This is a genomic window from Thermococcus thioreducens (assembly GCF_002214545.1).
Taxonomy (GTDB): domain Archaea; phylum Methanobacteriota_B; class Thermococci; order Thermococcales; family Thermococcaceae; genus Thermococcus; species Thermococcus thioreducens.
The window spans coordinates 1,271,287-1,380,027 of sequence record NZ_CP015105.1 but is presented as its reverse complement, the minus strand read 5'-3'; the positions used below and the strand labels follow the sequence as shown (position 1 = coordinate 1,380,027).

Below are 108,741 nucleotides of genomic sequence, written 5' to 3'. Positions count from 1 at the left end.
TGAGTGTAATGAATATCTTGACGGCAGGCTTCACGGTGGAGTACTCGCCATAGCGGCGGTATCTGATGAGCAGGTACTGGAGGATCGAGATTAAGAGCCTGCCGACGAGCGTTCCCTCACCGTTCTCCTCAACGAACCTCTGGAACTCAACGAGCCCCCTCCTGCCACTTCTCTCAAACTCCGCAAGAACGCTCCAGTAGGGGGTGGAGTACTTTGAGAAGTCAACTTCCTCAAGCTCGGGGATTTCCGGGAGTACTGCCATTACGGTTTTCTTAATATCCATCGCCTTCCACCCAAACGGTTAAATCGAGGTGCGCTTATTAGCTTTGAGGTGAGTGCCGTGAGGTTTTCAAGGGGGCGGAATTTCCTCTTCCGGATTCCAGAGGGGGAAGAGTTCCTTGAATTTATTAACCGGTTTGCAAAGAAAAACAACATCCTCATCGGGACGGTTAGTGCCATTGGTACCCTGAGGAATCCAAAGATAGGCTACTTTGATGAAGAAGCAGGGGAGTACAAAATCATTGCGCTCAGAGGAACCTATGAGCTGGTCTCCCTTTTGGGCAACATAAGCGTAAAGGACGGCGAGCCGTTCGCACATATCCATGTTGCCCTTGGGGACTCCGACGGCATGCTTTACGGGGGCCACCTCATTGAAGGTGAGGTCTTTGTGGCTGAGGTCTTTATACAGGAGCTCCTCGGAGAACTCCTTGAGAGAAAACCGCAGGAGAACGGGCTGGCACTGTGGGACGTGGAAGTCTGACCTCCTCCCGCCCTAAAGGGCGAGACTTTCAAGAGAAAAAAGTAACGCCTACCGGGACTTATCGGTAACTTCATAGAGAAGAGGGCTTATGCCCCTGACGTTTATTTTTGATTATCCTAAGCACTGCGGAGCAAAAAACCACAATCCCAAATCCCACCCAGGGTATCCAGGCCATTACCACCAGAGGCACCGATTTGGGCAACAGGTATGCAGTGAATGCTACAAAAATTCCCGTGAAGGCAAAACTCCGTCACCTACACTTTGAACCGGTTCAGTAGGTAGTTATAAAAAGAGACGCCATCTCAGAAGACGGAGTTAAGTCTTCCCCCATCGACAGGAATCATGGCGCCGTTTATGTAACTCCCAAGCTCGCTTGCAAGGAATGCTACAAGGTAACCTATCTCTTCCGGCTCGCCGAGCCTCCCGAGGGGTATCGGCTTCGCGTAGTCGGCTAGGGCTTCCTCGACGGTCTTTCCTTCCCTCTCCGCCCTGTCCTTTGCAAGCTGTACCATCCTGTCGGTTCTTATTATTCCGGGCATTATGCCGTTGACGGTTATGCCTTTCGGCCCGAGCTCCTTCGCGAGCGTTCTCACGAGGCCCGCCATTGAGATCCTCACAACGTTGCTGAGAGCTATGTTCGGTATCGGCTCCCTTATGGCGACGCTGGTCGAGTAGATTATCCTCCCAAAGCCCTTTCTCTCCATCGCGGGGACGAGGGCTCTGGTGAGATAAACCGCTGGATAGAGGAGCAGCTCAACGGCCTTCTCCCAGTCCTCCATCCTCATCTCCATGAAGTAGCCCGGCTTTGGGCCACCGGTTGAGAAGAAGAACACGTCGGGCTCCCCAATGTCTTTGAGTTCTTTAACGGTTCTCTCAAGGTCTTCCCGCTTGGTTAGGTCGGCAACTATGTAGTGGACTTCAACGTCGCTCTCGGCTTTAATTTTCTCCATAGCTTTCTTCAGGTTTTCCTCGCTTCTCGACAGCAGAATCACGTCCGCGCCGGCCTTTGCCAGAACCCTCGCGACGCCGAAGCCGATGCCTTTGCTTGAGGCCGTTGTAAAGGCTAACCTGCCGGAAAGGTCTGTCCTGAGCATACCGATCACCGCTATTTGTTAATCCCTAGTCCCTAAAAACCCTGCTTTTAGAAGTGTTCCCATCAGGGAGTAGTGCCAGATTATCATAGCGAAAATTCCGATGAACTCGGCGATAGCAACGCCGCTGAAGGTATTAAACGCCCATCTCGCGAGGAGAACCTCGGCGGTGAAAAGCAGGGTCGTGAAGGCTCCAAACTTCCGCATGCCCTCGAGCCATAGGCCGGCTCCTGCTATCAGATATCCGACGCTTCCGGCCAGAAAGAAACCCCAGCTGACGTGGTAGTGAGGCTCAGTCCCCTCCGGGAAGAGCGCCACCCCGGCCAAGAAGGCCAGTCCGATCATGAAGAGGGCAATTCCAAGCCTGAAAACCGTGTTTTTAACTTCACCAAACAGGCCTGCCGCGTAATAAATGGCAAGGATCGCGGAGATGAATAACGGAACGTTCATCACCCAGCTGTACGGGAGGCCGACCTTTCCCAGGTCGCTTATCGCGTTGTCCGTGAGCCTCCACCAGGGGCGGTTTATCATGATTGCAACGCCTATCCCGCCCAAGCTAATCAGGGGTGAGAGAATACCGGCCCAGAGCTGACCCTTTTTCATTCCCGGCCACCCCCAGCATCTTCGTGTTCCAGGTATAAGAAGTTACTCATTCCCGAAAAGGCACTATAATGGCTTTCCATGCGTTGAAGGGAGAAGAGACAAGGAGCAGACATGACATTTTTCTTTTGCAAGCCTCGCTATTTTGGGGTGTAATTGAGTTCTGCAAATTACCGTTAAGCAGGAAAGCGACACTCTTTTAAAGCCTAAAATCAATACCACTTATTGAAATGAGGCGAACGGTAACGGTCAAACTACAACCCTCAAAAGCTCAAGAAAAAGCTCTCTTCGAGTTAGCTTACGCTTCAGCAATAATCTGGAACAGGCTCAATTACCAGCGTTTGAAACAGTTCAAAGAATTCGGCAAAATCGACTTCTCAACGACAGAAAAAGAAGCTTATCACGAGTTCAAAAACTGGATTGGTGGTTCGACAGTCCAGCAATTAGCCAGAAAAAACGCTGAAGCATGGCGTTCATTCTTCTCACTCAACAGGAAGAAAAAGAAGGGAGAACTGCCAGAATGGTTCAAACCAAAACCGCCCAAATTCGTTAGAGAAAAGAAGGGCAAAAAACTCTTCATCATTCCACTCAGGAATGACCAGTACCGGATTACTGGTAACGTTCTCGAACTGAGGAGACTGGGAAAATTCGGCAGGCTTAGAATTCAATTCAAAGGCAGGATACACTTGAGAGGCAAGCAGAGAAGGTTGGAAATCACTTATGATGAGGTAAAGCGAAAATGGTACGCTCACGTGAGCTTTAACGTTGAGGAGAAACTTGAGAGTGGAGAGTGGATTAAACTCCCGAGAAAGCCAAAAGGAAGTCTCTCGGCGGGAATTGATTTGGGTGTGAACAACTTAATGGCAGTTTACGTTGAGAATGGTGAAAGTTTTCTCGTGAATGGAAGGGCATTGAAGAGCATTGACTTTTACTGGAGGAAAAAGATTGCAGAGTATCAGTCAAAACTAAACAAATCGGGAGCTAAAACGAGCAGAAAACTTAGGAGAATGCACGATAGAGCCAAACTTCAGGCAAAACACTACATTAACACGGCAGTCAGGCAAACTGTCAAAAGGCTTTATGAACTCGGCGTTTCAAGAATTATCGTGGGTTATCCGAAAGGCATTGCTAGAAACTCTGATAAGGGTAAAAAGCAGAATTTCCTTCTCTCTCACGTTTGGAGGTTTAATTACGTTATCAAACGCCTCAAAGAAGTCTCGGAAGAGTATGGTATCTCTGTTGTGGTTGTTGATGAGGCTTTCACTTCTCAAACTTGCCCTCTCTGCGGCCAACGCCATTCTGGTGGAAGAATTTCCAGGGGTTTGTTTAAGTGCCGTAGAGAGGGCGTTGTAATGAATGCTGATTTAGTTGGAGCGTTTAACATTTTGAAGAAGGCTGTTAGAACGATAACCCCGAATCTGCCGGGTTTATCGGGAGGTAGGGGTAATTGGCCTAAGACCGGGCCAGAGGGGTTGAAAACCCGCTTTATCCTGGGTTTGAATGAGACCCCTCAAACCTCCCTGCCCTTGGGTTAGGGGGTTCCTCGTTGGAATCCAGCTTAAAGCGGGGAGGAAGTCAGAGAAAAGATTTACCGGTACAATCTTCCTGTTCCCTGCCCCATGCCTCTGCCCCTTCCCATGCCACGGCCCATTCCTCGTCCCATACCTCTTCCCATTCCTCCGCCGGCTCCACCTTCCGGGCCAAAAACGGCCCCGGTGAGCTCACCCCTCAGGAAGGCTTCGACGGCTTCTCTGACGGTCATCGTGGCCGGGGCCGAGACCATCCTTATGCCAGCAGCTTGGAGTACTCCCGATGAGTTGGGCCCAAACTGGCCCGCTATAACCACATCGGCACCATTGTCTATGACGAACTGCGCCGCGGTAACTCCTGCTCCCCTCGGCTGGCTGTAGCCGGGGTTCTGAACGACCTGGGCGCCGGTTATTTCTCCGTTTTCGACGTCAACTATCGTGAAGGTTGGTGTCCTCCCGAATGCCGGGTTCACCCTGTCATCGAGTCCTCCGTTTACGGTTGAGACTATGATCATCATTCACATCACCTCCTGGAGAATTAGGAAAACCTAACTTAAAAAAGTTTGCATACGCTCAAAAATTAAAGGAATGCTTCACCACCAGTCGCGCCAGTGTGCCTTTCTCCTCGGCTGGTTGGTTCTGGGGCAGTATTCGAGCCTAGCGCCCCATCTCCTGCCGTTGTTCCGTCCATGTCCAAAACCTCTGCCACGACCTCTTCCCCAGCCGGAACCGTAGCCGTATGCCCGATAGACTGGGTAGGTGCCATACACGGGTGCTGGGGTTGCTCCCATCATACCCACTCCGATTTCCTGTGTAGGGCCTGAAAAGGTTCCAGTTTGTCCAGAACTGTTCCCAGTGGTGCTCTTTATTGCTTCTCTTGCGGGGGTCCCAGGTGCAGCTTGATAGACCCTTATGCCCGCAGCCTGGAGGGCACCAAGGGCGTTGGGCCCCACCTGCGGAACTATCACGGCATCGACGCCCTCGTTGATCAGGGCCTGAACCGCCAGCGGGCCAATCCCACCGACAGAGCTTGCGGCGGGGTTCTGGAGGACCTTGCTGCTAACTATGGTGCCGTTTTCATCCACTTCCACTATGAGGAACGCCGGAGCCCTCCCGAAAACGGGGGCAACGACGTCATCGATTCCTCCACCGTTCGTGGGTACTGCGATCTTCATTTTCACCACCTCACGTTCCTTTGGTATTTTGTGCATATGCACAGTATTTAAATCTTTTGGCCACTATGATGGCAGGTTGGACTCCACGATCATGCGTCTTTGGGTGTGCAGTTCTAGGCCCTCTTCGCCTGAACCTGCTCCCAGAGATCGTCGAAGTTTTCCGCAATCCTCTGAAGCGCCACACTCAGCTCCCTCGTCCTCGTGAAAAAGACCACCTTGTTGGTATTGTCTCGTATCCTGAGGAAATTGGGCCCCATCCTGAAAGCGGCCAGAACATCAACGTCTGAAAGCTGGTTGATCACGGCCTTGAACTTCCCAGGGTCTCCGTGGCCTTTATCATGCTCCTCGAAGTCTTTAGCTTTATTGTGCCTCTTTTCGAGAAGCTTAACGCTTCCATCTTCGCAGACCTCGTATATCGCGAAGAACTCCGAGTCCCCGTAGTGGGCATCTATGAGCGTCTCATCGTTTTCCATTCCGAACGCGACCTTCAGGCACCTCATGAGCATCACCGTTTTGAGCGTATGCACAAAGCTTAAAAGCTTTTAGGTTAGCCTAATTCCTGGAGGTGAGGGCTTTGCAGATAGCGGTGAGCGGTGGAAAAGGTGGCACCGGTAAGTCCACAGTCGCGATTAACCTGGCGATAGCACTGGCCGAAAGGTATGACCTTGTCTTAGCCGATCTCGATGTTGAAGCCCCTAACGACCACCTTCTCCTCGGCGTGGAGCTGGCCAACGAGGAGCCGGTCGAGCTGTTCATGCCGCGCTTTGATTACGGGAAGTGCACCCGGTGCAGGAAGTGCGCCGAGGTCTGTGAGGAGCACGCGATAATAACCATGCGCGACGGGACGCCCTTCTTGATGCCGAACCTCTGTTCTGGCTGCCGTGCGTGCGAGATAGTCTGTCCGGTTCCGGGGGCGATTCTGCCTGACAAGAAGCTGATGGGGCACACTTATCTTACAGAGACTCCCTACGGCTTCCCGCTCGTCACCGGAAGACTACTGGAAGGCGAGGAGAGGGCGATGCCGGTAGTTTCTAGGGCCAAGAGGCGCGCCCAGGGGCTTGGTAAGGAGCTTCTGATGGTCGATACCGCCGCGGGGACGAGCAACACCGTCTCGAAGGCCCTTGAGGATTCGGGGCTCATCATAGCCATCACCGAGCCGACACCCCTCGGAATCCACGACGGCGAGCTGATTCTGGAACTCGCGAAGCTGATGAATGTTCCCGCGATGGTCGTTGTGAACCGCTCGGATCTCGGCGAAGTGGCTAAGGTGCGCGAGATCGCCGGGAAGTACGGTGCGGAGGTAATCGCGGAGATTCCGTACAGCGAGAACATCATAAGGAGCTACGTTGAGGGGAAGCCAATAGTACTGACGGATTATCCCGAAGCGGGGCTCTTCAGGGAGATTGCTTCCAGGGTCGTTGAGTTCCTCGGAGGTGGTGAGTGATGCAGATAGCGATAGCGAGCGGCAAGGGCGGCGTTGGGAAGAGCACCATCACCGCTTCGCTTCTCTATCTGCTGAAGGACGAGTACCGTTTCGTTGCCGTTGATGCCGATGCAGACGCGCCGAACCTCGACCTGCTCCTCGGCGTGGAGCACTGGGAGGGGGAGAGGGAGCTGATAGGTGCAAAGGTGGCAAGGATAAATGCGGAGAGCTGCATAAGGTGCGGTATCTGCCAGGAGCGCTGCCCCTACGACTGCATCAAGGTTATTGACGGGGACTACGTTGTCAGCGAGCTGACCTGTGAGGGCTGCAACGTCTGCGGCCTCGTCTGTCCTGTTCCGGGGACGATAATCCTCGAAGAGGTGCGTTCCGGCGTGGTGAGGAAGGCCACCACGAAATACGGCTTCCCGCTGGTTTCGGCCCAGCTCGACGTCGGAAGGCCCAACAGTGGAAAGCTGGTCACCGAGGAGAAGGAGTGGGCGAAAAAGCTGATGAAGGAGCTCGGCCTGGAGCACATGATAGTGGACAGTGCCGCTGGAATAGGATGTCAGGTCATAGCGAGCATCGGCGGAGCGGATCTGGCAATACTCGTGGCGGAGCCTACTCCCGCCTCCCTCAGCGACGTCCAGAGGGTTTACAGGGTCGTCCGGCACTTCAGACAGCCGGCTTACCTGGTAATCAACAAGGCAGACATCAACCCGGGCTTCACAAAGCTCAGGGAATGGGCCGAGGCCGAGGGGATCCCGATACTCGGCGAGATACCCTACGACAGAGCAATTCCGAGGAGCATGAGCATGCTCAAGCCCTTCGTCGAGGCCTTCCCCGAGTCGAAGGCGGCCGATGCGATGAGGGAAATAGCGGAAAAGGTCATGGAAGAGATACTCAAGTGATCAGGGGGCTCTCCCCAAGGGAAGCCCCACTTCTCTCCCATTTGTCACCACTGCGATTTTTGTGGAGATTGGAAGACTCTCTTGCTCGTTTACCGTGCCGTTGAAAACAACCACGAAATATCCGTAAGAGCCGTCAGTTTCAATTCCTACGGAGTTTGCAGTGTCCACCACTGAGGGGGCAAATTCTCCCTTCCCCTCTCCCTCGCAGGAGCCTATCTTTTCTCCGTTTTCAGTGTGGTGCCAGCACCTCCAAGCCATCCCTCCGGTAGTATTGATGATGTCGAGGTTCTCTGGATAGAAGAGTGAGATACCCTCAACCTTCTCCACCGTCGCGGGATTCGATAGATAGTACAGGAACACGACCGCTTTTCCGTCCATCTCCGTGTAAATCATGCCGTAAAGAAGGTCGAAGTTCTTGGAGTCTGGAGTGATTTCTCTGATCGGAGGCACGGCCAGATAGCGATTTTCCATATGCCACCCCGAGGAGGCACTGACCGTCTTGGAGCCGTTGGCAAAGGAATAGGCGTACCTCTGATAGACCCTTCTTACCTTTCCATCCTCGGCCAGTTTGTGTAGCACGGCGAGCGGGTAGTTGGGGTCAAGCGAGGCGTTGAATGACTTCATCAGAACAGTCGCGAGGTTTTCAGGATCGTCCACTTCCTTGGCCCACTCTTCAACGTATGCTGGATTCACGAAGGGGCATATCGTGTACGAGATGGGTTGGGGTTCCTGGTGGTTTTCACTGGGATTCCGGAAGTCTGAGAAGGATGCGATGAGCCCGGTTGCTATAACGATGATCATCCCGACAACAAGTAGCTTCCCGAAGTTCATGATAATCATGTGATTTCATCTTAATATGCTGTAAATAAAGTTTTCGTTTTAATAGTAATTACCGACCCAAACCTTAAAAGCCCAGCCGCCTAGTCCCACCGGTGGTGTAAAATGGCCGAGACCAACGAGATGGAGAGGCTCGCTTACGAGTACCAGATCCTTCAGGCCCAGGCACAGCTTCTGGCCCAGAACCTCGAACTGCTCACCCTTGGAAGGAACGAGTTTCAGGCGGTAAAAGAAACGCTGGAGGAGCTCAGGAAGGTCGAGGAAGAGAAGCCGGAAATCCTGGTGCCCATTGGGGCAGGCTCATTCCTGAAGGCAAGGATAGAAGACAAGGAAAACGCGATAGTCAGCGTTGGCGCCGGCTACGCCATAGAGAAAAACCTCGACGATGCTGTATCGTACCTCGACGCTCGTATAAAGGAATATGAGGAGGCAATAGCCAAGACCCAGGAGGCCCTGAGGAAGCTTGAAGCCCAGCTCGGAGACCTCGCCAAGAGGGCCCAAGAGATACAGCAGAGACAGGCTATGGGCTTTAGTGTTAAGAGGTGATGTTTATCCAAAATTTTTCGGCTCCGAACAGCAAAATCTTGGGATAATATTTTAAACTTTTTATCCCAGAGTACGTTTTAGTATGTGGAGGAAACTCAGGATAACTTCAATCATGCTGGTTTTAATCCTGCTTCTTGGAACCTTTGGGCTAGCTGTACCCACGATTACGGTTAACGTTCAGGAGATTGGAACCGGTGCCAACAGGCTTGTGAGCCCGGTTTGGGAGGGGAGATACACACTGTGGCAGTCGGGTACCGATCTCGTTGCCGTGGAGCTGATATTGACCGCCGATATGCCAGCGGGCACGGTTGTACACGTCATCCTGAAAAACTCTTCGGGCGTTGTTGTCTCGAACGGCACCCTTGTTGTGGGGCCGGGGGGCATTCCTGCGGGGACACCCTTCAATGTTACAGTTACCCCCGTTAATTCCGCATGGGTGGATCCGACACAGACAGAGGTTATCATTCTGTCCTCTGACTACAACACCGATTTGTCGGGCCCGATATTCGTGAATACTCAAAAACTCGGCCTGGGTACTTATGATGGCAGTTATTCCCGTCCCATAATAATCCAGGGGTCTTCTGTTTTTCTTGATTACTATCCGATACGGATGCTGTTCATATCGTCCAATCCATCGTTCCCGTGGGACTCGCTGTATTTCACGAATACAACGGGGAGCTGCCTGTATTATTGGAAGGAGTTCAATGGGACGTTTGTCAATTCCGATGGGAGAACTTACTCCTGGGCGGTATTCTGGGTAAACGTCACAAATATCCCAGCCAATTCCAATGAGACTATCTTTGTGAACTACCTGGGAAGCGGAAATCCGTGTTCTGCTTATGTGAATCCCAACAAGGTGTTTTTATTCTATGATAATTTCAGCACTCTCGCCAACTGGCAGACGGGAGGTACCCCAACCATCTCCGGAGGGGAGCTCCAGCTGGATAGGGGTGACTGGATACTGAGCACGAGGAGCTTTCCGGTGCCCTATTCTCTCGAAGTTTTTACTAACCTTGCCTATGACGACGGGACTCCCTACGACACAAGGGGAGGGGGGTTTTTCTCCTGGGTCTATTCACTCGGGCCGTTTATCCTCCCTTACGTGGATTCAGCTGGTTCTGGAACGGGGGAGGGAATAGGGATGGAATACCTGAACTGGGCGGGCACTCTGATCCCCTGGGGTCAGCAGGACGGGCTGGTTCAGGCCGACGCGAGTTCCCCGATCACAACGCTGAACTGGAACTACGGAAACAGCAATCCCCAATACATTATGGGGCAGTGGGAGATCCTCAATGCGACGGTAACCTCCACATCCGTTGACTTCTCGCAGGTACTGTTCCTGACATGGAACGGTGCCAGGTGGGTTCTTTCTGCCAGCCCCTCCACAGGAATACCAGCGTACGCCCAGAGCACGAGTTCCTACACCATAACAGTGACGTCCGACGGCAGGATACTGCTCGGCCAGTGGAGTGGTGGGCCCACCCGAGTGGACTTTGTATTTGTGAGAAAGTATGTTTCTCCCGAACCCACGTACACCCTGGGGAACGTGTACTACCACCTCACCTTCGTTCCGAAGCCGCCTGCCACATCAACAACCGGGGCCTCGGTTGCCTCAACTGGTATCCCCACAATAGCAACTATTGGAAAATCTGCCCCTGTGGCACTCCCAATCGAGGGTCAGACTTCCGGCGAAAAGACTATCCCACAGCTTCAGAACGAGACCGATGAGACTAGGGGTCAGAGTAACACCACAGAGAGAATTAAAGAGCTGGCAAGGAACGCGAACCTTACTCTCCCCTCCGATGGCCCGTAGCGTACCACTCCACCGTTTTCTTTAGTCCCTCCTCCAGCGAGAACTCCGGCTCGAAGCCGAGCTTTCTTATCTCTCCTATATCTGCGAGGCTGTGCCTTATGTCCCCGGGCCTCGGCTTGTCGAAGAGGATTGGTGTATTTGCTCCGGTTATCTCGATTATCTTGGTGGCGAGCTCCAGTATGCTCGTCCCTCTTCCGGTGGCGACGTTGAAGACCCTCCCGTTGGCGCGCCTGCTTCCAGCCACCAACAGGTTGGCCCTCACAACGTCTTTCACATAAATGAAGTCCCTTGTCTGCTTCCCGTCCCCAAAGATGACCAGCGGTTCGTTTTTCAGCGCCCTGTTGATGAAGATGCTGATGACGCCGGCGTACTGATTAAAGCCCTGTCTGGGGCCGAAGACGTTGAAGTACCTCAGCGCAACAGCGGGAAGTCCGTACAGCTCATGAAAGACGCGGAGATACTCTTCAGCGGTTGCCTTGGTCAGGCCGTACGGCGAGAGCGGTCTTGGTCTCTCCGCTTCTTTTAGCGGGAGGTTCGGATTGTCCCCGTAGACCGCTGCCGAAGATGCAAAAATTAGCTTTCCGTGCCCATCGAGCAGTGCTTTAAGGATGTTGATAGTGCCGATGACGTTCACTTCCTCCGTGAAAACCGGATCCCTTATGCTCTCAACGACACTGACCTGTGCCGCCTCGTGAAATACGTAATCCGCGTGGCTTATCAGCTCGGCTATCGCGCTGTAGTCCCTGATGTCGGCTTTAACGAGCTTCGCTCCCGGCGGAACGTTCTCCTCCTTTCCCGTGTAGAGGTTGTCGATTATGACTACCTCGTTGTCTTTGACCAGCTCCCAGGCGATGTGGGAGCCTATGAATCCCGCCCCCCCGGTGACGACCACAAGCTTGTTCCTCATTGCTACCCCCGTTGGTAGTGTTTGCCACAGGTTTTAACCTTTTGCCGGGTCAGTGCACAGTGTTTTGACTTGTTCTTGTTAAATTCGAAACCGTTATAAGCCCCCTATTGACTTAAACCTGGGTAAGGAGCCATGCCGAGCTACATCGTTGTTGGAGGCCAGTGGGGAGACGAGGGCAAGGGTTCCGTTATAGCTTACCTTGCCCTGAAGGACGAACCTGAAATCATAGCGCGCGGTGGAGTGGGGACGAACGCAGGGCACAGCGTTTTTATCAGCGGTAAAAAGTACGCGGTGAGACAGCTCCCAACGGCGTTCATTCAGAGAAAGGCAAGACTTCTCATCGGCGCCGGCGTTCTCGTTGATCCTGAGGTTTTCTTCCACGAACTTGAGCACCTCAGGGACTTTGACGTTGCCCGGAGGGTCGGCATAGACTACCGCTGCGCGATAATCGAGGACGAACACAAGAGGCTTGACCGTTCGAATTCCCACCTTCACGAGGGGATAGGCACCACTGGAAGCGGGTGCGGCCCGGCAAACGCAGACAGAGTAATGAGGACAGCGAAGCTTGCAAAGGACATCAAAGAACTCGAGCCGTACCTCACTGATGTGGCCAGTGAAGTCAACGACGCCCTTGATGACGGAAAGCTCGTCCTGGTTGAGGGAACGCAGGGCTTCGGGCTGAGCCTCTACTACGGAACCTACCCCTACGTGACCTCCAAGGACACGACAGCCTCCGCCATAGCGAGCGACGTCGGAATAGGCCCGACGAGGGTAGACGACGTCATTGTTGTCTTCAAGAGCTTTCCGACGAGGGTTGGGGCCGGCCCGTTCCCAACAGAGATGAGCCAAGAGGAAGCGGAAAGGCTGGGACTCATCGAGTACGGAACCGTCACCGGTAGGAGGCGCCGTGTGGGCTGGTTTGACTTCGAGTTCGCCCGCTATTCGGCGAGGATCAACAGTGCAACGATGCTCGCTTTGACGATGCTCGACAAGTACGACAGGGATGCCTTCGGCGTCACCGACTACGACAAGCTTCCCATGAGGGCGAAAGAGTTCATTGAGGAGATCGAGGAGCGCGTCGGTGTTCCCGTTGGGCTCATCAAGACGGGGCCGGAGCTGGAGCACATAATAGATAGAAGGGAAGTTATCTGACGCTTTCCCTTTTTGCCATTTTGACCAGCCATTCCACTATAGCTCTATGGAACTCATTGGCCCATTCCGGGTCTTCAAATATCTCGTGGTACGCCCCTTTGAATTCCCGTATCTCCCTGTCCTCGACGGCGAGCTTCTCAAAGAACCTGCGTGAGCCCTCCGGTGGGGTTATCACATCACCGGTGCCAATGAGAAGCAAGATTGGAACCTTTATCCTTTCAGCCTCTCTGTGTGCCAGCTCCATGTTTTTGAAGATGCTCCTGCCGAGTCTCGCCGAAATCCTGTCGTGAACGAGCGGGTCTTCGACGTAGCGCTTCACAGCCTCAGGATTCCGGGAGAGAAGCTTTGGGTCGAGACCGTTGGAGAGAACAATTCCCGGTGCGATTTTTCCGAGGAACTTTGCGAGGGCCACCATGAAGTCCGGTGTTTCCGGACTTTTGGCGAGGGCCGGGGAGGAAGCTACCACACCCCTTATTTTGTAGGGCCTGGTTTCCGCGTACCTTATCACCGCCAGCCCTCCAAGGCTGTGGCCGAATAGAAATGGCCTCTCCCCGATTTCCTCGATGATGCCGTCGATGATGTTCATTGCCTCCTCGATGCTCGTGTGTCCCCTCTTGCCGGGACTCTTACCGTGCCCCGGCCAGTCGAAGGCATAGACGGCAAAGCCGGCATCTGTGAGCATCGAAATGAGCCTTCCATACCTTCCGCTGTGTTCCCCTAGGCCGTGGACAAGAACGACCCAGCCGAGCTTGGGTTCGCCGAATTTGGCCCTGTAAACCTCCATCTCAACCACCCAGCCAGAGCCTTTTCAGTGGAAGAACGTCGAAGTCTTCATCCTCGCTGACTATGGTCTGGAGGCCGTTGTTCTCTATGACTGCAACGTGAAGGGCATCGGAGGGACGGAGGTTGTACTGGCGGATTATCCCCTTGGCAGTTAAGTAGTCCTGGAACGTCAACGGAAGAACCCGAACCGCCGGCAGGATAATGTCATCTATGAACTCTATTGTGTCTCCCTGGGCTATCCCATACTTACGCCTTGAAACGTGGATCAGCTCATCGAGAACCAGCACATCAGTGTAAAGTTCATGATTCTGGGTGAGGTTGGCGTAGAATTCATCTAGTTTGTCAGCGATTTCTTCTGGAATCCTTGAGTTAAGATAAACGAAGAGGTTCGTGTCTATGAAGAGTTTCATTCCTCAATCCCCCAGACCTCGTCGAACTCGTCTTCGAGGCTTATCCCCTTAAGCTCTCCAAGTTTGGCAGGTTTCGTCCCCTTCCTCTTTTCGTGATACTCCTTAAGCTTTCTGAGCAGTTCCTCCTTATTTGGGGGCTTTTTTATAACGAGACCATCTTCCGTCGGTTCGACTATTACCTCTCCGCCCTCCTTTATGCCGTAAGCCTCACGGAAAACTTTGGGGATGACTATCTGTCCCTTCGGGCCGACCTTAAGGCGTATGCTAACCAACGGTATCACCTTGTATAACTTGCTGTTATACCATAAAAACATTGCCCACCAATGGATCAAAAGGTTAAGAAGAGAACGGGCTCTCCCTTATCTTCTCGTTGGCGAAGCGGAGTATCTTTTCGACGTCTTCCCCGATCGTGTCCGGCTCGGGCTTCATGAGGACATAGAAGACGTTCGTCTTGGGCGTCAGGGAGATGTGCTTCACGTTGTGTGGCTTCGACATACCCTCAATGAGGGCCCTGAGACCCTCGATGTCCCGTCTTTTCTCGTAGAGTGCTTCGTACTTCTTCCCGGCGATCTCGATTACCTCCTTCTGCAGGAGGGGCTCGTTCTCTATGTCGGGCCTCATCCGGTAGTATCCCTTCTGGATGAGGTGCGCCTCGCGCTTTATCTGGGCGAAGGGCTTGACGACCACGTATAGCTTGTCGTGCCTGCTGGTTATGAGGGCGATCGGAAAGTATAGAAGGCTGTGTCGCGGGAGGAGGGTCAGTGTGTACTCGAATTTTCTAATGTTTTCACGGTTGACCTTGTAGGTTGCCCTGAACCCTATGTAACCGCCGAGCCATACGTATTCCTTGTCTTCAGGTTTTACGACCTCCTCGATGGATTTGAGGTAGTGGTACATCAGCTGAAGGTTGAGCTTCCTGCCCTTATAGAACTGTATCGTCGTCAGTGCCGCCAGCACCATTATGACCAGTATCCACGTGGACGAGAACTCCATTGGCCTATACCTCCATTTCATCTTCAAGAGGGTAGTACCTCTGCAGGGTGGTGTCGTCAACTATCTCAAAGTATCCCAGCTTCCCACCTAAAACCTTTACCATGTCCCTCACGATTCTGGCCTGAATCGGCCAGTTGACTGCCATGGCAAAGGGATGTACCGGAGTGTTCCGGGCAAAGGCAACGTATATCGTGGTCTTGTCCTCCTCCACGATCACCTTTGTGACGAGGCCCTCGCTGACTATGTCCATGCCTGTGAAGGGGTTTTCAACACCTCTCAGGAGATCCAGTACCTCCTCAGCCCTCAAGAACCATGCCTCCGAGCCTTTCGAGCCATTCCAGTCCACGGGGTTCCTCGGCGAACATAGGCACTTTGATTATCTCCGTCTTCGGGAACTTTCTTTCGATCTCTTCGAGAACCCTCTTCTGGGCGTCCAGCTTGACCTTTATTTCCGGTATTTCCCTCTCGACAGTTATCACTTTGTTTATCACTATCATGTTGAGGGGAATCTGGAACTTCTTGAGGCTCTCGTAGGCCCTTTCTGTCTCGTACAGCGGAAGCATCTCGGGGTTCATGACGGCAACCACGGATGTCTTATTGGGGTCTGTTATTACTCGCTCGACGAACTCCACCTCCTTTCTGTATTCCAGAAGCTCTTTCATCACGGGATCCTCTTCCTCCTCCTTTGGAAGGATGAACTCCTCCCCCTCCAGCTGGAACTTACGATCACCGTGAACCTTGGCTATCATCCTCCTCCGTTCCAGTATCTTCTTCCTTATCTCGATGAGCTTGTCGGCCCAGATCAGGGATATCCTGGGCAGGGCCAGAACACGGAGTGTTAGGCCCGTCGGGGGCGTGTCAAAGACTATCACGTCCCAACTATCTCCATCAAGAAGTATGTTCCTAACGGCTTCAAGGGTGGCGTACTCCTCTATTCCTGGGGAAAAGCTCAGAACCTCAAAGTACTTCTCCAGGTTTATCACGGTCAGATAGCGGTACATGTGCTTGAGGTTGTCCTCCAGGTGCTTAAGGTAGCCCTTTATGAGCTTCTCCATGTCAAGCTCGCTCGCGTAGAGGTTTTCTCTCAGCTCCTTCGGCTTGTCCGAGAGCTTTACCATGAAAACGTCGCCGAGATTGTGTGCTGGATCGAGAGACACTATGAGCGTTTTGTACCCCTTCTTCGCGATGGCCGTTGCTAGAGCGGCGCTGGTTGTGGTCTTACCGACACCGCCTTTGCCTATCACAAAAACCGCCCGAAAGCCTTCCTTTGGAAGCAAGAACTCCCTCATACTACCACCTCAGTCTATGTCGAACATTCCCGCTATCTCGCCGAAAATGTCGTCCAGGTTGATAGCCCTCTGCTGCATTACGTGCATCTCCTTTATCATGTGTGGCATCAGCCTGACCACCAGGGTGGTGGGGGGTGAGGGTATTCCGACGAAAGAGCCCATGAGTATGAGTGCAAACACGTTCTCAAGCTCCCTCTCCTCGAATTCGATGTATTCTGTGGACTGCTCCTTGAAAGACCCCCCGAATCCCTTCAGGAAGGCCCTTATGTCCTCAATTATTTTCCTGACCATGTTAATCCCCCTTACACACCTATCCAGCCGGTCTTCATGGAGACCTCCTTGGTGCTCTTCTCCTCCATAACATACAGCTCCCTTATTACGTAGGGAAGCAGTCTGAGAGTCAGCTCCGTTGGCGGGTGGGGCAGCCCTATGTAGTCCCCGAACAGGATGAGCGCAAATATGTTCTCAAGCTCTTCCTCCTCCCATTTAACCCCCTGGATGTAATACAGCTCAAACCCCTTGTGGAACTCCCACAGCACCCTTAAAGGCAGTGAAATCACTGAGAATACCTTCCGGAGCGTCTTTTTCATCTCCATCCCTCAAGAATGTGGTAAAAAAGAAAAACATCACGAGGCGGCGGCATACTCCTCCGATGGCTTCTTCCAGGCCGCGTAGAAGTCGAAGACCAGCATGAGGTTCAGCAGTATGCCGACCAGGGTTATGAAGCCAACCGCGTACCTTGTTCCGACATCGCCGATTCCCGGGACGACGACGGCCAGGAACCATACCAGTGCGGCGCTTACGGTTATCCACAGGAACACTGCGGGTATCAGGACGGCGTAGCTCCACTTGCCGGCCTGCTGTACCTTGGTTACCCACAGTGCGCCGGTCATCATTGCTATGCTGGCCAGCATCTGGTTCATGCCGCTGAAGGCCGGCCAGAGGATGAGCCACTGGTTGCCCCATGCGAGCCACATTCCAACAAGGGCGAGAACGAAGGATGCGAGCCACTTGTTGGAAATCGCCTTCCCTATTCCCTCGCTGGTGTCCATGAGCATCCCAACAACTTCCTGCCAGGCAAAGCGACCGAGCCTGGTCGCCGTGTCAAGGGTGGTCAGGGCAAATGCCGAGACCCAGAGGCTCGCAAAGACAGCACCGGTCTTGAAAGGTATTCCGAAGGCGTCCTGCAGGCCGTAGGCGTAGCTCTTGGCGAATATACCGACCTTTCCAATCTCCCCCGCGACCTTGGGGGCGTAGATTGAAGCCCAGTTGGCGGCGTTTATGTCGATCCCAGCATCGGCGAAGACCTTGATTCCATAGACGGCTATCGATGCTATGACTATGGTTGACAGGAAGCCTTCGGTGAACATTCCACCGTAGCCGACCATGAGGCCGTGAAGCTCGTTGTCAAGCTGCTTGGAGGTGGTTCCCGAACCGACGATTGAGTGGAATCCGCTGAGAGAACCACACGCGATGACGAGCGGTATCGTCGGCCAGAACGGTGATGGTTTGCCGCCGACGACGCTTGCCGACCAGCTGGTGTAGGCAGGGGCCGTGAAGGTGCCCTTGGAGCCCAGGATTGCAAAGGCAACGCCTCCGAGGATCAGGCCGAACCACAGTATGTATGCGTTCAGGTAGTCCCTCGGCTGCAGTAGCACCCACACGGGCAGTGATGCCGCGATTATGATGTAGACGAAGAGGAATATGTTCCACTGGTGGTATGAGGCCTGTATTGGATACTTAAAGCCGAGCCAGACGGAGACCACAAGGAGTATAAGGCCGACAATGGTGGCACCTGCGAAGTGGAGGCTCGTCTTGTACATCAGATAGCCCACTATAACGGCCGAGATGAGGAACAGTATTGAAGCTGTCGCCGCCTCCGGGGTCTTGGTGAAGATTCCAGCAATAACCGACATGAATGCCGCTATAACGAGGAGCAGAGCGAACAGTATGTAGAACTCAAAGGCTATTCCAGTTCTCCTTGTCATTAGCTTTCCTGCTATCCACTGGACAGACTTGCCATCGTAGCGAACCGACGACATAAGTGCCAGGTAGTCGTGGACGGCACCGATGAAGACGTTTCCGAACCAGACCCAGATGAGTCCTGGAAGCCAGCCCCAGGCCATTGCCAGCGCCGGGCCGACGATTGGACCTGCTCCCGCTATTGACGCGAAGTGGTGTCCGTAGAGAACCAGCGGGTGGGCCGGAACGTAGTCAACACCGTCGTAGAGCTTGTGGGCGGGTGTGGGCCTTCCCGAGTCAGCCCTGACAACCTTGTTCTGAAGGCTCTTGCCGTAGGTAAAATACATCCCGAGGTATATCGCGGCCGCTATTAAAATAATCACAGCTGAGTTCATGGTTGCACCTCCATGTAGATTTTCGGGATAATGTATGATTGTGTCTATTTAAATGTCTTTCGGCAAAAAGCTGAAACTTTTTCGTTTTTAAACTAAGAGTTTCAAACTTCTCCTATACGGGCGGAAAAAACCTGTTAGATGGAGAGTTATAATAAATAAGAAAGGAGAATGCTTTTTTACTCCAGCTCTATTAGTGTTTGTCCTGTGTCTACGGTGTCGCCTTCTTTGATGAGGATTTTCTTTACTACTCCGTCTTTTGGTGCGGGTATTTCGTTTTCCATTTTCATTGCTTCGAGGATTAGGAGTCCTTGGCCGGTTTTGACTTGGTCGCCTTCTTTGACGAGGATTTTGAGGATTTTGCCGGGCATTGGGGCTGTGACGGCGCCCTCTCCTGCTGGGGCGGGAGTTGGGGTTGCCGGCGCGGCCGGGGCAGGAGCTGGGGCGGGGGCCGGGACAGGCACAGAGGCACTCGGGGCAGAGACCTGAACCCGGCTCGCGTTGGCTATCTGGGGCAGGTACTTCAGGGCGCTAAGATCAACGCCCTCAACGCCGACCTCGAACTCGACGCCGTTAACGTAAAGCTTGAACTTCTGAACCGAGGGCGGCATCTTCGGGGCCTTCCTTCCGGCTTTTCTGGCCTCAAAGAACTCCTTTGCGATCTGCGGGAAGAGGCAGTATGTGAGGACGTCCTCTTCCTTCTCAAGGTAGCCGAGCCCCTCAAGCTCTTTTCTGCATTTCTCAAGCACCGGTTCAAGGAGTTTCCCTGGCCTTTCCCTTATCGGCTCCTCGTCCCCGAGAACTTTCCTTTTCAGCTCCGGGTTTATCTCAGCGGGCGGCCTTCCGTAGAGCCCCCTGATGTAGTTCTTGACCTCCTCGGTTATCCTCTCGTACCTCCCGAAGAGGACGTTGAGCACCGCCTGTGTGCCGACTATCTGGCTCGTTGGGGTGACGAGCGGCGGCCAGCCGAGGTCTTCCCTGACGCGCGGTATCTCCTCAAGTATCTCGTCGAGCCTGTCTAAAGCTTTCATCTCCTTGAGCTGGCTGATCATGTTCGAGAACATCCCCCCCGGAACCTGGTACTTGAGGATGTACGGGTTCACCATCAGGGCCTCTTTGTGGAGCATGCCCGAGTACTTCTCGTCCAGGAGCCTCTTCAGGTAGCGCGATACCTCGTGGACGAGCTCCCTGTCCAGGCGAGGGCTTTTGTCCCCTGGAAGCGCGTGCCACACTGTCTGTATCCCCGGCTGTGCCGTCCCGAAGGCGAGCGGGCTTATCGCAGTGTCTATGTAGTCGGCCCCGGCTTCAACGGCCTTGAGGTACGTCGCAACGGCCATGCCCGTTGCCGAATGGGTGTGGACGTTTACGGGCACGCCGTAGGTCTCCTTTATGTCCCTCACGAGGCTGTACGCCTCCTCAGGGGTCAGGAGCGCCGCCATGTCCTTGATGGTTATCACGTCAACGTCCAGCGCAAGGAGCTCCTCGACCTTCCCCATGTAGTACTCCCTGGTGAAGATCCTGCCGGTGGTGTAGACTATCGAGCCCTGAACCTCGGCGCCGACTTCCTTGGCCTTCCTTATGGCCACCTCCATGTTCCTGACGTCGTTCAAAGCGTCGAAGACGCGGAAGATGTCTATCCCGTTCCTGTGGGCGAGCTCGACGAACTTTTCAACCACGTCGTCCGGGTAGTGCCTGTATCCGACGACGTTCTGCCCCCTCAGCAGCATTTGGAGCTTCGTCTTTTTGATGTGCTCTCTCAGGAGCCTCAGCCTCTCCCAGGGGTCTTCCCTGAGGTAGCGGATGCAGACGTCGAAGGTTGCCCCTCCCCAGACCTCCATCGAGTAGAACCCGATCCTGTCCATCTTCTCCGCTATCGCCAGCATGTCCTCTGTCGTCAGCCGGGTCGCTATGAGAGACTGGTGGGCGTCCCTAAAGGTTGTGTCTATTATTTCCACCATGGCCATCACCCGGTTCCCTGTGCGCCACTACGTTTATGCCCACTAAAGGCCGTCAAACCTTAAAAAAGTTCCGACGCGAGGGGAAGAATAGTTCGTCAATAGACGAAAAAGGGTAAACTTCAGAGGAGGCCTTCCGCCTTCGCTGCCTCTTCGGGGTCTTCGTTCCTGTGCACGACCTTTATGAGGGCCTTTATGAACGGCTCCGGGTTCTCGCGCTGGAAGATGTTCCTGCCGACGACGGCTCCAGCACCGCCTGCCTCGATGACCTCCCAGACGAGTTTCAGGAAATCAACTGGCTTCTCTGTCTTGGCGCCGCCGCTCAGAAGGACGGGGACTCCAGCTGCGGCTTCAACCACCTTCGCAAAGGTCTCCCGTGAGCCGGTCCAGTAGGTCTTTATCATGTCCGCGCCGCTCTCAACGGCCGCCCTGGCGCCGTACATAACCACGCGGTAGTCCTCCTTTTTGCCGTAGCGCTCGTTGATGTACGGGCCCCTCGGGTAGGCGAACTGCACAACCGGGAAGCCCAGGTCGTGGGCGTAGCTCGCTATCTCCGCGAACTGGCGCATCATAACGTCCTCGGCTGGACTGCCCCAGTAAACGGTCGCGGCTATGGCGTCTGCACCGAGCTTCACAGCGTCCTCAACAAAGCCCAGCTGGCTCTGGAGGAGCTGGTCGTCCTTCGGCCTGAGTTCGGTCTTGCTGGTGAGCTTTATCATGAGCCCCACGTTGGGCCTGAGCTCGTCACCGGCGATTCTGGCCAGGCCGGGGAGCATCATAACGCCATCCACACCGGCCCTGATGACCTTCCTGAGGATTATCCTCGGGTTGACGTGCTCCCAGTGCTCCTCGAAGTCGGTCGGCCCGTGCTCAAAGCCGTGATCCATCGCGAAGATAAGCGCCCTTCCGTCCCTGCGGAAGAACCTGGCCATCCTACGCCTGATGCCAACGTTCTGGTACGCGTCCATACTAATCACCGGGGGTGATATATCCTTTAAGGATTTAAGGTTTTTGGCAAAGTTGTTTAAGGCTGGGATTGAGTTTTGGATGGTGGTTGAATGGTAAAAATAGAGCAGGTTGTAGGTATCAGGGTCATAACCCTCGACGAAGTGGATTCCACGAACGAATACGCCAAGTCCATCGTCCGTGAGGTTCCCGAGGGCACGGTGGTGGTTGCGAAAAGGCAGACTGCCGGGAGGGGCAGAAAAGGGCGCTCGTGGACTTCCCCCGAGGGGGGGCTCTGGCTGAGTGTAATCCTCAAGCCTCCCAAGGTTGATCCGAGGCTGGTCTTCGTTGGAGCTTTAGCCGTTGTTGATACCCTCGCGGACTTCGGCATAGCGTCGGGGATCAAGTGGCCGAACGACGTGTGGGCGGGAGGTAAAAAGATCGCCGGCGTGCTGACCGAGGGGAAGGTTGGCGAGTACACAATTCTGGGCGTTGGTCTAAACGTCAACAATCCCATCCCTGAAGAACTGAGGGAAACCGCAACGGCCATGGTGAACTTCACAGGCGTAAAGCTGCCTCTGGAGCGGGTTCTTGAGCGGCTCCTCTTCCATCTGGACGGCTGGTACCGCGTCCTTAAGGAGAGGCCGGAGATTATGATGGCCAAAGTTCGCGAGAGAACGTTTATCCTCGGGAGAGTCGTCAGGGTCGTCGAGGACGATGATGTCCTTATAGGGCGTGCGGTGGACGTTTTAGATGATGGGTCACTGTTGCTTGACATTGGCGGACAGCTAAGGCGAGTCCTGTACGGCGATGTTTCGTTAAGATTTTTCTAATTTATTTGTCACTTTGCCATCATTTTACCCAGAAGGTTAATATATCATCAGACGTCTACCTCTTCTGCTGATATCAATATCCGATTAAATGGGGGGTATCCAATGGGAAAGGGTCTGCTTAAGACGTATCTGGACATACCCGTGCTTCAAAAGATTCTTGCCGGCTTGGTTCTTGGTATTATCGCCGGGATACTGCTGCCGGGGTATGCAGGCACTCTCAAGCCCCTTGGCGACCTGTTCATCCGCCTGCTGAAGATGCTGGTGATGCCCATCATACTGTTTTCGCTGATAGTCGGCTCAGCAAGCATCAACCCGGCGAGGCTCGGAAGGGTCGGGGTCAAAATCATAGTGTACTACCTCTTCACGTCGGCCTTCGCGGTCTTCTTTGGCCTGCTGATGGGCAACATCTTCAAGCCGGGAAGCGGGATAGAGCTGGGTACCGGTGCGGGGAAGGCAATACAGGCGGAGGCGCCTTCACTAGTCCAAACGCTCCTCAGCATAGTACCGACCAACCCCTTTGCCGCTTTTTCAAACGGCCAGGTGCTGCCCACGATATTCTTCGCCATAGTCTTTGGAATAGCCATCAGCTACCTCATGAACAGCGAGGACGAGAGGCTCAAGACCTCCGCTGAAACCCTTTACAAGGCAGTCGACGCCGCTGCCGAGGCGATGTACAAGATAGTTGGGGGTGTTATGCAGTACGCTCCGATAGGTGTCTTTGCCCTCATCTACTACGTCGTCGGCACTTTCGGGCCCAACGTGGCCGGACCCCTGGTCAAGGTCGTGGTCGCGGTTTACCTCGGCCTCATACTCCAGATAGTGCTCGTCTACGGCGTTCTGCTTAAGGTCTTCGGCATCGACCTCATCAAGTTCCTCAAGAAAGCCAAGGACGCCATGATAACGGCCTTCGTCACGAGGAGCTCCAGCGGAACCCTGCCGATCACCATGCGCGTCGCCGAGGAGGAGATGGGCGTTGACAGAGGAATATTTTCCTTCACGCTACCCCTCGGTGCGACGATAAACATGGACGGCACGGCGCTCTATCAGGGTGTCACGGTTCTCTTCGTGGCTTACGCCATCGGCCAGCCACTGACCCTTGGACAGCAGCTGATTGTTATACTCACCGCGGTGCTGGCCTCGATAGGAACCGCCGGCGTTCCCGGTGCCGGAGCCATAATGCTCGCCATGGTGCTCCAGAGCGTCGGTCTCGACCTGACCGAAGGGAGTCCTGTGGCACTTGCCTACGCCATGATACTCGGCATTGACGCCATCCTCGACATGGGCAGGACCATGGTCAACGTCACAGGCGACCTTGCAGGAACGACCATCGTGGCCAAAACGGAGGGCGAAGTCGACCTCTCTAAGTGGGAGAAGTGATTTTTGATTCTTTCTGCCTTTTTCTTGCCTTTTGCCAGGTTTTTCTTTCCCCGCTTCTGGGATAAAGTTAAATACTCCAACGTGGCGCTAGTTACCAGTACAGATGGAATGGAGGTAGTGTGTAATGAAGAGAGTGCTTGCGGTGCTTTTCGTCGCGATTCTGCTGACTCCTCTCATCGGCCCGGATCTCGGGCTTGCGGAGGATTTTCAGCCGAAAACGTACAAGCAGGACTTCGTTTTTACTATAGTGGTCATGCCCAACGGAAACGCCAACATCACAATGAAGACCGTCTGGCTCGAACCCAAGGACGAGATTCAGAAGCAGATTGAAAAAATCCTCAATGAGACCCAGAACGGCAGTATGACCGTGGAGGAGGCCATAGCAAAGTTCGAGCAGGAACAGCTCAGAAGGTACGTTGAGAGCCTTACACAGTCGGGGATGAACCTAACCAATGAGAGCATAAAGTCCTACGGCATCGCCGAGGGCAACAACGTGACAATCGTTTTCAACGCCATAGCCCTCAACTTTTCTAAGTATTACTCCTACGGCGACTACTGGGAGGTCCGCATAGACCCCACGAGGGGCTACGCGACGATAAACATCCCGGACACGGGTCTTCCCTTTGCCATAGACATCAACAGCACCTTCATCATCAAGCTCCCGGAGAACGCCACCTTGATCGGCTATCCGAAGGCCTTTGCGAAGCAGTACAACACGAGCAAGTTCTTCGTGACTTCGGAGGCTAAAGGGGACACCGTCATCGTGAACTCGTATATCTACATTGAGCCGTTCCTTCCGCCCGACGGATACAAGGCCCTCTTCGGTGACTACAAGGACTACTACATCCGCTACAGGGCCCCGTACAAGGGAAAGGAGCACTACCAGAGCAGTGTAATGAACGAATACGTCACACTGGACATATACAGCAACGGCAGCGTCAGGCTCCACATGAGGGACGAGTACATCGAACCCAAGTCCGAGGTCGAGGCCAGGAAGAAGGAGATAATCTCCTACGGCGTTGAAAACGCTACGGAGTACATTCTGAGGACTTACTCGATAGCCCTCGGCTACAGGGGAGCCCTCGTTGACAACGGCAAGGTTAAGATACTCGGCCTCAACGAGACCGATGCTCCCCTGGTGATAGACGCCGAGTACATGCTGCGGAACTTCACGACCTTTGAGAACGGTTCATACGTTTACCAGTTCGACCCGACCCTTGGCCTCACGAGCGGCCTCACGGACAGAATGGAGTACGAGGTCAACCACACCCTCTACCTCACCATAAACCTCCCCGACGGCGGGAAGTTCCTTGAGGTGCCGGACAACATAAGCGAGAGCCTCAACGGCAACAGGTTCACCATGACCGTTCTGAGAGAAGGGAACAGCCTCAAGATTGTCTCAAACGTCTTTATCCGCTACGGTGCTCCCGCTGAGGACATAACCAAAATGCTCTCCAACCACACCACGGCAACGATAAGGTACACCGTTCCGGAGGAGAGGAGCCGCCTGAGCGAGACCCAGCAGGTGATAGCAATAGCGGTGGCACTCCTGCTGGTGGTCGGTGCCATAGTCTTCTGGAAGAGGCGCTGAGCCTTTTCCTTTTCGATATTCATTTAAATGCTGAAGCCAAACTCTTCTGGGGTGATAAAGGTGACCCGCAAGCTCTACTACGAGGATGCCTACATGAAGGAAGCGAAGGCGAAGGTTCTTGAGGTTAAAAATGGCGCCCTTCTGCTCGACGGGACGATTTTCTACCCGACCGGCGGCGGCCAGCCCCACGACAGGGGGACGATAAACGGTGTTGAAGTCCTCGACGTCTACAAGGACGATGCCGGCAACGTCTGGCACGTCGTCGCTGAGCCAGAGAAGTTTAATCCCGGCCAAGAGGTTGAGCTCAAGATAGACTGGGACTACAGGTACAGGCTCATGAGGATTCACAGCGCGATGCACCTGCTTGAGCACGTGCTGAACGAGGTTCTGCCCGGCGAGTGGCAGCTCTACGGCAGCGGCATGAGCGCTGAAAAGGGCCGCTACGACATACTCTACCCGGAGAACGTCAATCAGTACAAGGAGAAAATCATCGAGACCTTTAACCGGCTCGTTGACGAGGGCGGTGAGATGAAGATATGGTGGGAAGGGGAAACAAGATACACCCAGATAAGGGACTTCGAGGTCATACCCTGCGGCGGGACGCACGTGAGGGACATAAAGGAGATAGGCCATCTGAAGAAGTTCAAGCGCTCCAGTCTGGGAAAAGGAAAACAGAGGCTGGAGATATGGTTGGAGGATTAGCGCTTTGAAGCTTTGATAATCACGAACACAGTGACGGCAATGATTATTATGCCTGCTACGGATGCCCAGTCTCTTCTTTCTTCCTTCCATGGAACCGGTTTCTTGCCGTATATCTCCATACCGTAGAGGTTCCCATCTGGGAGTCCAAGGAATAGTATCGGAGAAAGTCCCTCCCTTTCAAGTTCAAGCGTTAGGAGAGTTCTGTCCCATTCTCTTATTTCTAAAACGCCGTTGGAGAAGAATACCTCAAACCTTACGGGTCCAGGAAGCAGGGGGCCGCTGCAGGTTTTTCCGCCCTTTATGTTTAGCTTTGTGCAGACAAAGCCGTTTTCAACGTAGATCTCTCCTTCTTCCCCCCTGTCGGTCATGTATTCGAAAAGGGTGAAATTTTCGCCCGTCCAGAGGGCCTCACCACTGAGTTTAAGGTAGCCCAGGGGGCCACAGTGGGGTGGATGGTAGCCATTCTCGTTACTTGGAATCCAGAATCCTTCCTCCTCTTGGGGGAGCAGTGCAAGAACGTAGGAGGCGCTTACGTGTTTTGCCGCTTCACCCCCTAGGGTTACCCTAAGGTTTCCTGATTCTGGAGTCTTTAGATGGTACCACCAATAAGAATCTCCAATGGGTCGTGGTTCCACAATGATGCTTTTACCATTCAGCGTTATCCTTGCTTTCAAGGGGAGTTTTGATACCTTCGTGCCATTGATGTACGGTCTCTCCGTGGAAAAATAAACTGCTTCCATTCTCAGAGGGCTGTTCAGCTCGTAGCTATTATTCCCAATCTTCCGAAGCGGCATCTTAACTATCCTGTACCTCCATCTTGAGATGTAGTATTCCTCACCACATACATCCGGGTAGTAGATTGGGGTTATCGAGATGTTCAGGGGGCACTGGGATGTTACTAACACACTCACGTTTTTCCAGAGCAGAGAGTGTAGGGGTGGAGATAGGTTGTAGAGCTGAAGCACTTGGCTTCCGTTGGCAAAGAATGAAGATACTCTGCTTTCCTCCGGCCCCTGGAAGACGAGAAACACCCATTGAGGGCATTGGGATGTTACGTTTATTGTAAGATCGTCAATCACCTGGTATGGTCTTTCGGGGATCTCTATGGTGGTGTTCCATGCTGCAGTCAGGGGTGTTACCAGTAGAACCACCATAAGTAGTGGAACGGACCTCATGGTTATCTCTTGAACTCATGAACTAAAAACTTTTCTGATTAGTAAACCCACTGCGGCAACTTCCATCCGACGATAAACATCTTTTTAGGGTTTACAACTCTCAATACTGGCAGCAAAAAAGATAAGGGCTAAATAATCCTAACGTATTTTCAATTCAGATACAAAAAGCGTGGGATGAGCGAGATGAAGTGGACAGCGAAAAACGGTATCCTGCTCTCGGTCTGCACCTTCAACCTCCACGGAAAGGAAGAAAACGACGGGACGAGGCTGAGGGCGATAGCGGAGAGGCTCTCGGAGCTGAAGCTCGACCTATGCGCCCTCCAGGAGGTCGTGGTCGATGGCGACAAAAACACCGCCGAGAGACTCGCGGAGATGCTGGAGGGTCTGACGGGTGAGGACTACCGCGTGCACTTCGTTGAGTCCCACCTCTTCTATGAGATGTATCCAGAGGGCGTGGCCGTCGTATCGAGATACCCTTTTAGGGAAGTGGGCGTCATAGACCTCAACGACCTAGGCGAGCTCTCGCCTCTTCTCCCGCGCCACGCGGCCGTTTCCGGGGTTGAGGTTGAGGGAAGAAGGATACTCTTCGTTTCCGTTCACCTCGACCACCACAAAAACCCGCTGGTGAGGAAGCTCCAGGTTGAGAGGCTCCTTGAAGAGCTTGAGAGCCACTACAGCGGATACGCCGCCGTAATCCTGGCGGGGGACTTCAACGACACCGAGGACTCTCCCGCCCTGAGACTCCTGAAAGAAAACGGCTTCATAGATGCATACCGCACCTGCAACGATGACCCCGGTTACACTTTTCCCGCTCCATCTCCGAGCATGAGAATAGACTACATCCTGGTGAAGGGAGGTCTTGAAGTGCTCTACGCGGGAAGGATAATGGAAGAAGGCCTGAGCGACCATCTTGGCGTTTACTCTATCCTCGGCGAAGGAGACGCTACTTTTCAAAAACGTAGAAGTACCTGTCGAGGCTCTTGTGAACCCGCTGGTAGTACCTCCCGACCAGTTTGAAGCCGACCTTTTCAGCCTCCTTTTTCCCGTCAAAGCTCGCGGGAAAGGCTATCGCCAGCCTTCCGCCCTTATCAAGAACACCATAGATGCTCTCCAATACCTTCCTGTACAGCACCTCCCGTTCTCTTCCAGCGAGGGTTGCCGAGGTCCCGTAGGGCGGGTCTGTGGCTACGGCCTCGAACTTTTTATCAAACAGCTCCTCCAGCTTTGTCGCATCGCCGAGCTTCAGCTCGTAGTTCCTTATTCCGTAGTGTCTGAGGTTCATTTCGGCGCCTTCAACCATCTCCGGCCTTATGTCCACCCCGTAGACCTTCAGGCCGAGCAGTCCGGCCTCCATGAGGATCCCGCCAGCGCCCATCATGGGGTCGAGGAGCTCTCTCTTGGCCTTCGTGAGGTTCACCAGCGCGCGGGAGACCCTCGGGTGGAGGGAAATCGGCCTGAAAAACGGCCTGTGATGGGCCTTTCTGCCCTCGAAGTCCTTAGGGTCAAAGAAGCGGAGCCTTATCCCCGCGTAGAGCCTCTCGCCGCAGTAAACCCGGACGAGCGTGTCCGGCCGTGAGAGGTTCACCCTGAATCCCTGGGCGTGAATAACAGCGCCGAGCTTCCTGGGCAGGTCTAAAATATCGTGCCTGCAGTTGGCCATCGTCTCCGTGTCAACTTTAAAGGTCCCCTCAATCGGCCACTTGACTTCTTTCGCCTTCTCCAGGAGCCCCTCCACCGACTCAGCTTCAACAATAAGCTCCCCGTACTCGTGGGCCAGGCCGAGACGGTTTAAGTATGGGAACGCCCTTTCATCTGCCTCGACCTTGAGGAAAAGGTAGTCCCGGCCGGCTATCCTTCCGCCGGCCAGTTCCAGCATCGCCTTTACCTCGTCCCTTGCCATTCCAGGCAGGTTTCCGAGTATCTCAACGTAGAGCATGGTTGGAGCTTTCCGCGGGGGTTTTTAAGGGTTCTCATACCCTCCTTGAGAGTATTCTCGACTTTTTGGCGGCGGCATCCACCGCCTTCATGACGGCCGTCCTTATCTTTCCCTCCTCCAGCTCAAACACGCCGTCTATGGTCGTCCCGCCGGGGGTGATCACCCACTCCCTCACCTCCGCTGGATGTGCTTCGGTCTCCATCAGGAGCCTCGCGGTGCCGAGCAGGGTCTGGAGCGCGGCGAGTTTTGCGATGTCCCTCGGAAGCCCCGTCCTCAGTCCTCCGTACATCATGGCCTCAAGAAAAACAGTGACGTAGGCCGGCCCGGAGCCGCTCAGCCCCGTTATGGCGTCCATGTGTTCTTCCTCCACCCTTGCGCACACGCCGAAGGTCTTCATCAGGCTCTCGACGAGCCGTATCTCCCCGCTGTCAAGGTCGTCCGTCGAGTACGCCGTGAACGACTCCCTGACAAGTATGGCTATGTTGGGCATGGCCCTCACGAACTTGGCATTGGCGAGTCTTTTGAGTTCTTTGAGTCTTATCCCAGCAACCACAGATATCACGATTTTTCCTTCAATTGCGTCCGCTGTCTCCTCAAGGACCGCCCTGACCTTGCTTGGCTTGACGGCGAGGAAAACGACTTCGGCACTTTCGACGGCTTTTCTGTTGTCCCTTAGGACTGGGATTCCTCTATCCTTCAGCCACGCGGCCTTGTCCACGTTCCTACGGGTCGCCACGACATCGTGCCCGGCCTCTTTTAGAGCGGCAGCAATGGCACCCCCAATCGTCCCCGCACCTATAACCGCTATCCTCACAGGCCACCCTCCAGTGCATTCTCCAGAAACTCATTGACGTCTTTAACATCACGTCCGACCATGACGAAGTCAAAATCCCCGTATTTCCCCCGGTAGTTCTCGACGAAAAGCTCGTCGTTGATTGTATCGCCTATGTAAACCCCTGGCTCGCCCCTCACGAGCTCCCACAGTGCCCTGGGATCTGGTTTGAGGTAGGCCTCCCTCGTAACGGCGTTTTCAAACTTGAACCCGATTATCCTCTCGGCCAGCTCCATCTCCAGGGCGCTCCTTCCTGTGACGACCCCCAGCTTGAAGTGCTTGGAGGCCCTCTCCAGGAGTCCCCTCCTGACGATGGGACGCTCCTTTTTCCACAGCCCCGGGAAGTCAAAGAGCCTCTCCGGGTACTCCCTCCCCAGGTAGAACGTGTTGAATACCCTCTCGATGCTTCCGCCGAAGACCTGGAAGCCGAACTTCTCGCGAACCCACTCTATGGTTCCACCCTCCGGGAATTCCTCGACGAGCTCCTCCGCCCTTCCGGAGAGGGCAAAGAGTATCAGCGCCTCGCTGACCTTGAAATCGTCGCCGAAGGAGCCCTTCCTCCTGAGCTCCCTGACCCATTCGGGCTTGATTTCCCTTTCAACCCCGAAGAGCCCCAGGAAGTACTCCGCGGTGAGCTTCGTAGCTTCATCGTAGCTCTCCCTCACGTCTATGAGCACACCGTCAACGTCAAAGACTATCCACATCCTTCCACCTCCAGGTATTCCCTGAGGGCCTCCACCAGCTTCCTGTTCTCCCACTTCCTCCCGACGGTGACCCGTATGTGGCCGTCGAGCCTCCCCGAGAGCTTTCTGACGACTATACCCTTCTCCAGGAGAAACTCGTAGGCGTCCAGCCTCATCAGGAGGAAGTTTGCGTCGCTGGGATAGGTGAACTCCCGAAAGGCCCTCCTTATCCTTTCCCTCTCCTCGACTATCTTTGCCACGCGCCTCTCCACGAGGTCGTAGTGCCTGAGCACAACCTTCACGGCCGCCACGGTCATTATCCCGACGCTGAAGGGGGACTTTATCCTGTAGAGGGCATCGACAACCTCCTCGTTTGCCAGGAAGTAGCCCGCCCTGACCCCAGCTAGGCTAAAGGCCTTGGAGAAAGTCCTCAGCACGATGAGGTTCGGGTACTCCTCGATAAGCCTCCAGAGGCTCCTTCCTGCGAATTCAGCGTAGGCCTCGTCGAGGACAACAGGTTTCCCAGTGTCGAGAACCCTGACTATTTCCTCCTCCGGCTGTGAATTACCGGTCGGGTTGTTGGGGGAGGCTATGAAGACTACCCTCGCGTTCCCTGCCTTTTCCGCTATGGCGTCGCCGTCTATCGTGAAGTCCTCCCTCAGGGGCACTTCAACAACCGGAACTTTTTCCAGCTTCGCGTAGAACGAATACATGCCGAAGGTCGGCGGCGTCGTGACTACGTAGTCCCCCTCGAAGAGCCGGACGAGGTAGCCTATCAGCTCGTCACCGCCGTTCCCGACGGCGACGTTCTCCGGAGACAGGCCGTAGAAGCTGGCTACGGCCTCCCTGGCCGGCATCGAGGTTATGTGAGGGTAGCGGTTGAAGGAAAGCTCCCTCAGCTCCTCGAATATCTCCTCCTTCACCCAGCCGGGTAAATCGTAGGGGCTCTCGTTCTTATCGAGCCTTATCGGGTAGTCTTCTTCCACAACGCGGTACGGCTCGAACGACCTAACGAGTTCCCGGATCCTCATCCCCGCCGCCTCCTCAGCTCGGCCATCACCTCGCCGAGGGAAACGTCGTTGTAGGCGAGAAGGACGAGCAGGTGGTAGAGCATGTCGGCGGTTTCGTATATCAGGCCTTCCCGCGTCTCTGCAACGAGAACCTCGACCGCTTCTTCTCCGAACTTCTTGTATATCCTCTCCCTGCCCTCCCGGAGCAGCCTTGAGGTGTAGGAGCCTTCCACGGGCTCTTCTTTCCTTTTCCGTATAAGCTCCTCAAGCTCCCGGAGTACCTCAAGGGAGTAGTCCATCGGCAGAACCCTTTCCGGCTCGCCGAGCTTTCTGTAAAAGCAGGAGTAGTTCCCCGTGTGGCAGGCAGCTCCTTTCTGCTCGACGATGAGGAGGAGTGCATCGTCGTCGCAGTCAACCTTTATCTCCCTAACGCGCTGAAGGTTCCCGCTCACCTCACCCTTCATCCTGACCCTTTTCTGGGAGCGGGAGTAGTAGTGGGCGTAGCCGGTCTGGAGAGTCCTCCTCAGTGCTTCCCTGTCCATGTAGGCGAGCGTCAGCACCTCGCCCTTAGTATCCTGAACGACGACCGGAACAACCCCGCCGTTCTCCTCCCAGTTGACCTTCTCGATGAGTTCCTCCACGTTCATTCTACCACCTCAGTAGTCGAGTCTGACCGGAATCCCCCTCTTGGCCAAATACTCCTTCAGCTCCCCGACCGTGTACTCGCCGTAATGGAAGATTGAAGCCGCCAATGCCGCCTCGGCTCCGGCTTTGAAAGCCTCGTAGAAGTGTTCGGGCTTTCCAGCCCCTCCAGAGGCTATGACGGGAATATCTACCGCCTCTGCAACGGCTTTCGTCAGGGGTATGTCGAAGCCTTCCTTTGTCCCGTCGGTGTCCATACTCGTGAGCAGTATTTCCCCTGCTCCAAGCTCCTCAACACGCTTAGCCCACTCGACCGCATCAATTCCCCTTGCCTTCCTCCCGCCGTGGGTGTAGACCTCCCAGAAGGAGCCGTTCCACTTGGCGTCTATCGCCACCACGAGGTTGGCAGTTCCGACGATTTCTGCTATCTCCCTCACCAGTTCAGGTCTCTCAACGGCGGCCGTGTTGATGAAGACCTTGTCGGCGCCGCGCTTGATTATCTCCCTCGCCTCTTCAACCGTCCTTATGCCCCCTCCCACCGTGAAGGGGACGTATATTTCCCCCGCGATTCTCTCCACGAGGTCGAGAAGGATTCCCCTCTTCTCGTAGGAGGCGGTGATGTCGAGGAAGACTATCTCATCTATCCCCTCTTCCTCGTAGCGCTTCGCCAGCTCGACGGGGTCGCCGGCGTCGCGTATGTTCTGGAACTTTATCCCCTTGACGACCCGGCCGGCCTTTATGTCCAGCGCCGCGATTACCCTTTTGGCGAGCATTCTGCCACCTCCAGAAGCTCTTCAAGGGTAACAAGGCCTTCGTACAGCGCCTTCCCAACTATAGCCCCGGAGAAGCCCGTTTCGGCAAGCCTCCTCAGGTCATCGACGCTCGAAACTCCCCCGGCGTAGATGAACTCCTCGCTTTTCCAAAACCTCTCGATTTCCTCTATGCCGGTCAGCGTTCCGTCCCTTTCCACGGAGGTGTAAACGAACCTGTTCACGTAGTCCCTCAGGGCTTTGTAGGCCCTCTCAACCGGCATCCTGCTCTCAAGCCAGCCCTTCACCGCAACCCTTCCGCCCTTCGAGTCGAGGCTCACCGTTATCCCGTCGAAATCAGCGGTAACCCTCTCAAGGAAGTCCAGATCAAGGGCCTTTGTGCCGATTATCACGTTCTCGACGCCGATTTCGTAGGCTCTGGCTACAGCCTCGTATGTCCTGAAGCCCCCGCCGAGCTGGACTCTGAGACCTGTCTCCTCGATTATTCTCCCGACCACATCGAGGTTCCTTGGAAAGCCCTCAAAAGCACCGTCGAGATCAACTATGTGGACTTTGTCCACCAGCTCGGCGAAGCGCTCCGCTATCTCCAGCGGCTCGCCGTAGACTTTAACGTCCTCTCTCCTCCCCTTGTAGAGCCTCACGGCCTTTCCGTTCATGAGGTCTATAGCCGGATAAACCTCCATCTTAAAGCCCCCTGAAGTTTCTCATGACGGTTAATCCGTTCTTCCCGCTCTTTTCCGGGTGGAACTGGACGGCGTAGACGTCCCCCCTGCAGACGGCGGAGGTGAAGACTACCTTTTTTCCCTTCGACTCATAGTCGGTAACGCCCGCAACGATGTCCTCTCCCGGAACCGCGTAGTAGGAGTGGACGAAGTAGAAGTACGCCCCATCGCGGATCCCCTCGAAGAGCGGGCAGTCCTTCCTCTTCCACAGCTGGTTCCAGCCGATGTGCGGGGTTCTGACTCCCTGAAACCTGACCACATCTCCCCTGAAAACCCCGAGGCCGGGCTTTCCGGGGCTCTCCTCGCTCCCCTCAAAGAGGAGCTGGAGGCCAAGGCATATCCCGAGGAAGGGCTTTCCATCGTTTATTGCGTCGAGTATGACCCCCCTCAGCGGTTCGAGTTTCTCCAGGACTGCCCCGAAGTTCCCCACTCCAGGAAGGACGATCTTCTCGGCCTTTTCGATCTCGTAGGGGTCGCTCGTAATGACCCCTCCAATGGCTTTTCTCACGTTGGCGAGGTTGCCGATCCCAAGGTCAACTATCGCTATCACCCTCACACCTCCAGCAGGCCCTTCGTGCTCTCCAGCTTTCCGCTCTCCTGAATTGCCCTTCCGAGAGCCACACCGAGGCCTTTAAATGCCGCCTCGATAACGTGGTGGGCATTGACCCCGCTCAGCGTTTTCACGTGGATTGTAGCCTTTAGAGACCTTGCTAATCCCCATAGGAATTCCCTGACGAGCGAAACCTCAAAACCCTCCTCACTTTCCTCAAAGGTCAGCTCAGCGCTCACGTAGGGCCTCCCCGAGATGTCCACCACGACGAGGACTAAAGCATCGTCCATGGGCATCGCCGCGTTCCCGAAGCGGGCAAACCTCTCCGGAAGCTTGGAGCGGAGCTCCTCGCCGAGGACTATACCAACGTCCTCCCACAGGTGGTGCCTGAGGTCGTAGCTGGCCTTAACGTTGGCTTCCCGCCCCATGTAAAAAAAGAGGGCGGTGAGGAGGTGGTCGAGGACTCCATCGCCCGTCCTTATCTCCCCGGCCACGTCGAGCTCCACCGTCACGTCGGTTTCCCTCGTTTTCCTCTTCATTTCCTCACCTCCATGCTCCTCCTGTGGAAGGCCATCCCCTCTATCTCGGCTAATCTAATTCCGAGCTCCCTCTCCGCAAGGAACTCCTCCCTGCCAACCTGGGCCAGGCTTATCGGCTTGAGGAAGTCCCTGACCGTCAGCACACCGCTGAACTTCGCGGCTCCTCCCGTCGGGAGGACGTGGTTGACGCCGAGGAAGTAATCTGCTGCCGGGACGGGAGTATAGCTGCCGAGGTAAATCGCGCCAGCGTTCTCGATGAGGTCAACGAGCTCCATTGGTTCTGCTGTGATTATCTCAAGGTGCTCCGGAGCGATTTCGTTGACCTTCCTGGCGCACTCCTCAAGTGTATCGCAGAGGACGACCTCTATTCCCTCGCGCGAGCAGTATTCGGCCAGCTCTTTCGAGGTGGTTAGAAGCCAAGCCCTGCTGTCCTTCCCGTGCTCAAGCTGGCTGAGAAGGTCAGCCAGGACGTACTCCCTCTCAGCGGTTTCGTCCGCTATCACCGCTATCTCCGAGGGCCCGGCCAGGCTGTCTATGCCGACGACACCGAAGACCTGCCTCTTGGCCTCGTTCACGAACTTATTTCCAGGCCCGAATATCTTGTCCACCTTCTTCATCCCTACTCCGTAGGCCATGGCCCCTATCGCCTGAACCCCGCCGAGCTTGTAGACCTCGTCTATGCCGAGCAGTTCCGCCACGTAGAGCACGTAGGGGTTCACCTTACCGTCTTTCGGCGGAATCGTCACGGCTATCTCCTTGACTCCGGCTATCTTCGCCGGCACCGCAACCATCATCAGCGTTGAGGGAAGGGGCTTTCCACCGGGGACGTAGATGCCTATCCTCCTTATCGGACGGTAGATGAGGCCGTAGAGGGAACCGTTTTTAACGAAAAGTTCCTCCTTCGGCTTCTGTCTCTCGTGGTACTCCCACAGGCGCTCAACTGTGCGGAGGATTATCTCCCTGTCCCTCTCAGGTATGCTCTCCACAGCTTCTCTAAACTCTTCTTCGGTTACGCGGAAGGGGCCGTCATAGCCGTCGAACTTCTTGGAGTACTCCACCACGGCTTCGATACCCCTCTTTCTGATGTCCCTCAAAATCTCTCTAACGTATTCCTCAAGGTCAAGTCCCATCCCTAATCACCTCCTTTATGGAAAAAACAAGCTCGTTTATCTCCTCAAACTTCGTCTTCTGGGCTATCCTGTTGACGAGGAGCAGAGCCGAGACGTCCATCACCTTGGTCACTTCAACGAGCCCGTTGGCCCGGAGTGTCTCGCCGGTCTCGACGATGTCCACTATCGCGTCGGCTATTCCGATCTTTGGGGCGAGCTCAATGCTCCCGTGGAGCTTCAGGATTTCCACTTCCACGCCGAGCCCTTCGAAGAAGCGCCTCGTTATCCTTGGATACTTTGTGGCTATCCGATAGCCGTCCATCTCCTCGGGCTCAGCGATCCTCTCCCCCGGCATGGCCAAGCTGAGCCTGCACTTCCCGAAGGGCAGTTCGAGGGGTACCAGAACGTCGCTCCCGCGCTCCTCAAGGACGTCGCTTCCAGTTATTCCAACGTCTATCCCGTACTCGACGTAAACCGGCACATCGAATGCCCTCGCCAGGAGAACTTCGTAGTTACCAACCCTTTCGATGAGCCTTCTTTCGCCCGGTGGCCTTAGACTGATTCCCGCTTTTTGGAGGAGGCCCAGTGAGCCCTGGAGGAGCCTCCCCTTGGGGAGGACGAACCTTATTGGGGCGCCGTTGGAGCGCTTCATTCACTCCACCTCCACCGGGATACCCATCCTCACGAGCCTCTTGGCCTCGGCAAAGACTTTCCCGGGCTCTCCTCTCAGCCTCTTCCGGTTCCTGTCTCCCTTCCTTTTGAAGAGCTTCGAGAGTGCTCCCATATCGAAGGCAAAGCCGAACGCTGGCTTCCCCTTGAAGGTGTACTCTCCCCCACCCCCTAGGGGCTTTCCGAGTTCCGGTGAGTAAACCTCGAAGAGTATGTCGCGGTAGTACGGCAGGGGCCTTACGGTTCCAAAGTCTATGAAGAGTCTCTCGTCGTTGACGGCTTGCACTATCCTGTCGAGCTTTTCGTAACCGCTCTCCTTTCCCCAGAAGTTGAAAAGCCTCCACAGCTCCTCTTTTTTCTCCCCGCTTATCGGGAGGCGCTCTATTATCTCAAAGTTCCTCCTCACGAGTGCCCTGTAGATTTCCTCCCGGAACTCCTTCACGTCCTCGGTCGCCTTCTCCCAGACCTTCAGGCTCCCTATGTCTATGTAGAACTCTTCTATCCCCAGGGCTTCGAGGGCGGTTATGGCCGTGAGCAGCACTTCCGCCGCCATCTTCGTGACGTCTCCGCCTATGTACTCCACCCCGGCCTGCCACTGTCCCCTTACACCACCGTCAAGAACCTCGCTGATGTAGTAGACCTTGAGCCTCTCAGGCGGCTCCTTGATGTTCTCCAGTATCTGCGACGTTATGTCCGGTTTTATAACGTAGAACCCGTTGTTGTAGGCGAATTTCGTCCCCTTTCTCAGATTCTCGCTGTACTCCTCGATGACGGGGAGGAAGACCTCCCGGTAGCCCCACAGCTCGAAGGTTCTCCTCAGATACTTTCCAATCTCCGATAACTTCTCTGACTCGGCCAGCAAACCCTTTCTCACACTAACCCCTCCTGAGTTTTATCCACAAGACAGAGGATGCCAGAACTATCCCGGTATAACGAAGTTCCAGAAGAGTCAATGATGGCGGTAGCTCACCAGAAGGGCCGGTACGCTAAGGCACCTCGCGTCTGAATACCTGAAATATCTCCCAACCGTCGCCTCTTTCCGGAACATCTTATTTCCCTCCATTGGTGCCCCCCATAGGTTGAAGGGGTTTAAAATATTATCCCTCGATTTATTGTCGTTTAATCAATCCCTCAGATTACAGCTGTCATTATGACAGGCCTGAGGATGGCTGAGGTTTCTACCCGAAGAACTTCGCTTGATATCATCCAAAAGGTTAATATCCTCCGGCGCTTATATTGTAGTGGTGATTCTTGATGGAGATAACGGACAAGGAAGTTTTTGAGATTGCCATAAACGCCGAAATAAGGGCAAAAGAGGCCTATGAAAAGCTCGCCTCACTGACCAAGAGCGACATTATACGGGATGAACTCCTGTTTCTCGCTAAGGAAGAGGACAAGCACCGCGAGATAATATCAAAGATGGCCGAGAAGTTTGAAGGCGAGAGAACCGAGCCGAAGAAGATAAACATCGACGTCATGGGCGAGTTCAGGGTCATAGCCGAGAAGATGGCCGAGGCGATCAAGAAGCCCGACGTTAACGTCGACGAGGTCTATGAAATAGCGATGCAGGCTGAGCTCGTCAGCGAGAAGCTCTACAATGAGTTGGCTGGCTACGCCGCCACCGAGAAGACGAAGCTCGTCCTTGAGATGCTCGCCGACATGGAGAGGAACCACTACAACATCCTCCGCAAGCAGTACGACTACATAACGCGCTACCCGGAGATATACAAGGAGGAGTTCTACGACCAGCTGATGAAGGACATAAACTTCAACTTCTGATTGCCCTCTACATTTTTCTTGGGAGCCTCCATCAGTTTTAAATACTATTGTAGTGAATTTGTATTGGTGGTGTGAATGGCGGAGAGGGTGAAATACCCGATCTCTGTGAGACTCCCGGGATATGTGGTCAAGAAAATAGACGAGCTGGTAATGAAAAAAGAGTTCAGGAGCCGCTCCGATTTTATCAAATTCGCTGTTACAGTAACTCTTGGCCAGATAATGTTGGAAGAAGCCAGAGAAGTGGCCAGAGGGCTCACACGAGATGATATTAAAGCCGAAGTGGAAGAAGCTCGAAGGATGCTGGCCAAGGGAGAATTCGATGACGAATGGCCGGAAGTGGAGAAGGTTTTGAAAGAGGTTGAAGGGGAATTTCGGAGGCTCACAGGTGCTGGGGAATGAGGGTCGTTATGGACACCAACGTCGTCCTGGCGGCTCTTCTCGTAAAGATCCTGGACGGCGAGTTTATAACGAACTACACTACTGAAGAGGCGTTGTATGAACTTAGCATCAAGATGGGCATCTTAGCCGAAAAGGGGAAGCTTTCGGAGGACTGGAAGAGAATCCTGGCGAGATACCTGAAGGGCTCGGTTGTGGTTCCCTCTTTTGAAACGTTTAACTTCTCCAGAGATCCGGACGATAATAAATGGCTGGGTATAGCCTATAAAGCGAAGGCTGAATACATCCTAACGTGGGACAAGGACCTCTTGGAGTTGAGGGGCGACAACAAAACTCTAAGCCTTGGAACCCACGTCGTCATGATACTCAAGCCGATCGAGTTCTACCATGAGGTTCTCAAGGCCGAATGCTGATGAACTCTGGCCTGCAATTACTTTTTTCAGTGTTCAGCTTGATTTGCATAATGAGTTTTGTCTTTGTAATTGATTGAGGTGTCTTGTTAAAACTCCCTAACACCGAAAGGCTAATAAACGATTAAGATGTAACATTGAGTGCAAAACCCCGTTTGGGGGGGCGATGGGAAATAGAATCCGATTGGACCCTTCTCGCGTACGAGGGGGCGATTCTATGAGGCGTCTGGCAGTGTTGGTAATAGTCCTTGTCTTGATGGTACCGCTCGTCTCGGCAACGCCCTACTGGTTCAAGGAAGGGATTTATGCGAAATACATTTCCAGGGGTCAGATGCTTACTATCGAGACCAATACTTCTGATGGATATATCACATACGCTTGTCAGGGGATTGAACTTACGTGGCGCGTCCTTAAAGTTACTGGAGATCGAGCCCAAATGTCCGTCCTTCTCCGAGGTTTTAACTGCACGAAAAGTGTTCAGAAAACCCTGGATGAGGAAACGGCAAGGGAGATACTCCGAAGGTATCAGGAGAAGTACAACTTCACCGGTGGGGAATGTCTGGAAATTAGCAGTCAGTTAAAGAACGTGACCATCTGCGAAAACAGCTATTCCGAGGTGGGAGTCAGTGGGAGAATAGGACTGACAATTGAGGAAGGGGTTGGTCATCTCTTTAACGAATCCCTTATACCCGAGACTCCCTCATGGGGAAATGCTTTTGAGCTCGACCTGAAGACGGGCGATATCTACGTCAACGGGAGTCCTGTGGGAAAGAACTTCCTCTGGACCGAAAACCCCGCCAACATCACAGGGCTTGAGATACTGCCGGGGCTGCAGGTTGAGAACGTCAAGATGATAAACTCGACTGCTTTGACATACTACGGCGACTTCAACGCTCCAGTTTACATGGCCCACACGAACATGATGAAGGGGGCGAGTGGCTTTGGAAAATGCGTCCTCCTCTACGACGGCTCAAGTGGTCTGGCAATAGCTTTCTTCACCCCTTTCAGTCCCCTGTGGAAAGTTCTTGGAATAAGTGAGGCTATGATCCAGGACACTGAGTTAGCGAGGGAGCACGAGGAGGAGATCAAAGAGAGCAACAAGATGCCGCCCTTCGGCCTCGTCCTGGCCGAGACCAACATAGACTTTACAAAGCCCGCGGAGCTCCCTGAGGAGGGGCCCTCAAAAACGGCTATCATTGCGGTTGTTGGTATCGTTGCCGTTCTCGGCGCGCTCTTCCTCTGGAGGTGGAGGCGGTGAAGGAAGTCCTCCGCTGGGAGCTCCGCTCTCCCTTAAATCTGGCCCTGGCTTCGGCCGGAGCGGTTCTCGTTGGAACCGTGATGAAGAGGTACTACCTGACCTGGAGCGCCGGTTCCCACGGCGGGCCTTACGGGGTGGGTATACTTGGTTCGGTCTTCCGCACGGCCTTCACCGGCGACGTTTACCTGCTCCTGGCTATACTCGTGCCCTTCATAATAACCCTGGCGGTGAGGCTCGAAAGGGACGAGGGGGTTGCCCTCTCGGTGTACTCCCTCCCAGTTTCGAGGGTTAGAATCCTCCTCGCCAAGTTCCTGGCGGCTTTTCTCGTGCTCTTCATCTTTGTCTTTGCGGTTTATCTCCTCGTCTTTGCCCTGCACTTCTCGGCAACTCCAAGTGCGGTGCTCAGCGTCCTGAAAATCCACACCGCTCCAATGGTGTTCTTCTACCTCTCCGTCCTGCTCTTCATGACCTCGGTCGCGGCCCTGATAGCGATAGCATCACCGAACACCTACGTCTCCATCTTCGGTGGATTCATAGCGCTCTACCTTCCGGAGTTTCTGGGGACGGGGTGGTACGGGCCGGTGCCATGGAGGAATGTCCTGATAGACTACAAATCCGCGACGATTTCAGCGTGGTCTGACCCGGTGTTTTCGTGGACTTTCCTGAAGATGACCCTCTTCCCGGCGCTGGCGTTCCTTGTCCTTTACATACTTGTCGGCAACTGGAGGGACGTGAGATGAAGCTTTTCAGGGCTCTCCTCCTCACCCTCATGCTCGTCTCGCTTGTAAGCTTTGGCCTGCAGTCGAACCTCAAACCGAGCGACGTCCACTACAAAACGGTCTTCGTGTCCGGGAGGGAAGCGACCGCCGTTTACATATCATCAATGGCGTCGGTGAAGCTCTACGCCGTTGGAACCGGGGAGTTCAAGGTGAAGGACCTGCAGACGGGGGAGACGATATTCGCCGGAGAGGTAAGGAACAGCAGTGCATTTGCCCTGATCTTCCCCAATCCCGGCTTCTACGAGTTCAGCGGTAACTCCAGTCAGGGCATCACGATAACGATAACCCCAATTGACGTAGGCTTCCCGGGGAAGCAGAAGTCGGCACACCTGTGGGCTTCGGCCTTATTCGGGGGGCTTTTAGCGCTTACCCTGCTTGGAGGTGGAAGGAGATGAGCGCAATAATCGAGGCAAGGGATCTTCACAAGCACTTTGGGCCGATAAAAGCCCTGCAGGGGGTTACGGTGGAGATACTGGAAGGTCTGACGCTGATCCTCGGGCCCAACGGTGGTGGAAAGAGCACCTTCATGAAGGTCTCGCTGGGCCTCTACAAGCCGACTAAGGGAACCGTGAAGCTCCTCGGAAAGAACCCCTGGAAACACCCGGATGTGAGGAAGGGCATCGGGGTGGCCTTCGACCCAGGGAGGTTCCCGAAGCTAACTACCGGAAGGGAATGGCTGGAGTTCATAGCCAGGGCACGAGGGGCAGATAGGAGCGATGTGGAAAAGGCCGCCCGACTCTTCGGCATCGAAGACGCCCTCGACAGGCGCATAGAGGGCTACTCCTCGGGAATGCTGAAGAGGCTGAGCCTTGCCCAGGCCTTTGTGGGGGGACCCGACGTGATATTCCTCGACGAGCCCCTGGCCAACGTGGACTTCGAGAGCGTCGCCGAAATCGTGCGGGTCATATGCAAATGGAAGGGAAAGGGCAGGAGCTTCGTCATCATAAGCCACATATGGGAGCCCTTTGAGGGGCTGGCAGATTACGGGGTGGTCATCAGCGGCGGGAAGGTCTATCTAAAGGGGGAGTTCAGGGAGATAGCCGATGACGTGGCCGAAATGTTCCGACCGCTGGGGATCAAGAACGGCAGCCCCGGCTGAGGTCATCCCCCGAACTCCCCGTTCACCGCTATCCAGCCCACGTAGATTAGAAAGGCCAGCACGGAGTACTCCATGAATGCCGCGAGTCTCTGGTTCCTCTTTTCTACCTTCTTTGCCAGAACCTCCGTTCCCGCGTAGGTGTGGAGGAGCAGGAGCGAGACGAAGCCCAGTTTAACCAGCCGGCTGAGGTGGATAGCTTGAGAGCGTGAAAAGGTCAAGAGCCCCAGCGAGGCGTTTCTTGCTGCCTCGCTCGTCAGCCCGTAGCCGCTTATGACGAGCAGCCCAGCAAAGAGGAGCAGGGGCAGGGACGTCCACTCTACAATCGCTATGGCCGTTTTTGCCTTCATGCCCTCACCTACCCGGCGACGAGCCATCTGTTATGTATGCATCGTCTGGGTAACCTGCACTCTCCCACGTGCCCTTGAAGTCGTAGCTCACGAGCTCGATTTTCGTGGGGTACTTTATCCACTTGTATCCCCACCTGCCCGGAGCGACTATCCTGGGGGTTATCGGCTCGCCGTTGAGTTCATAGGCTATGATGATGTCCTCTTCCCTCATCACTGTATCAAGGTAGAAGTCCGTCGTAAAACCGTCGCTGGCGTAGAGGGCCACCTTGTATGCCCCGCCCGCGGGCTTTGCCAGCTCAAGGACTGTCTTTAGTGGAACGCCCTTCCACGTCCCGTTCTTCCTGACCTTCCCGGGTTCGCCGACGCAGTAGAGCGCCGCCTCCACCTCCTTTGAGGGGAGCTTTGAGAGCTCGTCGTAGGTGAGGTTGTAGGGCCTTTCAACGAGCCCCGTGACCTGGATGACCCCTTCAATCGGAGAGCCGTAATCCCCGGTTTTCGATTCCTTCATCCCGTTTCCGGCCAGGAGGTACGTCCCGCCGAGGAGGAGTATGATTGTAAAAAATGCGAAAACGTCCTTTCTCATAACATCACGACCTTGCCCAAAGTAGGGCCTTAACTGCCCTACTCATCGGTGTATAAAAGGGTTCTTGGGCAGTTCTGGGTACTGAATGGTTTATGCCTTCTTGAGCACCACGAACTCCTTATAGTCCATCACCTTGGTGAAGCCCTTTCTTATATAATATGAATAAGCCTCAAGCTCCGGGAAGGTTATCACGTAGGGAACCTTTCCGAGCTCCCTGAGGCGCTGGATGGCAAATTCCAGCAGCCGGGAGCCGTATCCCCTGCCCTTGTACGCCGGATCGACCATGAAGAACTCGACGAGCCCCGTCCTCCCGTCCTTGATTTCGTCCGGCACCCACCAGACGTCCTTGCCTTCGAGGTTGTAGACGAGGGCAACCGTTCCGGCGATTTTTCCTTCGTCGTCCCTTAGAACGTAGAGCTCGTCAAACTCCTTTCCGAGGCGGAACTCAAGGAACGGTTCGTAAACTTCTCTGAATCCCTCAAAATCGTCCGTTGATGGCTTGTTCTCCACCCACTCCAGCGCGGGATAGGCCCCGTTCGTCCCCTGGTAGACCCTGAAGACGAAGCGAACCAGTTCGTCCTTAAGGCTAAGCGGCTCATCCACCCTCTCAATCCTCATAACTGTCCACCAAAGGTTATTATGTGTGGAGTTCCTAAAGTTTTTTGGTGGTATTATGAACGAGCTTGAAGCTTTAGCTCTAGCCCTTGAGGTTGAAAAGGCGGAGCTCAACTTCTACATACGCCTGGCAAGAAAGGCCAGCGATGAGAGGGCCAAGAGGATGTTCCTCTTTCTGGCAAGGGAAGAGGCGGAACACTGGGGCATCTTTGAGGAGAAGTTCGTCGAGAAACTAATAGATGAATGCAAACCCCCCGTCGTTGACGGATCCATGCTGGAGAGGCTCCTCGTCAGTGTGGATGAGGAAGACCTTAGCGAAGTGGATGCTGTCAGGATAGGCATGGAGCAGGAAAAGCTGACATGGGAGTTCTATGAGAAGGCCGCGAGGGAAGCGGAAAGCGAGTCGGTGAGGAGGGTCTTTGAAGAGCTGGCGAGGGTGGAGAAGGCCCACTACGAACTCCTGAAAGCTCAATACGACTCGGTGATGAAGACCGGCATCTGGATGGACTACCAGGACTTCAGCCTTGAGGTGGACTGAATTCCTGCTCTCCACTGCCAGGGCGTGAACCTCGGACTCCAATGATATCTGGCAAAACTTCAGGGGCTTCCAGTAGCTGGACGTCGTGCCTTTTACGGAGCTCCCTGCGCAGCCAGTACGAATGCTCCACTCCAACCAGGACCAGCATCTTACCGTCCGTCTTCCCCTCATTTGCCTTGAGGATCTGTTCCAAAAATATCCATTCCACTTTTCCCATGCAGCTTTCTCATCTTTGCCGAACAGCGAATTCTGGTAGTTCCTTTTGATCTCGAAATGCCTGTCCGTCTCGTGAGAGTTGACATCGAGAACCGAACCCCACCAGTTGAAAAGCACGCCGTATAGAGCTTCCACGTAGAGTTTAAAGTGTTCCAGTGCTTGGGGATTGCTCTCCTTCAGGTTCTTCATTGATCTCTTTGCCATCCCTATGAGTTCGGAATACTTCGGCTCGGGCGGTTCGAGGGGGATAACCTCGCACTTCAGTTTATCAATCAGGGGATAAACGCTTTTCTGGTACTCCTGCTTTATTGTCTGTGGCACCCTGCCATCAACGTCTGAAGGCCTCAGCTCAACGGCGAGGATGTCCGGTGAAAATGCCTCGATTATGTTTGAAAGGTGCTCGTATGTGTAGTAATCCACGTGGCCGTGGAACTGGTGCAAGGTAGAGAGAACTAAAACTTTCATAATATCACGTCCTTTGTAGTGTTTAGAGAACATGTACTATAAAAGACTTTGCCATAGAATTGTTTCCACGCTTCCAGACGAAAAAAGAGAATTAATGCGCGGCCCTTCTGTATTTTGCACTTCATTTCACCAAAACGTTGACGAGCTTAACGTCTCGGCCGATCTTCTCCCGGATTCTTTCTATTATCTCAGGGTCGTTGAGGTCGACGACTTCTCCCTCGCTTATCAGGTTAATATGTGGCTCGGTGTTCAGTTCGACTCTCGTCTCCCCGTCCAGGGAGAAGAGTTCGAGCAGGCCAAGCTCTTTCAGCGTTAGGACGTTGGAATACAGGGTGGAGAAGCTCACGGTCGGAAATTCCTCCCTGATTTCATCGAGAACCTCTTTGAGGGACGGGTGTTCGCCCCCGATTCTGTCGAGTATCTCCACCAGTTTGAGCCTCTGGGGGGTGAGCTTGTAGTTATGCTCTTTGAGCCTCTTAATGGCTTTTTTCTTCCACATGGTTCAGGGCTATGATGACGAGTTTATAAGTCTTTCTAATTAGAACTAATTTCGAGATAGAAAAATTTATTAAGTAGAAATACCTAGGGTTTTCGGTGAAAACCTATGTCTGAACACAACCGAAGACTTGTTGAGAAGGCCGGAATAGACGTGGAAAAACTTCTGGATATGTTGGTAAGGGCCGCAGCCGCGGAGTTTACGACCTATTACTACTACACGGTTCTGAGGAACCATGCGGCAGGCATGGAGGGCGAGACGATAAAGGAGATAATCGAGGATGCCCGCCTTGAGGACAGGAACCACTTTGAGGCGCTGGTGCCTAGGATATACGAGCTTGGCGGTGAGCTCCCGAGGGACATCGTTGACTTCTCCAAGATGGCCTGGTGCCGCGACGCTTACCTCCCCGAGGAGCCGACCGTTGAGAACATCCTCAAGGTTCTCCTTGAGGCAGAGCGCTGTGCAGTCGGCGTTTACACCGAGATATGCAAGTACACCTTTGGGAAAGACCCGAGGACGTACGACCTGGCTCTAGCAATACTCCACGAGGAGATAGAGCACGAGGCATGGTTTGAGGAGCTCCTTACAGGAAAGCCGAGCGGCCACTTCAGAAGAACCAAGCCTGGAGAGAGCCCCTTCGTCTCGAAGTTCCTGAGGTGAAAGGGTTATTAACCTCCGGACGTATTACCCTGTGGTGGTACCATGCTCGCTGAAAAGCCCTACCTCCTGGGGAGGGAAAAGCCCCTCTCAAAGAGGGAAATAGCCCAGGCCTTACGCTGGGCCATCGAGGCCGAGCTCGACGCTATAAGCTTCTACGAACAGCTGGCGGAGCTCATAGAGGACGAAAGGATAAAGCACATCTTCTACGACGTCGCCAACGAGGAGAAGGAGCACTTCGGTGAGTTCCTGGCGGCGCTATTTGAAGTTGATAAGGAGTTAGCAAAGTACATGAAGGAAGGCTTCGAGGAAGTTGAGGAAGAGACCGGCATAAAGGTCGAACTGTGACCTCTTCATTCCTCTTTTCCCTCGCTTCCTTTCGATTCTCGTGCACTAAGCAGTGGGTTGATGCACCCTTTTGCTCAATGAAAAACGTTATTAAGGTTCGACGTTCATATAGTTCTGGTGATGTGCATGATTGAACCACTTGTTAAGAGGGCCTACGAGACCGAAAAGAAGGCCGCCGCGAGCTACACGGACGGTCTCGGCCTCATAAGAGGGCAGGGTCTGAAGTACACCAAGGTTGAGGAAGTCGTCGGCAGGATAGCCGTAGACACGATAATACACAAGCACCTGATGAAGGCCATTCTGGAGGCCCAGAAGGAGCTGGAGAAGCTCGCGGGAGAAGGGCCCATAGAGGAGGTCAAGGAGGTCGAACTTGTACCGGAGCAGAAGGCCCTGGTCAAGCGCTTTGCCGAGATGCATCTGGAGATTGAAAAGGACATGATAGAGACCTACCAGAGGATGGCCGAGAAGATGACCCACCCCCTGTTTAAAGGCCTCGCCGAGGCACTTATTGAAAACGAGAAGGAGCACCACAGGATTCTTGCGGAGCTGATAGCAAAGTACAGGGAGTAAATAACGGAGGCGTATCCCTTTCTGGCTTCTTTTTAATTTGTGGGTTGAAAAAGAAAAACTGGACTACGGTCCGACGTGCATCATCTGGCTGTACATCTCCCAGTCGAGGAGGAGCTCGTATTCGGCGCGTAGGGTGTAATAGTGACCCTTCTCCATGTCGCTGAGGTAGCGCATGAGCCTTTTCCTGTCATCGGTCTCCACGATTTTTTCGATTTCCTCGTAGAAGTGAGCCGCTATCTCCTCGGCACGCATAGCCCAGCGTATGAGTTCTATGATGTCTTGAGCACTATGAAGCTCCCTTGCCACGGGCTTCAGTTCGGGCCCTATGTGCTCCTTCGGGAAGAATACCCCCTTTCCGGGGAACATGCTCTCGTACATCTTTCTCAGGAGCGCCTCGTGCTTGCCCTCCTCGCCGGCGAGCCACTCAATCTTTTCCTTTAAGGACTCAACCTCTATCCTCTCTGCAAGGCTCTGGTAGAATTTCCTTGCTCCTATCTCAGCCTTTATGGCCATCCCGAGGAGCTCCTCAAGGGAGAAGTCCTTGACCTTTTCGAGGGGAAGCCCCTCGTCTAACTCTGGTGGAACCATAACTCATCCCTCCTCCAGTAAGAGTCCAAGTTCATTATATACCCTTATCCTATTAAACCCTTCCTCCTTCAAAATTTGGATTATGTCGTTGAGAATTCTCTCCTGCACGTTTATAGCCAGCATCTGGCAGAAATGGCACTCCGGCGTTGAGCGGGCTATGAGGAGAAACACATCCACGTTTTCACCTTCCACGGTCAGCCCATAGAGGAGTCCCTCATCGACTATGTTCAACCCGGTCTCTGGGTCATGGACGTTTCGAAGAATCTGGACTACCCTGGAAACCTCTGCCGGCAGGTCTCTTTTTGGCCCCTTTTTGGGCTTCTTCTTTGTCCTGAAGAGTTCAAATAGTCCCAAGGCTCATACCTTCTCCGTGCTTATATCCTCGATGGTGTATCCCTTCCTGTTCTCAAAAACTCCAACGGGGTTGTTCTTGAGGTCGTAGACGTAGACTTTCTGGAACTTCACCAGGGCAAAGCGCTCGATTATGTCCCCGATTATCTTTGAGTATGCTATAGCACTGGCACCGGTTATGTTGTACTCGGCGTGGCTCTCGAAGTTGAGCCAGACCCTGAGGGTATCCCCGGAAACCTCAAGCCCCGCAACCACTCCCGAGTCGAGTATGTCTCCCCCAGTAACGGGGTCGGTTATCTTCGCGAGCTCGTCGAGGACAGCCCTGTAGTGCTGGGGCCACTCCCTGCCGGGCATGTAAACCTTCATTTTCCTCACCTTGGGGGAGTTGGAGTGTCCAGTTATAAGCTTTCCTGGGCAGTTCTGGGGAAGCGTTCTCTAAGGACGCCGTGGAGCGCAACTAGTATTGCGACCCAGAGGGCGGTCGAGATGATGTACAGCCCCATGGCGACCGGATTTCCGGGTTCAGCTGCATTCAGGGGCACGAAAAGGGTGAACAGCCACGCTGAGAGCCTCGCCGCCCTGCTGTGGGGCTGGGGGGTGTGGACGTAGAAGGCTGCGGCGTCCATAAGTATCACAACGGCTATGGCAGAGAACGATTCGATAACATACAGGGTCCTGTTTCCACTCAGCACGAGCGAGCCCACTATTACCGCCACCTGGATGAGCATTTCCGGCTTCGCCCTCACGAGGCCGCTTTCGGAAAGGGCGTAGACTATCAGGGCCGGCCCGAGAATGGCGGGCAGTGCCATGACCTCTGTCCCCCTACCCCGCATCAGCCCGATAAATCCGAGCGCCGTCAGGAGCCCGCCGAGGAACATGAACCGTGAGATACTCTTTGTCCCGAGCCGGAACTTCTCTATATCCCTTGAAAGGTTCCACGTCAGAAAAATCCCGAGAAGGACCAGGATTCCACCGACGCTCATGATAACGTGGTACTGGTACATCTTCTATCATCTCAGTCATTCCTTGTGAAGTACCGTTATCTGCAGTATAAATAAACCTTCCGGGCTCATGGAGAAACATTAAAAAGAGGGGGTTGGGGCGAAAAGGAAAGGTTCACTCAAGCGTGACCTCGTTCTCCCAGAGGCCGTGTATGTTGCAGTAGCTCAGGGCGTAGAGCTTGCCTTTCTTGGCAGTTCTGAAGAAGAAGACCGCCCTCGGCTCGGTCAGCGGGTCACCGTGGTTTGTGAAGGCGACCCTTCCGACGAGGATCGGGAAGTTCTCCCCCTCGGGGTGGAAGTAGAGCTCGATCCAGGCGATGTGGTGCTCTGGCGTGTTGGGGTGCGGTATCTCCTTGCCGACCTGGACTTCCACCTTAACGAGGTCGCCCTCCTTCTCGTACTCTATAACGGGGACGTGCTTCTCCCCCTTCCAGTCTCCACTCCTTATGGTTCCGCTTATCATCCCCATCACCTCACTCTATCTTTTCAAACATTTCCTTTGGTGCACCGCAGAGCGGGCAGACCCAGTCTTCGGGAAGGTCCTCAAACTTGGTTCCGGGCTCGATGCCCGTGTCGGGGTCGCCCTCATCCTCATCGTAGATGTATCCGCATACTATACATTTCCATTTGGCCATTTCTTTCACCACCCTAATGTTATTAGTTCGACCTTATAAGGTTTGCGCCTCAAACCTGAGAAATGAAAAAACGAAAAGTTCACTCAAAGACCACGAACTTGTCTCTCGGGGCCCCACAGATCGGGCAGTACTCGGGGGCCTCATCAACGGCGGTGTATCCACACACTGGACAGATGTAGACCTTCTTTATCTCGATGTCCTTTCCGTTCTCTGCGAGCTCCTTGGCCTTGGCGTAAAGCTCGGCGTGTATCTTTTCTGCCTCAAGGGCGTAGTGGGTCGTCCTCACCGCGTCCTTCTCGCCCTGGAACTCGGCGGTGTTCTTGAAGACCGGGTACATCTCCTCGACCTCATAGGTCTCACCGTCTATACCCGCCTGCAGGTTCTCCGGGGTCTTGCCCAGGTGCTCAAGGGCTATGAAATGGTTTTTAGCGTGGACAAACTCAGCGTGGGCGATGGCCCTGAAGAGCTTGGCTATGTTGGGGAATCCCTCCTTCTCGGCCTGCTCGGCAAAAATCAGGTACCTCATGTGTGCCATGCTTTCGCCGGCAAAGGCATCCTCCAGAAACTTCCGGGTCATTTTCCTTTTCACTGCCATGCCTACCACCTACAAACGTTGTTGCATTAATACTTCCGCGCCAGGAGTATATAACGATTTTCCAGACCAAAAGTTTGATGAGATGTGCACTTCAGTCAAGAGGTAGTCCTTCTCTGATAATTTTTTCGAGCCTTAAGGCTTTCCTGAGGTCACCGAGGACGACGGCTCCGATGGCCCTCTCTCCATCGTAAAAGACCCTGGCCTTTTCATCGAGCCATTCACCCCGCCCCCTGATCTGTCCAATAACTGCAACGCTGAAGTCCGCGAACTTGAAGAACGCCGACCTGAATGGGACGTAGCTGGCTTCCTCCCCGGCCAGTATTCTTGCGAGAACCTTCGCCTGTTCCACCGCCGTTTTGGCGGTTCCTCCGATGATCCCTCCCAGTTCAGCGCAGTCCCCTATGGCGTAGACGTCTCTCGCGGAGGTTCTGAGGTGATCGTCGACCAGTATTCCCCTGCCGGCGTGGATGCCGCTTTTAACTGCCAGCTCCCTGTTCGGCACTATTCCGAAGGCGCAGACCTTCAGCTTCCCCGGAATGTACCCCGTTTCGGTGTTCAGGCCGTCTTCGTCGGCGCTTATGGCCTGCGACTTCAGATGGAACTCGACCCCAGCCCCTTCAAGCTCCTCCCTGATGCGTTCGCTCAGCTCACGGTCCAGGCCGAGAAGGGCCTCCCCCCGGTGGACCACCCTGACGGTGTACCCGGCTTTGGCGAGGTTTCCCGCCAGTTCAAGCGCTATGAAGCCACCGCCGAGGATCGTCACCTCGCCCTCGTCCTCAAGGCGCTCTTTTATCAGCTTTGCATCTTCGAGGGTCCTAAGTGTTAGGATGTGCTCCCTTCCTGGAATCGAGGGTTCTCTGGCCCTCGCCCCGGCCGCTATGACGAGGGCGTCGTAGGGCACCTCGCCCTTATCGGTTACGAGAACCTTCCTGAGCCTGTCGATCAGCTTTGCCTCAGCTCCAAGGAGCAGGTTTATCCCATTCTTCTCGTACCAGTCCAGGGAATATGGGAAGAGCTTTTCCTCCGGCAGAAAGCCTGCTATGTAGTGGCTCAGCATGGGCCTGGAGTAGTGGGGCAGGTTTTCCCTCTCGACTATGGTCACGTCGAATTCTCTGCTCAGGTTCTTGGCGAGCTCAATGCCCCCCGGCCCGTTGCCGACTATAACGACCCTCACGCTGTCACCTCACCGCCTGGTGCGTGGTCCCAGGTAGAGCTCCAGCTGGGCACCGAAGAATTCTATCGGTGCGTTCACGTACTCCTGCTGTCCCTGCGTCACGTCCTCAAGGTACTCTGTATGGCTCCTTATCGCTGCGTAGTGCGCCCTTTCCTGGGCCGCCAGGAACTTGAATATGCCCCCATGTTCGGGGAGCGTTTCGGCGAGGTGCGAGTATATCCTCTCTGCGTTTTTCTCGTTCTCCAGGGCAACCCTCATGGCCTCTATGAGGTTCGCGACGGTATCTACCTTTACAGACGTCTCGGCAAGGGGTATGCCCTCGGGGACGGGGTATTCCGTGTCTCCAAAGAGCTCCTCGTACAGCTTGAGGAGTATTCTCTTGTGGTTCTCCTCGGCCTTGGCGAGGTCCTTAAAAAACTCTCCAAGGAGCGCCCCGCTCTTTGACGCGAGGTGCTCATAGAACTCCTTTGCCTCCTGTTCAGAGGCCAGGGCGTAGCCCAGTATTTCTCTGGGCGACAGCCCAGCAAGTTTTTCAAAAATGTCCTCCATATATACCACCACTGTCAGTTATGTCAGTTCAGTATTTAAATATGAGGGAAGGGAAGGGAAGGGAAGGATCAGCCTGCCCAGGCCACGAGTTTTCTGACGCCCTCTCTGAGTTTTTCCTCGTCCTCTGACCTCGGCATGCCGCGGCTCTCAACTACATCGACGAGGTCGAACTTGCTCCTCGTTATCAGGGTCTCTATCTTCTTGCCAGCAACGCCGGCCCATCCAAAGGCCCCAACGATAAGCACGGGCTTCTCGTAGTTGGCCTTGTCCAGTATCTCATAGAGGGTGTAACGTATCCTCGGGTGTATCTCGGCCTCGTAGGTAGAGGCACCGATGATTATTGCCTCGCTGTCAGGGACTTCCCCGAGAATGTCGCTTACAGCTGGAGCTTCCTTGTCGGTGAACCTGTAGACGACGGGCTTCTTCCCGTGCTTCCTGAGCTCGTCTATGACGACCTCCATTCTCCTCTCAACGAATCCGTACATGGAGTCGTAGATTACCAGAATCTTGTCTTTCTCAGGAATTCCGGCCCCAACGCGCTCATAGTGCTCGAATATCCTCATCGGATTCTTACGCCAGATTAAGCCGTGCCCCGGGAGTATCATCCTGGCCTCTTCAACTATTCCAAGGCTTTTGAGCTTCTTGATGTTCTGGACGATGTACTTGTGGTAGTGGCCTATGACGGTGACTATGTACTTGGTCACGTGGGGCAGGTACCTCTTCACGACCTCCTCATCGCTGTCGTCTATTGCCTCCGGAATTCCGTAGCCGCCCCCGGCGTCGCAGCTGAATATGAGCTTATCCTCGACCACATAGGTTATCATTGTATCCGGCCAGTGTAGCCAGGGAACGGTTATGAAGCGGAAGGTCTTTCCACCTATGTTCCTTTCCTCGCCGTCCTTTATGGTGTAGAAGTTCTCCACCACTTTTTCACCGTAGAAGCCTTCCATAAAGCGCTTGGCAAAGGTCGTTCCTATGAGCTGAGCCCTGTAGCCGTTGGCCTCAAGAACCGCTGGAATTGCCCCGCTGTGGTCGGGCTCCGTGTGGTGGATTATAATGTGGGTTATCTCCTTCGGATCAACGAGCTTCCGCAGGGTCTCAAGGAACTCTTCGGTGTAGTCCTTCTTCCAGGCGTCGAAGAGAACAACCGCATCGCCTGTCTTCATGAGGTAAGCGTTGTAGGTTATCCCCTCGGGGATGTCCCAGGTGGCCTCAAAGTACTTTATCCTCTCATCGTCAATCCTCAGAATGTAGAGTTCGGGTTCATCGAGTATCTTTTCGACCCATATCTCGGGCATTTTCACCACCGAACCTATTTGGTGCGGAAGCATAAAAAGCCTTTCCTGACCAAAAAGTTAAGGACGAAATTGGGTAGGGTTAAAATTTTGAAAGGGGACTCAGTCTCCCTCCAAAAGCTTGAATATCTCATCCAGGTCGGGCACTTCCTTTATAGGGTAGACCTTGAAGAACGCAACCTTTCCTTCTTCGTCTATGAGGACGTTTGCCCTCTCTGAGAAGCCCTCCTTTTCGCGGAACAGGCCGTAGAGCTTCGCAACAGCTCCGTGCGGCCAGAAATCACTCAGAATCCTGAGCTTTTTAAGGCCGATGTGCTCGGCCCAGGCCTTCTTGCTCGGCACAGGGTCAACGCTTATCCCGACGGGGACGACGTTCAGGCTCTCAAAGCGCTCGTGGTTCTCCTCCAGGGCCTTCATCTGTTTCTCGCATATCCCAGTCCACGCCAGCGGGTGGAAGGACAGCAGAACTTTCTTTCCCCTGAAATCGCCCAGCCTGAATTCCTCACCGTTCTGGTCTTTCAGAACGAAATCCGGGGCATATTCTCCAATCTTCATGATGGTGCACCTCCAGTGCTCTCAAATTAGAAAAATGAAAGATTCCTCAGGCCTTCTTGTCCTCGAAGAACTTCTCAACGAGGTCGAGCTTTGGTTCCCTCTGCCATAGCGGTCTCTTGTCCACCCTGTAAGCCGGAACGCTCTCCTCAAAGGTCGGCTTCTCGTTGACGTAGAAGATTCCCAGCGGGAGCGGATCCTCCTCCAGGGCCCTCTTGAATGCCGCCTCCCTGTCGTGCGGATCGTGATCGTCCATCCAGTAGGTGTGCTCCCTGTACCAGGCGTAGGTGTTCACCTTGTTGAAGCTGACGCACGGGTGGAGGATGTCAACTATCGCGAGACCTTTGTGCTGGATGGCTTTCTTGATTATCTCCACGCTCTCCCTGAAGTAGCCCATGAAGGTTCTGGCGACAAAGGAGGCGTTCATGGCTATGGCCAACGCGATTGGGTTGAAAGGCTCCTCAAAGACTCCCCAGGGCTGGGTCGGCGTCTTCATTCCGACCATCGTCGTCGGCGACGCCTGCCCCTTCGTGAGGCCGTATATCTGGTTGTCGTGGATGAGGACGGTTATGTCAGGGTTGCGCCTTATCGCGTGGAGCAGGTGGTTGCCGCCTTCGGCGTACATGTCGCCGTCTCCACCTTCCGCTATGACCGTCAGCTCGGGGCTTGCCGCCTTTACGCCTGTAGCTATCGGTATTGCCCTTCCGTGGAGTGTGTGGTAGCCGTTTGCGTTGATGTAGTGGGGCATCTTTGCGGCCTGTCCTATCCCGCTGATTATCGCCACTTCGCTCGGCTTCAGGCCAAGCTCGGCTAAGGCTGAGATGAGGATGTTCCTTATGCCGAAGTTTCCACACCCAGGGCACCAGGCGACGTCCTTGCTGGTCGGCCTCCTGGGCTCAAAGGCCTCCCTGCCGGTTGGAAGGTTCATTCTACCACCCCCTTCAGGGCATCAAAAACCTCTTCCACCGAAAACGGCCTCCCGTCGTACTTGAGAACCCTGTGATGAACATCGACGCCGAGTTCTTTTTTCAGAAGGTCTGCGAACTGGCCGGTGACGTTGTTCTCGACGACGATTACCGTTTTGCCCTCGAAGAACCGCTTTGTCTCCGGGTTGAGCGGGTAGACCCAGCTGAAGTGGAGGAACGCTACATCGTCCCTTCCGAGTTTCTCGATGGCTTCCTCAACGGCGTGGAGCGTTGAGCCCCATGAAACCACGAGGTACCTGGCGTTTTCGCTCCCGATTAGCCTCGGCAGGGGTGCGTTCTTCCTTATCGTTTCGAGCTTTCTGATGGCCCTCTTCTCCTGCATCTCCCTCGTAAGCTCCGCCTCCTCTGTTATGTCGCCCCACTCGTCGTGCTCGTTGCCGTTGGCTATGACTACTTCCTCGCCGTAGCCCGGGACGGCCCTCGGCGAGATCCCGTCCTCGGTCAGCTCGTACCTCCTATAGCCTGGCTTTGCCTCGACGATATACTTCTCGAACCTCACCCTGCCTAAGTCCGGCCTGGGCAGGTTGTAGTAGGTGTCCACGAAGTACTGGTCAGTGAGGATTATTACAGGAACCTGGTATTTGTCAGCTAAATTGAAGGCCTCAGCAGTTAGGTAGAACGCCTCCTCCATGCTTCCAGGTGCGAGGATTATCCTCGGAAAGTCGCCGTGGCCCGCGTAGAGGACGAGGTTTAGGTCGCCCTGCATTGTCCTCGTCGGCAGGCCCGTTGCAGGCCCGGGCCTCTGGGCGAGGTGTATGACTATCGGGTTCTCCGCCATTCCGGCGAGGCTCAAAGCCTCGCTCATCAGGGCGAAGCCGCCGCCGGAGGTGCTCACCATCGCCCTCGCTCCCGCGAACCACGCTCCGAGGGCCATGTTTATCGCCGAAATCTCGTCCTCGACCTGCTCGACTATTATCCCGAACTCTTCCGCCTTCTGTGCAGCGAAGGTCGAGACGCCAGTTGAGGGGCTCATAGGGTAGAAGCTGAGGAAGTTCATGCCTCCGGCGAGGGCACCTATCCCTACAGCTTCGGTCCCGCTGAGCAGGATTTCTTCCCTGACCTTCTCGTCTCTCCCGACTTCGACCCTTATCGTCCCTTCCTCGCAGAGCTTAACGCCCAGCTCGTAGCCTTTTTTAGCGGCTTCGATGTTCTTGTTCACGACGTTCTCACCCTTGCTCCCGAAGCGCTTCCTTATGTACTCCTCGACCGCCCCAAAGTCGCCGTGGAAGAGGCCGACTATCAGGCCTGCTGCGGTCGTGTTGATGTAGAGCTGGCTTCCCGTTTCGAGGGCGAGCTTCGTGAGGGGCACTTCCACGAGGTTTACCCTTCCAAGGAACTCTTCCTCGACGTTCTCCCTCTCTCCGAGGACGACGGTCTCCTTGGAGAGCCTGTCGGAGACCCAGCTCAGAACACCCTGTTTGAAGGGAACGAGGATGTCTATTCTCTTCACGAAGGCCCTGACGCGTCTGGAAGAAACGCGTATCTCGGTGGTGTTTATCCCGCCCCTCACGCGGGACATGTACTCCTTGTTTGCATAGACGTGGTAGCCGGAGCGCTTTAGGGCGTAGGTCAGAATCCCCTCGACGGTCTGAATTCCCTGCCCGGCCGCTCCACCGAGAACTATAGAAACGTCCTCTTTAAACTCGGTCATATCACATCACTTCCACATAAGTTCGACTTTCGACATCATAAGGTTTGTGAATTAGGTTTATATAATTTTCTTTCAGTGCCCTAACTCTCACATATACTCCCAGACCCCGTATCCCTTGAAGTTGTGGACGATAGTCTTGGTAGTGGTCAGCTGGAATAAAGAATAGCCTATTCCTTCCCTCCCAACGCCGCTGTCCTTTACCCCTCCGAAGGGGTAATACCCTATTCCGTGTCTCGGGTACTCGTTTATGAACACACTCCCAACTTCAAGCAGCCTTGCAACCCTTCTGGCCCTTCTTTCACAGGATGAAAAGACAGCGGCATCGAGTCCAAATCTTGAGGAGTTTGCTATCTCCACGGCTTCATCATCGTCCTTTACCTTTACGAGTATCACCACAGGTCCAAACACGTCTTCGTTGAACGCTCGTAGTTCTGGCAGGATACTTTTGTCAACTTCAAGTAACACGGGGCACACGTAGTTGTCTTCTCTTCTGAACTCAGTGAGGGATCTGGCCCCTTTGTCCACTGCATCCTTCCATATTTCCTCAATATAGCGGGCGGACTGTTCATCAATCAACGGCCCCATCACGGCATTTTCGTTTTCGATGGGGTTTGCTGGTTTGATCTCCCTGAGCTTTTCCACGAGCTTTCTCCTGACCTCACCGTAGATGCCCTCCTGGACCAGGACAAGCCTTATGGCATCACACCTTTGTCCCGAGAAGCTGATCACCCCTCTGACTATTTTATCGACCGTCAGCTCAACGTCAGCATCGTCGAGGACTATTGCAGGGTCCTTTCCTCCGAGCTCTAAGTGATAGGCTTTTATTCCACCGATTTTTACAATGTGCTCCCCAACCTCCGTGCTGCCCGTGAAGGTTATAGCCCGTATCCTTCTGTCAGCAACGACATCGTCCATGAACCTTCCAGGTATGGTCAGGAGTGATATGCTTTTTGCGGGAAATCCAGCCTTTTCGAGAGCTCTGACAAAGAGAATCGCTGCCAGTGGGTCGGCGGAGGCCGGCTTTAACAGAACTGCATTCCCCGCAAGCAGTGCCGGAACGACCTTCGCAGCGGGTATGAAGAGCGGGTAGTTAAAGGGGGTTATGGCGAGCACAACACCGTATGGTTCCCGTTTTACTATCCCCTCGCTCTCCAGGGTTTCTTCGCTCCAGTCCCCGGGGATGTAGTCTCCCAGGATTGCTCTAGATTCAAAGGTCGTCTTCCTAAGCCGTTCGATGGTTGCCTTCACTTCTCCCTCGGCGTTTCCCTTGGGCTTCCCAGCATCGAGTATAAGGGTTCTTACAAAGTCATCAAACGCATCTTCCATAAGTTCTGCTGCCCTTAGGAAGCTCTCTATCCTTTTTTCTCCGGGATAGTTTCTAATGAGGTGCCTACCTTCTCCATAAACGCCTTCAATTGCTCTCTCGATCTGCTCCCTTGAAAGAACGCTGATCCTTGTTATAACACTCCCATCCACTGGACTGAGGATGTCCCTGAATTTCTGGCCCCAGACCCACCGGCCATCTACGAACGCCTTGAACTCCGGCACTCCATCCTCGCCGATCCGATATATCTCTTTAAAAATTGGATGATGAACAACAAGGGACATTTTTAATCACCAAAATGTAATAATGCCCAAAACTATTTAAAACTTGCCCTTTATTATGTAATTGGGGACAGCGAAATGGAGGGAAACCACTTCAATTTGAGTGTTGCAATCTTTGCGGGCGGCTGCTTCTGGTGCATGGAAGAGGCCTTTGAGAGGCTTCCCGGAGTGGTTGATGCCATCGCCGGCTACACCGGTGGCTGGATCGAGAACCCGACCTACGAGCTGGTCTCAACCGGTGAAACCGGCCATCGCGAGGCAGTTAAGGTCATCTACGACCCCTCAGAGGTCTCCTACGAGAGGCTCCTCGAAGTCCTCTGGAGGAACATAGATCCGACCGATCCCTACGGCCAGTTCGCCGACAGGGGCGAGCAGTACAGAACGGCGATTTTCTACCTGAATGAGGGGCAGAGGGAGCTGGCTGAAGAATCGAAGAGAAGGCTCGAACTCTCGGGAATCTTCGATGAACCGATAGCAACGGAGATACTCCCCGCTAAAGAGTTTTATCCGGCCGAAAAATACCACCAAGGCTATTACCTGGCCTTCCCTGGGTACTACAAACGCTACAAGTTCTACTCCGGAAGGCTGGGCTTCATAAAGTCCGTCTGGGAGAAGAACGCCCATTTTCGTCTCTTTCCGGAGAGGGAACACTACTGGTTCGGCTGGGTTAAACCTTCGAATTCAGAGCTGAGGAAGTTTCTAACTCCCCTCCAGTATGGAGTAACACAGCTTGGACTGACCGAACCGGCCTTCCAGAACGAATACTGGGAGGATCACGAGGAGGGTATTTACGTAGATGTAGTTTCCGGTGAACCGCTCTTCAGCTCACTCGACAAGTTTGACTCAGGAACAGGCTGGCCGAGCTTCACCAAACCCCTTGAGGAGTGGGCGGTAGTTGAAGCCGAGCACTACGAGGGCTTCCTCTGCGGGAAAGAAGTCAGAAGCCGCTTCGCAGATTCGCATCTTGGCCACGTCTTTGAAGAACCAACACCTACGGGGAGGCGCTACTGTATAAACTCCGCCTCGCTGAGGTTCATCAAAAGGGAAGAACTAGAGAGGTACGGCTACGTTGCTTATGAGGAGCTTTTCAAATAAGGAGGGGGTTCAGAGCTCCTCTATGACTCCCCTGACGACCTCAAGGGGCTCCTTGATAATCTCCAGCACGTCGTCGGCGGTGTTTATGGCAACGTAGGTCTCGCCGTCCTTCCGGTAGAAGAGCACAGGGCACGGTGCAAAGGAGCCTATCTCGTAGTCCTTCTTGGTCATCTCGTAGAATATCTTTGGATTGCAGACCCAGAGAATCCTGTAGGGCTCCATATCGACACCGACCTTGGCCCTGACGACGTCACTTGGGGTAAACTCAAGCACAACCTTGTAGCCCTTCTCCTCCAGCTTTGCCTTAAACTTCTCCTCGGCCTCCTTGAGGCCCAGGCTGAGTTTCCTCCTGTACCTGTACATCAGACCACCTCCCTCAAAGCTGTGAGAGCGATTCGAATAGGGAGCTCCAGAGCTTGAGAGGCGTGAGCTCGGTCAGCATCAGCAGGCCGAGAAGTATCAGGATCACCCCAAGAGCTTGCTCCCACCTTGCCCTGCTCCTTCCGCCCAGGGAGAGCCTTCCGGACAGGAACTTTTTGTTCACCCACTCGCCGAGGTCCTTCGATGCCGTCAGCAGGTAAACTGTGAGACCCATCCCGAGGCCGTAGGTGCCCATGACGATAACCCCGCTCAGCGTGTCCCCGCTCAGGGCGGCAGTTATCACCGCGAAGCCGACGTAGGGGGCAATGCATCCGAGCCATGTCGCCCCCAACGCCGAGCCGAGTGCGAAGTCATACGCCAGGCCCCTCTTTGAGGCCACCCTATCAGTGGCCGAGAAGCTCAGTAGCCTTTCCATCCTCGCGCTCACCCTCTCGCTCACGAAGCTCGCACCTATGACAACGAAGCCGACTCCACCGATGATGTAGAGGGCGCCCTGTATCTGAGAGGCATAGGAACCAAGGCTACCGACGAGAGCACCTAGCAGGGCGAAGGAGGCCATCATTCCGGCTATTATCGCCTCAACCTTCCTCCTGGCGAATGTCAGGGAGAGCGCTCCAACTATGACCGGCAAAACACAGGGTGAGAAGACGCTGACGATCCCGGCGGAGAATATCGGCAGGAGCACTGCCAGGCCGAGGTTGCTCTTCCCGCTGGGGTTTCCTGAAAGGTCCTCCGTCTGGGGCTTTTGTCCACTGGGCTGAGTGGTGGCCTGAGTGAGGTTCCCCCCTTCCGTGGCTTTCTCCAAGAAGTACGTCAGCCCGTCGGGGTTCAGAGCGCCTACCGCTACTCCCCTCAGAACCATAGTCCCGTTAACGGCCTTGAAAACGACCATGGTTGGCGTTCCCGGGACGCCGACGCTTATCTCCTCTCCGGGCGTTTTGGGTCTGTAGTAGCCGGCGTTGTCCGGCTGGATGACTATCACCGGGCTGTAAACCTTATACCGGAGCGTCGTTATCGGGCGGCCTTTGTAAACGTCCACCGAAACGAGTACAAGCCCCTTAAGGGCCTTTTCAGCTGTGGTAGTTGGGAAGACACTCGTTTTCATGTACTGACAGGCGGGACAGCTCTCGGAGTGGTAGAAGACGAAGAAGTACCTCCCCTCGTTCGAGGAGACCAGCTCCTGGAGCTCCTTTTCGGTCGTGACGTCATGAAAGGACAAATTGCCGTATTTGACGGTTCCCGCGCTGACCAGCGGTATGAGAAGCGATAGGACTACCAGCATTAAAAGCGCCCTGCGCACCCCTTTCACCTGAAAAGAGATTGAGAGGGTGGTTAAAAAGCCTTTTTTTGAAGCTTTTTTCATCAAAACGTCATCGGGACGTAGCCCTCCTCAAGCCTTTCCGCTATTATCCTCCCGACGTACTCGACCTTCGTGTACTCCTCCAGAGGCCCCACAAAGCCCTCGACCTCGGCTAGTCTCCTGCACGCCGTTGGGGTTCTGCCCATTTCTGCCAGCTTTTTTATCCATTGTATGAAGAGCCCGTCACCCTCTGCCACCGCCCTCTCCGCCGGTCCGAAGAGTATGACCTCAACATCCTCAGCCCAGCCGTTTTTTATCGCGTTGACCGCCCACATGAACCCCGGAAGGGCCCTTTCGTCCGGGCTCGTGATTATCACGAGAACCTTCACCATCTACACACCCCCTCCCACCGCAGTCTCCAGCTCCTCCATGTTCCTCACGGAGATCTCGACCTTCCCCGCTATGACGTTTATGTTGCCGCAGTCGTACTTGGCGCACAGGCCGAGGCAGCCCTCGACGCTTACCTCGTAGCCTTTTCGTTTCAGTATTGAGACAACATCATCGAGACGCTCCCCGGCGCAGAACTTGCAGACCTTTGCAGTTGGAAATACGTTGCATCCATTTTTGCCCATGGACACCACCAACGGTTTATACTCTGGCCGCTTTATGGCGTTTATTTTTTGCGTCTTGAAAAATTAAACAGAAAAGCAGTTGACAATATGAAGTCACTTCCAGGGTTTGCCAAAGCGGTTGAGGCTCACCTTGTCCCACTCGAAAACCTCATCGCCGTGGGGAGGCTTGTTCTCAGCTGGATAGCCGATTCCGATTATGCAGAGGACGCGGTAGTTTTCCGGGATCCCCAAAAGCTCCCTCACGTAGTCCTCGGCGGTTCTTCTTTCATCGTGCATCCTGTTCCTTATCTGAACCCAGAAGGAGCTCAGCCCCAGGTCGAACGCCGCCAGCTGTATGTGTTCCGCCGCTATGCTGGAATCCTCCACCCAGACGTCGCTCCGGCTTTCGTCCGCTGTGATAACTATCGCCAGAGGAGCCGTTGCCAGACCGGAGGCGCCGAGCTTGGCCTTTGAGAGTGCCAGGAGCTTTTCCCTATCGTCAACCACGATGAAGTGCCAGGGCCTCTTGTTGAAGGAACTGGGTGAGAGGAAAGCCGCCCCAAGGAGCTTCTCAACGAGCTTTCTTGGAATGGGCTTGTCCTGGAACCTCCTAACGCTCCGTCTTTTCCGGAGAACCTCAAAGAACTCCATGCTACCACCTCACGTTTTTGGTTTCAGAAGCATCAGGTAGTGGTACTCAAGCTCCCTGTATTTCACCAATTCGAAGTTTTCGGCAAGTCTGAGGATGTCCTCCGGGGAGAGCCTTTCCTCCACCGGAGGGCCAAATGGCATCGGCTCCTTCTTCCACTCGGCCACGAGGATGAACGCCCTTCCAGCCCAGCGGAGGTATTCCTCGGGTCTCTCCATCTCGTGCAGGACACTTGAGAAGACCACAAGGTCGAAGTCGCCTATATCCGGCGGCCTCTCGGTGACCACCACCTCGACGTTATTCAGCTTTTCGTCTTCGATTCTCCTTTTCAGAATCTCCGCCATTTTTGGGCTTGCTTCGATGGCGTAGACCTTTTTGAAGGCCCTCGCCAGGGGGACGGTCAGGTATCCCGTACCCGCGCCAACGTCTACGGCGGCTTCTCTTTGGGGAACTTCGGGAAGAGCGAAGCCTATGACCTCCCTGGCAGGGAAGACCTTCCGCCTCCATTCGGAGTCCAGTACGTGCGCATGCTCTGGACTGAAGCGGTGCATTTCAACCCCCCACTGCATCGTTGGCCGTTGGGATAGAAATCCCTTTTGGTGGATCAGAATTTCCCGTGAGCCCCTGCAAGATAAACCTTTGGTTTCCAAAACCCTTTTTATCCCCTCGTCCAAGCCGGATGTGGTGGGAGTATGGTAGGGGTGACGATGGACTTTTCGAGGCACTTCCCGATCATAGGAATCGAGGGGCAGAGGAAGCTGAGCGAGAGCACGGTAGCGGTGGTCGGGGCTGGAGCCCTGGGGAGCTGGGAGGTCTACTTCCTCCACAAGCTCGGCGTTGGAAGGATTATAGTCATCGACAGGGACTTCGTGGACGAGAGCGACCTTCCCAGGACGATGTACACCAAAGAGGACGTCGGGAAGCCGAAGGTGGAAGTCCTCAAGGAGCGCTTTGGAGTAATCGGCCACTTCGAGGACCTGAACCCTGGGACGGTGGGCCTACTCGACGAGGCCGACCTGATAATCGACGGGACGGACAACATCTACACGAGGCAGGTGATAAACGACTATGCAATAAAGACCGAAAAGCCGTGGATTTACGTCGGTGTCCTCTCAACATACGGCAACATAATGCCGATAATCCCAGGAAAAACCGCCTGCTTCCGGTGCCTGATGCCAAGGCTCCCTGAGAGGCCCCTTCCGACCTGCGCGATAGCCGGAATAATGAGCTACGTCCCGAGCTTCGCGGCATCACTGGCCGTTGCCCTGGCGGCAAAGATTCTGCTCGGCGAAGAGGTTGAAAGCGAGCTGTTCTTCTTCGACCTCAAGAGCATGGACTTCGAGAAGGTCAGGATACCGAGGAGGGAGGACTGCCCCGCCTGTGTGAGGAGGGAGTTCACATTCCTGGAGAAGAGGATAAAGATAGAGCGCATGTGCGACGGCTCCATACAGGTGACGCCGCCCATGCCCATGAGCATAAACCTCGACGAGTTCGCGGAGAGGCTTGAAAAGCTCGGCATCGAGTACCTGAAAACGAGCCAGTTCATCCAGTTCGAGGACGACTACGCCGAGATACTGGTGTTCAGGACGGGCAGGATGGTAATCCGCGGTGCCGAGGACGAGAAAGAAGCCAAGAACTTCTTTGCCCGCTACCTGGGTGGTTGAAGTGATAATCGTGCGCTACGGCGAGATAGGGGTCAAGGGCGGCAAAAGGAGGGAGTTCGAGAGAAAACTAAGGGACAACATACTCGCCGCTCTGAGGAGGAGGGGGGTAGACGGGAAGGCGAGGATAATCAGGGGGCGTATACTGGTCGATGCCCCCGACGAAACGGCCCAAATAATCGCCAAAGTCCCCGGCGTCGTCTCTGTGTCCCCTGCGAAGGAGATGGAGTACGAAGAGGTTCCCGCCTACCTGAGGGAGGCTCTAAAGGGACTGAGTCCAAAAAGCTTCAAGGTCGAAACCCAGAGGCTCGACAAGACCTTCCTAAAGACCTCCGTGGAGATAAACCGCGAGATCGGGGCATTTATCGTCGAGAACTTCGGCTGGAAGGTCGACCTCAAAAACCCCGAGCTGGTCGTTGGGATAGAGATAATAGCCGGGAAGGCATACGTGTTCCTCGAAAAGCTCAGGGGCGTTGGCGGCCTGCCGGTTGGCACGCAGGGAAAGGTCGTCGTCCTGCTCAGCGGCGGCATTGACTCACCCGTTGCCGCTTTCCTCATGCTCAAGAGGGGTGCAGAGGTCATCGCGGTGCACTTTGACCAGGGGCTGAACGCGAGAAACGTCGTCGAGAAGGTCGTCGACATACTTGAGGACTACTCCCCCGAGCCGATAGAGCTCATAGTCGAGAACCACTTCGAGATACTGAAGCCCTACGTCAGGGCCCTCATCAGGGCGAGAAAGGGGGAGTGGACGTGTGTCGTCTGCAAGGTGGCAATGCTGAGGCGCGCCGCTGAGATAGCGAGGGAAAGGGGCGCCCTCGGCATAGTGACCGGTGACAGCCTCGGACAGGTTGCCAGTCAAACCCTCTCGAACCTGTATTTTGAGACGATGAGCGTCCGCTTCCCGGTTCACAGGCCCCTCCTCGGCATGGACAAGGAGGAGATAGTGGCGATAGCCAGGAGGATCGGGACATACCAGGCTTTCCTTGAGTACCCCTACTGCGACTGCCCCTTCCGGCCGGAGAGGGTCGTTACGGGCGGAAAGCTTGAGGAGTTTCAGCGCGTGCTTGAGGTGCTGGAGCGGGAGGGGCTGGTATGAGGAAAGCTTTTAAAGTAACCGGGTGTAACTATACCCGGAGGTTGTGGAGATGCTGAGCGAGAGGATGCTGAAGGCCCTCAACGAACAGCTGAACAGGGAGCTTTATTCGGCCTACCTGTACTTTTCGATGGCGGCCTACTTCGAGGACATGAACCTGGAGGGATTTGCGAACTGGATGAAGGCACAAGCTGAAGAGGAGCTTGGCCATGTTCTGAGGTTCTACAACTACATCTACGACAGGAACGGCAGGGTCGAGCTCAAGGCCGTCCAGGAACCGCCCAAGGAGTGGGACTCACCGCTTGCTGCCTTTGAGGCCGCCTACGAGCATGAGCAGTTCATAACCAGACACATACACGAGTTAGCGGCTTTAGCCGAGGAGGAGAAGGACTACTCAACGAGGGCGTTCCTTGAGTGGTTCATCAACGAGCAGGTCGAGGAGGAGGCAAACGTCAAGAAGATAGTGGACAAGCTCAAGTTCGCCAAGGACAGCCCGCAGGTCATATTCATGCTCGATCAGGAGCTCGGCCAGAGGCAGCCCCAGCTTCCGGGACTTCTCCTCCAGGCAGGAGGTTGAAGTTCCCTTTTTCCCTTCTGCCTTCTTGAGCAGGGAATACACAGTTCTGCGAAGAAAGGTTTTAAAAGTGTACTTTTCTACCCAAACGCGGGTAAAGAAAAAACGGTGATGCTCATGCTGAAAGTGGAAAATCTCCATGTTAAGGTTGCCGATAAGGAAATCCTGAAGGGAGTGGACTTTGAACTCGCATCGGGCGAGCTCCACGTCGTCATGGGGCCGAACGGCAGCGGAAAGTCCACGTTGGCTTTGACAATAGCAGGACACCCGAGGTACAGGGTTACGGACGGGAGAATACTGTTTGGAGGGGAGGACATAACCGGAGAAAAGCCCGAGGAGAGGGCCAGGAAGGGCATCTTCCTCAGCTTCCAGCACCCGGTTGAGGTGGAAGGGGTAAAGGTCATCAACTTCCTCCAGAGGACTCTGAAGAACCTGCAGGGGATAGACGAGGTCGAGGCCTACGACATGATATTCAAGGCCGTTGAGGATCTCGGCTTTGACAGTTCGATTCTCTCCAGGGAGCTCAACGTAGGCTTTTCAGGCGGTGAGAGGAAAAAGCTGGAGATGCTCCAAGCATATCTCGTGAGGCCCAAGCTTCTCATCCTCGACGAGCCGGACAGCGGAGTTGATGTGGATTCCCTCAAGGTCATCGCAGGGGTTATAGCCAAGCTGCACAGCGAGGGGACGGCGATACTCCTAATCACCCACTACGGAAGGATTCTGGAGTACCTGAACCCCCAGAGGGTGCACGTGCTGAAGGAGGGTAAACTCGTCGTCTCCGGCGGGATGGAGCTTGTAAAGCTCATAGAGGAGAAGGGCTTCGCGGCGGTGGAGGAAAATGGGACAGCAGTCAAGGCTTGAGGAGATACTCAAAGCTGGATCACTTGAGGAGATACTCGGGACGGCGGTACCATACCCCAAGGAGATAGAGCTCAAAGGAGAACTGACAAGGGACATGATCGAGGAGCTTTCGAGGATAAAGAACGAGCCGGAGTGGATGCTCAGGCACCGCCTGAAGGCCCTTGAGCTGTTCCAGAAGCTCCCGATGCCCAAGTGGGTCGTCGGTGTTGAGGAGCTCGACCTTGAGAACCTCACCCTTTACTCCAAGCCAGAGATAGGCAACGAAGTTAAAGACTGGGACGATCTGCCCGAGAACATCAGGAGAACCTTCGAGCGCTTAAATATACCCGAGATAGAGAAAAAGTTCCTCTCCGGCTTGACGGCGGTCTTCGACAGCGAGAGCGTTTACTCCAACTTAAAGGCCGAGTTCGAGAAGATGGGGATCATCATGCTCCCCATGGAGGAGGCTGTTCAGAAGTACCCCGACATTGTGAAGAAGTACTTCGGCAGGGTATTTCCGGCCGGAGAGCACAAGTTTTCGGCCTTACACCACGCCCTCTGGAGCGGTGGGGTCTTCGTTTACGTGCCGAAGGGTGTCAGAATCCCCTTCCCGGTCGAGGCTTTCTTCGTTATAGGCTCCGCATTGGAGGGGCAGTTCGAGCACACGCTTTTGGTCGCGGACGAGGGGAGCTACATACACTTCATTGAAGGCTGTTCGGCGCCGATGTACAAGGGCTTCTCCTTCCACGACGGCATGGTCGAGATTTACGCCCACAAAAACGCCACCGTCAAGTTCACCACGATACAGAACTGGAGCAGGAACGTCATCAACTTCAACAACAAGAGGGCAATAATAGAGGAAAACGCCTACGTCGAGTGGATTGAGGGCAGCATCGGCAGCCAGATAACCTACACCTACCCGTCAAGCGTCCTTAAGGGCGAGGGGGCGAGGACGGCTCAGTACGTAGTCTCGCTGAGCAACGGGCCCTACCTCAAGGACACCGGCGCCAAAACCTGGCATCTCGCTCCAAACACAAGCTCAAAGATAGTCTCCAAGAGCATAAGCGCCAACGGCGGCATAAACATATACCGCGGGCTGGTGAGGATCCTCAAGGGCGCGAAGAACTCCACCGCGACGGTCTCGTGTGACTCGCTAATCCTCGACGAGGAGAGCAAGGCGTATACCTATCCGCACAACCAGAGCGACGAGCCCACAGCGAGCATAATCCACGAGGCAACGACCGGGAAGCTCGGCGAGGACAAGCTCTTCTACATGAACTCGCGCGGTATAAGCGAGGAAGAGGCCAAGAGCCTCATAGTTCTCGGCTTCATCAGCGAAATCCTTGAGGGACTGCCCTTCGAGTACGTCGAGGTTCTCAAGAAGGTCATAGAGCTTGAGTTCAGCGAGGTCGGGGGTGTTGGCTGATGTTCATTGAGAGGGAAGCACTCGAAAGGCTAACCTACCAGAAGTACGGCGACAGCCCAACCATAAAGAGCTACACCAAGTGGAAGCTCTTCGAGGAGAACTCGCCGCTCAAACTGCCGACAGAGGCGGAAGCAGGGGACGTTCCGATAAAGGGGCACGTCGTTTTATCTGGAAGCGATGCCGAGTTTAGCCTTCCGTCCGGTGTTGAGCTGAGCGAGGGGACTTTAGGCCTCTCCCAGCCCGAAGAGTCGAGAATCCTCGGCTTCCACTTCTACGCCCTCAGGAAAGCGTACAGGCTGAGGATTACCAGAGACCTGGTGGAACCCCTCGTCATAGTCTCCCACCTCTCAGCTAAGGCATTCATCAGCCACCACATAAGCATCGAGGCCGAGAACGTCAGGGCCCCGATAATAATCTACGATTTAACTAAAGAAGGGACTAAATCCTTCGTGGTCGAGCTCAAAGCTAAGAACGCCGAGCTTGAGGTTCTGACCGTTGGAAGGCATAAGAGCCTTTCGCACTACCTCCTCAGGGCAAGCCTCGGGGGAGGAACCAGAGTTAAGGCATTCACGGTCATAAGCGCCGGGGAAATGAGCCACCACCGCGAGGACTACTCCCTTGAAGGGGCAAAGAGTGAGCTGATACTCAGGGGCATGCCCATAGCCATTGGAAGCTCGGTGGACTACCTCACTAACGTCCTCCAGTACGGCGAAAGGAGCAAAAGCGAGACGAGGGTTCACGGCTTTTCATACGAGAACGGCTGGACGGTTCACAGGGGGGTTGCGAAGGTCTTTGAGAGCGCCAAGAACTCATCGAGCGGTGTGGTCTCCCAGATAACCATAATGGACGAGGGTTCACTCGGCGTCAGCGTGCCGATGCTTGAGGTCGACACAGGAGAAATCGACTCAGCATTCCACTCCTCAGCTGTTAGACAGTTCGACGAGGACGCCCTCTTCTACCTGAGGTCGAGGGGACTCGACAGCGACGAGGCGATGAGCCTCTTCGTCCACGGCATTGGAGAGGCATTAAGCAGTCACCTCGAAAGGCTGAGGAGCAAGGCCAGAAGCGCCACCGTGGAGCTCGTTGGGGAGCTCCTATGAACTCTCTTTTATCTCCATTACGACGAAAGCTTTAAATCCTAATCGTGATTAGTACTAATCATGATTAGTGAATTTATTGACCGTGAAAACGAGCTTAAGTTGCTTGAAGAGCAGTGGGCGAATCTCCCTTCGTTTGTGGTCTTATACGGGAGGCGGAGGACGGGAAAAACCAGGCTTCTGGTCGAGTTTTCAAAGGGGAAGCGGGCGTTCTTTCACACATTTATGGAGGACACGCGGGAAAGGCAGATAAGGAAACTCCGGGAGGAACTGGCCGCATTTTTCAAAGATGAGCTGTTTCTGAGCCTCGACGACTGGTATTCCCTGTTCAGGTACCTATCATTAAAAATCGAGGAAAAAACGTTGATAATCCTCGACGAGTTCAGCTACGCCCTCAAGAGTGACAGGACGATACTAAGTGCCCTGCAGAGGGCCTGGGATCACGACCTCTCAAGAAAGCCGGTTATGCTGGTTTTGTCCGGCTCGCTCATAGGCATGATGGTCGATGAAGTCCTCAGCTATTCCTCCCCCCTCCATGGCAGGAGAACCGCGAGTTTTCGGCTCAGACCCCTTACCGTCTTCGACTCCCTTAAGTTCTTCAGCGATTTCAGAACTGGCCTGGAGCTGTACATGCTCATAGGGGGTATCCCCTCTTACCTTATAGTGGCTTCCAGATACGGTGACACCAAAACGTTCGTCGAGGAGAACTTTCTGAAGCCGGAGGGTTTCTTCTACGACGAGCCATACATCCTCCTCTCAGGGGAACTCAGGGAGCTGAAGACTTACTTCTCCATACTCTCCGCGATGGCCCACGGGAAAACCAGACCCTCGGAGATAGCAAGCTACGCCGGACTGGATGGGAGAAAAGTGTATCCCTATCTGGAGAACCTCATCCGCCTCGGTTTTGTGGAAAGGGAACTGCCGGTTGCAAAAAAGGAGAAGCGCGGTATCTACAGACTAAAAGACCCGATGCTGCTCACATGGTTTTCGATAGTGCCCAAGAACAGAACGGGCATAGAGCTAGGTCTCGTGACTTACGACGACGTTAAAGAAGACCTCCAGAGGGTTTTAGGGACTCGCTTTGAAGACGTCGCGAGGGAGTTTCTGATCGAGCTGAACAAAGCTGAGAAGCTGCCTTTTAAGTTCACCCGGATAGGCCGCTGGTGGCACAGGGGCGAGGAAATCGACCTGGTGGCAGAGGAGGGTAACATGAAAAAAGTCCTTCTTGTTGAAGTAAAGTGGAAAGACATGAGAAAACGGGAAGCCCGTGGAGTTCTGAAAGATTTGAAAAGGAAATTCAAACTTATGGGCCTCGAAGGATGGGAGGCGTATTTTGGTCTCATGGCAAGGAAAGTTGAGGGAAAATGGGGTCTGAAGGAAGAGGGTTTTAACGTGTGGGACCTTGATGATCTTGAGGTTCCGCGAGGTTAACACTTCCACTTTCACACCCAAGATTGTTTAATACTGTCCCTTCCCGTCCAGAAAAACCATATATAGGTTCGCTTCCAAAACCCTATGGTGTTGTTATGTCCTTGAAGGAAGTTCTGAAAGAGGAGCCCCACGTGGGCTACATGCTGGCCAACGAAGCGATCGTCAGGGCCGCGCTGGAGGCGGACGTCAAGGTAACGGCCTTCTACCCCGGTTCCCCCCAGACCGAGATTCTGGACACCTTTGACAGGGCCTCCCGCTACCGCGACGACATCGTGGTCGAGATAGCCGCGAACGAAAAGGTCGCCCTAGAGACCGTCGCAGGAGCGTCTTTCGTCGGTCTGAGGGGCTTCACCTCGATGAAGAGCGTCGGCGGAAACGTTGCCTCCGATACGCTCTACTCCCTTGCCTACACCGGCGTGAAAGCCGGCTTGGTGGTGGTCATAGCGGACGACCCCTACGCACACTCCTCCCAGTCGGAGCAAGACGGCAGGTGGTTCGGCTACACCGCTTACCTGCCAATGCTTGAGCCGGCAAATCCGCAGGAGGCCTATGATCTCGTCAGGAAGGCCTTCGAGATAAGCGAGAGGTACGGGAGCCCGGTTCTCGTCAGGACGACAACGAGGGTGAACCACCAGAGCGGCCTGGTGAATGTCAGGAAGCTTGAGAGGAAGCCCTTTGAAAGACTCTCCTGGAAGGAGAACCGGAGGGGCTACGCGACCGTGGGTTCCCTCGCGAGGAAGTTCAAGGCGGAGCTTTTGAAAAAAGTTGAAAAAATGAAGGACGACCCCGAGTTACTGGCCTTAAACCGCGTCGAGTTCTTCGATGGAAAGGAGCTCAGAAAGGCAAAGCCAGAAGAAGTGAATGGAATAGGCATCATAACCTCCGGCGTCCCGTACTCCTATGTCCTTGAGAGCCTTGAAAAGCTCGGTGGTGAAGCTTACATCCTAAAGCTCGGAGTTCTTAATCCCCTTCCGGAGAAGCTCATCGGCGACTTCGTAGAGGGGCTCGATAAGGTCATCGTCGTCGAGGAGCTTTCGCCGTACATCGAGGGCTTCGTGAGGGAAATCGCCAAGGACAGGAACCCGGGGCTTGAGATCATCGGCAAGAAGAGCGGCCACTTCCTTGAGATGCTGGAGTACAACGTGCCGATAGTCATAAAGGTTCTCGCGGAGGTTCTTGGGAAAAACCTGCCATTCGACTACGAGGGACACTTCAGGAAGATGTGGGAGCTCGCCAAGTTCGCCCCGCCGAGGATGCCGACCTTCTGCGCCGGCTGTCCCCACAGGGCCACCTTCTGGACGCTCAGAAGGGCGATGGGCAGGATAGAAAACTACTACCTCGCCAACGATATCGGCTGCTATTCCATGCTGGCCCTTGAGCACATCGGCTGGACGGACTCCCTCCTGGCCATGGGCGCTTCCCTCGGCATAGCCCACGGCGTCCAGCATTCGGCCGAGGAGAGAGTTGTAGCAGTTGTCGGCGATTCAACTTTCTTCCACGCGGCTTTACCGGGCATAGTCAACGCGATCAGAAACAACTCCAAGATGACGCTGATAATCCTCGACAACGCGGTAACGGCCATGACTGGCCAGCAGGCCCACCCGGGCAGTCCGAAGAAGGTCAACCAGTACGAGAAGAGGCTCGACATAGAGGCCGTTCTGAGGGGGCTGGGCATAGAGAAGATAGTCGTCGTTGACTCATTCCAGGCGAGGAAGAACATAGGCAAGTTCAGAGAGGCTTTGAAGTACGACGGCCTCTCCGTGATAATATCCCGCGGGGAGTGTGCCCTCTACCACTTCCGCGAATACCGCCGTGCCGGGGGGAAGATAGTCCCCTACTTCGTGGACAAGGACGCCTGTGAGAGGGCCTACAACTGCATCCGCGACTTCGGATGTCCGGCAATAGTCATCGACGAGAACGATAAGAAGGCCAAGATACTCCCGGAGGTCTGCGTCGGCTGCGGCGTCTGCGCCCAGCTCTGTCCACACAACGCGATCCACTCGACGGCAGTCCTCTACGGTGGCGAAGATAAGCCGTACGTGACGGTTGAGGACTACCGCGAGCTGGAAAAGCTCATCGGGAGGGAAGGAGAATGAACGTCATCTACTGCGGCGTCGGCGGACAGGGCATAGTGCTGATGTCCAACATAGTGGGGGAGGCCTGTGCCCGGAAGGGGATTCACGTCGTCAGCGGCGAGCTACACGGTCTCTCCCAGAGGAGCGGTTCGGTGATAGTCCACCAGCGCATAGGTGAGGGCATATCACCCCTCATACCCTACGGCGAGGCGGACGTTATCTTAGCCCTTGAGCCGATGGAGGCGCTTAGGTACATCTACTTCCTCAAACCCGGAGGAACGGTCATAACGAACACGCGCCTCATCCACCACCCATACGAGACTGAAGGATTCGTGAAGGGCAGGATTGACAAGTACGTCACCTACGACGAGATAGTCGGCAAGATAAGGGAATCGGGGGCGGAGCTCTATGAGATAGACGCCCTCAAGCTCGCCGAAGAGGCCGGCACTGCCTTAGCCCAGAACGTTGTCCTCGTCGGTGCCCTCAGCGCCCTTCCCGGGTTCCCGATAGACAGGGAAACCATGCTCGAAGCAGTTAAGGCCAGCGTGCCCGAGAGGGCCGTTGAGGCAAACATAAGGGCATTTGGACTGGGTTATGATGCCATGAAAAGGTCTTTATGATTCTTTTCCCATTTTTACCGGTGATGTGAATGAAGGTTGCCGTTGTGACTGGAGCTTCAAGGGGTATTGGGAAAGCCATTGCCGAAGCACTCGCAGATGAGCGTTACACACTTGCTTTGGGGGCAAGGAGCGTTGAAACCTTAAGAGAAATTGCCGAGACGCTTCCAACGGATGTTTTTTACGACTACCTCGATGTATCAGATGCCGAGAGCGTCGTGCGCTTTGCGGAACGGGTTCTGGATCGCTTTGGGGGCGTTGACCTCGTTGTGGCAAACGCGGGGGTAGGATATTTCGGCAGGCTGGACGAAATACAAGAGAAAGATTTTGAGGCAATGGTTCAGGTAAACCTTCTGGGCCTTTGGAGAACAGTGAAGGCTTTTCTGCCCAGTCTCAAGAGAAGAAGGGGCCAGGTTGTAGCGGTCACTTCCGACGTGTCTGCCAGGGTATTTCCAGGGGGAGGTGCATACACCTCCACAAAATGGGGGGCCCGCGCGCTGCTCCGTGTTTTTCAGATGGAGAACCCGGAGGTCAGATTCTTGGAGCTGAGGCCCGGTGCCACCGACACATACTTTGCGGGCAGTAAACCCGGGAAACCCCGGGAGCAGGGCTTCCTAAAGCCGGAAGAGATAGCTCGGGCTCTGATATGTCTTCTTAAACTTCCAGAAGACGTTCGCGTGGAAGAGCTTATGCTCCGTTCGGTGTATCAGGAGCCGAAGTTTTGAGATTGGCGGGGGTGGCGGCAATGGAACACCTCAAATACTCCGGGATAGCCGGCGTTGTAGTATACTGGCTCTTTGTCGCATGGAGCATAGACAAAAACCCCTGGTTTTCCTTCTGGAGCAACGCCCTGAGCGACCTGGGTTCGCCAGAAATGGCTATGGCTTCATGGATATACAACTACGGCCTCATTGTCACGGCAGTTTTCATGGTGGCCTTCTCGGTTTATCTGATTCTCTCCGCAGGGAACAAGCTCCAAACCGTTGGAGGGGCTTACATAAGCATCTCAGCAATATTTCTCGCACTCATCGGGGTCTTCCACGCCGGCACAAGGCCCCACTCCTTCGTCTCGACATACTTCTTCGTCCAGTTCTTCCTGGGGATGCTCCTCTACGGAGTGGGTTCGAAAGAGAAGGCCATCCGGTATGGTTCCGTCCTGCTCTTCGCACTGGCAGTGCTGGGGACGCTCGTAAACTGGCCCTCGGTGGCGCTGATAGAGACATATGAGATAGCCTTGATAATGGCTTTCACTCTACTGGTTGCAATTAAGGACTGAAAGCGTTCCTGCTTTACCTTTTCCACTTTGAAAACACAACTGTTATAAATCATGGCGACTAACTTCATCTATAAGTCACTTGCCATTTCTTCTTGGTTTTTTACCGCTTCGTGACTGGAAGAGAGTGTTTAAGATGAAAGGAAAAACGATAGCGGGCCTTGCCCTGCTTTTGGGAATTGTGATGGTCGGGGCCTTTATCTCGGGCTGTATCGACCAGGGAAACGCTACCGAGACCGGAACCAAAACCGGGGGGACCACGTCCCAGCCCACCACAACTTCACCGGACATCTCGGAGGAAGAAAAATACCAGAACAACCTTTTGAAAGCGATCGCCACATACGATGCGGAGATTGTGGATATTGAAAGCAGACTTAAGCCTTCTACGCTGAGCGGTCTGGCTGAGGAGACCAAGGCACTTGAGCGCGATGCGACGCACTCGACCGGAAGGGAAAAGACTCTGTTGCTGGAAAAGCTGGCGTATTTGAAGTCTCTCCAGCTGGCAGAGCTCAGGAATTTAATTGTTATAAGCGCCGTTGAGACGGCCTACTGGGAGAACGCCACCACGGGCGAGCCGATAGAAGGGTTTTACAGAGAAGACGGGAAGCTCTTCATCGTGGATAACGGAAAGATGGTGCCCCTGAGCAGGGACGAAATGGTGGCCAGGATGATGGAGCTCACCAAGGGCTATGAAACCCGGAGCATGGAGATATATCACTTCGGCAGCGGTTCGCTCCTTCAAATTCGCGAGGGAGGCAGAACCGTGGGGGCCGGTCAGCTGGCAGTTGTCAGGATAAGTGTTCCGAAGAAGGGTTTCATGATCCAGGCCCTTGGGGACTCACCCGGAATCATGCGCCTCATTGACCCCGGCACCGGAAGGACCGTCCTGCGGGTCAAACCCGATGGAAACGGGGTTTATCAGGTTCCGCCGGTGAACACCACACTTGTTGGCATAGCTGACGACGAAGGCTTCTGTTACCGGCCTCTTCCACTCGACAGCAACACCATGAACACAATTCCTGAGGAGCCGGAAGACCCCCTGATATGTCCATCACCGGGACTGGCGCCCTTCATCTTTGAGCCCGGCACCAGGGACGTCACCGTCGAGCCTGTTCCCTTCGAGGATGCCTACCTCACCGGAAAGACCTACGGCGGGATAACCTTTGAGCTTGCAGTGGCACCCCTTGGAATGCTTGGAAGGAACGGAACCGTGCTCCTCGTGGGTGTTCCGGAGAACGGGACTGGGATACGGGTTCTCAGCAACTCATCAAAGCCCGGGGTCATGGTGCTCATGGATCCCAAAACCGGAAGGGAGATAGACAGGATAACGCCCGACAAGAAGGGAATTTACCGGATACCTGGAATAGATGGAGAGGTCATAGGCTTTGTGGCGAAGGCAGACCCTCCGAACGGAGGCTTCTGTTACCGGCCGCTTGAACTCAACATCAACACAACACTTGAACCCATGGAGATCTGCGAGGAAGAGTTCACGATGATGCCAATCATCTTCGAGCCGTCAACCAACGAGACCTTTGAACCGGTTTCAAGCCAGAGGGCAGACCTCAAACAGTTGGCGGAGCAGCTCGTGAACTTCAGGGCCGAGACCGGAAGGTTTGCCGCAGGAGCCACGGGAGCAGGATGGGTAAGGGATGCACCCGTGGGTGAGCGGGTGAACGACATCAGAGGGGTTACCCCGATGAAAACCGGTGAGTACACCGCCTTCCGCATGGAGCGCGGGAACACAGCCCCGTTCCTTAAGGGCATCCTTGGAGACTTCGGTACCGGACCCTTTAACCCCGCGCCGCTTCCCGAGTTCAGGTACATCAACGTAACGGACTTTGGAACTGGCCCGTTCATCCCGCCCGTTGAGCTGGCGGTTATGGATTCGGGCGGAGAGGTTTTCGTGGCTGTGGCCGGCCCGGCTATGACATCAAAGATGCCGCCTGAGTACCTCGGAGGAACGTTCCTCGAAGTGTGGACGGGCAGAAACCCCCAGACGGGTAAGGAGATTTCCGTGATTGCCCTCAAGGTTCTCGACGAGAACGGAAAGGTCTCAATCAGGGCAATGACGGTGGTCAGGGACAAACCCGTCAGAATCGGCGTCTTCGCTCCGGGCAACGGGGGGAGCAGCTGATAAAACATTAAAAGGGAGACGTCAACCGTCCCCATCAGCCTTTTTCTGTGCCATTTCCTTGATTAACGATCGGCCCGTTGATTGTGCCGATGTAGTACGCCTGGAGTGCCTCGTAGTCGTTCTGGTTGTGTTCAAGGAAAAAGACCTCGGTCGCGTTTGTGCCGCAGTATTTCAGTATTGCATCCCTGCCGCCGGGGTGGGTGTCTATCAGCGACGTGACGTTGTAGACCCTGTTTTCGACTACGACCCAGCAGTCGTTTTCGCTGCTGTGCTTCGCGACCTCTTCGAGGGTCAGCACTGCTGTGGCCTGGACGCTTCCTAACGCCAACCGCCCCGTGCCGAAGGCGGTAAATCCTGCCACCACGAGGAGCACCGTGAGGACTGTCCAGGCCCCGACGAGTGTCCTTCTGGCCTTTTCTGTTTTCAGCCTCTCCGTTCTGTTCGCAATAACGAGGAGGCCCGCCGCAGTGTGGACGTAAAAGAGGGGGATGAAGAGGTACGACGCTATGGTGTGGACTCTCCTGGCAGTTTCGTAGCTCATCAGAGACCCAAGGGTTGACGTCGGGTCGTTCATTGCCAGGCCGGTTACCATCAGTGCCAGACTGGCCGCTATCAGCAGCTCCCCCGATGCTATGAGCACCTTGGTTACGCGCTTCACCCTTTCACCTCAGCACTCTTTGCAGGTACTTATGCCCAGGAGTTTATAAATTGCACAGAAGCCGGTAAGTCCGGTCACCAGTGCGATGAGGCCGACTATCAAAAGCACGGTCTCGTAGGGCACGTTCATGCCCGCCCATATGCCGAGCAGTACTATTCCTATAACTATCCTCAAAAGCCTGTCGAGGGTTCCCTCGTTCCGCTCCATTAAAATCACCTCGATTTTTAGAAAATTTCGAAATGGTTATATTTATTTCCCAGGAAATTGAAGGCAAAAACCTTCAAAATGAAGGTGGTTTTATGGACGAACGCGACCTGCTGATATACCGCCTGCTGAGGAAGAACGGCAGGATGAAGGTGTCCGAGATAGCGAGGGAGCTGGGGATAAGCCACCCCTCCGCGAGGGAGAGGCTTGAAAAGCTGGAGAGGCGGGGGGACTTAAGGGTTCAGGCACTGCTGAACATCAGGAAGAGGAACTTTGTCTCCGCGGTGGTGAACCTCAAGGTTCGGAGCATGGACGAGGCCGAGAAGCTGGCCGATGTTTTTGCAAGGTGCCCGAGAACGGTCTTCGTCGCCACGACAACCGGTAAGTACAACCTAAACCTGGCTCTCATAGCGGAGAGCTACTCTGCCCTTGAGGCTACCATAGAAAACACGATACGGCCCATGGAGTCGGTTAAGGAGATGGACGTCTCCCTCGGTTCGTCTCCAGCCTATCCAGAGTTCGTTGACTTCAAGCTGGAGCCGACGAGGAAAGTTGCCCCCTGCGGGAAGGTCTGCACGGAGTGCTACATCTACGGCAAGAAATGTATGGGCTGTCCGGCGACGGTTTACTTCATGGGGTTGGTGGGAGGGGGAGGGATTAGACTCCCTCTGTCTTCTCCCTCAGTCTCTCCCTTACCTCCTCCCTTATTGGCCTTAGAGCTTTAGCGTACTTCTCAAGGGTCCTGAAAAGCCGTTCAACCCGTTCTCTGTACTTCTCGTCCTTCAGCTCTTCACCATCGAACAGGTCGTCGACGTTGTAGAAGAGAACCTGCCCGACCGGCAGCATGCGGTAGTTCACGCTGGCAAGTCTAAGCTCCTGGAGAAGCCTCACTCCTCCGGTAACGCTGGAGACGGTGACAATACCCACTGGAAGGGCCTCGTATTCGTCATATATCGTGTCGAGGAGGATCTTCAGCTCCCCGGGGTAGCTCCCGTTGTATTCTGGAGCAACTATGACAAGGGCATCGGCCTCAAGGATTTTGTTCCTGTAGACCTCCATCTCGGGCGTTACCTTCCAGCGGTGGGTGTAGGCCAGGAGGTAGTCCCTGACGTCTATAAGCTCGGCCTCCCAGCCGAGTGCCCCGGCCTTCTTCACGAGGTATTTCGCGACTTTCTCACTCTTCCGTCCTTCCCTTGCCGTTCCGAGAATTATCTTGACCTTCATCCTATCACCTGAATTGGTTCGCTTTTAAGATATTTAAATTTGTCCTTCAAAATGAGATGCTTCAGATTCTGAAACTTTTCACTTTGTTAGGCAAACCTATATAAGTTAGGCTCGCCAACATAATGCCGAGGTGAATCCCATGGTGAAGGTTGGAGAAATCGTCCCTGACTTCGAGGCCGATGCGTACCTCCCCGAGAAGGACGACATCGGGAAGGTCAGGCTTTCGGACTACAGGGGCAAGTGGGTTGTCCTTGCCTTTTACCCGGCTGACTTCACCTTCGTCTGCCCGACGGAGCTTGAGGAGCTGGCCGACTATTACGAGGAGTTCAAGAAGGAAGGGGCTGAGATACTCAGCGTTTCGACCGATACCGCCTACGTCCACAAGGCCTGGCACGACACATCGCCAGCTATAAAGAAGATAAGATACCCCATGCTCGCCGACCCTGCTGGAAAAATAAGCCGGCTCTTTGGAACCTACATAGAGGACGAGGGCGTTTCATGGAGGGCGACCTTCATAATAGACCCCGACGGAAAGGTCGTCCACATGGAGATGCACGACCTCAGCATAGGCAGGAGCGCAAAGGAGATCCTCAGGAGGCTCAAGGCTTCCAAGTACGTGAGGGAGCACCCCGGTCAGGTCTGCCCGGCGAGCTGGGAGCCCGGCAAGGAGACACTGGAGGTCAGCCTCGACCTGGTAGGGAAGATATGATGGATCTTTCCATTCTGTAAATTTTTCTACCATATTTTTGTCAGGATGGACTCAAGCTTTCACCCCTTTTCACAGATTTGGGAAATTCGGCAGGTTTTCATATCTCGGGATGCTTTCTTCGAACCCTTCTGGTTTGACACGTGGCATATTTTGTTGAGGATACGGCATGCCCTCCGTCCATTTTACGAAACTTCGATTTGGCAAAAATAAAACTCATAAGCCACCCTATGAATTTTAGATTGACCTAAAAAATTGGAGGTGAACCCATGAGCGTTGGTGCCTTCCTCATAACCTTCAGAGAGGCCCTTGAGGCGGCCATAATAGTGGCGATAATAATAGCCTACCTGAGAAGAACCAACAGGGCGAACCAGATAAAGGACGTGTGGATAGGGACTGCTCTTTCAGTTGGCTTTAGCCTGCTCCTTGGGATAGGTATACTGAAGTTCTACGGGGGCCTGGCCGAGAAGGAGCTCTTCGAGGGGATTGCTTCGTACCTCGCCGTGATAGTTCTCACCAGCATGATATACTGGATGGCGACCAAGGGAAAGGACATAAGGGCGGAAATAGAGAGCAAGGTGAGCAAGTCAATAGCCCCCCTGGCCCTAATAGGATTCACGTTCATCGTTGTCTTCAGGGAGGGGCTTGAGACGGTTCTCTTCCTCACGCCATTCATGACCCGGGACCTGACCGGAACACTCATCGGCCTCGGCGCCGGATTGGCGGGGGCACTCGTGCTGGCCTACCTGATATACGGGGTTGGCATGCGCATAGACCTTAGGAGGTTCTTCTACTTCAGCTCAATACTGCTTGTGTTCGTGGCGGCCGGTCTTGCGGGCTACGGCACTCACGAGCTTATCGAGTGGGCTGAGGAGGAGGGCTACTCCCTGGGTGTGTTTGCTACCCAAGCCTACGACCTTGGGATTCCGAGCGATAGCATCTGGCACCACAAGGGAGCCATCGGTTCAATCTTCGCTGTGCTCTTCGGATACTCCGTGAGCATGGAGTGGGGGAGGGTGATAGTTCAGTTCGGATACCTTATAGTTGCCCTCTACCTCGTGCTGAGGGCCTACGGCAAGGGGCCGGCACTGAACCGCGAGAAAAAGGCCGCGGAGAGCGCGGCCTGAGTTATTCATTTTTGGCCCGCAATGAATAAAAAGGGTGAAATTGATTTCAGCTTAGGTGTGGAAGATGGATGTGGATGGCTTCAGGAGGATAGCCCTCGTTGGGGCAAGCCCGAACCCGGACAAGTACGGCAACGTAATACTCAGGGATCTACTTGAAAAGGGCTTTGAGGTTCTTCTGGTTAATCCCAAGTATGACGAGATTGAAGGCCTCAGGTGCTACAGGAGCGTTCGGGAACTTCCGAAGGACGTTGACGTTATAGTCTTCGTCGTTCCGCCCCACGTTGGGCTTCAGGTCGCAAAGGAAGCCGTTGAAGCGGGTTTCAAGAGGCTCTGGTTCCAGCCGGGGGCGGAGAGCGATGAGATAGCCAGGTTTCTCGATGAGAAAGGTGTGGAGTACAGCTTTTGGAAATGCATAATGGTAGAAACTTCGGGCTGAAAGGAGGTGGCTGGCATGGAGTTCTACTACGTCAAGCGTTTTGACGAGGATCTCGACTTCCTCTGGGAGCGCTTCAAGAAAAAGCTGGAGGAAGCGGGCTTTCTGCTCATCGGTGAGCGCATTCCGGTAGCTATAACCGAGACGGAAAGCGGGATAATAGCCGACTACCACCTTCTCTTCATCTGCCACAGCGAGCTTGTTGAGGAGCTGGTAAAGATAGACCCCAACATAGGTGCCCTGCTCCCGTGCACCGGCTTCGGCTACAGGACTGAGGAGGGCAACTACCTCGGCGTTACCCTGCCGAGCGTCGCCTGGAAGATTGCAGGAGAGAAGGTTGTCGAGCTGATGAGGCCCATGGAGGAGCAGGTGAAGGAAATCATAGACTCCCTTTAATTTTCACTTTTGCTTATACGTTCGGCTTCCGGTTTCCATTCTGGCAACGATAAGCCCCATAAGCTTTCCCCCTTAGCTTCTATCGGTGATGCAAATGACCGAAGTCGTGTTGAAGATACCTAACATGAGCTGCAAGCACTGCGTTATGAGAATAACCAAGGCGATAGAGAGCGTTGGGGCAAGGGGCGAAGTCAGCCTTGAGGAAAAGAAGGCCGTTGTCCAGTTCGACCCCGGAAAGGTTCGCCTGGAGGACATAGTCAGGGCCATCGAAAGGTACGGCTACGAAGTGGAGGTGGCCTGAATGCCGATTGACCCCGTCTGCGGAATGGAGGTGAGTGAGGACACCGGACTTAAGGTCGAGTACGGCGGGAAGGTCTACTACTTCTGCTCCCCGGGATGCAAGGCGGAGTTCGAGGCAAACCCCAAAAAATACGCCGGAACTGAGGGTATGGGGCATTCCCATCGCTCCCGCCACGGGCACCACAGAGGGCACCGCATGGGTGGTTGCCACCACTGACTTTTTTCATTTTATCCCATGTTAATTTTGGGCATCTTGTGTGATCAGGTGCTACGCCCCTTTTTTTCGTGTGAACAACGTTTATAAACCTTGTTGCGGTGTTAGACCTCATGACACACCACCACGGGTATATTGGGGCACTCCTGGCCGCGTTCTTGTTCGGGATTAGCTCGACCCTAAACAAAATAGCACTGGAGAACGTCCACCCGCTCGTGGTAGCGGGGAGCATATACCTCACCGCGGGAGTGGTTTTAATGGTCATTCGGTATACTCCCGTTAAGGACAGAATACTGGAGCAGCTAAAATCCAAAGTGGCGACGCAGGACTCCTTTTCCCGTAAAGACTTTCTGCTTCTGGGAGTTATAGCACTGTTCGGCTCTTTTTTGGCACCCCTGTTATTCATGTTTGGGCTGGACAGGACAACGGCGGTCAATGCCTCCCTGCTCCTCAATACCGAGACGCTGTTTACGGTCATACTTGCGCTCCTCCTTTTTGGAGAAAAGATATCACGCAGAGGGGCCATCGGTATTCTTTTTATCTTAGTTGGAGCCGTTGTTGTCTCGACGGAGTCCCTTGTGGGGGTTCATCTCACGGAAGGGCTTCTGGGCAACGCCCTGGTTGTGCTGGCAAGTCTTTCATGGGCTATAGACAACAATCTCAGCAAGCTCTTGAGCCTCAAGAGGGATCTGCTGTTGGTGACTTCCCTAAAAGGGTTACTGGGCGGAAGTGCTCTCCTGTCTTTGGCCGTATTGTTTAGTATCCCCCTGGATATCCCCCTTGAAAGCCTTCCGTATCTCTTAACCGTTGGTTCGCTCAGCATTGGATTCTCCATTGTGCTGTTCCTTTTTGCCCTGAGGGAAATTGGTGCCATGAAAACAGGAGCAATATTTGCCACGTCTTCCTTGATGGGCGCCGTTACTGCCTTTTTGGTTCTTGGGGAGAGCTTTACGGGAATAAAAGCGATTTTCGGAATGGTTATGCTTGTGGGAGTATATCTTCTCTCAGAATGAAAGCAGTCAGCGGCGAATCGTTTTGTGTTTTCAGTTTCTTTTTTAGTTTTCATTCACTTTCGAAATGACAAAGTTTATAAAACATTTGCACAATTGCTCAAATGTAGAGGTGATTTATGATGACGGAAGTGTGTAAGGTGTATGAGGAACACCTGGATAAAATCTTGGAAGCCCAGGCAAAAATTCCAGAGGAGGAGGCTGTATTGGAAGCGGCGGACTTTTTCGACGCCCTCGGGAACCCCACGAGGCTCAAAATCCTGCTCGCGCTTATGGAAGCGGGGGAGCTCTGCACCTGTGACCTCTCTGCGATAACGAAACTTTCAGTTTCGGCGATTTCTCACCAGCTCCGCATCCTCAAGGACAGAAAGATAGTCGCCTACCGCAAGGACGGCAAGAACGTGTTCTACCGTCTCGACGACGAGCACATCAGGGAGATTTTGAGGATAGCGATTGAGCACCTTTCGGAGGTGAAGTGATGGCTACCAAACTCAAGCTTGAAGGACTCGACTGCGCTAGCTGTGCATACGAGATAGAGGAGGCCCTCAAGAAGGAGGGCTTTGAGTTTGCGCTGGTCAACTTCACCACCAAGGAGGCCATCATAGAGGGTGACGTTGAGAAGGCCAAAGAGATTATCAAGAAGGTCGAGCCGGACGTTGAGGTCATGGAAGCTGACGAGCACGGCCATGAACACGACCACGGACACGGCCATGAGCACGGTGGGGGTGACTTCAGAAAAACGGTGTACCAGATCGGAGTTTCCCTGGCCCTGTTTGCAATAGGCATAGTAATGCGCTACTACTACGGCATAGACGACGCTTTTGTCTTCGGCATCTTCCTCGCCAGCTACCTCATCTCCGGCTGGAGGGTTCTTAGGAGTGCAGTCGTCAACTCCATCCACGGCAACGTCTTTGACGAGAACTTCCTTATCGCGATAGCCACTATAGGCGCTTTCCTCATCAGGGAGTATCCAGAGGGAGTTGCGGTGATGCTCTTCTACGTCGTGGGAGAGTTCTTCCAGGACCTGGCAGTGGACAGGTCAAGGCGCTCCATAAAGGCCCTGCTTGCCCTCAAGGCAGATTATGCAAACCTGCTTAGAGACGGGGACGTAGTCCGGGTAAAGCCCGAGGAGCTGAAGGTTGGGGACGTTATCATCATCAAGCCCGGTGAGAGGGTTCCCGTTGATGGAGTTATCATCGAGGGTGAGTCGACCGTCGACACCTCCGCTTTAACCGGTGAGAGCGTTCCCAGGACGGTGAAGGAAGGGGAGGAAATCCTATCCGGCATGGTCAACCTATCGGGCGTCCTCAAAGTGCAGGTGACCAAGGGGCTGAAGGAATCAACCATTTCCCGCATCCTTGAGCTCGTCGAGAACGCGAGCGCGAGAAAGGCCAAGACGGAGAAGTTCATAACGCGCTTCGCCCACTACTACACTCCTGCAGTTGTGGGCATAGCTGCACTTATAGCCATAGTCCCTCCGCTTATCACCGGAGACCCGTTCACCCCGTGGATCTACAGGGCCCTGGTGATACTCGTTATCTCGTGCCCGTGTGCGCTTGTTCTGTCGATTCCGCTCGGCTACTTCGGCGGCATAGGCAGGGCAGCGAGGGAGGGAATCCTCGTCAAGGGCTCCAACTACCTCGATGCACTCAAGGAAGCGAGCATAGTGGCCTTTGACAAGACCGGGACGCTGACCAAGGGGGTCTTCAAGGTCACCCGAGTGGAGACGAGGAACGGCTTCAGCGAGGAGGAAATCATCAGATTCGCGGCCCTGGCGGAGGCCCACTCGAACCACCCGATTGCCAAGGCTATACGTGAAGCTTACGGTGAGGAGATCAACGAGGCGGAGATAGTCGAGTACGAGGAGATAGCCGGACACGGCGTCAGGGCGAGGATTGACGGGACGGAGGTCCTTGTCGGAAACGACAGGCTTCTCCACAGGTTCAAGGTCGAGCACGACACGTGCAGGGTTAAGGGGACGGTGGCCCACGTCGTCATCAACGGGAAGTACGCCGGCTACATAATAATCTCGGACGAGATAAAGGATGACGCCCCGCTCGCTGTGAAGGAGCTGAAGCGCCTCGGGATCAAGAAGGTCGTCATGGTCACGGGAGACAACAAAGACGTTGCCGGGGAGATAGCGAGGCATCTCAACTTAGACGGCTTCTACGCGGAGCTGTTGCCGGAGGACAAGGTGAGGGTCATAGAGGAGCTTGAGAAAGAGGCAGAGGGAAAGGTCGTCTTCGTGGGCGACGGAATAAACGATGCTCCCGTCCTGGCCAGGGCGGACGTTGGCGTTGCGATGGGCGCGCTCGGAAGCGATGCGGCGATAGAGACTGCCGATGTCGTCATAATGGACGACAAGCCGTCCAAGCTGCCGAGGGGCATCAGGATAGCGAGAAAGACGCAGAGGATAGTATGGCAGAACATAATCTTTGCCTTAGCGGTCAAACTGTCCTTCATAGGCCTCGGAATCCTTGGAGAGGCGACGATGTGGGAGGCGGTCTTTGCGGACGTCGGCGTTGCCCTCATAGCGGTCTTCAACGCGATGAGGATTCTGAGGTGAATCTCTTTTTCCATTTTAAACCAGAGTAAGCTGTTTTTACTCGCATGTTCTAACTAACTTCATTTAAATTTTTGTCGCGTTTTTGTATAAAAATACTTTTATATCATCAGAAGTATTGAATAATGGTGATTCCAATGGCAAACTTTGGACTATGGTGGGTTAGATGGAATGGCTCGGATTATGAATCGAGGATGACTGGAACCCTGGAGGAATTTAAGGGGCTTGGTTTTGACTATGCCGTAATCCTCGGACAACCGGCTCATATCCAGTATACAGGGAACGCTGAAACTGATGCATACAATCTCTCAGAGTATTTGAGTGATCACTTGAACATGCCATACTACGTTACAATACCCTTTTTTACGCCTTCAAAAACTCCGCGCGGCAATATAACCGGAAACTTTGAAGGATCCTACTGGGAAAGGTGGATTTATGTGTTCACAGGTTCTTCAGATCCCAATCTAAAGGGATTCTACTGGAGTCTTGAGAATGCGTGGATATTCAAACAGGATCAACTAAACATAAAGAAAGGCATCTCTCACGAACTCATTAAGGCAATGTCTCAAAAAATACATGACGCAGGATTTAAGTTCATCTGGATTCCAAGCGCATCCACCCCGTATCTTGAGGGTACAAACATCTTCCCACTCAATACTTCAGGGTGTCATAACTGCCCAGGTGCTTACGAGTTCTTTGACTACATCTTTGTGCAACCAAACTATTATTTAGCCAAGGGTGTACCGAATATTTCGGGATACAATGACTTCAAAGAGTACCTAAGAAAGCTCGAAAGTCTGAAGTCAAGCCATCATGCATGGAATGTTTACCTTGAAATGGAAGCCGACGAATGTGTTATCGGAAGTGGAGGGAACTGCAGAACATGCAGCAACACTTTAAATTGCACAAAACTGGCGGGCGATTATATAAAAGTTCAACTGGATGTTCTCGGGAAGAGATACACTCAGAGAGCATACTACTTTGGAGTAACCTTTGACGTTGTTAAACATGTTGATTCCTACTGCAGAAGCAATTTGGGGGTTCCGTATGTATAAAAAAGTGGGAGTTGGGCTTTTTCTTTTTTTATCGCTCTTTATTACATCACCAGCATATGCTATTGGATCTTTCTGCGGTCCCAGTCCAGTTCTTGCCCCCACAGAATACTGCACATTTTATTCCTTCATCAAAGCCGGGGAAGATGACGCGATAATAATGCTTTCATGGGATGCCCTTGGTCCGGGGATGCAGGGGGTGCCCACCCCAAGCATGGTCGGGGAGTACTACTTCTACTTCAAAGACGGAAGGCTCTACTACCTCGGGAACACCACGGGGGCCTATGAGCTGTTCTACGTATTCCATAACGGCCTATGGTACCTAAGCGATGGCAGGGCAATAGATCCAGACAAGCCCTGCATTATTGAAAACGTCACAATCCCCGCAGAAATCAGGGATGAACTGTGCCCCTGCGGCAACGTCTCGATAAAGTCCCCCTCCTATCCCGCAAACTTCACGGGGTCGCTGCTCCAGGTTTCGGACGGGAGCACTTCCTACACGATTGAAGTTCCCGCCAACCTTTCAATCCCCCTCCCGGAAAACGTGACCCTGCAGGCAGTGTTTTTGGAGGCGGGTGTCTTAGTGTACACCAGACCCCAAAACCCCTTCGTTCCCCTAGACTGGAAAGACGTTGCGGTGTTCTACTACGACGGGAAAACTCTCAGGAAGCTCAACTTCACGAAAGCCTTAGAAGAGGGACTGCCGGCCTGCCAGTCCACTCCCAATGGGGATTCGATGGAGTCCTATGTGATTCTCTTGTTTGGAGCTGTGCTGGTGGTCGTGTTCATATACCTGAGAAACAGGGAAGGGTAATAGGCATTCATAATCCCTTCAGCCCTTTCACCATCCTGTAGAACCTGTAAGTCCTTCCCTCAAGCTCTAAGGAATGCTCCCTCTCAAGGGAGTAGCCGAGCTTCTTGTAGACCGCTATCGCTATCTCGTTGTCCTTTTCCACGTCGAGGGCCATTCTTTCGGCCATGTCTTTTGCCCTCTCCTCCGCGTGGAGCAGCAGGCTTTTTCCTATCTTCCTGCCCCTGAATTCGGGGTAAACGGCGACGTTGCTGATGTAGTAATCGCCTTTTTCAAGCCTTCCTGAGCTAAGGGAAGCCCTTATGAACCCTGGAAGCCTCTCTAAGAAGTCGAAGCCGAGAATTCTTATCATAAGCCAGCCGGTTCTTTTCTCCTCTCGCTCCCGGGTTTTCCAGTCGTAGCCCAGGAGCATTCCTGCGATTTCCCCGTCATAGACCCCAAAAACCACATGCTCATGGCTGAACAGGTTTTCCTTTTCCAGAAAAAGTGCCTCAAAAACGTCCCTGAACCTTGGCCCCAGTAGGGCCGGGAAGTACTGGGGAGCCGACATCTCCATGAGCCTCGCGAAGTGTCCGGCTTCCTCTTTAGTCCCCTTTGCGGGGAGAATCCTAAGGGGCACATCCCTCACCAGGATGAAGTAGATGGTTCTTCCCGATTAAGTTTTCTATGGGGCTTAACTCCCGGCAAGAGGATTTTGTGACCTCACAGTAAGTCTATCCCAAGGGAAATGTCTTTCCATGTGCCGGAAGTTTGATGTGGGTATGATCTCTTTTACTCAACTTGTTTTCGTCAAGCGGAGTCGTTTTGCAGTGGTTGAAGTCTTTTTTTTCATATTTATTATAAATTACCACTTGAGAGAAAACTTTTTAAAGGCTGGATTATTACTCCAAAACGGAAAACTGTCGGAGGTGATAGAATGAGATGTAAACCATTGGTGGCAGTCCTTTTGGGACTGCTGATGGTTGGAGTCACGGCAGGGAGTGCAATGGCAATGTCGGTTCAGAAGGAACCCATAAAGCCTCAGAATAATATTGGCCTTGGGAGTGTCGTCATGACCCGTCTTGACAGCGGGAGTGGCGCTATTATTTCAAAGCACCGCCAGTACATTGGAACTGGAGCGGGTTATGCGTGGTATTATAAGGTCAAACACAACGGAGATGGCTACCTAGATGTTTCAGTATTCAAGTGGATTCCTTTAGGTGGGTATACAACAGCAGTCATCATGCCTGATATGACCACAGGTTCGTTCTATGGATACAAGTTTAAACTTGATTCTATAAACACTCACTCAGTGTTAGGGCACCGTTTTAAGATTGTAGTTGCAGAATATTCAGAGTGGATCAGCATTGGAGGATGGTGGACACTTGACGTTAAATTTAATGCAGGGTATGGAAGGCATGGAATAGTTACAATTGGATTTACTAGTTGGCCGTGGTTCTCTGAGTTTCTTGGTGCTATCGGAGTTACAGGAGCCATTAAGGAAGGTGGAAAGCAGTTACTAAAGTTCATTTCAACTGGCAGCGCGAATGCACTTAGCTCCGCAATTGCACTTCTTCTTTCAGGAGCGAACATAGATGCACTCATATTTGAGGAGGTGTGAAAGTGGAGATGAATAAGAACAATCTCTTTTTATATTTTTTAGAGGGACTACTGGCCGCTATAACCCCATGGACTGCCCTGCTGATTGGAATAGTGGTGTATGTCAATAAAAGCAAATCTCCATATTATTCAGCTTTGAGTACAAGCGTGGCCTTTTTGCTTGGAGGAGTATTTGGAGCACTTTTCGGATATTTTCTACTGAGTGACACATTTTTGGCTTGGTGGACTTCTTCAGAGGGATTAACTGCCATGTTGATTGGCATAAAATTGTGGATTCCAGCATTGTTATTTGGGGCATCTGTGATTGGGATACTGAGGGCGACTTTTCAAAAATACAAAGAAACTCGGAGGGATACCAATGAGGACAATCAATAAATTGTTCCTTTGGTTTGTATCTCTGTTCTTATGGGGTGTTATTATTTACTCTTATCAGATTGTGGGATTCTACTGGATGATTGTCGTCTTAGATGGGGAGCTTCCACGAATATGGTTGGCAGTAGTGGCAGCAGGATTGAGATTTGTTATCCAGTCTGCATTACTTTTGGGTATACTTCGATTGATCCTGAAGATTCTACCAAGCTTGGAAATCTATCTTAAATCAACCATGCCGCTCGCATTAGCTGGCATTATCGGATCAATATTGAGATTTTTCTACAATGGCTGGATTCCATTCAGGATAATTATGGAGCAAGTGGCCCTGATGCTCGGGCTACTTATGGCCATGGTACTGCTAGGCAAACGAATTAGTTCTGGGAAAAAGTCCTATTTATCTTGCGTTTTAACTGGGCTTTTGGTATTTTTGATTCTTATCCCCATACCCCTTTGACCCCCGGTGATGAAAATGAAGCTCTACGGAGCTGAAGTTCCTTTCATCTTATTTTTACGCTGGTGGGTTGCTGAACTAACTCTGGCACTCTTTGGAGGATACTTTGGAAGTGAAGGGTTTTATCCGGAGGCCCTCCTTATCTCCGGTTTCTACTGGCTGGGCTTCCCGGCTCTGATGTGGCTTATGTGCTCCGCCTACCGGCATTCCGGGCACTGCTCACTGGAGAGCAGGCTGTGGTTCGTGTTCTCTGCTGTGGTTCCTGCGTCTAATGTTTTCGTGTGGGTTTTCAGGTTTTATCCGTACTCTACCGCGGTAATCTCGCTCCTCTGGACGCTACTGCTCTTCAGGGTGGGGCTGGCGCTGGGCGCTGAAAAAACACTCGGACTGAATCGGGGTGAATAAAATTGCCGACCTCCTCAGGATCTTTAGGACAGGGATTTCAAGAGAACATGTAAAACAACAAAGTCACATAACGTCAGCATCTCAACCATTGGCTTCGGTCTGTTTTTGAAGGTGGTTTATAATGGACTTAAAGAACCACCTTAATTTTGTTAATTTTTGTCCGCCTATATTTTCATTTTGTGAATGACAAGCCTCTTATTCCCTCCAGTAGAGTAAACACTGACAAAAGAAAAAGGTGATTCAAGATGAAAGGCGAAGAAATAGAAAACGGCGGAATGAAGGGCCACGGGAAAATGGGTGGCATGAAGAGAATGAAAGGTAAGGGAAAGATGAAGGGTGGCTGTAAGGGCCACGGCAAGGGAATGAAGGGCATGAGAAAGGGCCACCACGGAATGCACGGAATGGCGGGAACGGAGGATCAAAAGGAGTACTCCTACCTCCGCGAGGTTGAAACCGGTTTCGATGAGACCGTGGCGAGGGTCAAGGAGGAGCTGAAGAAGGAGGGCTTCGGTGTCCTCAGCGAGGTCAGGGTTGACCGGCTTTTCAAGGAGAAGCTCGGTATTGACATGGAGCCATACGTCATCCTCGGCGCCTGCAACCCGAAGTTCTCAAGCCAGCTCATCGGAATAGACATCAACAGCGGCACCTTCCTGCCCTGCAACCTGGTGGTGTACGTGAAGGACGGAAAGACCTACGTGAGCCTGCTGCTCCCGACGAAGGCCATGAGCATAACCGGAAACGACGAGCTGTTGAAGGTCGCCTCAGAGGTCGAGGAGATACTAAAGGGCGTCGTTGACAGGGTTTGATTTTTCCCTGTGCATTCCTCCTATTTTCCAGTATTTTACAGAATGGAAAATTTTGAAATACTGTATTTTTCTCCAAATTGCCGAAAACGTTATATACTCCAAAGCTCCATTGATTTAACAAGTGAGTGAAAGTGGAGGGTGAACCGTCATGCCGCACCTGTTCATAGTCGGCTACGAGAACGACGCGGAGCGAAAGCGCGTTGAATACCTGCTGGACAAGTGGTCAAACCGCGCCAGGATTTCCAAGGTCAGGGGGATATCTTTCATAATAGATTCCAGCGACGTTGAGGGCTTCGCGGAGGAGCTCCTCTCAAAGCTCGACCCCCCGACCGAGGGAAAGGTGATGGTGTACCGCGTGGAGCCCGAGGACATAGGCTCAAGGGTCTCCCCAACGAGGAGGGAGATTGAGTACCTGACCCGGGAAGAGCCAGTGGTGGTTCGAAAACTGCTGAAGTACGTCCTCTCAAAATTCGGTGCATACTACGTCTCCTCTGAGGGAAACGTCTCCCGATACAGGGCGTACACCAAAAAGGGGAGGATGGAGGTGGAGGTGCTGGTTGAAGAGAGGGATAACGGAACCGCCGTGGTCATAGCCATCGAGGGCTACGGCACCGCGGTTGAGGACATGGCGAGAAAGCTGGAGAGGGAGCTCTCCCTCCTGCTGTGAGGTGGTACCATGGTGGTGTTCAACGAGGGAAACCCCGAATGCGTGAGGAACCTGCTCCGTCCGGCCGAGAGGGTTCTGCGGCAGGGCAGGGACGTTACCGTTGAGGACTTCGAGACCCGGAAGAGCCTCTGGGAGAGGATTCAGGACTCTTACTCGCGCTATCTCGAAGGCGAGTGCGGGGACTTTCTTAGGGACCTTGACAGCACGTTCAGGGCGAAGTTCGAGGCGGCACTGGCGGTTCTCGCGTGGAGCTTCTGGAAGAAGGGTGAGGCGTTTCCACCCGCAGAAAAGCGCTTCTCGGAACGCGAGATAGGTCTGATAGATGAGATACTGAAGTACAACGTCTTTGAGATAACGACGATGGAGGACATCCTCGAAAAGCTCTACCGCAGGGACGAGGAGACCCTCCAGCTCTTAAAGACATACTACCTCGGGGTGGACAGGTGGATAGAGGAGCAGCTCGAAGACCCCGAGATAAAGCTCCCCCTCCGCTACTACCTCAAGAGGACGTGGAAGAGCTACCGCGAGAAAATCGATGCCGCAATAAACGAGGCAAGCAAATACGGCTGGTTTAGAACCCTAATGGAGGATTGGGAGCGCGAAAAGACGGAGGAAGTTGAAGCAGTCAGGGAGAGCTACGAAGCCAGGGTTGGGGAGCTGAAGAAGAGGATAGCAGAGATGGTGGAGTTCTTCGAGGAGGAGCGCAGAAAGCTTGAGGAAGAGCTGTCGGCATCGAGCCTGGAGGAGGTAGAGAGGCTCCGCAGGGAGAAGGAGGAGCTGATCGAGAGGTTCGAGCGCGAGAAGGCAGAGCTCGCCAGGAGACTCACGGAGCTTAAGGATGAAGAGCTGAGGAAAAAACTTGAGGAGGAGCTTGCGAGGGCGAAGGAGGAGGCCCTGCGCGAGGCGAGGCTCCTTGAGGAGAAGCTCAGGAGGAGGGAGCTCGAACTCAGGGAGAAGGAGATGGAGCTGAGGAAGAGGGAGCTTGAGCTTTCCGAGAAGGAGAGCCTGCTGAAAAGCAGGATAGAGGAAATCCTCGCGATGTCTGGCAAGGTCGAGAAGGGCTCCCGCCTGGTGCTCAGGGACGAGGCGAGGATCGGTGAGCTCAACTTCGTGGGCAGGATGAAAAGCAAATTCGCGGGAGAAGTGCGGCTCCTCGGCAGAACGTACTCCGTTGAAAGGATTGAGGAGAAGAAGGGCGAGGACACGGCGAGATTCGCCGGAAAGCTTGACGAGAAGTCCCTCAAGAACCTGCCGGAGAACAGGTACGTTGAGGTAGCCCTGAAGGAGAAGAAGCTCCTCGGGAGGAAGGAGCGGATACTCGTTAGGGGGGTTTACCTGACGAGGGTGGAAAGGCTGGCGGAGCTGGGCCTCGACACCGACCCCCTCACCCTGGCGGAGGTCAACGTGCACCTCATCGATGCGAGGGACTCAAAGGAGAACGCAAGGACGATCCTCGTTATCGCCTCACCTCTCGGCTTCGAGGAGAGGGTGAGGAGGTACGTCTCGTCGGAGGACTTCCACAGGAACTTCTACTCGGAGAACGTCTCGCTGATACTCCTCGACACGGAGAGCGGTGAGGTAATCCACAACCCCAACGACCGCTACGCCAAGGCACTCGTCCCCCTGGTGCGCCTTGAGCTTGACGAGGAGATGTACGCAAAGGTCAGGGAGTGCGTGAGGAAAAAGCTTGAGGGCAGGGACTACCTACCGCTCAGCGAGGGCCTCGAATGCGGTGGCGAGGAGTACGTGAGGAGGGCGTTCTATGAAATCGCCCGTGAGGGCAATCTGGTCAAATACATAGATGGATTTGGACTCGTGCTGATACGGAAGTGAGGTGATGGTGATGGGAATACTCGACAGGTTTAGGAAAAACCCGATTGAAAAGCTCTCCCTCAGGGAGCTTCAGGAAGAGGAGATACGGCTGAGGAACAGGCTTGAGAGGACGAAGAAGGAGATAGAGCGCATAGAGAAGAAAAAGAAGCAGCTCTTCCAGGAGGGCATCGGGGCTGACGTGCTCAAGAAGAAGATGCTCGCCCAGGAGATCAAGAGCCTCGACATGGAGCAGAAGCTTCGCTTAAGGGACTTCACGACTGCGCAGAAGCAGTACACCTTCGTCAAGAACCTGATAGTCGTCAAGAAGTACGAGAAGGAGCTTAGGAAGATAGGCCTCTGGGACAAGCTCTCCAAAGTTGAGCCCGAGCAGCTGGAAAGCGTGCTCGTCAAGGTGAGCCTCGACGGCAGGGAGTTCGACGAGATGGTCGAGAACCTGAACAGGGTCTTCGAGATGGACATAGCCGAGTTTGAGACAACCGAAGATCAAACTGAGAGGGAGCTCATGGATGCATGGGCCAAGGTCGAGACGGGAGAGGCCGACGTTGAGGAAGTGACGGAGAAGATAGCCTCGCCCAAGCTGGAGAGGGAGACGGAGGAGGAGCTGTGATGGGGCTCCTTTCAAGGTTTTTCGGGAGGAAGAACCCCCTGGACATACCGATTGACCAGCTCAGGGAAAACCAGATCAGGCTCGACATGCAGATAAGGAAGATAGAGGACGAGATAGCCGAGATAGACGCCCAGATAGCGGCGCTGTTCCAGAGGGCAAAGGAAGCGAGGAGCAAAAGCGAGGAGCTCACCATAGCGACCAAAATTAAGACGCTGAACCGGAAAAAGCAGAGCCTCCAGAACACCCACGCCCAGCTCAACAAACAGCTCATGCTCGTGGCGAACCTGCTGATAATCAAGGAGAACGAGGCCATACTGAAGGGCACACCGACCTGGGAACTTCTCAGGAAAATGTCCCCGGAGGAACTCGAAAAGAACCTCGTCAGCATGCAGCTCGACGCCCAGAACCTAAATGAGAACCTCAACACCATGCTCGGCTACACCGACCAGGCCATTGGTGCCGGCGTCGAGTTCGAGGAGGACGAGGAGCTGGCGGAGATAATGAGGACGATACAGGCTGTGAAGGAGGGTGAGCTTGAGCCCGAGAGCGCGGCCGAAAAGGTCACGGGGGAGAAGGATAAGGGGGAGGAGGTAGTCACTGAGTGACCTACACTCCGGAATGAACCTCCTCCATGAACTTGTCTTAAGTGAAAAACAGTCCCGCGCGGACTTTCAAAACGGCACCAAAAAGGGTTAAATGACGGCCGGAACTGGTTGTCTCAGCGGAAATGGAGGGATACGCGTGCACATGGGGCACTGGTTCATGGACGACGACATCCTGGAGGGCCTCGTCAAACTCTTCGTGTTTATAGTCATAGTATCCGCCATCTTCGGGAGGGCGGCCGGATTTATAATATTCATCGTGATAGCCATGTGGTTTGGACACCTGATAAAACACCTGCTCAAGGACGTTTCGAAATCCAGAAGGTACAAGAGGCGGTATCCCAAAACGGTTCCGCCAGTTCCTCCGGTACCGAAGGAGGACATGAAGGATCTCCTCCGCAAGTCGGTGATAATCGAGGTTCCCCCCAAGGTCCACGCTGGTGAGGAGATACCCCTCAGGATCGGCTTCAGGAACCTGCTCAGGGGCACCATAAACGTCGAGATAGACCTCGGCGACCTCTCCAGGCACCTCGACCTCAGCTCCACGAGGGTGTACTTCAGGGCCGTCAGGCCCGGGGAGTACGTCTCCCAGACCGTCACCGCCGTTCCGAGGGGGCGGGGCAGGGTCAGCGCCAAGGTCGTGGTTCGCTCCGGCATGGTAAGCGCCAAGGTGAAAGTGCGAACCGAAATAATCGAGAGACCGAAGATAGAGCCCAAAACCCCAGTTCCGGCCCCGGTCCCGGTTCCCGCCGGGAATAGGCAGGATTCTACCGGCGGCACCCCCCGTACCCCACTGGAGGAGCTCTTCGCGAGGTACAGAAAGGTTGAGCCCATCGGTGAGGGCGGCTTTGCAAGGGTCTACCGTGCGGAAAAGCACGACGGGAGCGTCGTTGCCCTAAAAGTCCCGCTCAGTCTGACGGAGGAGGGGGGCAAGACATTCCTCAGGGAGGTAAGGAACTGGTCGCTCCTCAGCCACCCGAACATAGTCGAGCTCTACGACTACAACATATTCCCCCTCCCCTATCTTGAGATGGAGTACTGCGAGACGAGCCTTGCAAAGCTCGAAAAGCCCCTCAGCCCCGAAAAGGCGGCGAGGATAATCTTCGACGTTGCGGAGGGGCTAAAGTACGCCCATTCCAAAGGCGTAATCCACCGCGACCTCAAGCCGAGCAACATCCTGCTCAAGAACGGAAGAGCCAAGGTGAGCGACTGGGGGCTCAGCAAGCTCCTCAAGGAGAGCAGGACGACCCACACGGTCAGCTTCACACCGCTCTACGCCGCTCCGGAACAGATAAGCTCCCGCTTTGGAGGAACAGATGAGAGAACCGACGTGTGGCAGATAGGGGCGGTTCTCTACGAGCTGCTTACCGGGAGGCCTCCCTTCGAGGGGGAGGACTTCGTCGAGGTGGCGTCGAAGATAACCCTTGAGGAGCCAGTGCCGCCGGGTCAGCTCAACCCCGACGCGAAGCCCCTTGAGCCGGTCGTGATGAAGTGCCTCGCGAAGAACAAGGAGGAGCGCTACCAGTCGGTTGAGGAGCTCCAGAGGGATTTGGCCGAGTTCCTCGGGAAGAACTACCGCGAGAACCTCAGCAAAAGCGTTTCAATCAACGACCTGTCGAGGAGCGCCTACTACGCGGGCGAGCTGTTCCTCCTGTACCTGAAGCTCAACGACCTTGTTAATGCACTCAAGTACGCCGACGACCTGGCTCACTACGCGAGAGGGGGGGTGAGGGAAGAACTGCTCTCCCTGAGGGAGCAGCTCAGGCTCCGCCTTGAGAACGGCCTCGATGTTCCCGAGGAGCTGGTCGAGAAGGCCGAGATAATCATCCACAAGATAAAGCTTGGATTCGAGGGGGTGTGAGGATGCCTGTTGACCTTTCAGGGCCCCTGCTGAGCGAGTTTGAGAGGGCCAAGAAGGAGTTTGAAAGGGCTGTCGCCGCGGGAGACATGGAGACCGCTCGGAGAAGCGCCCTCCGGTGTGCCTCCATACTCAGACAGCTGGCCAGGCACGTCCCCTACAACGGGGAGCTCTATCTTAAGAAGGCGAAGAAGTGGGAGGATGTGGCCGGGCAGATAGAGAGTGGTGAATACGGCCGAAAGGCAGTTGTCGGCGCCGAAGGAAAGAGCACGACCCAGGAGAAAGACGAGGAAGACCAGTTCAGGGAGTACGTGCTGGGGCTTATCTCCAAGTCACAGACGACGTGGGACGACATAGGCGGCCTTGAGGGTGTCAAGCTCCTCATGATGGAGACGGTCGTGATAGCGGCCCTTAAAAAACCCGCCGCGGTTCAGCCGTGGAGGGGCATACTCCTCTTTGGGCCTCCCGGGACGGGTAAGACGCTCCTCGCCTCGGCCGCCGCCGGGAGCTTAAACGCCACCTTCTTCAACGTTAAAGCGTCAAGCGTCCTGAGCAAGTACTTCGGCGAGTCGAGCAAGATAATAAGCGCCCTCTACGAGGTCGCGAGGGAGAAGGCACCGAGCATAGTGTTCCTCGACGAGATAGACGCCCTGACCACGAGGCGTTCAAACGACACCAGCGAGGCGACCAGGAGGATGCTCTCGACGCTCCTCACGGAGCTTGAAGGCTTTCACGGGGAGGGGAATGAGAAGCTCGTCCTCACGCTTGCCGCCACAAACACCCCCTGGGATTTAGATGAGGCGGTGCTCTCGCGCTTCCCCAAGAGGATTTACGTGCCCCTGCCGGACAAGGAGGCGACCAAGGTGATAGTGAGGATACACACTGAGGGGCTTGATATTTCGAGGCTCGACCTCGACGCGATAGCGGAGGAGAGCGTGAGGCGTCTGTACTCTGGCAGGGACATCAGGAACCTCTGTCAGGAGGCCATATGGAACATGATACGCGAGGAGAACAAAGACCTCCACAGGCTTGCCGGGCTTCCCTTCGAGGAGCTGAGGAAGCGCTCATTGAGAACCCGCCCGCTTGAGATGAGGGACTTTGAGGAGGCGTTCAGGAAGATAAAGAGCCCCCTGACAAAGAGGGACATCGAGCGCTATGAAAAGTGGGCGGAGGAGTTCGGGGGATGAGCGGGCAAGCCTGTGGGGCCGAGGGGATCGTCTGGGGCATCTCACATCCCGGCGGGAGGGAGCGGAACGAGGACGCGCTCCTTATCCTGCCCCTCGGCGACGCCTGCCTCCTGGCCGTTGCCGACGGCCTTGGGGGACACGAGGGGGGAGAGCTGGCCTCGAAGGTGGCCGTTGAAGCACTCCGTGAGACTTTTGAGAGGGGCTATACACGCGGCATAGGGGTGGAGGGGGTAAAGGGTCTCCTCCTAAGGGCCTACGAGGATGCCCACCGCAGGATAGTGGAGATATCACCCGGGCCGGGGAAGATGGGCACGACGCTTACCGCTGCCTTCGTGAGGAATAGAATGGCTGTGGTAGCAAACAGCGGCGACAGCAGGGCATATCTTGTGCAGGAGGGGAAGATAGTCGCGAGGACAAGGGACCACTCGGTGGTCCAGGAGCTCATTGAGCGCGGAATCATTAGTGGGGAGGAGGCCAGAGAACACCCCATGAGGCACGTCGTTACAAAGGCCCTCGGCGTTGACCTTGGGGTTGACACCTACGTGTGGGAGCTGAAAGCCGGGGATGTCCTGCTTCTCAGCACGGACGGGCTCCATGACTACATCGATGAGGGGATTATAGGAAAGCTTGTCTTCGGATCAGACCCCAGGACGGCAGCGGAGGCGCTGATCGGGGAAGCCCTGAAGGTTACCGAAGACAATGTGACTGTCGTCGTGTTTAGGGAGGTGTGACGGTTATGGTCAAGCTCTGGAAGTCGAAGGAGGAGAAGGAGATAGAGAGGAAGATACGCATGAGGAAGGCCAAGATGGCGTTGAAGCAGTACATCAACAATCTCGAAAATTTGAAGCGTAAGATTTTCCTCCAGGGGAAGGAGGCGGCGAAGCTCGGCGACGAGGCCCTCCTCAAGAGGAGCGCCATGAAGTACCTTGCCCTTGAGGAAAGGATAAAGCAGGCAAAGAGACTTCTCCTCCTCATGGAAGAAGCAGAAATTCAGAGGGAGCTGGTGAAGGTCTCAGCCGACTTCATACAGTTCAGCAAAGACGTTGTTAGGAGCATAGCCGAAGGGCCTGGGGCGGAGGACGTGGCAAAGATGCAGGTCGAGTTCGAAAAGGCGATGGGCAAGGTCGAGAACCTTGAGGAGGCGCTAAACACGATGATAGACCTGACGAGCGAGAGCATCCTGACGGGTGAGTTCGACGCCGAGACCCTGGAGATGGCCGAGGGCCTGATGGTTTCATCCGCCGGTGAGGATCTCGAACCTGCAAAGAGGCTGAAGGAAATCGAGGACATGATGAAAGAATGAAGGTCTTGTACCTTATTCTAAGGTTATTCTCTATTTTTGAGGGTCTTACATTTTTTAATAAAAAAGGCTAAATACCATCTAACACTAAACCTCTATGGTGTTGACCATGAAGGGACATGGAGATGTGCACGGCGAGCACGTGCACGATGGGGCTGAAAAAGCCCCCGAGATGAAGGACATGGAGCACGCCCACGAAAGCGGGCATGGGGAGCACGGGACGGAACATGAGATGCACGAAGGGCACGAGGTGGCCGCCCACGGCGAACATGAGGGACACGAACACGCCCATGAAGAGCACGCCGGACACGAACATGAAGGCCACGAGGGTCACAAGCACTCCCACGCGGAGCACCACAGGATGATGATGGAGGACTTCAAGAAGAGATTCATCATTTCTGCGATACTCACGATCCCGATACTGCTGCTCTCTCCCCTGATCCAGAACTTCCTGGGCTTCACGTTTACGTTCAGGGGGGATCACTACGTCCTGTTCGCACTCTCGTCGGTGGTGTACTTCTACGGCGGCTGGCCCTTCCTGAAGGGCATGAAGGACGAGCTGAAGAAAAAACTGCCGGGCATGATGACGCTGATAGCGCTGGCAATCACCGTTGCATTCTTCTACAGCGTCGCGGTGACCTTTGGCCTGCCGGGTAAGACCTTCTACTGGGAGCTTGCGACGCTTATCGACATCATGCTTCTCGGCCACTACATCGAGATGCGCTCCGTTCTCGGCGCTTCAAGGGCCCTGGAAGAGCTCATAAAGCTCATGCCAACGGAGGCTCACCTCGTAACGCCCGAGGGAATAAAGGACGTCCCGGTCAGCGAGCTGAAGAAGGGCGATATAGTCCTTGTCAAACCCGGGGAGAAGATACCCTCCGACGGCATCATAGTGGAGGGAGAGACCAGCATAAACGAGTCAATGCTCACGGGTGAGTCGAAGCCAGTCTATAAGAAACCGGGCGATGAAGTCATCGGAGGCTCCATAAACCTTGAGGGAGCGATAAAGGTCAGGATAGAAAAGACCGGAAAGGACACCTACCTGATGCAGGTCGTTGAACTCGTCAGGCAGGCACAGGAGACAAGGTCAAGGACGCAGGATTTAGCTAACAGGGCCGCCTTCTACCTCACGCTCATAGCCATAACCGCCGGAACGATAACCCTCGGCACGTGGCTCTACCTCGGCAAGCCCTTCGTCTTCGCCCTTGAGAGGATGGTCACGGTAATGGTCATAACGTGCCCGCACGCGCTTGGCTTAGCCGTCCCGCTGGTCGTCTCGGTGTCAACGTCAATCTCGGCCAAGAAGGGAATCCTCATAAGGAACAGGGAGGCGTTTGAAAGAGCGAAGGACGTTCAGGTGGTCGTCTTCGACAAGACCGGGACGCTGACCGAAGGCAAGTTCGAAGTAACCGACATAATAACCCTGGACGAGCTCGGTGAAGAGGAGATCCTGAAGTATGCGGCGGCACTTGAGTCCCACTCAAACCACCCGATAGCCCAGGGAATAGTTGAGAAAGCCAAGGAGCTCGGCCTTGAGGTCTACGAGGTAGCTGAATCAAAAGTTCTTCCGGGCAAGGGTGTCCAGGGCGTCATCAACGGAAAGGAAGTCCTCGTCGTAAGCCCGGGATTCCTGAAGGAGAACGGCCTGTGGAGGGAGGACGAGCGCGTCAATAAAGTCTTGGAGCAGGGTAAGACCGTTGTCTTCCTGGTTCTTGATGGAGAGCTCGTGGGTGCTTTGGCCCTGGCAGATAGGATAAGGCCCGAGTCAAGGGAGGCCATTGAAAAGCTCCACGAGATGGGCATAAAGGCCTACATGCTCACCGGCGACAACGCCAAAGTTGCAAAGTGGGTGGCTGAGGAGCTCAGGCTGGATGGCTTCTTCGCCGAGGTTCTGCCGCACCAGAAGTCAGAGAAGGTCAAGGAGCTCCAGGAGCAGGGCTACACGGTGGCGATGGTGGGCGATGGCATAAACGACGCCCCGGCTTTGATCCAGGCCGATGTGGGCATAGCCATTGGAGCGGGAACCGACGTGGCTATAGAGAGCGCCGACATAATCCTCGTCAAGAACGACCCGAGGGACGTCATAACCGGGATAATCCTGGCAAAGGCGACCTACAAGAAGATGATTGAGAACCTGGCATGGGCAACTGGTTACAACACCTTTGCCATCCCGCTGGCGGCGGGGGTGCTCTACAACTACGGAATCCTCCTCAGCCCGGCGGCGGGTGCGCTGCTTATGAGCCTGAGCACCGTTATAGTGGCCATCAACGCGAAGTTTTTGAAGGTCTGACGGCGAATATTTTGCCCTTTTTATATTCTTTTTCTTGTTTCCTTGACAACTCATCCGTTATCCCGGAAAGTCCCCCATATCAAAGGCCAGGTAACCCTCTCCCCTCAGCTCTTCTTTTTCTGGAAAGTGCTTTGCAACCAGCCCGTAGCGTTTTCCCTTTCCATCGATGCCCACTTTCTCGCTCTTCTCCTCAAGTTTCTTTAGGACCCTTAGGGCGTCCCGATAGGAGATGTTCTTCCACTTGACCTCAAAAAACGCAACCTCACCCGTCAGGCTGTTGATGGCGACGAGGTCTATCTCTTCCTTCTTGTCCCACCACCGGCCTATCTTCGTGAACCTGAAGGGAAGCTCACCCTTTGCGTTCAGCCTTATCAGGAACTGCTTCGCTATTTCCTCAAAGACCTCGCCGAGGTATACATTGAAGTCTTTTCTGAGGTCATCGAAGCCTATGGCCCCAATTTCAATGTCATCCCTGTAAGGGTAAACGAAGCGGAGCCAGAAGCGGTAGTAAAAATCCTTCACGCGGTATATTCCAAAGCGCTTTCTCTCCCTCACCGTCACCGGGAACTCCCTGTAAACCAGATCAAGGGTTTCGAGCGTCTTCAGGTACTTCGGCAGGTTCGTCACGGCCACCTTCGTCTCGTTGGCGATCTCTGTCAGCTTCGTTTTCCCTTCGTTTATCGCCCTCAGGATGTTCAGGTAGGTCACGGGTTCCCTCAGCTCGTCCTTCAGGAGCCTCTCGGCGTCTTCGTAGAGTACACTCACCTTGCTGTAAAAATTCCGCTGGATGTTCTCCTCGACGCTCAGCGAGTCGTCGAAGTACCGGAGGTAAGCGGGGATGCCGTCTATGGTGCCGTAAACCTCCACAAGCTCCTCCCATGAGTAGCGGGGAAATGCCTCCCCCAGGTGGAAAAAGCCGAGGCTCGATAGCTTTATCTGGGCCGTCCTCCTCCCGTAGAGAGGGTTTTTATAGCTCATGAGGCTCTCCATAGTGGCTATCGACGAGCCGAGAAGGATAAGCATTATCCTGGAGTCCCTGAGAATCTCGTCCCAGATGTACTGGAAGAGCGAGGGAATTGATTTATCCTCCTCCACCCAGTAGGGGAACTCATCGATTACAAAGACGAGCCTTCCGAAGTTTCTAACTTCCTCGAAGAACTCTTCCAGATTCCTGGCCTCGATAAAAACGTTGAACTTCCTGTTGAAACCTGTGACCAGTCTCTCAATCTCAAGCTCCATCGGTTCTTTTCTTGCCAGAAAGTAGAAGCTGGGTTTATTTTTTGTGAACTGCTTCACAAGCTCGGTCTTTCCGATCCTTCTCCTCCCGTAGATGAGCACGAGGTGTGCCCTGTCCTGGGTGTACAGTTCTTCAAGGACGTTCAGCTCGAACTCACGGTTGATAAATTTTAGTATCATGATATTAATTATCACATTATTAAATTTAAGCCTTTCGGCGGAAGGCGTTACCGACTTTGTCTTCTACCACGGAATAATCCGGCAATTAAAATTGGTTGACGGGGGTTGGATGGTATATCGGCGCGAAGTTTTTGAAGGTTTGATGGCCTCTTTGCTTTATCTTTTGCGAAAATTCTCGCCCGGCTCTTTTCCTTTTGCCAACAATAAGCCCTATAGCCTTTACCACTAAGTAGTATTCGAGGAGATCAAAATGATGTTCGAAAGCGCTGGAAACGAATTCCTGGCTCACGCCGGAGAAAGCGACTGGGGGTGGCACGACATGATGGGATTCGGCTGGTTTGGCTGGTTCGGAGGGATATTCATGCTCCTGTTCTGGGTGCTGATAATCGTTGGAATAGTATGGTTCATTAAGTGGCTCGTTGAACAGAGCTCAAGCGGGAGCAGAAAGAGCGCCCTTGAGATACTCGACGAGAAGTACGCGAGGGGCGAAATAGACGACGAGGAGTATGAGAGGAGAAGGAGAAAGCTTCTTGAAGGTTAGTTTTCCCCTCTCCCCCCTCTTCTTTGAAAGTTTGTGAGAACACGATGAACGATTGAAGTTCGCTCGGTATTAAAAAGAAAACTCAGGAGAACACCGCCTTGTAGAGCCCGATGAGGACACCGTCAACCTCACAGTGCAGTCCGAGGGGCCGGGCTTCCACGTTTTTAAAGACCCGCAGGCCCATCTCCCTTATCTCTTCCGTTGAAAACCCCAGGTGAGTGTCCTTCAGTGTCTCCCTGAACTCACCGTGCCTGTGCTTGAGGACGTCGATTATGACGGCCTTTCCACCCCCGGCCAGCACGTCTTTCATGCTCCCCAGGACTGCCTCCGGGTTGAGGAAGTGGTGAAATGCGAGGGTCGAGACGACCACGTCAAACTTTTCCGGCACGTTGAGGCCGTAGTGCTCGTTGGCAATCTCGATAGACTCTCTAATCTTCTCAGCAACACCCCAGATGGGTGTTATTCCTTTCTCCTTGAGCCTCTTCAGCATGCTGGGCGTTATGTCGAAGCCGTAGACCTCGACTTTTATGCCCTTCTCCTCAAGCTTTCTCTTTACGCGCTCCGTGAAGAAGCCGGAGCCGGCCGCGACGTCGAGTATGCGCACATCTTTTCTTCCAAGCTTCAAGACTTCCCTCACTATCTCCTCCACGAGCCGCTCTATGCACTCGTCCCTGAGGTAGTCCCGCACGATGTCGTCCCTCTCGGGCGCTTCCGTCTCGAAGTACTCTATCTGCTCCACCAGCTCGTTGACCTCCCCTTTGCCAAAGCCAAGCTTCTCTAAGAACGTTCTAATCTCTTCAATGCTCGGTATCATGCTCTCACCGCCTCAAAGCCCCTCTCAAGGTCCTCGATGAGGTCTTCAACGTCCTCTATTCCCACCGAGACCCTGATGAGCGAGTCCCTTATGCCGACCTTCTCCCTCTCATCCCTTGGAACCGATGCGTGGGTCATGATTGCTGGCAGTTCTATGAGCGACTCGACGCCGCCGAGGCTTTCGGCGAGGGCAAAGACTTCCAGGCTCTCGATGAACTTCACTGCCTCTTCCAGTCCCCCTTTGAGTTCGAAGGAGAGCATCCCACTAAATCCCTTCATCTGCCTCTTCGCGAGCTCGTGCTGTGGATGTGAGGGCAGGCCGGGGTAATAAACGCGCTCAACCAGCGGGTGCTCCTCAAGATACTTTGCTATCGTCATGGCGTTCTTCTCGTGCCTCTCCATCCTGACTGCGAGCGTTTTGATGCCCCTCATGACGAGCCAGGAGTCAAAAGGTGACAGAATTGCTCCAACCGCGTTCTGGTGGAACTTGAGCCTCTCATAGATTTCGTCGTCGTTGACCATCACAGCCCCGCCGACAACGTCGGAGTGGCCGCCGAGGTACTTGGTGACGCTGTGGAGGACTATGTCGGCACCGAGGTCGAGGGGATTCTGGAAGTAAGGACTGGCAAAGGTGTTGTCCACGACCACGATGATGTCTCTCTCGTGGGCGATCTCGGCTACTGCTCTTATGTCCGCGAGCTTGAGGAGGGGGTTCGTTGGCGTTTCGAGCCAGACCATCCTCGTGTTCTCCCTTATCGCCCTCCTCACGTTCCCCGGCTCCCTCGCGTCAACGTAGGTAAACTCGATGCCGAAGCGCTCCATCACCTGGTTGAAGAGCCTCTTCGTTCCGCCGTAGAGGTCATCAAAAGCAACCACATGGTCGCCCTTCTTGAGGAGGGCAAGGAGTATCGTGGATTCGGCGGCGAGTCCTGAGGAGAAGGTCAGCCCGTACTTTGCGTTCTCAAGTGCCGCCAGCTTTCTCTCAAGTGCGTCCCTCGTGGGGTTGCCGCTCCTCGAATAGACGTAGCCTTCCTCGACCTCCTTTATGCTCCTCTTCGCGAAGGTGGTTGAGAGGTGGATTGGGGACACAACGTCGCCGTGCTGCATGCTCTCGGGCTCTTCACCGACATGGATGGCTTTGGTTGAGAACCTCATCTCAGCACCTCCAGGACCTTTTCATCGTCGACCTCAAAGCCGTTCGCAACGAGCCACTCGTCGTTGAATACCTTCGTGAGATAGTTCCTTCCGGTGTCCGGGAATATCACGACGACCTTCTTGCCTTCAACTCCTTTCTCCTTGAGGTACTTCACCGCCCCGTAGAGTGCCGCACCGGATGAACCGCCCGCCAGAATTCCTTCCTTCCTCGCGAGGAAGCGGGTCATTGAAAAGGCCTGCTGGTCGTTGACGACAACCATATCGTCAACGAGGCTTAAATCGACGGTTTCCGGGAGGAGGTCTTCGCCTATGCCCTCAACGAGGTAGGGGTGGGCCTTCTTGAGGGCCTCCTCAAGGCTCATTCCCTTCTTAACGAGGCTGTATATCGAGCCGACCGGGTCAACGCCTATTACCTTCACATCTTTCTTCCTCTCCTTCAGGTAGCGCCCGATTCCGGTTATCGTCCCCCCGGTGCCTATCCCCGCGAAGAGGTAGTCTATCTCCCCTCCGGTCTGCTCCCATATCTCCCTCGCAGTGGTCTCGTAGTGCGCCAGGGGGTTGTACCTGTTGAAGTACTGGTTGGGGATGTAGGCGTAGGGCGTTTCCTCCACTTCATCCTCAAGGATGGCTTTAAGCTCGTCGAGCTTCTCTTCATTAACGAGCCGCTGAACGTACTCGACTATCTCCTTAAGCTCCTCTCGGGTTACCGCCCTCCCCTTCTTCCAGATGAGGTTTCTTACAGCCTCTGCCACCTTGTAGTAGGAGTTCGGGTCGCCCGGGGCCACAGCGGTGGGCGTTCTAATGACGAAAGCACCCATGGCCTTTAGGAGGAGCTCCTTCTCGGTGCTCATCTTGTCCGGCATCGTGAAGACCGTCATGTAGCCCTCGTCGGCCGCTACAAGGGCGAGGCCAACGCCGGTGTTGCCCGAGGTTGGCTCGACTATCACACCGCCCTCGACGATTTTGCCCTCTCTTTTTGCCCCTTCTATCATATACTTGCCTATCCTGTCCTTTATGCTCCCACCGGGGTTGAAGAACTCCACCTTGGCGTAGAGCTCGTTTTTGAGGTTGAAGTATCTCTCTATCTTCCTCAGCCTCACAAGGGGTGTGTTGCCTATCGTCTGGACGATGTCGTTATAAATACCCAATTTTGTATAATTTTCCATCATATTGCCCATCACCTGCTCATTTATGAATAGAACTGCATATATATACTTTTCGGCATGAGAGCTGTCCTTTTGACGAAAGAAAAGATGATTCAGCCCTATTCAACTGGAAGTTTGAAATAAACGGTTTTGGACAGAAATGGGAAATGGAATTTACAGCTCATTGGGTGCTACTCCTCAAAGAGCAACAGCCTTTCGGCCTGCTGGCTGTCCTTCCGGTATATCCTGCCGTCCTCCATGTAGAGTATCCTGTCCGCGAAGCCGAGTATCCTCGGGTCGTGGGTGGCTATAATCACGCACTTGCCGTCTTTCTTTGCCCTTTCGTGGATGAGCTTTATAACCTCCTTTCCGTTCTTTGAGTCGAGGTTTGCCGTGGGCTCGTCGGCTATTATGATGTCTGGGTCAGTTATCAGAGCCCTCGCCACGGCCACCCTCTGCTGTTCACCCCCTGAAAGCTCTGAGGGCCTGCTGTTGAGCCTGTCCCCCATATCCAGCTCTTCCAGGAGACCTTCTGCCCGCCTCCTGGCCTCCTCCCTATTTATGCCCCTGATCAGCAGGGGCACCATGACGTTCTCCACCGCCGTCAGCGCCTCCAGCAGGTTGGAGTGCTGGAATATGAAGCCCATCCTCTCAAGCCTGAGCCTCGCCAGCTCGTCCTGGGTGAGTCCAGTCAGTTCTATTGGCCTTCGGGGGCTTTCGGGTGGGTACAGTTTTATGCTACCTGAGGTCGGTCTCAGAAGCCCGCTGAGCATGGTGAGGAGCGTCGTCTTTCCGGAGCCGGACGGCCCCATGAGAAGAACCACCTCTCCCCTCTTGAGGATAAGGGACACGCTGTCAACTGCCCTCACCGCGGTTCTGCCCGAACCGTAGACCTTGGTCAGGTTGGTTGCCCGTAAAATGGCCTCAGGCATTGAAGACCACCACCGGGTCAACTTTGTTGAGCCTCCTTATCGGGATCAGCGGCGCGGTCAGCCCCATGAGCAGGACCGCTGCGAAGGTTATGCCCACTGTTGTGGGGTTCATCTCCACGAAGAACTCCGGGGCGAACCTGGGTACGAAGAGGGTGGCGAGCAGGGAAAGGCCGATGCCGGCCATGAAGCCCAGCAGGGTTATTATGGCCGCCTGCTCAAAGACTATCCTCCGTAGAAAGCTGTTCTGCGCCCCAATTGCCTTCAGTATCGCGTACTCCCTCATCTTCTCAACCGTCATTGTGTAGAGCGTAAGCCCTATGACCGCCGCGCCGATGATGAACCCTATGAACACCAGCGGGAAGAGTATGGAGTTGAAGCTCTCGTTTATGACATCCTTGTGGTTCTGTATGAACCTCTCCTTCGTCAGTATCTCCACGGATACTCCCTTCCCCTTCAGCCTGTCTGTGATGTCCTTCGCCACATCGGCGGCCGGCCTGTCGCCGGAGAGCTGGACGAGGTAGTAGTTCACGTACTGGGTCGTCCCAAAAATCTCGGCGGCATCTCCAGTGGTAACGAAAATATACGGGTAAACAACCGCAAAAGTCCCCTTCGAGACCCCGACTATCCTCAGCTCCTTGTCTCCAATCCTAAGCGTCTGGCCGAGCTTCAGCCCGTTCCTTGTGAAAAACACCTGGTCCACCACGGCTTCGCCATTCTTTATTTCACCCGTGCCCATGACGATGTCCCACGGGCCGCCGACCCCGCTGGTGGGGTCAAAGCCAACTATGTAGACCGTCTTTTTCGCCCCGCTCCTTGGGACCTCTATCTGAACCGCCCTTCCTATGAGCTCGTGGACGCTCTCAACGCCGTCCACGCTTTTTATCTCATCACCGAGCCCCCTGGGCAGGAGGGAATATGTGTGCCACAGGTCGTGGATGCCCTCCTGCCCCACCCAGAGGTCGGCGTCGGTATGCACGATGTAGTTCGTGCCGAGGGTCGTCATGCCGTAGTACACTCCGAGGAGTATTATGACAAGGGTCACCGAAAGGGCCACCCCGCCCACGCTTATCACCAGTCTGCCCCTATCATGGAACAGGTTTTTCCTCGCTATCATCCTGATCACCCGAGGGCTTTGTAGCAATTATAAGCTTTACAATATCAAAGAAGAGGTTTTCCACTCTTTCCACTTTAAAACCCTCCTTTTCGATGTTGTTCTGGGTCTCCCTGAGCATGGACGTGCCCAGCACGGCCCTCATGAACGGCTCCATCATGTAGAGGAGGAGGTTGAGAAGCTTTGACCTGCTCTTCATGTGCTCAAGGAATATGGCTTTCCCTCCGGGTTTCAGCACCCGATACGCCTCTTTCAGCCCCTTTATCGGGTCGGGAACGGTGCAGAAGACGAAGGTGCTGACGATAGTGTCAAACGTGTCCTCTTCAAATTCAAGGTTCTGGACGTCCATATGCAGGAGCCTGACGTTTTTCAGGCCGAGTTCTCTTCTCCTTTTCTCAGCCTTTTCAAGCATGCCCCTGCTGAAGTCTATGCCAGTGACCTCGACGTTTTGGGGATAATAGGGGAGGTTCTTTCCCGTTCCGACGCCTATCTCAAGCACTTTCCCTTCTGCCAGAGAAAGGGCCTTGGCACGGTACTTTGAAAACGCC

The 108,741-nt window shown here is 54.2% G+C and carries 130 protein-coding genes (2 of these 130 cut by a window edge); 63 read left to right on the top strand and 67 right to left on the bottom strand.

Annotated features, from left to right (window positions below):
* On the bottom strand, positions 1 to 283 hold the 5' end (the start) of the coding sequence (locus A3L14_RS07660; protein ID WP_055429464.1) for a hypothetical protein. 287 nt of this gene lie to the left of the window's left edge; the window shows 283 of its 570 coding nt (coding positions 1–283); the start codon lies at positions 281 to 283; the stop codon falls past the left edge of the window.
* A 57-nt stretch (positions 284 to 340) separates the two neighbouring features.
* On the opposite strand from A3L14_RS07660, the gene A3L14_RS07655 reads away from it, so the two are divergent.
* Positions 341 to 760, top strand: coding sequence for a PPC domain-containing DNA-binding protein (locus A3L14_RS07655; RefSeq protein WP_055429463.1), 420 nt, complete (start codon positions 341 to 343; stop codon positions 758 to 760).
* A 302-nt stretch (positions 761 to 1,062) separates the two neighbouring features.
* Here the strand turns inward: A3L14_RS07655 and A3L14_RS07650 are convergent, their stop codons facing one another.
* Positions 1,063 to 1,854, bottom strand: a complete 792-nt coding sequence (locus A3L14_RS07650; protein WP_055429462.1) for an SDR family oxidoreductase — start codon at positions 1,852 to 1,854, stop codon at positions 1,063 to 1,065.
* 18 nt (positions 1,855 to 1,872) lie between these two features.
* Positions 1,873 to 2,454, bottom strand: coding sequence for a DUF998 domain-containing protein (locus A3L14_RS07645; protein WP_055429461.1), 582 nt, complete (start codon positions 2,452 to 2,454; stop codon positions 1,873 to 1,875).
* 227 nt (positions 2,455 to 2,681) lie between these two features.
* On the opposite strand from A3L14_RS07645, the gene A3L14_RS07640 reads away from it, so the two are divergent.
* On the top strand, positions 2,682 to 3,986 hold the full coding sequence (locus A3L14_RS07640; RefSeq protein ID WP_055429460.1) for an RNA-guided endonuclease InsQ/TnpB family protein: 1,305 nt from the start codon (positions 2,682 to 2,684) through the stop codon (positions 3,984 to 3,986).
* Positions 3,987 to 4,039: 53 nt separating this feature from the next.
* On the opposite strand, the gene A3L14_RS07635 is transcribed toward A3L14_RS07640, so the two are convergent.
* The 3 genes from A3L14_RS07635 to A3L14_RS07625 all read right to left on the bottom strand — a co-directional run bounded on the left by A3L14_RS07635 (position 4,040) and on the right by A3L14_RS07625 (position 5,655).
* Positions 4,040 to 4,498, bottom strand: a complete 459-nt coding sequence (locus A3L14_RS07635; protein ID WP_055429459.1) for a NifB/NifX family molybdenum-iron cluster-binding protein — start codon at positions 4,496 to 4,498, stop codon at positions 4,040 to 4,042.
* A gap of 75 nt (positions 4,499 to 4,573) precedes the next feature.
* Positions 4,574 to 5,155 carry a NifB/NifX family molybdenum-iron cluster-binding protein gene (locus A3L14_RS07630; RefSeq protein ID WP_055429458.1) on the bottom strand — a complete coding sequence of 194 codons (582 nt, stop codon included), beginning with the start codon at positions 5,153 to 5,155 and terminating at the stop codon, positions 4,574 to 4,576.
* Between the two features lie 113 nt (positions 5,156 to 5,268).
* Positions 5,269 to 5,655, bottom strand: coding sequence for a NifB/NifX family molybdenum-iron cluster-binding protein (locus A3L14_RS07625; protein ID WP_055429457.1), 387 nt, complete (start codon positions 5,653 to 5,655; stop codon positions 5,269 to 5,271).
* Positions 5,656 to 5,729: 74 nt separating this feature from the next.
* On the opposite strand from A3L14_RS07625, the gene A3L14_RS07620 reads away from it, so the two are divergent.
* Together A3L14_RS07620 and A3L14_RS07615 are read left to right on the top strand one after the other, a co-directional pair.
* Entirely contained in the window at positions 5,730 to 6,599 is an 870-nt protein-coding gene (locus A3L14_RS07620) for a nucleotide-binding protein (RefSeq protein WP_055429456.1), read from the top strand.
* A complete protein-coding gene (locus A3L14_RS07615; RefSeq protein WP_055429455.1) occupies positions 6,599 to 7,486 on the top strand; it encodes a nucleotide-binding protein in 888 nt (295 codons plus the stop codon). Before A3L14_RS07620 ends, A3L14_RS07615 begins: the two co-directional genes overlap by 1 nt.
* On the opposite strand, the gene A3L14_RS07610 is transcribed toward A3L14_RS07615, so the two are convergent.
* Positions 7,487 to 8,326, bottom strand: a complete 840-nt coding sequence (locus tag A3L14_RS07610; protein WP_055429454.1) for a hypothetical protein — start codon at positions 8,324 to 8,326, stop codon at positions 7,487 to 7,489. It abuts the gene before it with no gap.
* A 102-nt stretch (positions 8,327 to 8,428) separates the two neighbouring features.
* Between A3L14_RS07610 and pfdA the strand changes: the two genes are divergently transcribed.
* Positions 8,429 to 8,869: a prefoldin subunit alpha gene (pfdA, locus tag A3L14_RS07605; RefSeq protein WP_055429453.1), complete on the top strand. Its 441-nt coding sequence runs from the start codon at positions 8,429 to 8,431 to the stop codon at positions 8,867 to 8,869.
* A gap of 82 nt (positions 8,870 to 8,951) precedes the next feature.
* Complete coding sequence (locus tag A3L14_RS07600) at positions 8,952 to 10,682, top strand: DUF2341 domain-containing protein (RefSeq protein ID WP_083391968.1); 1,731 nt, start codon at positions 8,952 to 8,954, stop codon at positions 10,680 to 10,682.
* Here the strand turns inward: A3L14_RS07600 and A3L14_RS07595 are convergent.
* Entirely contained in the window at positions 10,657 to 11,589 is a 933-nt protein-coding gene (locus tag A3L14_RS07595; protein WP_055429450.1) for an SDR family oxidoreductase, read from the bottom strand. The two genes, A3L14_RS07600 and A3L14_RS07595, sit on opposite strands and share 26 nt — an antisense overlap.
* A 132-nt stretch (positions 11,590 to 11,721) precedes the next feature.
* Here A3L14_RS07595 and A3L14_RS07590 point away from each other — a divergent pair, with 132 nt between their 5' ends.
* Entirely contained in the window at positions 11,722 to 12,741 is a 1,020-nt protein-coding gene (locus tag A3L14_RS07590; RefSeq protein ID WP_074631167.1) for an adenylosuccinate synthetase, read from the top strand.
* On the opposite strand, the gene A3L14_RS07585 is transcribed toward A3L14_RS07590, so the two are convergent.
* The 11 genes from A3L14_RS07585 to fba form a co-directional block, all read right to left on the bottom strand.
* Positions 12,734 to 13,525: an alpha/beta hydrolase gene (locus A3L14_RS07585; RefSeq protein WP_055429449.1), complete on the bottom strand. Its 792-nt coding sequence runs from the start codon at positions 13,523 to 13,525 to the stop codon at positions 12,734 to 12,736. The genes A3L14_RS07590 and A3L14_RS07585 overlap by 8 nt on opposite strands.
* Position 13,526: 1 nt before the next feature.
* Positions 13,527 to 13,934 (bottom strand): type II toxin-antitoxin system VapC family toxin, encoded by a 408-nt coding sequence (locus A3L14_RS07580; protein ID WP_055429448.1) that lies wholly within the window; start codon positions 13,932 to 13,934, stop codon positions 13,527 to 13,529.
* The gene (locus tag A3L14_RS07575; RefSeq protein WP_055429447.1) at positions 13,931 to 14,206 is read right to left on the bottom strand and encodes an AbrB/MazE/SpoVT family DNA-binding domain-containing protein; all 276 of its coding nucleotides are present in this window, start codon (positions 14,204 to 14,206) and stop codon (positions 13,931 to 13,933) included. Before A3L14_RS07575 ends, A3L14_RS07580 begins: the two co-directional genes overlap by 4 nt.
* 64 nt (positions 14,207 to 14,270) lie before the next feature.
* On the bottom strand, positions 14,271 to 14,927 hold the full coding sequence (locus A3L14_RS07570; RefSeq protein ID WP_055429446.1) for a hypothetical protein: 657 nt from the start codon (positions 14,925 to 14,927) through the stop codon (positions 14,271 to 14,273).
* Between the two features lie 4 nt (positions 14,928 to 14,931).
* Entirely contained in the window at positions 14,932 to 15,234 is a 303-nt protein-coding gene (locus tag A3L14_RS07565) for an iron-sulfur cluster assembly protein (protein WP_074631168.1), read from the bottom strand.
* A complete protein-coding gene (locus A3L14_RS07560; protein ID WP_055429445.1) occupies positions 15,224 to 16,216 on the bottom strand; it encodes an ArsA family ATPase in 993 nt (330 codons plus the stop codon). The genes A3L14_RS07565 and A3L14_RS07560 overlap by 11 nt, the downstream gene beginning before the upstream one ends.
* Before the next feature lie 9 nt (positions 16,217 to 16,225).
* Positions 16,226 to 16,507: a hypothetical protein gene (locus tag A3L14_RS07555; protein WP_198300086.1), complete on the bottom strand. Its 282-nt coding sequence runs from the start codon at positions 16,505 to 16,507 to the stop codon at positions 16,226 to 16,228.
* An 11-nt stretch (positions 16,508 to 16,518) separates the two neighbouring features.
* Entirely contained in the window at positions 16,519 to 16,806 is a 288-nt protein-coding gene (locus tag A3L14_RS07550; RefSeq protein ID WP_055429444.1) for a hypothetical protein, read from the bottom strand.
* A gap of 36 nt (positions 16,807 to 16,842) precedes the next feature.
* Positions 16,843 to 18,573 (bottom strand): carbon starvation CstA family protein, encoded by a 1,731-nt coding sequence (locus A3L14_RS07545; RefSeq protein ID WP_055429443.1) that lies wholly within the window; start codon positions 18,571 to 18,573, stop codon positions 16,843 to 16,845.
* A 176-nt stretch (positions 18,574 to 18,749) separates the two neighbouring features.
* On the bottom strand, positions 18,750 to 20,534 hold the full coding sequence (locus A3L14_RS07540; protein ID WP_074631170.1) for a pyruvate/oxaloacetate carboxyltransferase: 1,785 nt from the start codon (positions 20,532 to 20,534) through the stop codon (positions 18,750 to 18,752).
* A gap of 113 nt (positions 20,535 to 20,647) precedes the next feature.
* The gene (gene fba, locus A3L14_RS07535) at positions 20,648 to 21,493 is read right to left on the bottom strand and encodes a class I fructose-bisphosphate aldolase (protein ID WP_055429805.1); all 846 of its coding nucleotides are present in this window, start codon (positions 21,491 to 21,493) and stop codon (positions 20,648 to 20,650) included.
* Between the two features lie 90 nt (positions 21,494 to 21,583).
* On the opposite strand from fba, the gene A3L14_RS07530 reads away from it, so the two are divergent.
* From A3L14_RS07530 to A3L14_RS07515, 4 genes are all read left to right on the top strand, one after another.
* Complete coding sequence (locus A3L14_RS07530) at positions 21,584 to 22,303, top strand: biotin--[acetyl-CoA-carboxylase] ligase (RefSeq protein ID WP_074631171.1); 720 nt, start codon at positions 21,584 to 21,586, stop codon at positions 22,301 to 22,303.
* A gap of 102 nt (positions 22,304 to 22,405) precedes the next feature.
* Complete coding sequence (locus A3L14_RS07525; protein ID WP_055429804.1) at positions 22,406 to 23,680, top strand: dicarboxylate/amino acid:cation symporter; 1,275 nt, start codon at positions 22,406 to 22,408, stop codon at positions 23,678 to 23,680.
* 124 nt (positions 23,681 to 23,804) lie between these two features.
* Positions 23,805 to 25,271, top strand: coding sequence for a hypothetical protein (locus A3L14_RS07520; protein ID WP_055429803.1), 1,467 nt, complete (start codon positions 23,805 to 23,807; stop codon positions 25,269 to 25,271).
* A gap of 60 nt (positions 25,272 to 25,331) precedes the next feature.
* On the top strand, positions 25,332 to 25,973 hold the full coding sequence (locus A3L14_RS07515) for an alanyl-tRNA editing protein (RefSeq protein WP_055429802.1): 642 nt from the start codon (positions 25,332 to 25,334) through the stop codon (positions 25,971 to 25,973).
* Here the strand turns inward: A3L14_RS07515 and A3L14_RS07510 are convergent.
* Entirely contained in the window at positions 25,970 to 27,148 is a 1,179-nt protein-coding gene (locus tag A3L14_RS07510; protein WP_143597770.1) for a hypothetical protein, read from the bottom strand. The two genes, A3L14_RS07515 and A3L14_RS07510, sit on opposite strands and share 4 nt — an antisense overlap.
* Positions 27,149 to 27,322: 174 nt before the next feature.
* Between A3L14_RS07510 and A3L14_RS07505 the strand changes: the two genes are divergently transcribed.
* The gene (locus A3L14_RS07505) at positions 27,323 to 28,165 is read left to right on the top strand and encodes an endonuclease/exonuclease/phosphatase family protein (protein WP_082432031.1); all 843 of its coding nucleotides are present in this window, start codon (positions 27,323 to 27,325) and stop codon (positions 28,163 to 28,165) included.
* Here A3L14_RS07505 and A3L14_RS07500 read toward each other — a convergent pair.
* The 12 genes from A3L14_RS07500 to A3L14_RS07445 are packed head-to-tail and all read right to left on the bottom strand — an operon-like array spanning position 28,092 to position 37,484.
* A complete protein-coding gene (locus A3L14_RS07500) occupies positions 28,092 to 29,084 on the bottom strand; it encodes a TIGR01177 family methyltransferase (RefSeq protein WP_055429799.1) in 993 nt (330 codons plus the stop codon). The two genes, A3L14_RS07505 and A3L14_RS07500, sit on opposite strands and share 74 nt — an antisense overlap.
* 34 nt (positions 29,085 to 29,118) lie before the next feature.
* Positions 29,119 to 29,898 (bottom strand): pyrroline-5-carboxylate reductase, encoded by a 780-nt coding sequence (gene proC, locus A3L14_RS07495; protein ID WP_055429798.1) that lies wholly within the window; start codon positions 29,896 to 29,898, stop codon positions 29,119 to 29,121.
* Entirely contained in the window at positions 29,895 to 30,620 is a 726-nt protein-coding gene (locus A3L14_RS07490) for an HAD family hydrolase (RefSeq protein ID WP_055429797.1), read from the bottom strand. Before A3L14_RS07490 ends, proC begins: the two co-directional genes overlap by 4 nt.
* Positions 30,611 to 31,630 (bottom strand): histidinol-phosphate transaminase, encoded by a 1,020-nt coding sequence (gene hisC / locus A3L14_RS07485; RefSeq protein ID WP_055429796.1) that lies wholly within the window; start codon positions 31,628 to 31,630, stop codon positions 30,611 to 30,613. Before hisC ends, A3L14_RS07490 begins: the two co-directional genes overlap by 10 nt.
* On the bottom strand, positions 31,627 to 32,256 hold the full coding sequence (gene hisIE, locus A3L14_RS07480) for a bifunctional phosphoribosyl-AMP cyclohydrolase/phosphoribosyl-ATP diphosphatase HisIE (protein WP_055429795.1): 630 nt from the start codon (positions 32,254 to 32,256) through the stop codon (positions 31,627 to 31,629). Before hisIE ends, hisC begins: the two co-directional genes overlap by 4 nt.
* A 9-nt stretch (positions 32,257 to 32,265) precedes the next feature.
* Positions 32,266 to 33,024: an imidazole glycerol phosphate synthase subunit HisF gene (hisF, locus tag A3L14_RS07475; RefSeq protein ID WP_055429794.1), complete on the bottom strand. Its 759-nt coding sequence runs from the start codon at positions 33,022 to 33,024 to the stop codon at positions 32,266 to 32,268.
* Complete coding sequence (gene hisA, locus A3L14_RS07470) at positions 33,006 to 33,704, bottom strand: 1-(5-phosphoribosyl)-5-((5-phosphoribosylamino)methylideneamino)imidazole-4-carboxamide isomerase (RefSeq protein WP_055429793.1); 699 nt, start codon at positions 33,702 to 33,704, stop codon at positions 33,006 to 33,008. Before hisA ends, hisF begins: the two co-directional genes overlap by 19 nt.
* Position 33,705: 1 nt before the next feature.
* On the bottom strand, positions 33,706 to 34,293 hold the full coding sequence (gene hisH, locus A3L14_RS07465; RefSeq protein ID WP_055429792.1) for an imidazole glycerol phosphate synthase subunit HisH: 588 nt from the start codon (positions 34,291 to 34,293) through the stop codon (positions 33,706 to 33,708).
* A gap of 2 nt (positions 34,294 to 34,295) precedes the next feature.
* A complete protein-coding gene (gene hisB / locus A3L14_RS07460; RefSeq protein ID WP_055429791.1) occupies positions 34,296 to 34,832 on the bottom strand; it encodes an imidazoleglycerol-phosphate dehydratase HisB in 537 nt (178 codons plus the stop codon).
* Complete coding sequence (gene hisD / locus A3L14_RS07455) at positions 34,829 to 35,962, bottom strand: histidinol dehydrogenase (protein ID WP_055429790.1); 1,134 nt, start codon at positions 35,960 to 35,962, stop codon at positions 34,829 to 34,831. The genes hisB and hisD overlap by 4 nt, the downstream gene beginning before the upstream one ends.
* Positions 35,952 to 36,569 (bottom strand): ATP phosphoribosyltransferase, encoded by a 618-nt coding sequence (hisG, locus tag A3L14_RS07450; RefSeq protein WP_055429810.1) that lies wholly within the window; start codon positions 36,567 to 36,569, stop codon positions 35,952 to 35,954. Before hisG ends, hisD begins: the two co-directional genes overlap by 11 nt.
* A gap of 24 nt (positions 36,570 to 36,593) precedes the next feature.
* Entirely contained in the window at positions 36,594 to 37,484 is an 891-nt protein-coding gene (locus A3L14_RS07445) for an ATP phosphoribosyltransferase regulatory subunit (RefSeq protein WP_055429789.1), read from the bottom strand.
* Positions 37,485 to 37,864: 380 nt separating this feature from the next.
* Here A3L14_RS07445 and A3L14_RS07440 point away from each other — a divergent pair, with 380 nt between their 5' ends.
* From A3L14_RS07440 to A3L14_RS07410, 7 genes are all read left to right on the top strand, one after another.
* Positions 37,865 to 38,389, top strand: a complete 525-nt coding sequence (locus A3L14_RS07440) for a ferritin-like domain-containing protein (RefSeq protein WP_055429788.1) — start codon at positions 37,865 to 37,867, stop codon at positions 38,387 to 38,389.
* A gap of 75 nt (positions 38,390 to 38,464) precedes the next feature.
* The gene (locus tag A3L14_RS07435; protein WP_055429787.1) at positions 38,465 to 38,788 is read left to right on the top strand and encodes a hypothetical protein; all 324 of its coding nucleotides are present in this window, start codon (positions 38,465 to 38,467) and stop codon (positions 38,786 to 38,788) included.
* Positions 38,785 to 39,198 carry a putative toxin-antitoxin system toxin component, PIN family gene (locus A3L14_RS07430; RefSeq protein WP_055429786.1) on the top strand — a complete coding sequence of 138 codons (414 nt, stop codon included), beginning with the start codon at positions 38,785 to 38,787 and terminating at the stop codon, positions 39,196 to 39,198. The genes A3L14_RS07435 and A3L14_RS07430 overlap by 4 nt, the downstream gene beginning before the upstream one ends.
* Positions 39,199 to 39,412: 214 nt before the next feature.
* Positions 39,413 to 40,453, top strand: coding sequence for a hypothetical protein (locus A3L14_RS07425; RefSeq protein ID WP_074631173.1), 1,041 nt, complete (start codon positions 39,413 to 39,415; stop codon positions 40,451 to 40,453).
* Complete coding sequence (locus tag A3L14_RS07420; RefSeq protein ID WP_055429785.1) at positions 40,450 to 41,193, top strand: ABC transporter permease; 744 nt, start codon at positions 40,450 to 40,452, stop codon at positions 41,191 to 41,193. Before A3L14_RS07425 ends, A3L14_RS07420 begins: the two co-directional genes overlap by 4 nt.
* The gene (locus A3L14_RS07415; protein WP_055429784.1) at positions 41,190 to 41,627 is read left to right on the top strand and encodes a hypothetical protein; all 438 of its coding nucleotides are present in this window, start codon (positions 41,190 to 41,192) and stop codon (positions 41,625 to 41,627) included. Before A3L14_RS07420 ends, A3L14_RS07415 begins: the two co-directional genes overlap by 4 nt.
* Positions 41,624 to 42,331: an ABC transporter ATP-binding protein gene (locus tag A3L14_RS07410; RefSeq protein WP_198300085.1), complete on the top strand. Its 708-nt coding sequence runs from the start codon at positions 41,624 to 41,626 to the stop codon at positions 42,329 to 42,331. The genes A3L14_RS07415 and A3L14_RS07410 overlap by 4 nt, the downstream gene beginning before the upstream one ends.
* A gap of 2 nt (positions 42,332 to 42,333) precedes the next feature.
* Here A3L14_RS07410 and A3L14_RS07405 read toward each other — a convergent pair whose 3' ends face one another.
* The 3 genes from A3L14_RS07405 to A3L14_RS07395 all read right to left on the bottom strand — a co-directional run bounded on the left by A3L14_RS07405 (position 42,334) and on the right by A3L14_RS07395 (position 43,879).
* The gene (locus A3L14_RS07405; protein WP_055429783.1) at positions 42,334 to 42,678 is read right to left on the bottom strand and encodes a hypothetical protein; all 345 of its coding nucleotides are present in this window, start codon (positions 42,676 to 42,678) and stop codon (positions 42,334 to 42,336) included.
* Between the two features lie 4 nt (positions 42,679 to 42,682).
* Positions 42,683 to 43,261, bottom strand: a complete 579-nt coding sequence (locus A3L14_RS07400) for a molybdopterin-dependent oxidoreductase (RefSeq protein WP_055429782.1) — start codon at positions 43,259 to 43,261, stop codon at positions 42,683 to 42,685.
* 90 nt (positions 43,262 to 43,351) lie between these two features.
* On the bottom strand, positions 43,352 to 43,879 hold the full coding sequence (locus tag A3L14_RS07395) for a GNAT family N-acetyltransferase (RefSeq protein WP_055429781.1): 528 nt from the start codon (positions 43,877 to 43,879) through the stop codon (positions 43,352 to 43,354).
* A gap of 55 nt (positions 43,880 to 43,934) precedes the next feature.
* Between A3L14_RS07395 and A3L14_RS07390 the strand changes: the two genes are divergently transcribed.
* Positions 43,935 to 44,414, top strand: a complete 480-nt coding sequence (locus A3L14_RS07390) for a ferritin family protein (RefSeq protein ID WP_055429780.1) — start codon at positions 43,935 to 43,937, stop codon at positions 44,412 to 44,414.
* Between the two features lie 802 nt (positions 44,415 to 45,216).
* On the opposite strand, the gene A3L14_RS07380 is transcribed toward A3L14_RS07390, so the two are convergent.
* Positions 45,217 to 45,594 carry a Fur family transcriptional regulator gene (locus tag A3L14_RS07380; RefSeq protein WP_055429778.1) on the bottom strand — a complete coding sequence of 126 codons (378 nt, stop codon included), beginning with the start codon at positions 45,592 to 45,594 and terminating at the stop codon, positions 45,217 to 45,219.
* Between the two features lie 105 nt (positions 45,595 to 45,699).
* On the opposite strand from A3L14_RS07380, the gene dps reads away from it, so the two are divergent.
* The 3 genes from dps (at position 45,700) to A3L14_RS07365 (ending at position 47,166) form a co-directional block, all read left to right on the top strand.
* Positions 45,700 to 46,251 (top strand): DNA protection during starvation protein, encoded by a 552-nt coding sequence (dps, locus tag A3L14_RS07375; RefSeq protein WP_055429777.1) that lies wholly within the window; start codon positions 45,700 to 45,702, stop codon positions 46,249 to 46,251.
* Positions 46,252 to 46,293: 42 nt separating this feature from the next.
* Positions 46,294 to 46,596 (top strand): ferritin family protein, encoded by a 303-nt coding sequence (locus tag A3L14_RS07370; protein ID WP_055429776.1) that lies wholly within the window; start codon positions 46,294 to 46,296, stop codon positions 46,594 to 46,596.
* 120 nt (positions 46,597 to 46,716) lie between these two features.
* Positions 46,717 to 47,166: a ferritin family protein gene (locus A3L14_RS07365; protein WP_232473451.1), complete on the top strand. Its 450-nt coding sequence runs from the start codon at positions 46,717 to 46,719 to the stop codon at positions 47,164 to 47,166.
* A gap of 63 nt (positions 47,167 to 47,229) precedes the next feature.
* Here the strand turns inward: A3L14_RS07365 and A3L14_RS07360 are convergent, their stop codons facing one another.
* The 14 genes from A3L14_RS07360 to gapN all read right to left on the bottom strand — a co-directional run bounded on the left by A3L14_RS07360 (position 47,230) and on the right by gapN (position 58,151).
* Positions 47,230 to 47,754: a ferritin family protein gene (locus tag A3L14_RS07360; RefSeq protein WP_055429774.1), complete on the bottom strand. Its 525-nt coding sequence runs from the start codon at positions 47,752 to 47,754 to the stop codon at positions 47,230 to 47,232.
* 3 nt (positions 47,755 to 47,757) lie between these two features.
* Entirely contained in the window at positions 47,758 to 48,108 is a 351-nt protein-coding gene (locus A3L14_RS07355) for an iron-sulfur cluster assembly protein (RefSeq protein ID WP_055429773.1), read from the bottom strand.
* 3 nt (positions 48,109 to 48,111) lie between these two features.
* The gene (locus A3L14_RS07350; protein ID WP_055429772.1) at positions 48,112 to 48,471 is read right to left on the bottom strand and encodes an iron-sulfur cluster assembly protein; all 360 of its coding nucleotides are present in this window, start codon (positions 48,469 to 48,471) and stop codon (positions 48,112 to 48,114) included.
* Positions 48,472 to 48,503: 32 nt separating this feature from the next.
* Entirely contained in the window at positions 48,504 to 49,109 is a 606-nt protein-coding gene (locus A3L14_RS07345; protein WP_088886121.1) for a hypothetical protein, read from the bottom strand.
* 112 nt (positions 49,110 to 49,221) lie between these two features.
* The gene (locus A3L14_RS07340) at positions 49,222 to 49,569 is read right to left on the bottom strand and encodes a class II SORL domain-containing protein (protein WP_055429770.1); all 348 of its coding nucleotides are present in this window, start codon (positions 49,567 to 49,569) and stop codon (positions 49,222 to 49,224) included.
* Between the two features lie 10 nt (positions 49,570 to 49,579).
* A complete protein-coding gene (rd, locus tag A3L14_RS07335) occupies positions 49,580 to 49,741 on the bottom strand; it encodes a rubredoxin (protein WP_055429769.1) in 162 nt (53 codons plus the stop codon).
* 79 nt (positions 49,742 to 49,820) lie between these two features.
* A complete protein-coding gene (locus A3L14_RS07330; RefSeq protein ID WP_055429768.1) occupies positions 49,821 to 50,336 on the bottom strand; it encodes a rubrerythrin family protein in 516 nt (171 codons plus the stop codon).
* Between the two features lie 91 nt (positions 50,337 to 50,427).
* Positions 50,428 to 51,510 (bottom strand): NAD(P)/FAD-dependent oxidoreductase, encoded by a 1,083-nt coding sequence (locus A3L14_RS07325; RefSeq protein ID WP_055429767.1) that lies wholly within the window; start codon positions 51,508 to 51,510, stop codon positions 50,428 to 50,430.
* 9 nt (positions 51,511 to 51,519) lie between these two features.
* Positions 51,520 to 52,059, bottom strand: a complete 540-nt coding sequence (locus A3L14_RS07320; RefSeq protein WP_055429766.1) for a ferritin-like domain-containing protein — start codon at positions 52,057 to 52,059, stop codon at positions 51,520 to 51,522.
* 68 nt (positions 52,060 to 52,127) lie between these two features.
* On the bottom strand, positions 52,128 to 53,357 hold the full coding sequence (locus tag A3L14_RS07315; RefSeq protein WP_055429765.1) for an FprA family A-type flavoprotein: 1,230 nt from the start codon (positions 53,355 to 53,357) through the stop codon (positions 52,128 to 52,130).
* 99 nt (positions 53,358 to 53,456) lie between these two features.
* A complete protein-coding gene (locus tag A3L14_RS07310) occupies positions 53,457 to 53,909 on the bottom strand; it encodes a peroxiredoxin (protein WP_055429764.1) in 453 nt (150 codons plus the stop codon).
* A gap of 46 nt (positions 53,910 to 53,955) precedes the next feature.
* Positions 53,956 to 54,834, bottom strand: coding sequence for a thiamine pyrophosphate-dependent enzyme (locus A3L14_RS07305; protein ID WP_055429763.1), 879 nt, complete (start codon positions 54,832 to 54,834; stop codon positions 53,956 to 53,958).
* Positions 54,831 to 56,543 (bottom strand): 2-oxoacid:acceptor oxidoreductase subunit alpha, encoded by a 1,713-nt coding sequence (locus tag A3L14_RS07300; RefSeq protein WP_074631174.1) that lies wholly within the window; start codon positions 56,541 to 56,543, stop codon positions 54,831 to 54,833. The genes A3L14_RS07305 and A3L14_RS07300 overlap by 4 nt, the downstream gene beginning before the upstream one ends.
* Positions 56,544 to 56,630: 87 nt before the next feature.
* Entirely contained in the window at positions 56,631 to 58,151 is a 1,521-nt protein-coding gene (gapN, locus tag A3L14_RS07295) for an NADP-dependent glyceraldehyde-3-phosphate dehydrogenase (RefSeq protein ID WP_055429762.1), read from the bottom strand.
* A 75-nt stretch (positions 58,152 to 58,226) separates the two neighbouring features.
* Here gapN and msrA point away from each other — a divergent pair, with 75 nt between their 5' ends.
* Positions 58,227 to 59,243 carry a peptide-methionine (S)-S-oxide reductase MsrA gene (gene msrA, locus A3L14_RS07290; protein WP_055429761.1) on the top strand — a complete coding sequence of 339 codons (1,017 nt, stop codon included), beginning with the start codon at positions 58,227 to 58,229 and terminating at the stop codon, positions 59,241 to 59,243.
* 9 nt (positions 59,244 to 59,252) lie between these two features.
* Here msrA and A3L14_RS07285 read toward each other — a convergent pair whose 3' ends face one another.
* From A3L14_RS07285 to A3L14_RS07260, 6 genes are all read right to left on the bottom strand, one after another.
* Positions 59,253 to 59,606, bottom strand: coding sequence for a DUF302 domain-containing protein (locus A3L14_RS07285; protein ID WP_055429760.1), 354 nt, complete (start codon positions 59,604 to 59,606; stop codon positions 59,253 to 59,255).
* A 13-nt stretch (positions 59,607 to 59,619) separates the two neighbouring features.
* The gene (locus A3L14_RS07280) at positions 59,620 to 60,924 is read right to left on the bottom strand and encodes a cytochrome c biogenesis protein (RefSeq protein ID WP_055429808.1); all 1,305 of its coding nucleotides are present in this window, start codon (positions 60,922 to 60,924) and stop codon (positions 59,620 to 59,622) included.
* Between the two features lie 62 nt (positions 60,925 to 60,986).
* Positions 60,987 to 61,316, bottom strand: coding sequence for a hypothetical protein (locus A3L14_RS07275; RefSeq protein ID WP_055429759.1), 330 nt, complete (start codon positions 61,314 to 61,316; stop codon positions 60,987 to 60,989).
* Positions 61,317 to 61,556 (bottom strand): hypothetical protein, encoded by a 240-nt coding sequence (locus tag A3L14_RS07270; protein ID WP_055429758.1) that lies wholly within the window; start codon positions 61,554 to 61,556, stop codon positions 61,317 to 61,319.
* A gap of 93 nt (positions 61,557 to 61,649) precedes the next feature.
* Positions 61,650 to 62,186, bottom strand: a complete 537-nt coding sequence (locus tag A3L14_RS07265) for a nitroreductase family protein (RefSeq protein WP_055429757.1) — start codon at positions 62,184 to 62,186, stop codon at positions 61,650 to 61,652.
* A gap of 9 nt (positions 62,187 to 62,195) precedes the next feature.
* The gene (locus A3L14_RS07260; RefSeq protein ID WP_055429756.1) at positions 62,196 to 62,735 is read right to left on the bottom strand and encodes a class I SAM-dependent methyltransferase; all 540 of its coding nucleotides are present in this window, start codon (positions 62,733 to 62,735) and stop codon (positions 62,196 to 62,198) included.
* 141 nt (positions 62,736 to 62,876) lie between these two features.
* Between A3L14_RS07260 and A3L14_RS07255 the strand changes: the two genes are divergently transcribed.
* The 12 genes from A3L14_RS07255 to A3L14_RS07200 all read left to right on the top strand — a co-directional run bounded on the left by A3L14_RS07255 (position 62,877) and on the right by A3L14_RS07200 (position 76,405).
* On the top strand, positions 62,877 to 63,848 hold the full coding sequence (locus A3L14_RS07255) for a ThiF family adenylyltransferase (RefSeq protein WP_232473297.1): 972 nt from the start codon (positions 62,877 to 62,879) through the stop codon (positions 63,846 to 63,848).
* 1 nt (position 63,849) lies between these two features.
* Positions 63,850 to 64,941 carry a tRNA uracil 4-sulfurtransferase ThiI gene (thiI, locus tag A3L14_RS07250; protein ID WP_055429755.1) on the top strand — a complete coding sequence of 364 codons (1,092 nt, stop codon included), beginning with the start codon at positions 63,850 to 63,852 and terminating at the stop codon, positions 64,939 to 64,941.
* Positions 64,942 to 64,990: 49 nt separating this feature from the next.
* Positions 64,991 to 65,515 (top strand): ferritin, encoded by a 525-nt coding sequence (locus A3L14_RS07245; protein WP_055429754.1) that lies wholly within the window; start codon positions 64,991 to 64,993, stop codon positions 65,513 to 65,515.
* Positions 65,516 to 65,629: 114 nt separating this feature from the next.
* Positions 65,630 to 66,373: a Fe-S cluster assembly ATPase SufC gene (gene sufC, locus A3L14_RS07240; RefSeq protein WP_055429753.1), complete on the top strand. Its 744-nt coding sequence runs from the start codon at positions 65,630 to 65,632 to the stop codon at positions 66,371 to 66,373.
* On the top strand, positions 66,351 to 67,778 hold the full coding sequence (sufB, locus tag A3L14_RS07235; RefSeq protein ID WP_055429752.1) for a Fe-S cluster assembly protein SufB: 1,428 nt from the start codon (positions 66,351 to 66,353) through the stop codon (positions 67,776 to 67,778). The genes sufC and sufB overlap by 23 nt, the downstream gene beginning before the upstream one ends.
* The gene (locus A3L14_RS07230) at positions 67,778 to 68,878 is read left to right on the top strand and encodes a SufD family Fe-S cluster assembly protein (RefSeq protein WP_055429751.1); all 1,101 of its coding nucleotides are present in this window, start codon (positions 67,778 to 67,780) and stop codon (positions 68,876 to 68,878) included. The genes sufB and A3L14_RS07230 overlap by 1 nt, the downstream gene beginning before the upstream one ends.
* Positions 68,879 to 68,938: 60 nt before the next feature.
* Positions 68,939 to 70,306 (top strand): ATP-binding protein, encoded by a 1,368-nt coding sequence (locus A3L14_RS07225; protein WP_055429750.1) that lies wholly within the window; start codon positions 68,939 to 68,941, stop codon positions 70,304 to 70,306.
* A 95-nt stretch (positions 70,307 to 70,401) separates the two neighbouring features.
* Positions 70,402 to 72,402, top strand: coding sequence for a thiamine pyrophosphate-dependent enzyme (locus tag A3L14_RS07220; protein ID WP_055429749.1), 2,001 nt, complete (start codon positions 70,402 to 70,404; stop codon positions 72,400 to 72,402).
* On the top strand, positions 72,399 to 73,001 hold the full coding sequence (gene iorB / locus A3L14_RS07215) for an indolepyruvate ferredoxin oxidoreductase subunit beta (RefSeq protein WP_055429748.1): 603 nt from the start codon (positions 72,399 to 72,401) through the stop codon (positions 72,999 to 73,001). The genes A3L14_RS07220 and iorB overlap by 4 nt, the downstream gene beginning before the upstream one ends.
* Positions 73,002 to 73,030: 29 nt before the next feature.
* Positions 73,031 to 73,723 (top strand): SDR family oxidoreductase, encoded by a 693-nt coding sequence (locus A3L14_RS07210; RefSeq protein ID WP_055429747.1) that lies wholly within the window; start codon positions 73,031 to 73,033, stop codon positions 73,721 to 73,723.
* Positions 73,724 to 73,743: 20 nt separating this feature from the next.
* Positions 73,744 to 74,274, top strand: coding sequence for a DUF998 domain-containing protein (locus A3L14_RS07205; RefSeq protein ID WP_055429746.1), 531 nt, complete (start codon positions 73,744 to 73,746; stop codon positions 74,272 to 74,274).
* Positions 74,275 to 74,407: 133 nt separating this feature from the next.
* Positions 74,408 to 76,405, top strand: a complete 1,998-nt coding sequence (locus A3L14_RS07200; RefSeq protein WP_055429745.1) for a hypothetical protein — start codon at positions 74,408 to 74,410, stop codon at positions 76,403 to 76,405.
* 34 nt (positions 76,406 to 76,439) lie between these two features.
* Here the strand turns inward: A3L14_RS07200 and A3L14_RS07195 are convergent, their stop codons facing one another.
* Positions 76,440 to 77,063, bottom strand: coding sequence for a cytochrome b5 domain-containing protein (locus tag A3L14_RS07195; RefSeq protein WP_055429744.1), 624 nt, complete (start codon positions 77,061 to 77,063; stop codon positions 76,440 to 76,442).
* 9 nt (positions 77,064 to 77,072) lie between these two features.
* Positions 77,073 to 77,270: a YgaP family membrane protein gene (locus A3L14_RS07190; protein ID WP_013467686.1), complete on the bottom strand. Its 198-nt coding sequence runs from the start codon at positions 77,268 to 77,270 to the stop codon at positions 77,073 to 77,075.
* A 92-nt stretch (positions 77,271 to 77,362) separates the two neighbouring features.
* Between A3L14_RS07190 and A3L14_RS07185 the strand changes: the two genes are divergently transcribed.
* Positions 77,363 to 77,992, top strand: coding sequence for an Lrp/AsnC family transcriptional regulator (locus A3L14_RS07185; RefSeq protein ID WP_055429743.1), 630 nt, complete (start codon positions 77,363 to 77,365; stop codon positions 77,990 to 77,992).
* Here the strand turns inward: A3L14_RS07185 and A3L14_RS07180 are convergent.
* Positions 77,925 to 78,491 (bottom strand): NADPH-dependent FMN reductase, encoded by a 567-nt coding sequence (locus A3L14_RS07180; protein ID WP_055429742.1) that lies wholly within the window; start codon positions 78,489 to 78,491, stop codon positions 77,925 to 77,927. The two genes, A3L14_RS07185 and A3L14_RS07180, sit on opposite strands and share 68 nt — an antisense overlap.
* A gap of 139 nt (positions 78,492 to 78,630) precedes the next feature.
* On the opposite strand from A3L14_RS07180, the gene A3L14_RS07175 reads away from it, so the two are divergent.
* From A3L14_RS07175 to A3L14_RS07125, 11 genes are all read left to right on the top strand, one after another.
* On the top strand, positions 78,631 to 79,200 hold the full coding sequence (locus A3L14_RS07175) for a peroxiredoxin (RefSeq protein ID WP_055429741.1): 570 nt from the start codon (positions 78,631 to 78,633) through the stop codon (positions 79,198 to 79,200).
* A 266-nt stretch (positions 79,201 to 79,466) separates the two neighbouring features.
* Positions 79,467 to 80,324 (top strand): FTR1 family iron permease, encoded by an 858-nt coding sequence (locus tag A3L14_RS07170; RefSeq protein ID WP_055429740.1) that lies wholly within the window; start codon positions 79,467 to 79,469, stop codon positions 80,322 to 80,324.
* 64 nt (positions 80,325 to 80,388) lie between these two features.
* Positions 80,389 to 80,760 carry a CoA-binding protein gene (locus A3L14_RS07165; RefSeq protein ID WP_055429739.1) on the top strand — a complete coding sequence of 124 codons (372 nt, stop codon included), beginning with the start codon at positions 80,389 to 80,391 and terminating at the stop codon, positions 80,758 to 80,760.
* Positions 80,761 to 80,775: 15 nt separating this feature from the next.
* Positions 80,776 to 81,153 (top strand): DUF302 domain-containing protein, encoded by a 378-nt coding sequence (locus tag A3L14_RS07160; protein ID WP_055429738.1) that lies wholly within the window; start codon positions 80,776 to 80,778, stop codon positions 81,151 to 81,153.
* A 94-nt stretch (positions 81,154 to 81,247) separates the two neighbouring features.
* Positions 81,248 to 81,454: a heavy-metal-associated domain-containing protein gene (locus A3L14_RS07155; protein ID WP_055429737.1), complete on the top strand. Its 207-nt coding sequence runs from the start codon at positions 81,248 to 81,250 to the stop codon at positions 81,452 to 81,454.
* Entirely contained in the window at positions 81,455 to 81,670 is a 216-nt protein-coding gene (locus tag A3L14_RS07150) for a YHS domain-containing protein (protein WP_055429736.1), read from the top strand.
* 110 nt (positions 81,671 to 81,780) lie between these two features.
* A complete protein-coding gene (locus tag A3L14_RS07145) occupies positions 81,781 to 82,680 on the top strand; it encodes a DMT family transporter (RefSeq protein ID WP_055429735.1) in 900 nt (299 codons plus the stop codon).
* A gap of 119 nt (positions 82,681 to 82,799) precedes the next feature.
* A complete protein-coding gene (locus A3L14_RS07140; RefSeq protein ID WP_055429734.1) occupies positions 82,800 to 83,156 on the top strand; it encodes an ArsR/SmtB family transcription factor in 357 nt (118 codons plus the stop codon).
* Positions 83,156 to 85,243 (top strand): heavy metal translocating P-type ATPase, encoded by a 2,088-nt coding sequence (locus A3L14_RS07135; protein WP_074631176.1) that lies wholly within the window; start codon positions 83,156 to 83,158, stop codon positions 85,241 to 85,243. Before A3L14_RS07140 ends, A3L14_RS07135 begins: the two co-directional genes overlap by 1 nt.
* 125 nt (positions 85,244 to 85,368) lie before the next feature.
* Positions 85,369 to 86,295 carry a DUF4855 domain-containing protein gene (locus A3L14_RS07130; protein WP_157726984.1) on the top strand — a complete coding sequence of 309 codons (927 nt, stop codon included), beginning with the start codon at positions 85,369 to 85,371 and terminating at the stop codon, positions 86,293 to 86,295.
* A 211-nt stretch (positions 86,296 to 86,506) separates the two neighbouring features.
* Positions 86,507 to 87,106, top strand: a complete 600-nt coding sequence (locus tag A3L14_RS07125; protein WP_055429732.1) for a hypothetical protein — start codon at positions 86,507 to 86,509, stop codon at positions 87,104 to 87,106.
* A 7-nt stretch (positions 87,107 to 87,113) separates the two neighbouring features.
* Here A3L14_RS07125 and A3L14_RS07120 read toward each other — a convergent pair whose 3' ends face one another.
* Positions 87,114 to 87,722 carry a GNAT family N-acetyltransferase gene (locus tag A3L14_RS07120; RefSeq protein WP_055429731.1) on the bottom strand — a complete coding sequence of 203 codons (609 nt, stop codon included), beginning with the start codon at positions 87,720 to 87,722 and terminating at the stop codon, positions 87,114 to 87,116.
* A gap of 297 nt (positions 87,723 to 88,019) precedes the next feature.
* Between A3L14_RS07120 and A3L14_RS07110 the strand changes: the two genes are divergently transcribed.
* The 14 genes from A3L14_RS07110 (at position 88,020) to A3L14_RS07045 (ending at position 101,080) form a co-directional block, all read left to right on the top strand.
* The gene (locus A3L14_RS07110) at positions 88,020 to 88,703 is read left to right on the top strand and encodes a hypothetical protein (protein WP_055429729.1); all 684 of its coding nucleotides are present in this window, start codon (positions 88,020 to 88,022) and stop codon (positions 88,701 to 88,703) included.
* Positions 88,704 to 88,705: 2 nt separating this feature from the next.
* Positions 88,706 to 89,077, top strand: coding sequence for a hypothetical protein (locus A3L14_RS07105; protein WP_055429728.1), 372 nt, complete (start codon positions 88,706 to 88,708; stop codon positions 89,075 to 89,077).
* Positions 89,061 to 89,528 carry a hypothetical protein gene (locus tag A3L14_RS07100; RefSeq protein WP_055429727.1) on the top strand — a complete coding sequence of 156 codons (468 nt, stop codon included), beginning with the start codon at positions 89,061 to 89,063 and terminating at the stop codon, positions 89,526 to 89,528. The genes A3L14_RS07105 and A3L14_RS07100 overlap by 17 nt, the downstream gene beginning before the upstream one ends.
* A 15-nt stretch (positions 89,529 to 89,543) precedes the next feature.
* Positions 89,544 to 89,930, top strand: a complete 387-nt coding sequence (locus A3L14_RS07095) for a hypothetical protein (RefSeq protein WP_055429726.1) — start codon at positions 89,544 to 89,546, stop codon at positions 89,928 to 89,930.
* Between the two features lie 245 nt (positions 89,931 to 90,175).
* Entirely contained in the window at positions 90,176 to 90,736 is a 561-nt protein-coding gene (locus A3L14_RS07090; protein WP_055429725.1) for a DUF302 domain-containing protein, read from the top strand.
* A 148-nt stretch (positions 90,737 to 90,884) separates the two neighbouring features.
* Positions 90,885 to 91,403 (top strand): hypothetical protein, encoded by a 519-nt coding sequence (locus A3L14_RS07085; RefSeq protein ID WP_055429724.1) that lies wholly within the window; start codon positions 90,885 to 90,887, stop codon positions 91,401 to 91,403.
* Between the two features lie 9 nt (positions 91,404 to 91,412).
* A complete protein-coding gene (locus A3L14_RS07080; protein ID WP_055429723.1) occupies positions 91,413 to 93,236 on the top strand; it encodes a hypothetical protein in 1,824 nt (607 codons plus the stop codon).
* A 10-nt stretch (positions 93,237 to 93,246) separates the two neighbouring features.
* The gene (locus tag A3L14_RS07075) at positions 93,247 to 93,843 is read left to right on the top strand and encodes a hypothetical protein (protein ID WP_055429722.1); all 597 of its coding nucleotides are present in this window, start codon (positions 93,247 to 93,249) and stop codon (positions 93,841 to 93,843) included.
* Entirely contained in the window at positions 93,843 to 94,448 is a 606-nt protein-coding gene (locus A3L14_RS07070; protein WP_074631178.1) for a hypothetical protein, read from the top strand. The genes A3L14_RS07075 and A3L14_RS07070 overlap by 1 nt, the downstream gene beginning before the upstream one ends.
* 142 nt (positions 94,449 to 94,590) lie before the next feature.
* Positions 94,591 to 96,306 (top strand): serine/threonine-protein kinase, encoded by a 1,716-nt coding sequence (locus tag A3L14_RS07065; RefSeq protein ID WP_232473443.1) that lies wholly within the window; start codon positions 94,591 to 94,593, stop codon positions 96,304 to 96,306.
* Between the two features lie 2 nt (positions 96,307 to 96,308).
* The gene (locus A3L14_RS07060; protein ID WP_074631179.1) at positions 96,309 to 97,490 is read left to right on the top strand and encodes an ATP-binding protein; all 1,182 of its coding nucleotides are present in this window, start codon (positions 96,309 to 96,311) and stop codon (positions 97,488 to 97,490) included.
* On the top strand, positions 97,487 to 98,221 hold the full coding sequence (locus A3L14_RS07055; RefSeq protein ID WP_074631181.1) for a PP2C family protein-serine/threonine phosphatase: 735 nt from the start codon (positions 97,487 to 97,489) through the stop codon (positions 98,219 to 98,221). The genes A3L14_RS07060 and A3L14_RS07055 overlap by 4 nt, the downstream gene beginning before the upstream one ends.
* 5 nt (positions 98,222 to 98,226) lie before the next feature.
* On the top strand, positions 98,227 to 98,793 hold the full coding sequence (locus A3L14_RS07050; protein ID WP_055429253.1) for a hypothetical protein: 567 nt from the start codon (positions 98,227 to 98,229) through the stop codon (positions 98,791 to 98,793).
* Positions 98,794 to 98,899: 106 nt separating this feature from the next.
* Positions 98,900 to 101,080, top strand: a complete 2,181-nt coding sequence (locus A3L14_RS07045; protein ID WP_143597791.1) for a heavy metal translocating P-type ATPase — start codon at positions 98,900 to 98,902, stop codon at positions 101,078 to 101,080.
* Positions 101,081 to 101,137: 57 nt separating this feature from the next.
* Here A3L14_RS07045 and A3L14_RS07040 read toward each other — a convergent pair whose 3' ends face one another.
* Positions 101,138 to 102,496 carry an ATP-binding protein gene (locus A3L14_RS07040; protein ID WP_055429254.1) on the bottom strand — a complete coding sequence of 453 codons (1,359 nt, stop codon included), beginning with the start codon at positions 102,494 to 102,496 and terminating at the stop codon, positions 101,138 to 101,140.
* 250 nt (positions 102,497 to 102,746) lie between these two features.
* Here A3L14_RS07040 and A3L14_RS07035 point away from each other — a divergent pair, with 250 nt between their 5' ends.
* Positions 102,747 to 103,037 (top strand): SHOCT domain-containing protein, encoded by a 291-nt coding sequence (locus tag A3L14_RS07035; protein ID WP_082431991.1) that lies wholly within the window; start codon positions 102,747 to 102,749, stop codon positions 103,035 to 103,037.
* A gap of 82 nt (positions 103,038 to 103,119) precedes the next feature.
* Here the strand turns inward: A3L14_RS07035 and A3L14_RS07030 are convergent, their stop codons facing one another.
* The 6 genes from A3L14_RS07030 to A3L14_RS07005 form a co-directional block, all read right to left on the bottom strand.
* Positions 103,120 to 103,851 (bottom strand): class I SAM-dependent methyltransferase, encoded by a 732-nt coding sequence (locus tag A3L14_RS07030; RefSeq protein ID WP_055429255.1) that lies wholly within the window; start codon positions 103,849 to 103,851, stop codon positions 103,120 to 103,122.
* A complete protein-coding gene (locus A3L14_RS07025) occupies positions 103,848 to 105,005 on the bottom strand; it encodes a cystathionine gamma-synthase (RefSeq protein WP_055429256.1) in 1,158 nt (385 codons plus the stop codon). Before A3L14_RS07025 ends, A3L14_RS07030 begins: the two co-directional genes overlap by 4 nt.
* Positions 105,002 to 106,183 carry a PLP-dependent cysteine synthase family protein gene (locus A3L14_RS07020; protein ID WP_232473292.1) on the bottom strand — a complete coding sequence of 394 codons (1,182 nt, stop codon included), beginning with the start codon at positions 106,181 to 106,183 and terminating at the stop codon, positions 105,002 to 105,004. Before A3L14_RS07020 ends, A3L14_RS07025 begins: the two co-directional genes overlap by 4 nt.
* A gap of 158 nt (positions 106,184 to 106,341) precedes the next feature.
* A complete protein-coding gene (locus A3L14_RS07015) occupies positions 106,342 to 107,082 on the bottom strand; it encodes an ABC transporter ATP-binding protein (protein ID WP_055429257.1) in 741 nt (246 codons plus the stop codon).
* Positions 107,075 to 108,196 (bottom strand): ABC transporter permease, encoded by a 1,122-nt coding sequence (locus A3L14_RS07010; RefSeq protein WP_074631185.1) that lies wholly within the window; start codon positions 108,194 to 108,196, stop codon positions 107,075 to 107,077. The genes A3L14_RS07015 and A3L14_RS07010 overlap by 8 nt, the downstream gene beginning before the upstream one ends.
* Positions 108,168 to 108,741 carry the 3' portion of a class I SAM-dependent methyltransferase gene (locus A3L14_RS07005; RefSeq protein ID WP_055429260.1) on the bottom strand. It continues 80 nt past the right edge of the window, so 574 of the gene's 654 nt are visible here — the last part of the coding sequence; the start codon falls outside the window, past its right edge — the gene reads right to left on this strand; the stop codon is at positions 108,168 to 108,170. The genes A3L14_RS07010 and A3L14_RS07005 overlap by 29 nt, the downstream gene beginning before the upstream one ends.

Coding starts and splice junctions, on each gene's coding strand:
- A3L14_RS07650 (WP_055429462.1), bottom strand. CDS start 1,854: ATGCTCAGGACAGACCTTTCCGGCAGGTTAGCCTTTACAACGGCCTCA.
- A3L14_RS07645 (WP_055429461.1), bottom strand. CDS start 2,454: ATGAAAAAGGGTCAGCTCTGGGCCGGTATTCTCTCACCCCTGATTAGC.
- A3L14_RS07640 (WP_055429460.1), top strand. CDS start 2,682: ATGAGGCGAACGGTAACGGTCAAACTACAACCCTCAAAAGCTCAAGAA.
- A3L14_RS07635 (WP_055429459.1), bottom strand. CDS start 4,498: ATGATGATCATAGTCTCAACCGTAAACGGAGGACTCGATGACAGGGTG.
- A3L14_RS07630 (WP_055429458.1), bottom strand. CDS start 5,155: ATGAAGATCGCAGTACCCACGAACGGTGGAGGAATCGATGACGTCGTT.
- A3L14_RS07625 (WP_055429457.1), bottom strand. CDS start 5,655: ATGAGGTGCCTGAAGGTCGCGTTCGGAATGGAAAACGATGAGACGCTC.
- A3L14_RS07615 (WP_055429455.1), top strand. CDS start 6,599: ATGCAGATAGCGATAGCGAGCGGCAAGGGCGGCGTTGGGAAGAGCACC.
- A3L14_RS07610 (WP_055429454.1), bottom strand. CDS start 8,326: ATGATTATCATGAACTTCGGGAAGCTACTTGTTGTCGGGATGATCATC.
- pfdA (WP_055429453.1), top strand. CDS start 8,429: ATGGCCGAGACCAACGAGATGGAGAGGCTCGCTTACGAGTACCAGATC.
- A3L14_RS07600 (WP_083391968.1), top strand. CDS start 8,952: ATGTGGAGGAAACTCAGGATAACTTCAATCATGCTGGTTTTAATCCTG.
- A3L14_RS07595 (WP_055429450.1), bottom strand. CDS start 11,589: ATGAGGAACAAGCTTGTGGTCGTCACCGGGGGGGCGGGATTCATAGGC.
- A3L14_RS07590 (WP_074631167.1), top strand. CDS start 11,722: ATGCCGAGCTACATCGTTGTTGGAGGCCAGTGGGGAGACGAGGGCAAG.
- A3L14_RS07585 (WP_055429449.1), bottom strand. CDS start 13,525: ATGGAGGTTTACAGGGCCAAATTCGGCGAACCCAAGCTCGGCTGGGTC.
- A3L14_RS07580 (WP_055429448.1), bottom strand. CDS start 13,934: ATGAAACTCTTCATAGACACGAACCTCTTCGTTTATCTTAACTCAAGG.
- A3L14_RS07570 (WP_055429446.1), bottom strand. CDS start 14,927: ATGGAGTTCTCGTCCACGTGGATACTGGTCATAATGGTGCTGGCGGCA.
- A3L14_RS07560 (WP_055429445.1), bottom strand. CDS start 16,216: ATGAGGGAGTTCTTGCTTCCAAAGGAAGGCTTTCGGGCGGTTTTTGTG.
- A3L14_RS07555 (WP_198300086.1), bottom strand. CDS start 16,507: ATGGTCAGGAAAATAATTGAGGACATAAGGGCCTTCCTGAAGGGATTC.
- A3L14_RS07550 (WP_055429444.1), bottom strand. CDS start 16,806: ATGAAAAAGACGCTCCGGAAGGTATTCTCAGTGATTTCACTGCCTTTA.
- A3L14_RS07545 (WP_055429443.1), bottom strand. CDS start 18,573: ATGAACTCAGCTGTGATTATTTTAATAGCGGCCGCGATATACCTCGGG.
- A3L14_RS07540 (WP_074631170.1), bottom strand. CDS start 20,534: ATGGCCATGGTGGAAATAATAGACACAACCTTTAGGGACGCCCACCAG.
- fba (WP_055429805.1), bottom strand. CDS start 21,493: ATGGACGCGTACCAGAACGTTGGCATCAGGCGTAGGATGGCCAGGTTC.
- A3L14_RS07530 (WP_074631171.1), top strand. CDS start 21,584: ATGGTAAAAATAGAGCAGGTTGTAGGTATCAGGGTCATAACCCTCGAC.
- A3L14_RS07525 (WP_055429804.1), top strand. CDS start 22,406: ATGGGAAAGGGTCTGCTTAAGACGTATCTGGACATACCCGTGCTTCAA.
- A3L14_RS07520 (WP_055429803.1), top strand. CDS start 23,805: ATGAAGAGAGTGCTTGCGGTGCTTTTCGTCGCGATTCTGCTGACTCCT.
- A3L14_RS07510 (WP_143597770.1), bottom strand. CDS start 27,148: ATGAGGTCCGTTCCACTACTTATGGTGGTTCTACTGGTAACACCCCTG.
- A3L14_RS07505 (WP_082432031.1), top strand. CDS start 27,323: ATGAGCGAGATGAAGTGGACAGCGAAAAACGGTATCCTGCTCTCGGTC.
- A3L14_RS07500 (WP_055429799.1), bottom strand. CDS start 29,084: ATGCTCTACGTTGAGATACTCGGAAACCTGCCTGGAATGGCAAGGGAC.
- A3L14_RS07490 (WP_055429797.1), bottom strand. CDS start 30,620: ATGTGGATAGTCTTTGACGTTGACGGTGTGCTCATAGACGTGAGGGAG.
- hisC (WP_055429796.1), bottom strand. CDS start 31,630: ATGAGGATCCGGGAACTCGTTAGGTCGTTCGAGCCGTACCGCGTTGTG.
- hisIE (WP_055429795.1), bottom strand. CDS start 32,256: ATGAACGTGGAGGAACTCATCGAGAAGGTCAACTGGGAGGAGAACGGC.
- hisF (WP_055429794.1), bottom strand. CDS start 33,024: ATGCTCGCCAAAAGGGTAATCGCGGCGCTGGACATAAAGGCCGGCCGG.
- hisA (WP_055429793.1), bottom strand. CDS start 33,704: ATGGAGGTTTATCCGGCTATAGACCTCATGAACGGAAAGGCCGTGAGG.
- hisB (WP_055429791.1), bottom strand. CDS start 34,832: ATGAAGAGGAAAACGAGGGAAACCGACGTGACGGTGGAGCTCGACGTG.
- hisD (WP_055429790.1), bottom strand. CDS start 35,962: ATGGGACTTGACCTTGAGGAATACGTTAGAGAGATTTTGAGGGACATC.
- A3L14_RS07440 (WP_055429788.1), top strand. CDS start 37,865: ATGGAGATAACGGACAAGGAAGTTTTTGAGATTGCCATAAACGCCGAA.
- A3L14_RS07435 (WP_055429787.1), top strand. CDS start 38,465: ATGGCGGAGAGGGTGAAATACCCGATCTCTGTGAGACTCCCGGGATAT.
- A3L14_RS07430 (WP_055429786.1), top strand. CDS start 38,785: ATGAGGGTCGTTATGGACACCAACGTCGTCCTGGCGGCTCTTCTCGTA.
- A3L14_RS07425 (WP_074631173.1), top strand. CDS start 39,413: ATGAGGCGTCTGGCAGTGTTGGTAATAGTCCTTGTCTTGATGGTACCG.
- A3L14_RS07415 (WP_055429784.1), top strand. CDS start 41,190: ATGAAGCTTTTCAGGGCTCTCCTCCTCACCCTCATGCTCGTCTCGCTT.
- A3L14_RS07410 (WP_198300085.1), top strand. CDS start 41,624: ATGAGCGCAATAATCGAGGCAAGGGATCTTCACAAGCACTTTGGGCCG.
- A3L14_RS07405 (WP_055429783.1), bottom strand. CDS start 42,678: ATGAAGGCAAAAACGGCCATAGCGATTGTAGAGTGGACGTCCCTGCCC.
- A3L14_RS07400 (WP_055429782.1), bottom strand. CDS start 43,261: ATGAGAAAGGACGTTTTCGCATTTTTTACAATCATACTCCTCCTCGGC.
- A3L14_RS07395 (WP_055429781.1), bottom strand. CDS start 43,879: ATGAGGATTGAGAGGGTGGATGAGCCGCTTAGCCTTAAGGACGAACTG.
- A3L14_RS07390 (WP_055429780.1), top strand. CDS start 43,935: ATGAACGAGCTTGAAGCTTTAGCTCTAGCCCTTGAGGTTGAAAAGGCG.
- A3L14_RS07380 (WP_055429778.1), bottom strand. CDS start 45,594: ATGTGGAAGAAAAAAGCCATTAAGAGGCTCAAAGAGCATAACTACAAG.
- dps (WP_055429777.1), top strand. CDS start 45,700: ATGTCTGAACACAACCGAAGACTTGTTGAGAAGGCCGGAATAGACGTG.
- A3L14_RS07370 (WP_055429776.1), top strand. CDS start 46,294: ATGCTCGCTGAAAAGCCCTACCTCCTGGGGAGGGAAAAGCCCCTCTCA.
- A3L14_RS07365 (WP_232473451.1), top strand. CDS start 46,717: ATGTGCATGATTGAACCACTTGTTAAGAGGGCCTACGAGACCGAAAAG.
- A3L14_RS07360 (WP_055429774.1), bottom strand. CDS start 47,754: ATGGTTCCACCAGAGTTAGACGAGGGGCTTCCCCTCGAAAAGGTCAAG.
- A3L14_RS07350 (WP_055429772.1), bottom strand. CDS start 48,471: ATGAAGGTTTACATGCCCGGCAGGGAGTGGCCCCAGCACTACAGGGCT.
- A3L14_RS07345 (WP_088886121.1), bottom strand. CDS start 49,109: ATGTACCAGTACCACGTTATCATGAGCGTCGGTGGAATCCTGGTCCTT.
- A3L14_RS07340 (WP_055429770.1), bottom strand. CDS start 49,569: ATGATAAGCGGAACCATAAGGAGTGGAGACTGGAAGGGGGAGAAGCAC.
- rd (WP_055429769.1), bottom strand. CDS start 49,741: ATGGCCAAATGGAAATGTATAGTATGCGGATACATCTACGATGAGGAT.
- A3L14_RS07330 (WP_055429768.1), bottom strand. CDS start 50,336: ATGGCAGTGAAAAGGAAAATGACCCGGAAGTTTCTGGAGGATGCCTTT.
- A3L14_RS07320 (WP_055429766.1), bottom strand. CDS start 52,059: ATGGAGGACATTTTTGAAAAACTTGCTGGGCTGTCGCCCAGAGAAATA.
- A3L14_RS07315 (WP_055429765.1), bottom strand. CDS start 53,357: ATGCCCGAGATATGGGTCGAAAAGATACTCGATGAACCCGAACTCTAC.
- A3L14_RS07310 (WP_055429764.1), bottom strand. CDS start 53,909: ATGAAGATTGGAGAATATGCCCCGGATTTCGTTCTGAAAGACCAGAAC.
- A3L14_RS07305 (WP_055429763.1), bottom strand. CDS start 54,834: ATGAACCTTCCAACCGGCAGGGAGGCCTTTGAGCCCAGGAGGCCGACC.
- A3L14_RS07300 (WP_074631174.1), bottom strand. CDS start 56,543: ATGACCGAGTTTAAAGAGGACGTTTCTATAGTTCTCGGTGGAGCGGCC.
- gapN (WP_055429762.1), bottom strand. CDS start 58,151: ATGTCCCTTGTTGTTCATCATCCAATTTTTAAAGAGATATATCGGATC.
- msrA (WP_055429761.1), top strand. CDS start 58,227: ATGGAGGGAAACCACTTCAATTTGAGTGTTGCAATCTTTGCGGGCGGC.
- A3L14_RS07285 (WP_055429760.1), bottom strand. CDS start 59,606: ATGTACAGGTACAGGAGGAAACTCAGCCTGGGCCTCAAGGAGGCCGAG.
- A3L14_RS07275 (WP_055429759.1), bottom strand. CDS start 61,316: ATGGTGAAGGTTCTCGTGATAATCACGAGCCCGGACGAAAGGGCCCTT.
- A3L14_RS07270 (WP_055429758.1), bottom strand. CDS start 61,556: ATGGGCAAAAATGGATGCAACGTATTTCCAACTGCAAAGGTCTGCAAG.
- A3L14_RS07265 (WP_055429757.1), bottom strand. CDS start 62,186: ATGGAGTTCTTTGAGGTTCTCCGGAAAAGACGGAGCGTTAGGAGGTTC.
- A3L14_RS07260 (WP_055429756.1), bottom strand. CDS start 62,735: ATGCACCGCTTCAGTCCAGAGCATGCGCACGTACTGGACTCCGAATGG.
- A3L14_RS07255 (WP_232473297.1), top strand. CDS start 62,877: ATGGTAGGGGTGACGATGGACTTTTCGAGGCACTTCCCGATCATAGGA.
- A3L14_RS07245 (WP_055429754.1), top strand. CDS start 64,991: ATGCTGAGCGAGAGGATGCTGAAGGCCCTCAACGAACAGCTGAACAGG.
- sufC (WP_055429753.1), top strand. CDS start 65,630: ATGCTGAAAGTGGAAAATCTCCATGTTAAGGTTGCCGATAAGGAAATC.
- sufB (WP_055429752.1), top strand. CDS start 66,351: ATGGGACAGCAGTCAAGGCTTGAGGAGATACTCAAAGCTGGATCACTT.
- A3L14_RS07230 (WP_055429751.1), top strand. CDS start 67,778: ATGTTCATTGAGAGGGAAGCACTCGAAAGGCTAACCTACCAGAAGTAC.
- A3L14_RS07225 (WP_055429750.1), top strand. CDS start 68,939: ATGATTAGTGAATTTATTGACCGTGAAAACGAGCTTAAGTTGCTTGAA.
- A3L14_RS07220 (WP_055429749.1), top strand. CDS start 70,402: ATGTCCTTGAAGGAAGTTCTGAAAGAGGAGCCCCACGTGGGCTACATG.
- iorB (WP_055429748.1), top strand. CDS start 72,399: ATGAACGTCATCTACTGCGGCGTCGGCGGACAGGGCATAGTGCTGATG.
- A3L14_RS07210 (WP_055429747.1), top strand. CDS start 73,031: ATGAAGGTTGCCGTTGTGACTGGAGCTTCAAGGGGTATTGGGAAAGCC.
- A3L14_RS07205 (WP_055429746.1), top strand. CDS start 73,744: ATGGAACACCTCAAATACTCCGGGATAGCCGGCGTTGTAGTATACTGG.
- A3L14_RS07200 (WP_055429745.1), top strand. CDS start 74,408: ATGAAAGGAAAAACGATAGCGGGCCTTGCCCTGCTTTTGGGAATTGTG.
- A3L14_RS07190 (WP_013467686.1), bottom strand. CDS start 77,270: ATGGAGCGGAACGAGGGAACCCTCGACAGGCTTTTGAGGATAGTTATA.
- A3L14_RS07185 (WP_055429743.1), top strand. CDS start 77,363: ATGGACGAACGCGACCTGCTGATATACCGCCTGCTGAGGAAGAACGGC.
- A3L14_RS07180 (WP_055429742.1), bottom strand. CDS start 78,491: ATGAAGGTCAAGATAATTCTCGGAACGGCAAGGGAAGGACGGAAGAGT.
- A3L14_RS07175 (WP_055429741.1), top strand. CDS start 78,631: ATGGTGAAGGTTGGAGAAATCGTCCCTGACTTCGAGGCCGATGCGTAC.
- A3L14_RS07170 (WP_055429740.1), top strand. CDS start 79,467: ATGAGCGTTGGTGCCTTCCTCATAACCTTCAGAGAGGCCCTTGAGGCG.
- A3L14_RS07165 (WP_055429739.1), top strand. CDS start 80,389: ATGGATGTGGATGGCTTCAGGAGGATAGCCCTCGTTGGGGCAAGCCCG.
- A3L14_RS07160 (WP_055429738.1), top strand. CDS start 80,776: ATGGAGTTCTACTACGTCAAGCGTTTTGACGAGGATCTCGACTTCCTC.
- A3L14_RS07155 (WP_055429737.1), top strand. CDS start 81,248: ATGACCGAAGTCGTGTTGAAGATACCTAACATGAGCTGCAAGCACTGC.
- A3L14_RS07150 (WP_055429736.1), top strand. CDS start 81,455: ATGCCGATTGACCCCGTCTGCGGAATGGAGGTGAGTGAGGACACCGGA.
- A3L14_RS07145 (WP_055429735.1), top strand. CDS start 81,781: ATGACACACCACCACGGGTATATTGGGGCACTCCTGGCCGCGTTCTTG.
- A3L14_RS07140 (WP_055429734.1), top strand. CDS start 82,800: ATGACGGAAGTGTGTAAGGTGTATGAGGAACACCTGGATAAAATCTTG.
- A3L14_RS07135 (WP_074631176.1), top strand. CDS start 83,156: ATGGCTACCAAACTCAAGCTTGAAGGACTCGACTGCGCTAGCTGTGCA.
- A3L14_RS07125 (WP_055429732.1), top strand. CDS start 86,507: ATGGTCGGGGAGTACTACTTCTACTTCAAAGACGGAAGGCTCTACTAC.
- A3L14_RS07110 (WP_055429729.1), top strand. CDS start 88,020: ATGAGATGTAAACCATTGGTGGCAGTCCTTTTGGGACTGCTGATGGTT.
- A3L14_RS07100 (WP_055429727.1), top strand. CDS start 89,061: ATGAGGACAATCAATAAATTGTTCCTTTGGTTTGTATCTCTGTTCTTA.
- A3L14_RS07095 (WP_055429726.1), top strand. CDS start 89,544: ATGAAGCTCTACGGAGCTGAAGTTCCTTTCATCTTATTTTTACGCTGG.
- A3L14_RS07090 (WP_055429725.1), top strand. CDS start 90,176: ATGAAAGGCGAAGAAATAGAAAACGGCGGAATGAAGGGCCACGGGAAA.
- A3L14_RS07085 (WP_055429724.1), top strand. CDS start 90,885: ATGCCGCACCTGTTCATAGTCGGCTACGAGAACGACGCGGAGCGAAAG.
- A3L14_RS07080 (WP_055429723.1), top strand. CDS start 91,413: ATGGTGGTGTTCAACGAGGGAAACCCCGAATGCGTGAGGAACCTGCTC.
- A3L14_RS07075 (WP_055429722.1), top strand. CDS start 93,247: ATGGGAATACTCGACAGGTTTAGGAAAAACCCGATTGAAAAGCTCTCC.
- A3L14_RS07070 (WP_074631178.1), top strand. CDS start 93,843: ATGGGGCTCCTTTCAAGGTTTTTCGGGAGGAAGAACCCCCTGGACATA.
- A3L14_RS07065 (WP_232473443.1), top strand. CDS start 94,591: ATGGGGCACTGGTTCATGGACGACGACATCCTGGAGGGCCTCGTCAAA.
- A3L14_RS07060 (WP_074631179.1), top strand. CDS start 96,309: ATGCCTGTTGACCTTTCAGGGCCCCTGCTGAGCGAGTTTGAGAGGGCC.
- A3L14_RS07055 (WP_074631181.1), top strand. CDS start 97,487: ATGAGCGGGCAAGCCTGTGGGGCCGAGGGGATCGTCTGGGGCATCTCA.
- A3L14_RS07050 (WP_055429253.1), top strand. CDS start 98,227: ATGGTCAAGCTCTGGAAGTCGAAGGAGGAGAAGGAGATAGAGAGGAAG.
- A3L14_RS07045 (WP_143597791.1), top strand. CDS start 98,900: ATGAAGGGACATGGAGATGTGCACGGCGAGCACGTGCACGATGGGGCT.
- A3L14_RS07040 (WP_055429254.1), bottom strand. CDS start 102,496: ATGATACTAAAATTTATCAACCGTGAGTTCGAGCTGAACGTCCTTGAA.
- A3L14_RS07035 (WP_082431991.1), top strand. CDS start 102,747: ATGATGTTCGAAAGCGCTGGAAACGAATTCCTGGCTCACGCCGGAGAA.
- A3L14_RS07030 (WP_055429255.1), bottom strand. CDS start 103,851: ATGATACCGAGCATTGAAGAGATTAGAACGTTCTTAGAGAAGCTTGGC.
- A3L14_RS07025 (WP_055429256.1), bottom strand. CDS start 105,005: ATGAGGTTCTCAACCAAAGCCATCCATGTCGGTGAAGAGCCCGAGAGC.
- A3L14_RS07020 (WP_232473292.1), bottom strand. CDS start 106,183: ATGGGCAATATGATGGAAAATTATACAAAATTGGGTATTTATAACGAC.
- A3L14_RS07015 (WP_055429257.1), bottom strand. CDS start 107,082: ATGCCTGAGGCCATTTTACGGGCAACCAACCTGACCAAGGTCTACGGT.
- A3L14_RS07010 (WP_074631185.1), bottom strand. CDS start 108,196: ATGATAGCGAGGAAAAACCTGTTCCATGATAGGGGCAGACTGGTGATA.